The sequence below is a fragment of the Streptomyces sp. NPDC008317 genome (assembly GCF_042955955.1).
Lineage (GTDB): Bacteria > Actinomycetota > Actinomycetes > Streptomycetales > Streptomycetaceae > Actinacidiphila.
Map to the genome: position 1 here is coordinate 1 of NZ_JBIBFQ010000012.1, position 114,040 is coordinate 114,040.

General features: G+C 72.6%; 96 protein-coding genes and 4 tRNA genes (1 of these 100 cut by a window edge). 47 read left to right on the top strand and 53 right to left on the bottom strand.

From position 1 onward, the window contains the following. Positions 1 to 110: 110 nt before the first annotated feature. Positions 111 to 1,157, bottom strand: a complete 1,047-nt coding sequence (locus ACFY9V_RS31395) for a substrate-binding domain-containing protein (RefSeq protein WP_391163998.1) — start codon at positions 1,155 to 1,157, stop codon at positions 111 to 113. A gap of 297 nt (positions 1,158 to 1,454) precedes the next feature. On the opposite strand from ACFY9V_RS31395, the gene ACFY9V_RS31400 reads away from it, so the two are divergent. The 4 genes from ACFY9V_RS31400 to ACFY9V_RS31415 all read left to right on the top strand — a co-directional run bounded on the left by ACFY9V_RS31400 (position 1,455) and on the right by ACFY9V_RS31415 (position 6,499). After that, entirely contained in the window at positions 1,455 to 2,801 is a 1,347-nt protein-coding gene (locus ACFY9V_RS31400; protein ID WP_391163913.1) for an extracellular solute-binding protein, read from the top strand. A 170-nt stretch (positions 2,802 to 2,971) separates the two neighbouring features. Continuing rightward, on the top strand, positions 2,972 to 3,976 hold the full coding sequence (locus ACFY9V_RS31405; RefSeq protein WP_355336942.1) for a sugar ABC transporter permease: 1,005 nt from the start codon (positions 2,972 to 2,974) through the stop codon (positions 3,974 to 3,976). Between the two features lie 4 nt (positions 3,977 to 3,980). After that, positions 3,981 to 4,916 carry a carbohydrate ABC transporter permease gene (locus tag ACFY9V_RS31410; RefSeq protein WP_188280271.1) on the top strand — a complete coding sequence of 312 codons (936 nt, stop codon included), beginning with the start codon at positions 3,981 to 3,983 and terminating at the stop codon, positions 4,914 to 4,916. Positions 4,917 to 5,017: 101 nt separating this feature from the next. Beyond that, positions 5,018 to 6,499 carry a beta-glucosidase gene (locus ACFY9V_RS31415; RefSeq protein ID WP_355336938.1) on the top strand — a complete coding sequence of 494 codons (1,482 nt, stop codon included), beginning with the start codon at positions 5,018 to 5,020 and terminating at the stop codon, positions 6,497 to 6,499. Between the two features lie 117 nt (positions 6,500 to 6,616). On the opposite strand, the gene ACFY9V_RS31420 is transcribed toward ACFY9V_RS31415, so the two are convergent. The 3 genes from ACFY9V_RS31420 to ACFY9V_RS31430 all read right to left on the bottom strand — a co-directional run bounded on the left by ACFY9V_RS31420 (position 6,617) and on the right by ACFY9V_RS31430 (position 10,445). After that, positions 6,617 to 8,086, bottom strand: coding sequence for a cellulose binding domain-containing protein (locus ACFY9V_RS31420; RefSeq protein ID WP_391163914.1), 1,470 nt, complete (start codon positions 8,084 to 8,086; stop codon positions 6,617 to 6,619). Between the two features lie 257 nt (positions 8,087 to 8,343). After that, positions 8,344 to 9,711, bottom strand: coding sequence for a HAMP domain-containing protein (locus ACFY9V_RS31425; protein ID WP_391163915.1), 1,368 nt, complete (start codon positions 9,709 to 9,711; stop codon positions 8,344 to 8,346). After that, positions 9,708 to 10,445, bottom strand: coding sequence for a response regulator (locus tag ACFY9V_RS31430; protein WP_391163916.1), 738 nt, complete (start codon positions 10,443 to 10,445; stop codon positions 9,708 to 9,710). The genes ACFY9V_RS31425 and ACFY9V_RS31430 overlap by 4 nt, the downstream gene beginning before the upstream one ends. Before the next feature lie 237 nt (positions 10,446 to 10,682). Here ACFY9V_RS31430 and ACFY9V_RS31435 point away from each other — a divergent pair, with 237 nt between their 5' ends. Continuing rightward, positions 10,683 to 11,225 (top strand): hypothetical protein, encoded by a 543-nt coding sequence (locus ACFY9V_RS31435; RefSeq protein WP_391163917.1) that lies wholly within the window; start codon positions 10,683 to 10,685, stop codon positions 11,223 to 11,225. Between the two features lie 34 nt (positions 11,226 to 11,259). Here ACFY9V_RS31435 and ACFY9V_RS31440 read toward each other — a convergent pair whose 3' ends face one another. Together ACFY9V_RS31440 and ACFY9V_RS31445 are read right to left on the bottom strand one after the other, a co-directional pair. Then, the gene (locus ACFY9V_RS31440; protein ID WP_355336928.1) at positions 11,260 to 12,129 is read right to left on the bottom strand and encodes a fused MFS/spermidine synthase; all 870 of its coding nucleotides are present in this window, start codon (positions 12,127 to 12,129) and stop codon (positions 11,260 to 11,262) included. 94 nt (positions 12,130 to 12,223) lie between these two features. Continuing rightward, positions 12,224 to 12,691, bottom strand: a complete 468-nt coding sequence (locus ACFY9V_RS31445) for a hypothetical protein (RefSeq protein ID WP_391047000.1) — start codon at positions 12,689 to 12,691, stop codon at positions 12,224 to 12,226. 219 nt (positions 12,692 to 12,910) lie between these two features. On the opposite strand from ACFY9V_RS31445, the gene ACFY9V_RS31450 reads away from it, so the two are divergent. From ACFY9V_RS31450 to ACFY9V_RS31465, 4 genes are all read left to right on the top strand, one after another. Beyond that, complete coding sequence (locus ACFY9V_RS31450; protein WP_391163919.1) at positions 12,911 to 14,293, top strand: tetratricopeptide repeat protein; 1,383 nt, start codon at positions 12,911 to 12,913, stop codon at positions 14,291 to 14,293. A gap of 934 nt (positions 14,294 to 15,227) precedes the next feature. Beyond that, a complete protein-coding gene (locus ACFY9V_RS31455) occupies positions 15,228 to 17,213 on the top strand; it encodes a histidine kinase (RefSeq protein WP_391163920.1) in 1,986 nt (661 codons plus the stop codon). Continuing rightward, positions 17,210 to 17,854, top strand: coding sequence for a response regulator (locus ACFY9V_RS31460; protein ID WP_391163921.1), 645 nt, complete (start codon positions 17,210 to 17,212; stop codon positions 17,852 to 17,854). Before ACFY9V_RS31455 ends, ACFY9V_RS31460 begins: the two co-directional genes overlap by 4 nt. Positions 17,855 to 18,079: 225 nt before the next feature. After that, positions 18,080 to 19,363 carry an alpha/beta fold hydrolase gene (locus ACFY9V_RS31465; protein ID WP_391163922.1) on the top strand — a complete coding sequence of 428 codons (1,284 nt, stop codon included), beginning with the start codon at positions 18,080 to 18,082 and terminating at the stop codon, positions 19,361 to 19,363. A 97-nt stretch (positions 19,364 to 19,460) separates the two neighbouring features. On the opposite strand, the gene ACFY9V_RS31470 is transcribed toward ACFY9V_RS31465, so the two are convergent. Next, entirely contained in the window at positions 19,461 to 20,054 is a 594-nt protein-coding gene (locus ACFY9V_RS31470; protein WP_355343256.1) for a histidine phosphatase family protein, read from the bottom strand. A gap of 86 nt (positions 20,055 to 20,140) precedes the next feature. Then, entirely contained in the window at positions 20,141 to 20,830 is a 690-nt protein-coding gene (locus tag ACFY9V_RS31475) for a TetR/AcrR family transcriptional regulator (protein WP_355343253.1), read from the bottom strand. Between the two features lie 325 nt (positions 20,831 to 21,155). Between ACFY9V_RS31475 and ACFY9V_RS31480 the strand changes: the two genes are divergently transcribed. The 11 genes from ACFY9V_RS31480 (at position 21,156) to ACFY9V_RS31530 (ending at position 35,633) form a co-directional block, all read left to right on the top strand. Beyond that, positions 21,156 to 22,238 carry a phosphatase PAP2 family protein gene (locus ACFY9V_RS31480; protein WP_391163923.1) on the top strand — a complete coding sequence of 361 codons (1,083 nt, stop codon included), beginning with the start codon at positions 21,156 to 21,158 and terminating at the stop codon, positions 22,236 to 22,238. Positions 22,239 to 22,259: 21 nt separating this feature from the next. After that, positions 22,260 to 23,462 carry a hypothetical protein gene (locus ACFY9V_RS31485; RefSeq protein ID WP_391163924.1) on the top strand — a complete coding sequence of 401 codons (1,203 nt, stop codon included), beginning with the start codon at positions 22,260 to 22,262 and terminating at the stop codon, positions 23,460 to 23,462. Further along, positions 23,453 to 25,111 (top strand): hypothetical protein, encoded by a 1,659-nt coding sequence (locus ACFY9V_RS31490; RefSeq protein WP_391163925.1) that lies wholly within the window; start codon positions 23,453 to 23,455, stop codon positions 25,109 to 25,111. The genes ACFY9V_RS31485 and ACFY9V_RS31490 overlap by 10 nt, the downstream gene beginning before the upstream one ends. Positions 25,112 to 25,221: 110 nt before the next feature. Further along, positions 25,222 to 26,502: an AAA domain-containing protein gene (locus ACFY9V_RS31495; RefSeq protein ID WP_391163999.1), complete on the top strand. Its 1,281-nt coding sequence runs from the start codon at positions 25,222 to 25,224 to the stop codon at positions 26,500 to 26,502. Positions 26,503 to 26,583: 81 nt separating this feature from the next. After that, positions 26,584 to 26,961: a hypothetical protein gene (locus tag ACFY9V_RS31500; RefSeq protein ID WP_355343241.1), complete on the top strand. Its 378-nt coding sequence runs from the start codon at positions 26,584 to 26,586 to the stop codon at positions 26,959 to 26,961. A gap of 216 nt (positions 26,962 to 27,177) precedes the next feature. Further along, positions 27,178 to 27,786: a bifunctional DNA primase/polymerase gene (locus ACFY9V_RS31505; RefSeq protein WP_391047021.1), complete on the top strand. Its 609-nt coding sequence runs from the start codon at positions 27,178 to 27,180 to the stop codon at positions 27,784 to 27,786. Between the two features lie 55 nt (positions 27,787 to 27,841). Next, positions 27,842 to 27,915 (top strand) — tRNA-Lys (locus ACFY9V_RS31510). Positions 27,916 to 27,959: 44 nt separating this feature from the next. Beyond that, a complete protein-coding gene (locus ACFY9V_RS31515; RefSeq protein WP_391163926.1) occupies positions 27,960 to 30,572 on the top strand; it encodes a phosphatidylglycerol lysyltransferase domain-containing protein in 2,613 nt (870 codons plus the stop codon). An 86-nt stretch (positions 30,573 to 30,658) separates the two neighbouring features. Further along, positions 30,659 to 33,952 (top strand): bifunctional lysylphosphatidylglycerol synthetase/lysine--tRNA ligase LysX, encoded by a 3,294-nt coding sequence (lysX, locus tag ACFY9V_RS31520; protein ID WP_391163927.1) that lies wholly within the window; start codon positions 30,659 to 30,661, stop codon positions 33,950 to 33,952. A 129-nt stretch (positions 33,953 to 34,081) separates the two neighbouring features. Continuing rightward, complete coding sequence (locus ACFY9V_RS31525; protein ID WP_391163928.1) at positions 34,082 to 35,134, top strand: polysaccharide deacetylase family protein; 1,053 nt, start codon at positions 34,082 to 34,084, stop codon at positions 35,132 to 35,134. A gap of 70 nt (positions 35,135 to 35,204) precedes the next feature. Beyond that, positions 35,205 to 35,633: an OsmC family protein gene (locus ACFY9V_RS31530; protein WP_355343227.1), complete on the top strand. Its 429-nt coding sequence runs from the start codon at positions 35,205 to 35,207 to the stop codon at positions 35,631 to 35,633. A gap of 20 nt (positions 35,634 to 35,653) precedes the next feature. Here ACFY9V_RS31530 and ACFY9V_RS31535 read toward each other — a convergent pair whose 3' ends face one another. Both ACFY9V_RS31535 and ACFY9V_RS31540 read right to left on the bottom strand, forming a co-directional pair. Continuing rightward, positions 35,654 to 36,952, bottom strand: a complete 1,299-nt coding sequence (locus ACFY9V_RS31535) for a M6 family metalloprotease domain-containing protein (RefSeq protein WP_391163929.1) — start codon at positions 36,950 to 36,952, stop codon at positions 35,654 to 35,656. Positions 36,953 to 36,956: 4 nt separating this feature from the next. After that, complete coding sequence (locus ACFY9V_RS31540) at positions 36,957 to 38,300, bottom strand: M6 family metalloprotease domain-containing protein (protein ID WP_391163930.1); 1,344 nt, start codon at positions 38,298 to 38,300, stop codon at positions 36,957 to 36,959. 252 nt (positions 38,301 to 38,552) lie between these two features. Here ACFY9V_RS31540 and ACFY9V_RS31545 point away from each other — a divergent pair, with 252 nt between their 5' ends. Then, positions 38,553 to 40,376: an EAL domain-containing protein gene (locus ACFY9V_RS31545; protein ID WP_391047035.1), complete on the top strand. Its 1,824-nt coding sequence runs from the start codon at positions 38,553 to 38,555 to the stop codon at positions 40,374 to 40,376. A 148-nt stretch (positions 40,377 to 40,524) separates the two neighbouring features. On the opposite strand, the gene ACFY9V_RS31550 is transcribed toward ACFY9V_RS31545, so the two are convergent. Together ACFY9V_RS31550 and ACFY9V_RS31555 are read right to left on the bottom strand one after the other, a co-directional pair. Then, positions 40,525 to 42,273, bottom strand: a complete 1,749-nt coding sequence (locus ACFY9V_RS31550) for a glycosyl hydrolase family 18 protein (protein ID WP_355343298.1) — start codon at positions 42,271 to 42,273, stop codon at positions 40,525 to 40,527. Between the two features lie 270 nt (positions 42,274 to 42,543). Beyond that, on the bottom strand, positions 42,544 to 43,827 hold the full coding sequence (locus tag ACFY9V_RS31555) for an LLM class flavin-dependent oxidoreductase (protein WP_355343215.1): 1,284 nt from the start codon (positions 43,825 to 43,827) through the stop codon (positions 42,544 to 42,546). 299 nt (positions 43,828 to 44,126) lie between these two features. Here ACFY9V_RS31555 and ACFY9V_RS31560 point away from each other — a divergent pair, with 299 nt between their 5' ends. Next, complete coding sequence (locus ACFY9V_RS31560) at positions 44,127 to 44,882, top strand: IclR family transcriptional regulator C-terminal domain-containing protein (RefSeq protein WP_355343212.1); 756 nt, start codon at positions 44,127 to 44,129, stop codon at positions 44,880 to 44,882. Between the two features lie 82 nt (positions 44,883 to 44,964). Here the strand turns inward: ACFY9V_RS31560 and ACFY9V_RS31565 are convergent. Further along, positions 44,965 to 45,038 (bottom strand) — tRNA-Lys (locus tag ACFY9V_RS31565). Between the two features lie 127 nt (positions 45,039 to 45,165). Here ACFY9V_RS31565 and ACFY9V_RS31570 point away from each other — a divergent pair. The 5 genes from ACFY9V_RS31570 to ACFY9V_RS31590 all read left to right on the top strand — a co-directional run bounded on the left by ACFY9V_RS31570 (position 45,166) and on the right by ACFY9V_RS31590 (position 54,468). Next, on the top strand, positions 45,166 to 48,912 hold the full coding sequence (locus ACFY9V_RS31570) for a S8 family serine peptidase (RefSeq protein WP_391163931.1): 3,747 nt from the start codon (positions 45,166 to 45,168) through the stop codon (positions 48,910 to 48,912). Positions 48,913 to 48,995: 83 nt separating this feature from the next. Next, a tRNA-Lys gene (locus ACFY9V_RS31575) sits at positions 48,996 to 49,069 on the top strand. 133 nt (positions 49,070 to 49,202) lie between these two features. Continuing rightward, a complete protein-coding gene (locus ACFY9V_RS31580; protein WP_391163932.1) occupies positions 49,203 to 52,310 on the top strand; it encodes a Na+/H+ antiporter subunit A in 3,108 nt (1,035 codons plus the stop codon). Beyond that, entirely contained in the window at positions 52,307 to 52,792 is a 486-nt protein-coding gene (locus ACFY9V_RS31585; protein ID WP_355343203.1) for a Na(+)/H(+) antiporter subunit C, read from the top strand. The genes ACFY9V_RS31580 and ACFY9V_RS31585 overlap by 4 nt, the downstream gene beginning before the upstream one ends. Beyond that, positions 52,789 to 54,468: a Na+/H+ antiporter subunit D gene (locus ACFY9V_RS31590; RefSeq protein ID WP_391163933.1), complete on the top strand. Its 1,680-nt coding sequence runs from the start codon at positions 52,789 to 52,791 to the stop codon at positions 54,466 to 54,468. Before ACFY9V_RS31585 ends, ACFY9V_RS31590 begins: the two co-directional genes overlap by 4 nt. 129 nt (positions 54,469 to 54,597) lie before the next feature. Here the strand turns inward: ACFY9V_RS31590 and ACFY9V_RS31595 are convergent, their stop codons facing one another. Together ACFY9V_RS31595 and ACFY9V_RS31600 are read right to left on the bottom strand one after the other, a co-directional pair. Continuing rightward, positions 54,598 to 55,413 carry a pentapeptide repeat-containing protein gene (locus tag ACFY9V_RS31595; RefSeq protein WP_391163934.1) on the bottom strand — a complete coding sequence of 272 codons (816 nt, stop codon included), beginning with the start codon at positions 55,411 to 55,413 and terminating at the stop codon, positions 54,598 to 54,600. A 14-nt stretch (positions 55,414 to 55,427) separates the two neighbouring features. Next, a complete protein-coding gene (locus ACFY9V_RS31600) occupies positions 55,428 to 56,837 on the bottom strand; it encodes a M1 family aminopeptidase (protein ID WP_391047049.1) in 1,410 nt (469 codons plus the stop codon). A gap of 235 nt (positions 56,838 to 57,072) precedes the next feature. Between ACFY9V_RS31600 and ACFY9V_RS31605 the strand changes: the two genes are divergently transcribed. The 4 genes from ACFY9V_RS31605 to ACFY9V_RS31620 are packed head-to-tail and all read left to right on the top strand — an operon-like array spanning position 57,073 to position 59,598. Beyond that, positions 57,073 to 57,615, top strand: coding sequence for a Na+/H+ antiporter subunit E (locus tag ACFY9V_RS31605; protein WP_355343191.1), 543 nt, complete (start codon positions 57,073 to 57,075; stop codon positions 57,613 to 57,615). Continuing rightward, entirely contained in the window at positions 57,612 to 58,082 is a 471-nt protein-coding gene (locus ACFY9V_RS31610) for a monovalent cation/H+ antiporter complex subunit F (protein WP_391163935.1), read from the top strand. The genes ACFY9V_RS31605 and ACFY9V_RS31610 overlap by 4 nt, the downstream gene beginning before the upstream one ends. Further along, positions 58,079 to 58,450, top strand: coding sequence for a monovalent cation/H(+) antiporter subunit G (gene mnhG / locus ACFY9V_RS31615; RefSeq protein WP_355343185.1), 372 nt, complete (start codon positions 58,079 to 58,081; stop codon positions 58,448 to 58,450). Before ACFY9V_RS31610 ends, mnhG begins: the two co-directional genes overlap by 4 nt. After that, positions 58,447 to 59,598: a SpoIIE family protein phosphatase gene (locus tag ACFY9V_RS31620; protein WP_391163936.1), complete on the top strand. Its 1,152-nt coding sequence runs from the start codon at positions 58,447 to 58,449 to the stop codon at positions 59,596 to 59,598. Before mnhG ends, ACFY9V_RS31620 begins: the two co-directional genes overlap by 4 nt. Here ACFY9V_RS31620 and ACFY9V_RS31625 read toward each other — a convergent pair. Beyond that, entirely contained in the window at positions 59,585 to 62,581 is a 2,997-nt protein-coding gene (locus ACFY9V_RS31625) for an FAD-linked oxidase C-terminal domain-containing protein (protein ID WP_391163937.1), read from the bottom strand. The genes ACFY9V_RS31620 and ACFY9V_RS31625 overlap by 14 nt on opposite strands. Positions 62,582 to 62,877: 296 nt before the next feature. On the opposite strand from ACFY9V_RS31625, the gene ACFY9V_RS31630 reads away from it, so the two are divergent. Both ACFY9V_RS31630 and ACFY9V_RS31635 read left to right on the top strand, forming a co-directional pair. Then, positions 62,878 to 63,732, top strand: a complete 855-nt coding sequence (locus tag ACFY9V_RS31630) for an ANTAR domain-containing protein (protein WP_391163938.1) — start codon at positions 62,878 to 62,880, stop codon at positions 63,730 to 63,732. A gap of 198 nt (positions 63,733 to 63,930) precedes the next feature. Then, positions 63,931 to 64,479: a hypothetical protein gene (locus tag ACFY9V_RS31635; protein WP_391163939.1), complete on the top strand. Its 549-nt coding sequence runs from the start codon at positions 63,931 to 63,933 to the stop codon at positions 64,477 to 64,479. A gap of 224 nt (positions 64,480 to 64,703) precedes the next feature. Here ACFY9V_RS31635 and ACFY9V_RS31640 read toward each other — a convergent pair whose 3' ends face one another. The 11 genes from ACFY9V_RS31640 to ACFY9V_RS31690 form a co-directional block, all read right to left on the bottom strand. Then, positions 64,704 to 65,384, bottom strand: a complete 681-nt coding sequence (locus ACFY9V_RS31640; protein ID WP_188283612.1) for a class F sortase — start codon at positions 65,382 to 65,384, stop codon at positions 64,704 to 64,706. A gap of 5 nt (positions 65,385 to 65,389) precedes the next feature. Then, on the bottom strand, positions 65,390 to 66,004 hold the full coding sequence (locus tag ACFY9V_RS31645) for a hypothetical protein (protein ID WP_391163940.1): 615 nt from the start codon (positions 66,002 to 66,004) through the stop codon (positions 65,390 to 65,392). Between the two features lie 224 nt (positions 66,005 to 66,228). Then, positions 66,229 to 67,008 carry an HAD-IIA family hydrolase gene (locus ACFY9V_RS31650; protein ID WP_355343169.1) on the bottom strand — a complete coding sequence of 260 codons (780 nt, stop codon included), beginning with the start codon at positions 67,006 to 67,008 and terminating at the stop codon, positions 66,229 to 66,231. A gap of 266 nt (positions 67,009 to 67,274) precedes the next feature. Then, the gene (locus ACFY9V_RS31655; protein WP_391163941.1) at positions 67,275 to 68,363 is read right to left on the bottom strand and encodes a 2-aminoethylphosphonate ABC transporter substrate-binding protein; all 1,089 of its coding nucleotides are present in this window, start codon (positions 68,361 to 68,363) and stop codon (positions 67,275 to 67,277) included. 101 nt (positions 68,364 to 68,464) lie between these two features. Beyond that, on the bottom strand, positions 68,465 to 69,262 hold the full coding sequence (locus ACFY9V_RS31660) for an ABC transporter permease subunit (RefSeq protein WP_391163942.1): 798 nt from the start codon (positions 69,260 to 69,262) through the stop codon (positions 68,465 to 68,467). After that, a complete protein-coding gene (locus ACFY9V_RS31665; RefSeq protein ID WP_391163943.1) occupies positions 69,249 to 70,271 on the bottom strand; it encodes a 2-aminoethylphosphonate ABC transporter permease subunit in 1,023 nt (340 codons plus the stop codon). The genes ACFY9V_RS31660 and ACFY9V_RS31665 overlap by 14 nt, the downstream gene beginning before the upstream one ends. Beyond that, positions 70,264 to 71,421, bottom strand: a complete 1,158-nt coding sequence (locus ACFY9V_RS31670) for an ATP-binding cassette domain-containing protein (RefSeq protein WP_391163944.1) — start codon at positions 71,419 to 71,421, stop codon at positions 70,264 to 70,266. The genes ACFY9V_RS31665 and ACFY9V_RS31670 overlap by 8 nt, the downstream gene beginning before the upstream one ends. Further along, positions 71,418 to 72,188, bottom strand: coding sequence for a phosphonatase-like hydrolase (locus ACFY9V_RS31675; RefSeq protein ID WP_391163945.1), 771 nt, complete (start codon positions 72,186 to 72,188; stop codon positions 71,418 to 71,420). Before ACFY9V_RS31675 ends, ACFY9V_RS31670 begins: the two co-directional genes overlap by 4 nt. Before the next feature lie 5 nt (positions 72,189 to 72,193). Further along, positions 72,194 to 73,312: a TIGR03364 family FAD-dependent oxidoreductase gene (locus tag ACFY9V_RS31680; protein ID WP_391047079.1), complete on the bottom strand. Its 1,119-nt coding sequence runs from the start codon at positions 73,310 to 73,312 to the stop codon at positions 72,194 to 72,196. 132 nt (positions 73,313 to 73,444) lie between these two features. Then, the gene (locus ACFY9V_RS31685) at positions 73,445 to 74,209 is read right to left on the bottom strand and encodes a GntR family transcriptional regulator (RefSeq protein ID WP_355343149.1); all 765 of its coding nucleotides are present in this window, start codon (positions 74,207 to 74,209) and stop codon (positions 73,445 to 73,447) included. A gap of 69 nt (positions 74,210 to 74,278) precedes the next feature. Further along, complete coding sequence (locus ACFY9V_RS31690; protein ID WP_391163946.1) at positions 74,279 to 75,598, bottom strand: ROK family protein; 1,320 nt, start codon at positions 75,596 to 75,598, stop codon at positions 74,279 to 74,281. 56 nt (positions 75,599 to 75,654) lie between these two features. Between ACFY9V_RS31690 and ACFY9V_RS31695 the strand changes: the two genes are divergently transcribed. Next, complete coding sequence (locus ACFY9V_RS31695) at positions 75,655 to 76,719, top strand: Gfo/Idh/MocA family oxidoreductase (protein WP_355343143.1); 1,065 nt, start codon at positions 75,655 to 75,657, stop codon at positions 76,717 to 76,719. Next, positions 76,716 to 77,198: a heme-degrading domain-containing protein gene (locus tag ACFY9V_RS31700; RefSeq protein ID WP_391047083.1), complete on the top strand. Its 483-nt coding sequence runs from the start codon at positions 76,716 to 76,718 to the stop codon at positions 77,196 to 77,198. Before ACFY9V_RS31695 ends, ACFY9V_RS31700 begins: the two co-directional genes overlap by 4 nt. 113 nt (positions 77,199 to 77,311) lie before the next feature. Here the strand turns inward: ACFY9V_RS31700 and rox are convergent, their stop codons facing one another. Beyond that, positions 77,312 to 78,739: a rifampin monooxygenase gene (gene rox, locus ACFY9V_RS31705; protein WP_391163947.1), complete on the bottom strand. Its 1,428-nt coding sequence runs from the start codon at positions 78,737 to 78,739 to the stop codon at positions 77,312 to 77,314. A gap of 282 nt (positions 78,740 to 79,021) precedes the next feature. Here rox and ACFY9V_RS31710 point away from each other — a divergent pair, with 282 nt between their 5' ends. Then, the gene (locus tag ACFY9V_RS31710; RefSeq protein ID WP_391047087.1) at positions 79,022 to 79,612 is read left to right on the top strand and encodes a GNAT family N-acetyltransferase; all 591 of its coding nucleotides are present in this window, start codon (positions 79,022 to 79,024) and stop codon (positions 79,610 to 79,612) included. A gap of 72 nt (positions 79,613 to 79,684) precedes the next feature. On the opposite strand, the gene ACFY9V_RS31715 is transcribed toward ACFY9V_RS31710, so the two are convergent. From ACFY9V_RS31715 to ACFY9V_RS31725, 3 genes are all read right to left on the bottom strand, one after another. Next, a complete protein-coding gene (locus tag ACFY9V_RS31715; RefSeq protein WP_391163948.1) occupies positions 79,685 to 80,539 on the bottom strand; it encodes a fumarylacetoacetate hydrolase family protein in 855 nt (284 codons plus the stop codon). Between the two features lie 205 nt (positions 80,540 to 80,744). Further along, a complete protein-coding gene (locus tag ACFY9V_RS31720) occupies positions 80,745 to 81,641 on the bottom strand; it encodes a class E sortase (protein ID WP_391163949.1) in 897 nt (298 codons plus the stop codon). Positions 81,642 to 81,674: 33 nt separating this feature from the next. Continuing rightward, positions 81,675 to 83,243 (bottom strand): DUF445 family protein, encoded by a 1,569-nt coding sequence (locus ACFY9V_RS31725; RefSeq protein ID WP_391164000.1) that lies wholly within the window; start codon positions 83,241 to 83,243, stop codon positions 81,675 to 81,677. Between the two features lie 352 nt (positions 83,244 to 83,595). Between ACFY9V_RS31725 and ACFY9V_RS31730 the strand changes: the two genes are divergently transcribed. Together ACFY9V_RS31730 and ACFY9V_RS31735 are read left to right on the top strand one after the other, a co-directional pair. Further along, complete coding sequence (locus ACFY9V_RS31730; protein WP_391047094.1) at positions 83,596 to 84,729, top strand: aminotransferase class V-fold PLP-dependent enzyme; 1,134 nt, start codon at positions 83,596 to 83,598, stop codon at positions 84,727 to 84,729. A 222-nt stretch (positions 84,730 to 84,951) separates the two neighbouring features. Further along, positions 84,952 to 86,094, top strand: coding sequence for a N(5)-(carboxyethyl)ornithine synthase (locus tag ACFY9V_RS31735; RefSeq protein WP_355343125.1), 1,143 nt, complete (start codon positions 84,952 to 84,954; stop codon positions 86,092 to 86,094). Positions 86,095 to 86,207: 113 nt separating this feature from the next. Here ACFY9V_RS31735 and ACFY9V_RS31740 read toward each other — a convergent pair whose 3' ends face one another. From ACFY9V_RS31740 to ACFY9V_RS31750, 3 genes are all read right to left on the bottom strand, one after another. After that, positions 86,208 to 87,158: an ATP-binding cassette domain-containing protein gene (locus tag ACFY9V_RS31740; protein WP_391117272.1), complete on the bottom strand. Its 951-nt coding sequence runs from the start codon at positions 87,156 to 87,158 to the stop codon at positions 86,208 to 86,210. Positions 87,159 to 87,276: 118 nt separating this feature from the next. Beyond that, on the bottom strand, positions 87,277 to 88,041 hold the full coding sequence (locus ACFY9V_RS31745) for an ABC transporter permease (RefSeq protein WP_355343292.1): 765 nt from the start codon (positions 88,039 to 88,041) through the stop codon (positions 87,277 to 87,279). A 199-nt stretch (positions 88,042 to 88,240) separates the two neighbouring features. After that, a complete protein-coding gene (locus ACFY9V_RS31750) occupies positions 88,241 to 89,044 on the bottom strand; it encodes an ABC-2 family transporter protein (RefSeq protein ID WP_391163950.1) in 804 nt (267 codons plus the stop codon). Positions 89,045 to 89,372: 328 nt separating this feature from the next. On the opposite strand from ACFY9V_RS31750, the gene ACFY9V_RS31755 reads away from it, so the two are divergent. After that, the gene (locus ACFY9V_RS31755) at positions 89,373 to 91,664 is read left to right on the top strand and encodes a transglycosylase domain-containing protein (protein ID WP_391163951.1); all 2,292 of its coding nucleotides are present in this window, start codon (positions 89,373 to 89,375) and stop codon (positions 91,662 to 91,664) included. A gap of 161 nt (positions 91,665 to 91,825) precedes the next feature. Here ACFY9V_RS31755 and ACFY9V_RS31760 read toward each other — a convergent pair whose 3' ends face one another. Beyond that, complete coding sequence (locus ACFY9V_RS31760) at positions 91,826 to 92,128, bottom strand: co-chaperone GroES (protein ID WP_188282170.1); 303 nt, start codon at positions 92,126 to 92,128, stop codon at positions 91,826 to 91,828. A gap of 61 nt (positions 92,129 to 92,189) precedes the next feature. After that, positions 92,190 to 92,522 carry a DUF3618 domain-containing protein gene (locus tag ACFY9V_RS31765; RefSeq protein WP_355343113.1) on the bottom strand — a complete coding sequence of 111 codons (333 nt, stop codon included), beginning with the start codon at positions 92,520 to 92,522 and terminating at the stop codon, positions 92,190 to 92,192. Between the two features lie 112 nt (positions 92,523 to 92,634). Here ACFY9V_RS31765 and bcp point away from each other — a divergent pair, with 112 nt between their 5' ends. Together bcp and ACFY9V_RS31775 are read left to right on the top strand one after the other, a co-directional pair. Next, positions 92,635 to 93,102, top strand: coding sequence for a thioredoxin-dependent thiol peroxidase (gene bcp / locus ACFY9V_RS31770; RefSeq protein ID WP_355343110.1), 468 nt, complete (start codon positions 92,635 to 92,637; stop codon positions 93,100 to 93,102). Positions 93,103 to 93,186: 84 nt separating this feature from the next. After that, positions 93,187 to 93,273, top strand: a tRNA-Leu gene (locus tag ACFY9V_RS31775). Positions 93,274 to 93,325: 52 nt separating this feature from the next. On the opposite strand, the gene rdgB is transcribed toward ACFY9V_RS31775, so the two are convergent. The 3 genes from rdgB to ACFY9V_RS31790 all read right to left on the bottom strand — a co-directional run bounded on the left by rdgB (position 93,326) and on the right by ACFY9V_RS31790 (position 95,209). Further along, complete coding sequence (gene rdgB, locus ACFY9V_RS31780; protein ID WP_391163952.1) at positions 93,326 to 93,931, bottom strand: RdgB/HAM1 family non-canonical purine NTP pyrophosphatase; 606 nt, start codon at positions 93,929 to 93,931, stop codon at positions 93,326 to 93,328. A gap of 156 nt (positions 93,932 to 94,087) precedes the next feature. Continuing rightward, on the bottom strand, positions 94,088 to 94,819 hold the full coding sequence (gene rph, locus ACFY9V_RS31785) for a ribonuclease PH (RefSeq protein ID WP_355343104.1): 732 nt from the start codon (positions 94,817 to 94,819) through the stop codon (positions 94,088 to 94,090). A gap of 156 nt (positions 94,820 to 94,975) precedes the next feature. Next, positions 94,976 to 95,209, bottom strand: a complete 234-nt coding sequence (locus ACFY9V_RS31790) for a glucose PTS transporter subunit EIIB (RefSeq protein ID WP_188282159.1) — start codon at positions 95,207 to 95,209, stop codon at positions 94,976 to 94,978. A gap of 216 nt (positions 95,210 to 95,425) precedes the next feature. Here ACFY9V_RS31790 and ACFY9V_RS31795 point away from each other — a divergent pair, with 216 nt between their 5' ends. Further along, the gene (locus ACFY9V_RS31795; protein WP_355343101.1) at positions 95,426 to 96,724 is read left to right on the top strand and encodes a PTS transporter subunit EIIC; all 1,299 of its coding nucleotides are present in this window, start codon (positions 95,426 to 95,428) and stop codon (positions 96,722 to 96,724) included. A gap of 211 nt (positions 96,725 to 96,935) precedes the next feature. Then, positions 96,936 to 98,195 carry a PTS transporter subunit EIIC gene (locus ACFY9V_RS31800; protein WP_355343098.1) on the top strand — a complete coding sequence of 420 codons (1,260 nt, stop codon included), beginning with the start codon at positions 96,936 to 96,938 and terminating at the stop codon, positions 98,193 to 98,195. A gap of 79 nt (positions 98,196 to 98,274) precedes the next feature. Here ACFY9V_RS31800 and ACFY9V_RS31805 read toward each other — a convergent pair whose 3' ends face one another. From ACFY9V_RS31805 to clpS, 8 genes are all read right to left on the bottom strand, one after another. Continuing rightward, a complete protein-coding gene (locus tag ACFY9V_RS31805) occupies positions 98,275 to 99,027 on the bottom strand; it encodes an MBL fold metallo-hydrolase (protein WP_391163953.1) in 753 nt (250 codons plus the stop codon). 246 nt (positions 99,028 to 99,273) lie between these two features. Continuing rightward, on the bottom strand, positions 99,274 to 100,224 hold the full coding sequence (locus ACFY9V_RS31810; protein WP_355343092.1) for a cysteine synthase: 951 nt from the start codon (positions 100,222 to 100,224) through the stop codon (positions 99,274 to 99,276). Further along, positions 100,224 to 100,502, bottom strand: coding sequence for a MoaD/ThiS family protein (locus tag ACFY9V_RS31815; RefSeq protein ID WP_188282154.1), 279 nt, complete (start codon positions 100,500 to 100,502; stop codon positions 100,224 to 100,226). The genes ACFY9V_RS31810 and ACFY9V_RS31815 overlap by 1 nt, the downstream gene beginning before the upstream one ends. Before the next feature lie 101 nt (positions 100,503 to 100,603). Further along, on the bottom strand, positions 100,604 to 100,708 hold the full coding sequence (locus tag ACFY9V_RS31820; protein ID WP_317452711.1) for a putative leader peptide: 105 nt from the start codon (positions 100,706 to 100,708) through the stop codon (positions 100,604 to 100,606). A 59-nt stretch (positions 100,709 to 100,767) separates the two neighbouring features. Continuing rightward, on the bottom strand, positions 100,768 to 101,178 hold the full coding sequence (locus ACFY9V_RS31825) for a M67 family metallopeptidase (protein WP_355343087.1): 411 nt from the start codon (positions 101,176 to 101,178) through the stop codon (positions 100,768 to 100,770). Between the two features lie 83 nt (positions 101,179 to 101,261). After that, a complete protein-coding gene (locus ACFY9V_RS31830; RefSeq protein ID WP_391163954.1) occupies positions 101,262 to 102,749 on the bottom strand; it encodes an amino acid permease in 1,488 nt (495 codons plus the stop codon). Between the two features lie 179 nt (positions 102,750 to 102,928). Continuing rightward, entirely contained in the window at positions 102,929 to 103,486 is a 558-nt protein-coding gene (locus tag ACFY9V_RS31835; protein ID WP_391164001.1) for a DUF2017 family protein, read from the bottom strand. Continuing rightward, positions 103,486 to 103,797 carry an ATP-dependent Clp protease adapter ClpS gene (gene clpS, locus ACFY9V_RS31840; RefSeq protein WP_188282151.1) on the bottom strand — a complete coding sequence of 104 codons (312 nt, stop codon included), beginning with the start codon at positions 103,795 to 103,797 and terminating at the stop codon, positions 103,486 to 103,488. Before clpS ends, ACFY9V_RS31835 begins: the two co-directional genes overlap by 1 nt. A gap of 152 nt (positions 103,798 to 103,949) precedes the next feature. On the opposite strand from clpS, the gene ACFY9V_RS31845 reads away from it, so the two are divergent. Continuing rightward, positions 103,950 to 105,278: a nicotinate phosphoribosyltransferase gene (locus ACFY9V_RS31845; RefSeq protein ID WP_391047120.1), complete on the top strand. Its 1,329-nt coding sequence runs from the start codon at positions 103,950 to 103,952 to the stop codon at positions 105,276 to 105,278. 163 nt (positions 105,279 to 105,441) lie between these two features. Beyond that, positions 105,442 to 106,032, top strand: a complete 591-nt coding sequence (locus ACFY9V_RS31850) for an isochorismatase family protein (protein ID WP_355343078.1) — start codon at positions 105,442 to 105,444, stop codon at positions 106,030 to 106,032. Here the strand turns inward: ACFY9V_RS31850 and ACFY9V_RS31855 are convergent. Continuing rightward, positions 106,029 to 106,346, bottom strand: coding sequence for a hypothetical protein (locus ACFY9V_RS31855; protein WP_391163955.1), 318 nt, complete (start codon positions 106,344 to 106,346; stop codon positions 106,029 to 106,031). The two genes, ACFY9V_RS31850 and ACFY9V_RS31855, sit on opposite strands and share 4 nt — an antisense overlap. 159 nt (positions 106,347 to 106,505) lie before the next feature. Continuing rightward, a complete protein-coding gene (locus ACFY9V_RS31860; RefSeq protein ID WP_391163956.1) occupies positions 106,506 to 108,914 on the bottom strand; it encodes an immune inhibitor A domain-containing protein in 2,409 nt (802 codons plus the stop codon). 316 nt (positions 108,915 to 109,230) lie between these two features. Between ACFY9V_RS31860 and ACFY9V_RS31865 the strand changes: the two genes are divergently transcribed. Continuing rightward, complete coding sequence (locus ACFY9V_RS31865) at positions 109,231 to 109,584, top strand: hypothetical protein (RefSeq protein WP_391163958.1); 354 nt, start codon at positions 109,231 to 109,233, stop codon at positions 109,582 to 109,584. Positions 109,585 to 109,736: 152 nt separating this feature from the next. Here the strand turns inward: ACFY9V_RS31865 and ACFY9V_RS31870 are convergent, their stop codons facing one another. From ACFY9V_RS31870 to ACFY9V_RS31880, 3 genes are all read right to left on the bottom strand, one after another. After that, positions 109,737 to 110,210 carry an RDD family protein gene (locus ACFY9V_RS31870; RefSeq protein ID WP_391163959.1) on the bottom strand — a complete coding sequence of 158 codons (474 nt, stop codon included), beginning with the start codon at positions 110,208 to 110,210 and terminating at the stop codon, positions 109,737 to 109,739. A 74-nt stretch (positions 110,211 to 110,284) separates the two neighbouring features. After that, positions 110,285 to 111,046 (bottom strand): RDD family protein, encoded by a 762-nt coding sequence (locus tag ACFY9V_RS31875; protein ID WP_391047128.1) that lies wholly within the window; start codon positions 111,044 to 111,046, stop codon positions 110,285 to 110,287. 114 nt (positions 111,047 to 111,160) lie between these two features. Next, entirely contained in the window at positions 111,161 to 112,348 is a 1,188-nt protein-coding gene (locus tag ACFY9V_RS31880) for an RDD family protein (protein WP_391163961.1), read from the bottom strand. Between the two features lie 319 nt (positions 112,349 to 112,667). Between ACFY9V_RS31880 and ACFY9V_RS31885 the strand changes: the two genes are divergently transcribed. Further along, entirely contained in the window at positions 112,668 to 113,147 is a 480-nt protein-coding gene (locus ACFY9V_RS31885) for an SsgA family sporulation/cell division regulator (protein WP_355343286.1), read from the top strand. 25 nt (positions 113,148 to 113,172) lie between these two features. Here the strand turns inward: ACFY9V_RS31885 and ACFY9V_RS31890 are convergent, their stop codons facing one another. After that, positions 113,173 to 114,040 carry the 3' portion of an FAD-linked oxidase C-terminal domain-containing protein gene (locus ACFY9V_RS31890; RefSeq protein WP_355343057.1) on the bottom strand. The gene runs 503 nt beyond the window's last position, so the window shows 868 of its 1,371 coding nt (coding positions 504-1,371); the start codon falls outside the window, past its right edge — the gene reads right to left on this strand; the stop codon is at positions 113,173 to 113,175.

Here is a 114,040-nt window from a genome sequence, read left to right on the forward strand (position 1 = left end):
CGCATTTCGAGGAGGTGCCCCGGACCGGCACCGACCAGGCACAAGCGGCACCCGCAGACGAAGAAAACACCCGCACGGGTGGGCGGGCGGGAAAGACAAGACAACGAGCCCTAAACAGAGTCGCGTTGAATGAGCTCAGTGGCCAGAACGACATGGCGTCGCACCGAATCCCGCTCGGCGATCTCCTCCAGAAGCACCCGCGCCATCGTGCGCCCCATCTCCTCCGTCGGCTGCCGAACACTGGTGAGCGCCGGATCCATGTGCCGCGCGATGGCCGAGTCCTCGAAACCGACGAGCGCGACATCGGTCGGCACAATCCGCCCCGACTCGCGCAGCACCTGCCGCGCGCCGGCCGCCATGAGGTCGGAGGCGGCGAAAACGGCGTCGATGTCCGGCCGCCGCGCGAGCAGCTCGCGCATGGCCCGCCGCCCGCCCTCCTCGGTGAAGTCGCCCCGGGCGACAAGCTCCGAGTCCGAGGAGCCCCCCGAGGAACCCCCGGCGGAAATCCCCGCCGTCTCCACGGCCTGCCGATACCCGTCGAGGCGACACCGGGCCACGTACATGTCCGGCGGCCCGGTGATCGTCGCGACGGCCCGCCGCCCGCGGGCGAAGAGGTGGGCGACGGCGGCACGCGCGCCGCCGACGTTGTCGGCGTCCACGTACGAGACGGACTCGAGGTCACTGCGCCGCCCGTTCAGAACGGCGGGCATGTCGAGCTGTTCGAGAAGGTCGGGCAGCGGATCGTCCTCGTGGACGGAGACCAGCAGGACGCCGTCCACGCGGTGCGCGGCCAGGTACTGGCCGAAACGGGCCCGCTCCTTGGGCGTACGGATCAGCGTGAGCAGGAGCTGCATGTCGGTGTCGGCCAGCTCCGCCCCGATCCCCCGGATGATGTCGGAGAAGTACGGCTCGGCGAAGAGCCGCGTCTCCGGCTCGGGGATGACCAGAGCGATCGCGTCGGTGCGATTTCCGGCCAGCGCGCGGGCCGCGCGGTTGGGCACGTACCCCAGTTCGGCGATGGCGGCCTCGACCGCGGCCTTCGCGCGGTCGCTGACCCGCGGCGACCCGTTGATGACGCGCGAGACCGTGCCGCGTCCCACCCCGGCGCGTACAGCCACCTCTTCCAGGGTGGGCCGTCCGCTGTGCCGCCCGTTCATGGCCACTTCCGCCTCCTGTGCTCCACTGTCGCGCCACCTTAGCGCCCGGCCCGCTCTGGACAGCAGGATCTCTTGAGAGCGCTCCCACGCTGTGTTCACCGTACCCGCCCCGCGGCGTCCGATCCGTTCAAGAAGTGACCATCGGTCCGGTCCGGACACGTTCCGGCAACGAAATCGACTTCACATCTTGACACTGACCCCTCCGAGGCCGGATTGTTCCGGCAAGCTTAGTGGGAGCGCTCCCACACCCTCACTCGCACCACCGCACGCCAGACCCACCCTGACAAGGAGAGTGGAATGCGCACTTCCGGCAGAACCCGCAAGGCCGCAGTCATCGCGGTCGCGGGTCTCGCGACCTGCGCGACCCTGATCACCGGATGCAGCAGCGACAGCAAGAGCAAGGACTCGGGCAACGGGAGCACCGCCTCCTCGACCGAGAAGATCACGCTGCACGTCGGTGACTTCGGATCGTTCGGCTACGACGACAAGACGGGCGCGGCCCTCTTCTCCGAGTACCACAAGCTGCACCCCAACATCACGATCGTCGAGGACAACGTCGCCGACGGGCAGCAGTACTGGGACGCCCTGAAGCTCCACCTCTCCCAGGGCAGCGGCCTCTCCGACATCCAGGCCATCGAGATCGGCTACATCGCCGAGGCCACCGGCCCGACGCTGGCGTCGAAGTTCGTGGACCTGGGCAAGGCCAAGGGCGTCAACGTCGGCGACTGGCTGGACTACAAGGAGAAGCAGGCCACCACCACCGACGGTTCGGTGATCGGCCTGGGCACCGACATCGGCCCGATGGCGGTCTGCTACCGCAAGGACCTCTTCAAGGCCGCGGGTCTGCCCGACGACCGCGAGGCGGTCGCGGCCAAGTGGGCCGGTGACTGGTCGAAGTTCCTGGCCGTCGGCAAGGAGTTCAAGGCGAATGCGCCCTCGGGTGTGGCCTTCACCGACTCCGGCAGCGGCCTGTTCAACGCGGTGGTCTCCAGCCAGACCACGCAGTACTCCGACGCGTCCGGCAAGCTGATCTACGACACCAGCCCCGGTGTGAAGACGGCGTGGGACCTGGCGACCGAGGCCGTCAAGGACGGACTGACCGACAAGCTGCGGCAGTTCGACGCCAACACCTGGAACGCGGCGTTCAAGAACTCCAAGTTCGCGACCGTGGCCTGCCCGAGCTGGATGATCGGCATCATCAAGGACTCGGCCGGCCCCGCCAACCAGGGCAAGTGGGACATCGCCGCGCCGCCGCAGGCCGGCAACTGGGGCGGTTCGTTCCTGTCGGTGCCCAAGGCCGGCAAGCACATAGCGGAGGCGACCGCGCTGGCCGCCTGGCTGACCGCGCCCGCCCAGCAGGCGAAGGTCTTCGCGAAAAACGGCAACATCCCGTCGACCAAGGCGGGTCTCGCCGACCCGGCCGTGCAGAACGCGACGAACCCGTACTTCGGTGACACCCCCGTCGGCAAGATCTACTCGGCCACCGCGGAGAGCATCCAGCCCGCGCCCATCGGCCAGTACGACGGTCAGGTGAAGACCTTCATCACCGACAACGGAATCCTCGACATGGAGCAGCACGGCACCTCGGCCGAAAAGGCGTGGTCGAACGTGAAGGCACTGGTCAAGGACAAGATCGACCAGTAGCGCGGACGGGGCCGCCCGGCAGTGTCTCCCACCTGCCGGGCGGCCCGCACCTCGTCTCCCCGCACCTCGTACCGCCCCCGCATCCGCGGCCGGACCACCCCGGACGACCGCGGCCCTCCTCCAGTCACCGCACAACCCTCGCCCGAACCCCTACGGGAAGGACGCCACTCGTGGCCACCTCCGTCAGGGCGACGTCCGACGGCAGTCCTCCGTCGTCCCGGCCCGCCGCCCCCCGCTCGCCCGGCAAGGGCGCCCACCGCCCCCCGGGCTGGCGTTCCAGGCTGTACCGGCTGGACACCAAGGCGTCGCCGTACGCGTACATCGCCCCGTTCTTCATCTGCTTCGCGGCCTTCGGCCTCTTTCCGCTGATCTACACCGGCTACCTCTCCTTCAACCAGGTGCAGCTCGGCGGCGACGCCAGTTGGGTCGGCTTCCGGAACTACACCCGCCTGTGGGACAGCGAGTTCTTCTGGAACGCGCTGCGCAACACCTTCTCGCTCGCGGTGATCTCGACCGTGCCGCAGCTCCTGATGGCGCTCGGCCTCGCGCACCTGCTGAACTTCAAGCTCAGGGCGCGCGGCTTCTTCCGGGTCGCGGTGCTCGCGCCGTACGCCACCTCGATCGCGGCGGCGTCGCTGGTCTTCGTCCAGCTCTTCAATCCCGACTACGGGATGGTCAACCAGATCCTCGCCCACTTCGGGGTGCACAACCTCGACTGGCAGTCGTCCAAGTGGCCCGCGCAGATCGCCATTTCGGCGATCGTGACCTGGCGCTGGACCGGCTACAACGCGCTGATCTACCTGGCCGCGATGCAGGCCGTGCCGTCCGACCTGTACGAGGCGGCGGCGCTCGACGGGGCCTCGCGCTGGCGGCAGTTCATCAGCGTCACGATCCCCTCGATCCGGCCGACGATTCTCTTCACCATCGTGGTCTCGACGATCGGCGCCACACAGCTCTTCGGTGAGCCGCTGATCTACGGCGGCGGAGTCGGCGTCAGCGGCGGCTCCGCGCATCAGTACCAGACGCTGAGCCTCTACATGTACGAGAAGGGCTGGGCGACCGGCGCGCTGGGCCAGGCCTCCGCCGTGGCCTGGGTGATGCTGCTGATCCTGCTGCTCATCGGCGCCGTCCAACTGTTGATCGTGCGGGCCAACCGCCGGAAGCTCGGGGGCTGACCTCATGGCACAGACAACCGAAACGCAAGCGTTCGGGGCCGCGCCGTCGCGGCGGTCCACCGCCGTACCGCCGCCCAAGCCCCCGCGTCGCCGGTTCCTGCGCAGGAGCGGGGCGGGCAAGCAGGAGCACGCGGGCCCGGTCGCGTACGTCATCCTCGTCGTCGCGGCGCTGATCTCGCTGTTCCCGCTGTACTGGACGGTGGTGGCGGCGTCGCGCACGGACGCCGAGATCGTCACGCCGCCGATGCCGCTGCTGCCCGGCAGCCATCTGATCGACAACCTGCACATCGTGTGGGACCAGGTCGACATGGGCAAGGCCCTGATCAACTCCACGATCGTGGCGGGCTTCGTGTCGTTCAGCACGGTGATGTTCGCGACGCTCGCCGGATTCGCCTTCGCCAAGCTCCAGTTCCGCGGCCGTAACGCGCTGCTGATGCTGGTGGTCGCGACGATGACGATCCCGCCGCAGCTCAGCGTGATCCCGCTCTACCAGATCATCACCAACCTGGGCTGGGTCGGGCACATCCAGTCCGTCATCCTGCCGTCGCTGGTGGCCGCCTTCGGCGTGTTCTTCATGCGGCAGTTCCTGTCCGAGGCGCTGCCGATCGAACTGGTCGAGGCGGCGCGGGTGGACGGCGCGCACAGCCTGCGGATCATCTGGCACGTGGTGTTCCCGGTGGCGCGGCCCGCGATGGCCGTGCTGGGAATGCTGGTGTTCGTGCAGTCGTGGAACGACTTCTTCTGGCCGTTCATCGCGCTCAACCAGCAGAACCCGACGGTTCAGGTCGCGCTGGCCGGTCTGGGTTCCGGTGACCACACCATCGACCACTCGATCGTGGTGACGGGCGCGCTGGTCGCCACGCTGCCGCTGCTGCTGGTCTTCGCGGTCCTCGGCAAGCACATCGTCGGCGGCATCACGGCAGGTGCCGTCAAGAGCTGAACCCTTCGCGAACTCCCCCATGCCTCCCCTGAACTCCCCCTGAGCAGCGTCCTGTTGGCCCCCTCCCCCGCTTACCCCTGATTCCCCTGGAGTCCCCCGTTATGACCGCTGTCCGCTCCGAGAGCGCCGAGAGCGCCAATGTCTCGGCCTCGCTCCGCTTTCCCCCCGGCTTCGTCTGGGGGGCGGCCACCGCCGCCTACCAGATCGAGGGCGCCGCGGCCGAGGACGGCCGCACCCCTTCGATCTGGGACACCTTCAGCCACACGCCCGGCCGCGTCCACAACGGGGACACGGGTGACATCGCGGCCGACCACTACCACCGCTTCCGCGACGACGTCGCGCTCATGTCCGACCTGGGCCTGGGCGCGTACCGGTTCTCCGTCTCCTGGTCGCGCGTGCAGCCGACCGGGCGCGGCCCGGCCGTCCAGCGCGGCCTCGACTTCTACCGCTCGCTCACCGACGAGCTGCTCGACCGCGGCATCACGCCGGTGGCCACCCTCTACCACTGGGACCTCCCGCAGGATCTGGAGGACGTCGGCGGCTGGACGGTACGCGACACCGCCGAGCGGTTCGCCGACTACGCGGCGCTGGTGGCCGGCGCGATCGGCGACCGGGTGCCGTACTGGACGACCCTCAACGAGCCCTGGTGCTCGGCCTTCCTCGGCTACGGCTCCGGCGTGCACGCGCCGGGCCGCACCGAGCCGGAGTCGGCGCTGCGGGCCGTCCACCACCTCAACCTCGCGCACGGCAAGGCGATCGGGGCCCTGCGCTCCGCGCTGCCCGCCGCCGCGCAGACCTCGATCACCCTCAATCTGCACCAGATCCGCCCGCTGACCACCTCACCGGGCGACCTCGACGCGGCCCGCCGGATCGACGCGGTCGGCAACCGGGTCTTCCTCGGCCCGATCCTCGGCGGCGACTACCCGGCCGATCTCCTCGCGGACACCGCCCACTTGGTGGACTGGGAGTCGCTGGTACGGGAGGGCGACCTCGCGGAGATCTCCCGGCCGATCGACCTGCTGGGCATCAACTACTACACGCCGACGCTGGTTTCGGACGGCAAGCAGCGCGCCGACGGACCCGACGTGCCCCGCAACGACGGGCACGGCGCCAGCGACCACTCGCCGTGGCCCGGCTCCGAGCACGTCGCCTTCCACCTGCCGCCCGGCGAGACCACCGCGATGCGCTGGGCGGTGGACGCCACCGGTCTGTACGACCTGATCCACCGGGTGGCGCGCGAGCACCCGGGGCTGCCGATGATGGTCACCGAGAACGGCGCCGCCTACGACGACTACATCTCGCCCGAGGGCACGGTCAACGACCCGGAGCGGATCGCGTATCTGCGCAGCCACCTGGCGGCGATCCACCGCACGATCGCCGACGGCGTGGACGTACGCGGCTACTTCCTGTGGTCGCTGATGGACAACTTCGAGTGGGCGTACGGCTACAGCAAGCGGTTCGGCGCGGTCTACGTCGACTTCGGCACACAGCGCCGCATCCCCAAGCAGAGCGCCCACTGGTACGCGGCCGTCGCCCGCGAGAACGTCCTTCAGGGAGTCGCGGAGGAGGACGGGGCTTCCTGAGGGAACGGAAAAGGAGCGGTACGGACAGCTCGAGGGTGCTGTCCGTACCGCTCCGCGCTCCTCTCCCGTGGGGGTGGGAGAGGCACGGTTCAGGGGGCGTTCACAGGTGACGTGCCGTCAGCCGGTGTACGCGGCGAACGCCTTGGAGAAGGCGCCCGCGCTCTGCACGATCGAGCTGCACGAGGCGTCGGCCCAGCTCTGCGCGCCGCCCGCGCACTGCTTGTCGCGGGTCGCGGACCACATCGACAGCCACGCCAGGCCCTTGGACTTGGCGAAGGTCACCAACTGCGTGGCGTCCTCGACGGTGAAGATCTCGGTGGCGACGTCGTTGACGCCGATCATCGGCGTCACCGCGATCTTCTTCCACGCGGCGGCGTCGGAGATCCCGAGCACGCTCTTGACCTGCGCCTGCGTGGCGGTCGCGCCGTCGATCGCGTACTGGCCCATGTCGCCGCTGAACGAGGAACCGTAGTCCATCGCCATGATGTTGACGGCGTGGATGTCCACCCCGTTGCTCTTGGCGTTGCTCAGCAGATTGATGCCGTCCTGCGTGAGCCCGGTCGGCATCGCGGGCAGCGTGTACGAGACCTCGAGTCCGCTGTGGCTCTTCTGGAGTTGGGCGATGGCCTGCGCGCGGCGGGTGTTGGCCGCGGTGTCCGGCAGCGCGCCGCCCTCCACGTCGAAGTCGACCTTCGTGAGCTTGAACTGGTCGATGGCCTTGCCGTACGCCGCCGCCAGGTCCGACGCCGAGGAGCACGCCGAGGCCAGTTCCGTACCGTTGGCGCCGCCGAACGATACGCGTACGTCGCCGCCGGCCGCCCGCAGCGCGCCGATCTGCGCGGCCACCGCGTCACCGCCCAGGTCGGTGACGCCGCCCCACTTGGGGACGCAGCCGCCGCCGGACACGAGGAAGGCGAGGTTGAACTCCTTGACGCCGTTGGCCTTCGACGCGGCGACGAGGTCATACGCCGGGTAGAGGGAGGTGTCGACGTAGGGGGCGAAGCCGCTGGACGCCGTGGTGCCGCCGCCGCCCGAGGTCGGGGTGGCGGTGGGCGTCGGGCTCTGGGTGGGGGTCTGCGTGGGCTTCTGGGTCGGGGTCGCCGTCGCGGTCGCGGTCTGCGTCGGGTGGCCCGTCGGGGTCTGCGTGGGGCCGTCGGAGACCGAGCACTTCGCGTTGTTGATCAGGCAGTTGACGGGGTCGCCCGCCGCGCCGGACGCGCTCGTCACGAAGCCGACGTCGACTTTGCCGCCGGGGGCGATCGTGCCGTTCCAGCTCTCCGCGGTGACGGTGACCGTCTGGCCCGACACCTGGTAACTGCCGTTCCACAGCGAGCTGATCTTCGTTCCCGCAGGCAGGTCGAACTTCAGCGTCCAGCCGGTGAGGGCGCTGCTCGCGGAGTTCGTGATCTCGTACTGGCCGGTGTAACCGCCGTCCCACCCGCTGGTCTTGGAGTACACCGCCCCGACCGACGCGGCACTCGCCGATCCCGCCAGTGCGAAGGCGCCTCCGGCTACGGCGGCGACGGCGGTGAGGCCGCCTATCAGTTGGACCTTCCGGCTGGGGCGACGGCGGTGCGTTGTTGCCATGTTCGAGCCTGCCTCTTGGGGGTTGGGGGGAGGGGGACGCGTTGGCACGCTAGCGCGCGGAGAGGGGACAAATTGGCTGGTCCGGGCTGCGGACGGGGTTCTTATGGCGCGCTTAAGGCGGCGCAAGGGAGCCGTTAAAGGTGGGGCCTCATCGCCGGCGGGGCTCGTCGCCCCCAGCCAGCGCGGGGAGGCGCCCCCACAGACGCCGGACGGGCTGAATCCTGGCTTCCGGCACACGCGCCGGGCGCGCTGCGGGCTCAGCGGTGGCGGTTGAGGGGGGTGCGGCGGTGGGTGGGGTGGGGGGTGGTGGTGTGGGGGGAGAGGGCGAGCCAGAGGCGGATCTCGGCGCCGCCGAGGACGCTGCGGCCGACGGCGAGGTCGCCTCCGGTGGATTCGGCAACGCGGCGGACGATGTCGAGGCCGAGGCCGGTGGAGCCCTGGCCGCCCGCGCCGTGGCCGCGGCGCAGGGCGGCGGCCGGGTCGGCGACGCCGGGTCCGGCGTCGGAGACGAGGACGATGACGGCGTCGTCGCCGCGGTGGACGTCGACGGCGAAGGCGGTGCCCTCCGGGGTGTGGCGGAAGACGTTGCCGAGCATGGCGTCGAGGGCGGCGGCCAGTTCGGCGCGGGCGACGGGGACCCGTACCGGCCGGTCGGCCCCCGCGGAGCGGACCTCGCGGCCCTCGTCCTCGGCGAGCGCGGACCAGAAGGCCATCCGTTCGCGGATGACCTCGGCGGCGTCGCACCCGGCGGCGCCGGTCGCGGTGTGGGCGCCGCGCTGTTCGCGGGCGGCGCGGATGATCTGGTCGACCTCGCGTTCGAGCTGGGCGACGGCCGCGCGGGTCTGGTCGGCGGCCGGACCTTCGCCGAGGGACGCGGTGTTGAGCCGCAGCACGGTGAGCGGGGTGCGCAGCCGGTGCGAGAGATCGGCCGCCAACTCCCTTTCGCTGGCGAGGAGTTCGACCACCTGGTCGGCCATGGCGTTGAACGCGGCGGCGGCGGACCGCAGTTCGCTGGGACCGGCCTCGGGAACCCGTACCGCCAGGTCGCCTTCGCCGAGGCGCTGCGCGGCGCCCGCGAGCCGGGCGGCGGGGCGGACCATGCGGGTGCCGAGCCGGTCGGCGATGGCGACCGAGCCGACGATCAGGCCGATTCCGACGGCGGCCAGCACCAGCCAGGCGGTGGGGACACCGCGGTTGATGTCGTCGTCGGGCACGAACACCTCGACGACCGCGACCGTCCCCGAGCTGACGGCGGTCGGCTGGAGCAGCGCGTATCCGCCGGGGACGCGTACGGTCGCGGCCTCGCCGTACGCCGAGGCGGTGTGCAGCGCGGCGTCGGTGGCGTGCGGGGTGCCGATGCCGACGGCCGCGGACTGCGCGGTGGCCGGTATGCGCAGCGCGATCCGGGACTCGGCGCCCGCCTGGGTGCTGGCGATGGCGCGTTCCAGCTCACCCCGGTCGGTGGTGATGGCCAGGGCGGGCCCGATCGCGGCGGCCTGGCGTTCGGCGTTGGTGAGCGCGCGGTCGCGGGCCAGTTCCTTGACGACCAGGCCGAGCGGTACGGCGAAGGCGATGACGACCATCGCCGTCACCGCCAGGCTCACCTTGATCAGCGCCCATCTCATGACGGCGGCGCCGCGGGGGCGGGCGCTATCGCGGTGGGCGGCAGGGCGGCGGGCGGTTCGAGTTTGACGCCGACGCCGCGCAGGGTGTGCAGATAGCGCGGGCTGGCCGCGGTCTCGCCGAGCTTGCGGCGCAGCCACGACAGGTGGACGTCGATGGTCTGGTCGTCGCCGTACGACTGCTGCCAGACCTCGGCGAGCAGTTCGCGGCGGGCGACGACGACGCCGGGCCGGGCGGCGAGGAAGGCCAGCAGGTCGAATTCGCGGCGGGTCAGGTCGAGGACGGCGCCGTCCAGGACCGCTTGGCGGCGGCGTACGTCGATGTGCAGGCCGCCGACGTGGATCAGGGCGTCCGCGGTGGGCGCGGCGGACCGGCTGCGGGCGCGCCGCAGGACGGCGGAGAGCCGCGCCGACAGGTGCTCGACGGAGAACGGCTTGATCAGGTAGTCGTCGGCCCCGGCGTTGAGCAGGCGTACGACCTCGGCCTCGTCGTCCCGCGCGGTCGCGATGATCACCGGTACGTCGCTGAGGCCGCGCAGCATCTTCAGCGCCTCGGACCCGTCGAGGTCGGGCAGGCCGAGGTCGAGGATGACCACGTCGAAGCCGACCTGCGCGACCTCCCGCAACGCCTCAAGAGCCGTCCCCACGCTGCGTACCGTGTGGGACGCCTCGGTGAGGTGCCGAATGAGGGCGGACCGCACGAACTGGTCGTCCTCGACCACGAGCACACTTGCCATGCGCCGCAACCTAGCCCATCCGGGGGACCGGGCACCGGCCCGCCCGACGATCCGAGGTGCGTACGGGGTGCGGACGGGGGTGCGTAAAGGGGCGCATCGGACGCGCGGCGGGGCGGGCGGTCTCGCGGACGGCGGTGCTTCGGCCAGCCGCTGGGCCCGGCGCCGAATCCGGTGTTGAGCCGGACGCTGAGCCGGGCGTTCCGGTACGTGTTCCGGGCGGCGGGCGGGTGCGGCAGTATGGCGCGCGTGCACAGAGGACTGTTCCATGTCGGCGCCTGGGCGCTGGCGACCGCGGCGGCCGTGACCTTGTCGTGGTTCGGCGTGCACTCGGTGCTGCGTACGGCGTACGACCCGCCGCGCGCCCTGCCGATCTCGGACGGGGACCCGCCGGTCGTGTCCTCCACGCACCGCCCGAAGCCGACGCCGCCCGCGACGCCGACCGCCACGCACACCAGGGCGACGGCCCCGCCCCCGGTCACCGGCAACGCCAAGGTGCCGCCGAAGACGCCGCCGGGCACGCCGAAGGCGACCGCCACGGCGAGCGGCGACACCGGCCATGTGCACAGCTACACCGTGGAGGGCGGCCGGGTAGCCCTCGACCTGGGCCCCGACTCGGCGTCGCTGGTCTCCGCGACGCCCAATCCGGGCTGGCAGATGCAGGTCTGGACGCAGGACGGCTGGCTGCGGGTGACCTTCACCGAGACCTCCGGCAGCGGCTCGTCCTCCGTCTTCTGCACCTGGAACGGCCACACGCCGACGGTCCAGGCCTTCGAGGACTGACGCCCGGCCCTCCGCCACGGGGCAGGCCGCGGGCTTACGTGAAGACGCCGGGCGGTGGCGCCGGGGAGTCGGCGGCCGTGGCGTCCGTGACGACGGGCGCGCCGCCCGCGAAGTCCGCCAGCCCGCGGCCGTGTTCGACCCGGCCGGGGTGCGGGTCGGTGGCGACCCTGCGGGTCAGTTCGGCGACCGGCAGCGGGTGGTCGGCGGCGTAGAGGATGAGATTGCCGAATCTCTTGCCGCGCAGCACGGCGGGGTCCGCGGCCAGGCAGACCTCGGCGAAGGCGGCCCGTACGGTGGCGATCTGCGCGCGCAGGAAGTCCAGCCGCCCGCCGTCGGCGAGGTTGGCGGCGTAGTGCCCGTCGGGGCGCAGCACCCGGCGGACCTCGGTGAGGAATTCGGCGCTGGTGAGGTGGGCGGGGGTGCGGGCGCCGCCGAAGACGTCGGCGATGACCAGGTCGGCCCAGCCGTCGGGCAGTTTGGCCAGGCCCGCGCGGGCGTCGCCGCCGCGTACCTTGATCCGCCAGCCGCGGTCCCAGGGCAGTTCGGCGCGGACCAACTCGACCAGCGCGGTGTCCAGTTCCACGACCTGCTGGGTGGAGCGCGGCCGGGTGTGCGCGGTGTAGCGGGCCAGCGTCAGGGCGCCCCCGCCCAGGTGCAGGACCTGCAACGGGCGGCCGGGCGGCGCGGCCAGGTCGATCAGGTGGCCGAGCCTGCGCTGGTAGGAGAAGTCCAGGTGCGCGGGGTCCGCGAGGTCCACGTGCGACTGCGGGGCGCCGTCGATCAGCAGCGTCCAGCCGCCGGGGCGCGCCCGGTCGGGCACGAGCGCGGCGAGTCCGCCGCCCACCTGCGCCTCGACCGTGTCCGGGGTACGCGCCCTGCCGCCGCTCTGCCGCTTGCCTGCCATCCCCCGATTATCGGGGACGGCCGGCGGCCGGGCGGGTCAGGGGCGGGGAGGCCGGAGAGGCCGGAGAGGCCGTGCGTGATCCGCTGGACAGGCCCTAGCGGTACCCCGGGGTCGCGTCCGCGGTCCGCAGGGCCGACTCGGCCGGGCGGTGGTAATCCGCGGAGGGGCAGAAGCCGTCGGCCAGCTCGATGGTGCGGGCCGCCATGCCGAGGGCCGCGCGCAGTACGGCCGGGTCGGTGACGACCGTGTCGGTGTGCGGCGGCACCAGCCAGCCGGTGTCCTCGACGGGCGGCTCGTCACCGATGACCAGACCGCGGCCGTCGGTGCTGGTACACGAGCTGCCGGGGACGTCCCAGCAGTCCGCGGTGCCGGGCGGGACGAGGAAGCCGAGGCTGTGCCCGGAGTTGTCGTGCAGTACGGGACCGACTCCGCTGCTCAGCCGCAGGATGTCGACCGCTTCCAGACCCTGCCTGGTCGGCACGGTGACCAGGTCGCACGGCGGCGGCAGTTGGCTGCTCTCCGTGCTCGGACCCGACGTGTGTGACCCGCTGGTGTCCAACAAGGCAACTCTCCTCACGCTCACGATGGGATCGGCACCACACCCGTATCAACGCGCCCCGGCGTCAACGGCTACGCGTGAATGACGCCGTAAGGGGTGGCGTTTCATGGCGGATAGCGCGTGAGATATCCGTTTTGTAGGCAAATTGAGTATTTCGCGGGCCCGATTCCCCGGTACGGTCGTCCCCGCCGCCGAGCGGCACCGTCCGTCCGGGAGTCCGTCATGACGTCGTTCCCCCTGCCCCCTCTCCCCCGCGCCACCGGGTCGTCCGCCGCCGCGTCCGCTTCCCCGTACACGCCCAACACCGCCTTCCGTCAGTTGCGCGGCGACCGGTCGCCGGGCGAATTCGCGGCGGCGGTACGGCGCGCCGCCCGCGAGATCGGCGAGCACGTGAGCTGCGACGCGCGGTACATCGGGCGGCTGGAGAGCGGGGAGATCCGCTGCCCCAACTACGCCTACCAGCGGGTCTTCCGCCATCTGTTCCCCGACCTGACCTCGGCGGACATGGGCTTCGCACCCCGCCGGGCGGTACGGGGCCGCGCCCGCCGCTCCCCCGAGTCCGGCGCCGCCGCCGGTCCGCCCGCCCTCTCCGTCCTGCCCTCCCCCACCGGCCCTTCCGGCCCTGCCGGCCCTGCCAGCCCCACGGCTTCCGCCGGCCTTCCCGATCCGACGTACGAGGAGAGCGACGTGCTGCGTCGCGCATTCATGACCGGCGGCTCCGCCGCCCTCGCCAGCACCCTGGTGCCCGCGCAGGGCGGCCGGGACCGAGGCCGTACGACGGGCCGCGCCGGTTCCTCCGAGGTACGCGCCGTCCACGAGTCCGTCCGGCAGATCCGGCTGCACGACGACCGGCACGGCGCCGACGGCCTCTACGACGACGCCGGAGACGCCCTGCGCACGGCCTACCGGCTCCTGGACGAGAGCAGCCACGGGCCCGCCGTGGCCGCCGGGCTCGCCTCCGGCGCCGGTGAACTGGCCATCTCCGTCGGCTGGTTGGCCCACGACTCCGGGCGGCTCACCGAGGCCCGCTCGTACTACGCCGAGGCGCTGGCCACCGCCCGGATGGCCGGGGACTCCGCCCTGGAGGCCCACGCCTTCTGCAACACCGCCTTCCTCGCCCGCGACGCCGGGCGCCCCCGCGAGGCCGTCCGCGCCGCCCAGGCCGCCCAGCTCCTCGCCCGCTTCTTCGGCTCCCCTCGGCTGCTCTCCCTGCTCGCCCTGCGCGAGGCCGGGGGACGCGCCGGGCTCGGCGACCGGCGCGGCTGCGAACTCGCCCTCTCCCGCGCCCACTCCCTCTTCGCCTCCGGCCCGCGCGACGCCGACCCCGCCTGGATGACGTTCTTCGGCGAAGCCGAACTCTCCGGCCTCGCCGCCCAGGCATGGTCCGCCCTCGGCGCCCACTCCCGCGCCGCTGCCGCCGCCCGCGAGGCCGTCCGCCTCCAGGACCCGCACTTCACCCGGAACATCGCCCTGTACGAGGCCGAACTCGCCCTCAATCTGGCCGCGTCCGGCCAGCCCGAGGAGGCCCAGGCGGCGCGCTCGCGCGCGCTGCGCCTCCTCGGACAGGTCCGCTCCTCCCGCATCCGCGCGATGCTGGTGGCGTAGCACGCGGCACCTCAGCGGACCCGGTCGTAGACGAGGGACAGCGTCCCGTGCTCGCCCGCCGCCCTCCTGGCCGCTAGCCCTCTTGCCCTTTGTCTTTGCCCGCCCGCCCACCCGTGCGGGTGCTTTCTTCGTCTGCGGGTGCCGCCTGTGCCTGGTCGGTGCCGGTCCGGGGCACCTCCTCGAAATGCGGCTACCTGGCCCCGCGTATCCGGTGCCCTTCTTGTCACCGCATTTCTGCGGGGGCACCCCGGCCCGTCCCCTCCCGGTACGTCGGCGTCCGCCTGTCCGGCGGGGGTTGCCGGGAGGGGGATTCTTTCGGCGGGCCGCCCTGCGCCGGTGCCCCCTCCCAGCAAGCCGCAAGACCTCGGCCCTTCCCCAAGCACCCAACTCCACCCCTGCCCACCCCGCCAGACCGTCGCCTCCCCCAGGCCCCGACCCCCCTCGCCCACCCGGCCGGACAGTCGGGCGCGCAGGAACCGGGCTCCCACCCACCCCCCTTCGCCCACCCCGCCGGAAGGTCGGGGCGCACAGGGCCCGGACCCCCACCCCCTCCACCTACCCCGCCGGAAGGTCGGGGCGCGCAGGGGCCGGGCTCCCACCCACCCCCTCCACCACCACCTCAGCGGACCGTCAGCCGCCGACGCACCCGAACCCACCCACCCCCCTCCGCCACCCCCACCGGACCGTCGGACGCCGACGGACCGGGAGGGGACGGGCCGGGGTGCCCCCGCAGAAATACGTTGACGGCCGGGTGCCGGATTCGCGAAGGCCAGGTGATACGGATTTCGAGGAGGTGCCCCGGACCGGCACCGACCAGGCACAAGCGGCACCCGCAGACGACAAAACACCCGCACGGGTGGGCGGGCGGGAAAAGGAAGCAAGACACGAAGGGCGGAGGCGGGTTCGTTAGGGTGCGGGGAGGGGGTGAGGGGCGGTGGACGGTGGAACCGTCGCAGGAGTCGCCGCGTCCACCGCGGCGCTGCTGACGCTGCACCTGCTCGCCAGCCACCGCACCGCCGGCCTCGCCGCCGCCGCCGCGGCCGGCGCCGTCGCGATGGCCACCGCCACCGCCGCCGCGGCCGGCCTGAGGCCGTGGAACGTCGCGGGCACCGCCCTCGTGGCGGCGGGCGCCGCGGCCGTCGCATGGGCCCTGGGCCGCTCGCGGAAACGCAGGCGCGCCGAGCGCTCGGCCCTGGCCGCGTACCGTACCGGCGCACCCCAGATCCCCCGCTTCGCGGCCCTCGCGGAACGCGACCGGCTCGCGGTCGAGTTGCACGACGTCGCCGCCCAGCGCCTGACGGCGATCGTGGTCTCCGCCGCGGCGGCGCAGCGCCTCGCCGACCCCGAGCGCACGACGGCCGCGCTGCGCCACGCGGGCACCGCCGCCCGCCAGGCGATCGCGGAACTCGACGTCCTCACCGACCACGAGGACGAAAGAGCGGCGGACCTCGACGCCGTCGCGGCCCTCGCCGCCGAGGCCGGCGCCCACTACGAGTGCACCGCCGCGGCGGTCCCCGCGCCGACCGCCGCCCTCGCGTACCGCGTCGTGCGCGAGGCCCTGACCAACGCGGCGCGCTACGCCCGCGGTTCGGCGATCCGTATCGCCGTCGAGGCCGCCCCCGGCGTGGTCACGGTCACGGTCGGCGACAGCGGCGGCACGGCGCTCGAACCCCGCCTCGGCACGGGCCACGGCCTGGCCGGTCTGCGGACGACCGTGGCCGCCGCCGGGGGCACGCTCCGTTACGGCCCGGACGGCCCCGGCTGGACGGTGCGGGCCGAACTCCCGGTCGCACAAGCCGCGTCCGGCCGGACACCCGGCGGGACACCCGACCACCGCCGCCCCCTGTGGCGGGGACCCACCGCGCTCGACTGGGCGCTGGTCGTCCTGGCCGTCGCGCTGTCGCTCGGCGCGAGCCTGCTCTCGGACGACGTGCCCGACTCGTTTCGCGGGCTGCTGCCGAGCGTGCCGGTGGTGGTCCTGTCCGGGCTGCACGCGGTGCCGTTGGGGTGGCGGTCGCGGGCGCCGGGGGCGGGGCTGGTGGCGGTGCTGTCGGCGCTGGTGCTGTGGTGGGGGTGCGACAGGGCCGGGTGGACCCGGCCGCCGGTCAGTGACATTTTCCTCGTCTATTGGTGGGTCGAGCTGACGTTCGTCTTCAGCGCGGGCGCGTATCTGGCGGTGCGGCGCGGGCTGATGGCGCCGGTGGCGGTGGCCGTGACCGGCGGTCTCGCGCTGGCCAGCGCGGACGGCATCACCGGCAGCAGGACGGCGGCCTGGGCGGCGCTGACCGGGCTGCTGGCGGTGCCGTCGTTCGCGCTGTGGTGGCTGGGTCTGGCCACCGCCCGGCGGCGGGAGCGGCGCGGGGCGGTGGCGGCGCGGGGGCGGGAATGGCTCGAACGGGACGCCGACGCCGCCGTACGCGACCAGCGCCGCCTGATCGCGGCGGGCCTGCTGCGTACCGCCCGGCAATACGCGGCGAATGTGGCGGACGCGGCCGACGCGGGACGGCTCGACACCGTTCTCGACGAGGCGCGCGCGGCCCTGGGCGCGCTCCGCGAACTCCTGCGTGACCTGCGCGGCCGGGACGGCGCGAGCACTCCGCCGCCCACGGTGGCGGGGATCGCCGCGCTGGCGGGCCGGTACGGCGCGACCGTCCGCTACCGGGGGCCGCACCGGGCGGTGACCGTCGTCGTGGGGGTGGCCGCGTACCGGGTCGCGGCGCTGCTGCTCGCCGAGGGCGTCACCCTCACCGTGCTGCGCCTGGACGCGGGTGTCGAACTCACCGCGCCGCCGCCCGGCGGCCCCGGCGCCCTGCGCCGGGTACGGGCGGTGGCCGACGCGGTGGGCGGTACGCTCACCAGGACCGACGACGACGCGGTGCGCGTGTGGCTGCCGGAGGTGTTCCCATCACGATCAGGGTGACGGTCGCGGACGACCAGGCGGTCGTACGCGCGGGCATCGCGGCGATCGTCGACGCGGAGCCCGGCCTGTCGGTCGTCGGCCAGGCCGACGACGGGGAGTCGGCGGTGGCGCTCGCTCTCGAACTGCGCCCGGACGTCGCGCTGATGGACATCAGGATGCCCGGCACCGGCGGTCTGGCCGCCACGGCCCGGATCGTCGCGGGCGCCCCCGCCACCCGTGTCATCGTGCTCACCAGCTTCGACCTCGACGAGTACGTGTTCGCCGCGCTGCGCGCCGGGGCCGTCGGCTTCCTGCTCAAGGACGCCGAGCCGGAACGGGTCGTGGACGCCGTACGGGTGGTGGCCGGCGGGGCCGCCCTGCTCGACCCCGCGGTGACCGGACGGCTGATCGAGCGGTACGCCGCCGGGCCCGTCCCCGCCGACCCGGCGCGGCTGGCGCGCCTCACCCCGCGCGAGACCGAGGTCCTGCGGCACGTGGCGCGCGGCCTGGCCAACGCCGAGATCGCCGCCGTCCTGGGCATCAGCCCGGCCACCGTCAAGGACCACGTCGCCGTGGTCCTCGGCAAGCTGGGCGTACGCGACCGGGTCCAGGCGACGATCGCCGCGTACGAGACGGGTCTGGTCCGCCCCGGAGCCAGCTGAATCCGCCGCCCGCAGCCCCCGTACAAGACAGATCTGACCCGCCCCGGAGCCGGCTGAATCCGCCGCCCCCCGCCCCCGTACGAGACAGATCTGAGCCGCTGCGGCCGGCCGGGCCCCCCGCCGCGCGGCGGGGGTCGGGACCCCGCCGACCAGCGGATTTCGCCGAACGCCGGTCGTCCGGGCGCACGACGACCGGGTGACCCGCGCGTACCTAGCCTCGGCGGCATGGCACTGAGACTTCCCCCGCTTCCCGCGCTTCCCCCGCTCGCCCGCCGCATATTCGGCGGCGTCCTCCTCGTCGTCACCGTGGCGCTGACGCCCGTCACCGCGACCGCCGGTTTCTTCGCGGCGGCGTTCGCGACCGCGAACGTCCCGCTGCTCGCCCTGTGCGGCCTGGTGGTCGCCGCGGGGACGGCCGCGGCGCTCGGCCGAGGGGCGTTCGCCCTGCTCGGCAAGGGCGGCCTGCGGGCGACCTGCGTCCTCACCGGCGTCCTGCTCCTCGGCGTCTGCGCGCTCGCCGCCGGTACGGTCTTCCGCCCGATGCCGACCTCCGCCTCGGCCCCGGTCCCGGCGGACGTCAGATTCTGGAATCTGCCGACCGGTTCACGGATCGCCTATGTGCACGCACCCGCCGTCGGCACCCCGAGGCCGACCCCGGTCGTCTTCCTGCACGGCGGCCCCGGCACCCCGTCGGAGGGCATCCCCACCGGCGGCCGGGAGTTGGCCGCGGACGGCTTCGACGTCTACGCGTACGACCAGGTGGGCGCCGGACGCTCCACCCGGCTCTCCGACGTCACCGGGTACACGGTGGCGCGCCAGGTCGCGGACCTCGACGCGATCCGCCGCACGATCGGGGCGGACCGGATCATCGTCGTCGGCCAGTCGTGGGGCGGTTCGCTGGCCGCCCAGTACCTGCTGGCGCACGGCACGCACGTCGCCAAGGCCGTGTTCACCTCGCCCGGCGCGCTGTGGGGCCACGAATTCCCCGGCTCCGCGGCGGGAGACCCCTGGGACCACCTGACACCGGCCCAGCGGGCGGCCCGTGACCGGCTGGACAGCAAGCCGCGGCTGATCGCCGCCAGTCTGCTGCTCCAGATCAACGCGCGCGCCGCGCACGCCCTGGTGGGCGACGGCGAACTCGACCACTGGATGCACGAGGTGGCCCTGCTCGGCAAGGACACCACCTCCTGCGCGGACGCCGCGGCCTCGGAGGCGCACGCCAACCCCCAGGGCTTCTACAGCAACCAGATGACCGTCAAGGACTTCGAGCAGCTCCCCGACCCGCGGCCGAGGCTGCGCGCGATCCACGTTCCGTCCCTGGTCATGCGGGGAAGCTGCGACTTCATCAAGCCCGCCGTGACCGAGGAGTACCGACAGACCCTCCCGGACTCCCGCCTCGTGCGCGTCAAGGACGCGGGCCACGCCATCTCCCACGACCAGCCCGCCCTCTACACCGCCCTCCTGCGGTCCTTCCTCCTGGACCGCCCCCTGCCGACGCCCGCCTCCTGAGCCGAGGACGCGGAGGGGACGGTGCGGGGACGGCGCGGGGACGGCGCGGGTACGGGGCGGGGACGGCGCGGGTACGGGGCGGGGCGCGGTCAGGGCCTCACGCCAAGTGACCGGTGTCGTTCCAGCGTTCGATCGCCGGGGCGCCGTAGGCCCAGCCGAGGATGGACAGGGAGGCGGGGTCGAGGCGGAGGGCGCCGGCGAAGGACGGGTCGAGGTCGAGCCAGCGGGCCCCGAGGACGCGCAGGAAGTGCCCGTGGGCGAAGACGAGGACGTCGCGCTCGGCGGACCGCGCCCAGGAGACGACCTGGTCGGCGCGCGCGGCGACCTCGGCCAGCGCCTCGCCGCCCGGCACGCCGTCGCGCCAGATGGTGAAGCCGGGCCGCAGGTCCTGGAGCTGGGCGGGCGTCAGGCCCTCGTAGTCGCCGTAGTCCCATTCGACCAGCGCGTCCCACTCCTTGGCGGCGCCGCCGAAACCGGTGAGGTCACAGGTCTCGGCGGCCCGCAGCAGCGGACTCGTGCGGACCTCGACGTCGGGAAGTCCGTTCCAGGGCCCGCGCGCGAGCCGCTCCCCGAGGATCCGGGCGGTGCGCCGCCCCTCCTCGGTGAGGGGGATGTCGGTACGGCCGGTGTGCCGCCCGGACAGGGACCATTCCGTCTGGCCGTGTCTGACCAGAAGAATGCGCGGAGCCATGCGGCGGTGCCTTTCCTAGGAAACGGGCCCCCATCATCGCTCACGGCCCCGCCGTCCCCGCCCTCACGGCCCCGCCGTGCCCGCCCTCAGAGCCCCTGGCCGCCGCCGAGCAGACCCTCCAGCAGCCCTTCGAGGCCGAATTCGTACTGCGCGGACCCCTGGTCCTGGGCGCAGAGGAGTTCGGGCGCGAGGCTGACGAGGGCGGGGTAGACGTCGGGCGGCAGGGCGTCGATCTTGGCGCGGACCCGGTCGCGTACCCCGTCCTCGCACAGGGCGCGGGCCCGCCGGGTGTTCCACAGGGCGGAGCCGACGGTGTACTGCATGAGGGCCACGTGCGCGTGGGCCGCGTCGGCGCGGCCGAGCCCGGCGCGCCTGAGCAGGTCGAGCATGCGGTCGATGACGGCTATGGCGTCGTCGCCGCGCAGCGGCCTGATCGTGAGGAGCTGGAGCGCGGAGGGGTGCTCGGTGAAGAGCCCGTAGACGCCGCGGCAGACCTCCCGCAGCTCACCTCGCGGGTCGCCCGTGCCGGTGGGCGGAAGCTCTATCGTGTCCATTAGACGCTGTGCCACGGCGTCGCTGATCTCGTCCTTGCCCCGGAAGTGGGAGTAGACCGCCATGGTGCCGACGCCGAGTTCCTGGGCGAGCGCGCGCATGGTGAACGCCTCGGCGCCCTCGCGGTCGAGGAGGGTGATCGCGGCGTCGAGGATACGGTCGGGGTTGAGCGAGTTGCGGGGAGCGCGGCGCCGTGGGGAGCGGACCGGCTGGGTGACGGACATCCGATTCTCTTGTTTCTCGTACTCAGTCGTACTTCAGTCGTACAACAGTCACGCTGGGGTGCCTCGTGCGACGGGGTACGCCGAGGCCGGAACGTCGCCAACACGTCGAGGAATACGCCGAGGAAGGCAACCCGGAGAGCGGACCGGGCGTCCTCGACTGCACATACCCCTGCTACGGAACGTTGAACACCGTACGATGTCGGAGTTTCTTCCGTAGTTCTGGGCCGGTGTACGTGGCGTTTAGCGTACGTCGTACGGTAGAGGGTACGCGCCAAGACCATGACCGCCCGCCCGCGGCCTTCGGAGAACCTGGAGAGACGCCCGCATGACGATCACCGCCACCGCGCCGCGCGCCGCCGCCTACCGGGGGAAGCTGCGCTGGTGGACCGAGCTGCCGCTCATCGCGGTGATTTACGCGCTCTACTCCGGCGCCCGCCTGCTGGTCAGGGGGGACGTGGACGACGCCGTCGAACACGGCGCGGACATCCTGCACTTCGAGCAGCTCCTGCACATCGATCCGGAGCGCTGGTTCAACAAGCTCTTCACGCAGCACGCCTTCCTGGGCGTGCCCGCGGACTTCGCGTACGCGTCGCTGCACTATGTGGTGACGCCGAGCATCCTGATCTGGCTGTGGCGCCGCCGCCCGACGCACTACCGGGTGGCGCGCACGTGGCTGATGATCTCGACGCTGATCGGTCTGGTCGGCTTCACCGTGGCGCCCACCGCGCCGCCGCGGCTGATCGGCGGCGGGCACGGCTTCATCGACACGATGGCGCAGTACGGCTCCTACGGCTGGTGGGGCACCGACGCGAGCGCGCCGCGCGGTATGGGACATCTCACCAACCAGTACGCGGCGATGCCCAGCCTCCACGTGGGCTGGTCGCTGTGGTGCGGGATCATCCTGTGGCGCTACGGGCGGAACAGGGTGGTGCGCACCCTGGGCGTGCTCTACCCGGTGACGACGGCGTGTGTCGTGATGGGCACCGCCAACCACTATCTGCTGGACGCGGTGGCCGGTGTCGCCGTGATGGGCCTGGGCTATCTGCTGGCGAAGCCCGCGCTGCGGGTCGCCGACCGGCTGCTGGCGCGCGTGAAGGAAGCCCTGGGCAGGCAGACGGCCGAGGAGACGGAGCCGGTGTCCGGTGCGTCGTCCGCGGTGGTCACCGCGCACGTCGCCAATACCGCGCAGGTCTCCAACGGCACGCACGTGTCCAACGGCACGCAGGTGTCCAACGGCGCGCATGCCACGGGTGTCAGCGGTGTCGCCGCGAGCATTCCGGCGCCCGGTGGCGGCGCCTCCGTACCGAAGCCGCGGACCGTGTCCGTACCGCCCGGCGCGGACGGGCCGGACGACGCCGACGACCCGCGTGCGGCGGGCGAACACGCCGGACAGAGCCGGATGTCGTAGCCGAGTGCCACACTTTCGCGGGTGAGCACTACGCACCACCACCACTCGCTGCGGGAACGGCTGGCCGCGCTGCGCGGCCCCGACACCGCGCCACGGCCGCTCGACGCACGGGCGCTGGCCGCGCTGGCCGCCAACCCCGGCTGCCGCCGCCGCGCGCTGCTGGACGCCGCCGGGGTCGACAAGGGCGCGGTCGCCGAAGTGCTGGGCGCGCCCGCCCGGTTCGGCCAGTCCCGCTTCGCCTTCTCGCGCGGCCACGCCTTCGAGGCCCGCGTCAAACGGGACGGCTGCGCCGAGTTGCTGCGGCTGCTGGGCGCGGCGGAGACGGCCGCGGGGATTCCGGAGTCCGCCGAGGTCCCCGATCTGTCGGCGGCGGGGCCCGAGGGCCGGGCGGCCCGTACGCGGCTGGCGCTCGCCGAGGCACCTGCCGGTTCCTGGACGCTGCTCGACCATCCGCTGCTGGCCCTCGAGGTCGCGGGGTCGCTGGCGTATCTGGAGCCGGACGCGGTGGCGGTGCGGCCCGACGGGTCCTGGACGGTGGTGGAGATCAAGTCCTTCCCGATCCTGGACGGCGGCGCGGACGCGCTGAAGGTCGGCGCCGCGGCCCGGCAGTCCGCGGTGTACGTGCTCGCGCTCGACGAGGTGGCGGCCGGCCGGACCCGGCCCGACGTCCTGCTGGTCTGCCCGAAGGACTTCTCGAATCTGCCGACCGCCGAGTGGGTCGACGTCCGCAAGCAGCTCTCGGTCACCCGGCGGCAGTTGGCCCGGCTGACCCGGATCGAGGAGATCGCGGCGGCCCTCCCCGAGGGCACCACCTTCGACCTGCGGTACGGCGCGGACGGCAGTACGCCGACCCGGCCGCGGATCGACCTGACCGCCGCCGTGGACGCGGTGCCCGCCGCGTACGCGCCCGAGTGCCTGTCGACCTGCGAGCTGGCGTACCACTGCCGTGACCGGTCGCGGGCGGACGGCTGCGTGGAGTCGCTCGGCCGCAGTCTGCGCGGCGAGCTGGGCACCCTGACGACGGTGGAGGCGGTGCTGTCGGCCGCGCACGGTGAGGCCGGTGACCCGGCCGACCCGGCGGTGGCGGCGCTGCGCCGGGCGGCGGCCCTGCGGGCCGAGGCGCTGTCCGCCCGGGAAGAGGCACCCCCGCTGCCCGCCCAGGCCGCCGTACGGGACCAGGCACCGGACGACGCCGCCGTACGGGACGGTGCCGCATGTCGTTGATGAACACGCTCGCGCGGGCCGAGGCCGTCGCGACGGGCCGGGCCGTGCCCGCGGCGACCGTACGCCACCGGCACCTGGCCGAACGGCCGCTGGTGCTGGTGCCGTTGACGACGGCCGGTGAGGCGGGCGCGCCGCTGGGCGCGATGGTGGGCACGGACCGGGCGGCGCCCGAGCTGCTGGTGGTGCCGCAGCCGCTGGACCGGGAGCTGCGCTTCGGCTTCTTCGCCGGACTCGCGGGCGCCGTACTGCCGTTGATGGACGCGTACGCGGACGACGTCGAGGTGGAGCCCGCGACCCGCAGCCGCGTGGGGGCACCTCCCAGCCGCCGGGCTGGGGGAGAGTCGGAGGTCTGCGCGGACGCGCCGCAGATCGTGGTGCCGAACAGCGCGGCGCTGGAGTACGTCCGCCTGCTCGGCCGGTCCACGCGCTTCCTGCGGACGGTCGAGGACCCGGACGCGCCGCACCCCGTCCCGGTGCCGGTGCCGCTGCTCGGCCGCTGGCTGACGCATTACGGGGAGCGGGCGCGTACGCCGGGCAGCGCGCTGCTGGTGGCCATGACGGAGCTGCTGACCCGGCACTGGGCGACCGGGCAGAGCTCGATGGAGGACCAGCACCTGGGCGGCCTGCTCGGCTGGATCGACCCGCCGGACGGGCTGGACGGGGCGGTCGCCGCCGAGCGCGCGCAGACCGACCGCGCCGCCGACGGGCTGCTGCTGAGCCCGCCCGCGGGTCCCGCGACCGACCCGGTCTTCGACAACCGTGTGCTGGCACCCGCGATGGCCCGCTACGACGCGGCGCGTACGGCGGCGGAGGCCGACCCGGCCGGGGCCGCCGCGGAGCTGGCCGCGGCCGAGGCGGAGGTACGGCGGCTGGTCGGCTCCCAGCTCCGGCCGACCTGGGACGACGTGTGGCGCGGCCTCGACCTGCTGCGGGCGCTGCCCGAGGGCGCGCATGTGGCCGACCGGTGGAAGCGCGACCGCTGGTCGTTCACCGGGCACCGCGACCGGCTGCGCGCCGGTGAGCCGCCGCAGCCCAAGCGGGACGGCGCCATCGCCGCCGCGCAGAAGCTCGCGGGCCGCGAGACGGCCCAGGCGCGGGTCTCCGCGCAGGAGGCGCTGGACGACCCCCTGACGATGGCGGCCAGGCGGCTGGCGGGCGAGGCGTTCGCGGGCGAGGTCATCGGCGTCGAGATGACGTACTCCGAGGGCAAGCGGCCCATGCCCCGCCCCCTCCTGACCATCCGCACCCACGACCTCCCCCAGGCCGAGCCCGGCACCAAGGCGTACCGCTCCGTGCCGGGCGCCAAGTCCGCGCAGAGCGCCGAAGTGGTCTCGGTGGCCCCGGACGGCAGCGGCGCCACCGCGCCGGACGGCGGTCCTGCGGCCGGGCCGGAAGGCCGGTTCGTGGTGGTGGTGCGGCTCACCGGGGGGATGGGGAGCGGGCGGACGCCGAAGGAGGGGTCGGTGCCGGGGGCCGGTGACCGGGTGGACTTCACCTTCTTCGAGCACGATCCGCGCGGCGGCCCCGGGCTGCCGGAGCCGGAGCAGACACCGTGGACGCACGGCGGCCCGCCCGACGCCGGGACGCCGCCCGGCACACCGCCGACCGCTGACCCGCCCGACCCCGTGACCGCGGAGGACTACCTGTGACGCAGCCCGTGCGAGCCGACGGCCCGGACACGGACGGACACGTACCGGAGAGGTGGGACAGAAAGGACGGGTTCGACGCGGGCAGGGCCGCCGCCGAGGCGACGGCCGCGATCCTGGAGAGCACGCTGCACGGCACCGCCCGCGGGGTCGTGGTCGACTCGCCGCCCGGCGCGGGCAAGTCGACGCTCGTGGTGCGCGCGGCACGCGAACTGGCGGCGGCGGGCGAGTCGTTGATGATCGTCGCGCAGACCAACGCGCAGGTCGACGACCTCGCGGACCGGCTCGCCACCGCCGAGCCCGACCTGCCGGTGGGCCGGCTGCACGGCGCCGAGTCGCCGCCCGACAAGGCGCTCGACCGGCACCCGGCGCTGATGAAGTCCAGTTCGGTGGCGGATCTGCGGGCCTGCGAGGTGGTGATCGCGACCGCGGCGAAGTGGGCGTACGTGAAGGACACCGAGCCGTGGCGGCACGCCATCGTGGACGAGGCGTACCAGATGCGGTCGGACGCGCTGCTGCAAGTGGCGGGGCTCTTCGAGCGGGCGCTGTTCGTGGGCGACCCCGGGCAGTTGGACCCGTTCAGCGTGGTCGGCGCGGAGCAGTGGGCGGGGCTGAGCTACGACCCGTCGGCGAGCGCGGTGGTGACGCTGCTCGCGCACAATCCGGGGCTGCCGCAGCACCGGCTGCCGGTGTCCTGGCGGCTGCCCGCGTCGGCGGCGCCCCTGGTGTCGCGCGCCTTCTACCCGTACACCCCGTTCAGGAGCGGTACGGACCACGGCGACCGGCGGCTGGTGTTCGGGGTGCCGGGCGACGGCGGCGGGCCCGACCGCGTCCTGGACGAGGCGGCGGCCAGCGGCTGGGGGCTGCTGGAGCTGCCCGCCCGGCACACCCCGCGCACCGACCCTGAGGCGGTACGCGCGGTGGCCGCGGTGGTGCGGCGGCTGCTGGACCGCGGGGGTCTGACGTACTCCGCGCCCGATCCCGATCCGGCGCCGCTGACCGCGGACCGGATCGCGGTCGGCACCGCGCACCGGGACCAGGCGGCGGCGGTGCGCGCCGCCCTGGCCGACGTCGGCGTCGCCGGGGTCACGGTGGACACCGCGAACCGTCTCCAGGGCCGCGAGTTCGACGTGACCGTGGTGCTGCACCCGCTGTCCGGCCGCCCCGACGCCACGGCGTTCCATCTGGAGACCGGGCGGCTGTGCGTGCTGGCCTCCCGGCACCGGCACGCGTGCATCGTGGTGTGCCGCGCGGGCGTGGCCGAACTCCTCGACGAGCACCCGTCCTCCGAGCCGGTCCAGCTCGGTGTCACGGTCAAGTTCCCCGACGGCTGGGAGGCCAACCACGCGGTCCTGGCGCACCTCGCGGAACACCGGGTGAGCTGGCGGCCGTGAGCGCGGTCGCTCACCCGAATGGAGGGGGTCTTGCGTGGGCGCGGGACAATGGTGTGCGTGATCGATTCCGGAGGTAGCCGTATGTCAGAGCCGCAGTCGGCTCAGAACGCGCAGGGCGGTGGGTCGCGGGAGGCGGCGCCGCGGCCCAGGCGGCCCGCGTCGCTGAGCTTCGAGCCTGCCGCGACGGTGGAGGATCCGGAGCACTTCTTCGACCTGGAGTCGATGGACGATCCGGGGCGGATGCTGGCGCGGGCCACGGAGCTGGCGACGGCTTTCCGTACGGCCGCCGACCGGGCCACGGACTTCCAGGCGATAGCCGCCGCGCAGCTCACCGATCCGCGCCGCTTCGACCGGCTGACGTACGCGGGCCTGGCCGAGCGCGCGGGGTGGACCGAGGACTACGCGAAGCGGATGGTCGAGTACGGCGAGGGCCTGATCGCGGGCGGCGGCGCCCCCTAGGGCGGGTCCGCGGGCGCTTCCGGCTCCCCTGGCGGCTGCCGTGACTGTCACGCCGCCGGGGGCCGCCGCAACCGTGCCCCGCATATGCGTCGCGGCAAGGTACCCCCTCTCCCACCCTCCTGTCCCGAATTCGTCCGATTGCGCCGACCGCGCCTGAAGCGGCCGGTACCTGTAGATGCCATGGACGAATGGCAAGGGACCGGAAGCATCGCGGCCGTGACGCATGCCGTCACCGAGGTCGTCACCGAAGCCCAGCGGCGTCGGCACACGTCGTACGTCACCCCGGAGGGCGCCGAGTGGCTGGCCTCGGCCAGCGCCTTCCCGCGCAGCGTGCGGGCGCTGTGGTCGGCCCGTCCGACGGCGCCGAGCGTGCTGCCGTGCGGTACGGCGTTCGACGTGGTGAACCTGTCGGCGCTGTTCGGCCGCAGACTCCTGGAGCAGTTATGGGCGTCGGGCCCCGGCAGCGGCCCGGTGGCCGTGCACCGCGGGCGGCTGCTGCTGCTCGTCGCGCCCGGTACGGCGCAGCGGCTGCCGTACCTGCTGGACTGGGAGGAGTGGGGCCAGGCGGTGCCGCCGATGCTCTGTCACGGCAGCGGCGACGCGGTGACCGTACCGCCGCTGTACGCGCCGCAGGACGGCGCCGAGGCCGGCCAGGACTCCGGTTGCGATCCGGGGGCAGGGCTGTCCCGCTGGCTGGTGGCGCCCGATACCCGGCACCCCTGGCTGCCGGGCGCGGACGTGGTCCTCTGGGCGTGCGTGCGGGCGGCCAGGTCGGCGCCCGCGAAGACCGTTCCCGCCCTGGTCAGCACCCCTGGAACGGCCTGAGTCATATCGATTTCCGCTCCCCGTGGCCGGATGCTAAGGTCTACGACGTCAGCAGGCGCCGCTAGCTCAGTTGGTTAGAGCAGCTGACTCTTAATCAGCGGGTCCGGGGTTCGAGTCCCTGGCGGCGCACAGACGGTCGAAGGCCCCTCGCGGAAGCGGGGGGCCTTCTTCGTATGAACGTCCAGGCATGCGGACGCGCCGTCCGGGTGGCCGACGGCCCGCACCACGACGACCCTGGAGCCATGGTGGACTGGCTGGCCGACGCGTACCGGACGCGGATCGCGGACACCGGCCGTGAGCCGCTCTTCCTGCTGCTGGTCGGACTGATCGGCTCCTTCCTGTTCATCCGGTTCAGCGTGCGGATGATCCGGCGCGGGGTGAAGTGGTGGCCGGGCAATGTGCAGCCCGGCGGCCTGCACATCCACCATGTGGTGTTCGGCCAGGCGATGATGCTGATCGGCGGCATCGGGTCGTTCGCCGTGCGCGGCGGCCCGGCGGTGCACGACGTGCTCGCGCTGGTCTTCGGGATCGGCTGCGGCCTGGTGCTGGACGAGTTCGCGCTGGTGCTGCACCTGAAGGACGTCTACTGGAGCGAGCAGGGCCGCCAGTCGGTCGACGCGGTGATCCTCGCGGTGTCGGTGATCGGGCTGCTGCTGATCGGCCAGGCCCCGCTGGGCGGATTCGTCGTCGGGGAGTCGTACCAGCAGTATCTGAGCGCCGGGGTGCTGATCGGCTTCGTGGTGGTGTGCCTGTCCAAGGGCAAGGTGTGGACGGGGCTGCTCGGGGTCATGGTGCCGGTGCTGGCGATCGTCGGCGCGCTGCGGCTGGCCCGCCCGGCCAGTCCGTGGGCGCGCTGGCGGTACACCTCCCGGCCGCGCCGGATGGCCAGGGCCGAGCGGCGCGAGGACCGGATCCACCGGCGGATGGTCGCGATGAAGACGGCCATGATGGACGCGGTGGCGGGCGCGCCGCTGCCGTCGTCGACGCCCGCGCGCAAGCCCGCGCGGCGGCCGACGATCGTGGAGCTGCCGCCGTCCAGGATCGAGACACTGCTGGCCCGCGTGCTGCGGCCGTTGCGGCAGCCGGGTGCGGCCTTCACCGTCTGGTACCTGCGGGTGGTGTGCGCGGTCAACGCGGTGACCGGGGTGATCGCGCCGTTCCGCGACCGGGTGCGGGCCGCCTCGAACGGCGAGTTCTTCACCGCCTTCCTGGTCAGCCCCGGTTTCACCGGCGCGGTGCTCGCGCTGGTGCTGTCGGTGAGCCTGCGCCGCCGCAAGCGGGCCGCCTGGATCGTCACGACCGTGCTGACCGGCGGATACACACTGCTGTGCCTGGCCGGTGTGGCGGCGCTGCCGGTGACGCGCGGGCATCCGTTCAACTGGGTGTCGCTGGGGGTGACCGGGCTGGTGCTGTTCGCGCTGCTGGTGTCCAGGACGGTGTTCAACGTGCGCGGCGAGCGGGGCAATGTGGCGCTGGGGCTGACGACCTTCGTCGTCGGCGGCGCGGTGGCGATCGGCCTCGGCACGCTGCTGGTGCACGCGACGGACGAGCTGCCGCCGCGCCAGTGGGGGGCCAGTACGCGGTACACGCTGGTGCGGGTGCTGACGGTGTCCGGTCTCTTCGACCTGCCGGAGATCCGGGTGCCCGGCTGGACGGACCTGGCGATCAACGTCCTGAGCGTCGCGCTGATGCTGCTCATCCTGCTCGCCTTCTTCCGCTCGCCGCGCGGCCGGGACCGGCTGCTGCCCGCGGACGAGCGGCGGCTGCGGGCGCTGCTGCGGGTGTACGGGCGGCGCGACTCGCTCGGCTACTTCGCGCTGCGCCGCGACAAGGCGGTGTCCTGGACCCCGGAACGGGACGCGGCCGTCCTCTACCGCGTGGTGAACGGGGTCGCGCTCGCCTCCGGTGACCTCGTCGGCGACCGGGCGGCCTGGCCGCGGGCCGTCGACCACTGGCTGGACACGGCGCGGCGGCACGCCTGGGTCCCGGCCGTCACCAGCGCGGGGCCCGCGGCGGCCGTGGTGTACGAGGCGGCCGGTTTCCGCGCGCTGCCGTCCGGTGACGAGGCGGTGGTGGAGGCGGCCTCCTTCGCCGCCGTCTTCGCCGATACGGGCTCCGCCGAGCTGAGCGCGCTGCGGCAGGCGCACGGGGTGCTCGGCGGCGCGGGCTACTCGGTGGTGCTGCGCAGGCACCGGGAGATCGCCCCGGACGAACTGCGGCGGCTGGCGCATCTGGCCGACAGGTGGCGGCGGCACCCCGCCGAGCGCGGCTTCTCCGTGGCGCTCGGGCGGCTCGGTGACGCGGCCGACGGGGACTGTCTCCTGGCGGAGTGCCTCGATCCGCACGGGCGGACCTGCGCGATGGTCACGTTCGTGCCGTGGGGGCCCGACGGGCTCACCCTCGACCTCATCCGGCGCGACCGGGAGTCCGGGCGGGCCCCAGTGGATTTCCTCCTCGCCGAGGTGCTGCTGCGCGCCGCAGCCGGTAGGGCTCCGCTGGGCGCGGTCACCCGCGTGTCCCTCAACTTCACCGCCTTCCGCGGCGCCCTGTCCTCACGGCTGCGCCGCGCCCCGCTGCGGCTTCTCGCCCGCCTCGGGCAGGTCGCCGCCCGCGAGCGGGGCTACGCGGCGTTCGCGCCGCGCTGGCAGGCCCGCTATGTGCTCTTCGAGCGGAGAGCCGACCTTCCGCGGGTGGCTGCCGCCAATGCCATCGCCGAGGGGTTCCTCACCGGACCCCGTCTCCGCCACCGCGGCACCCTCCTCACCCCTGAGGACGGTGCTCCCTAGCCCGGAGCCGTACGCCTGGGGAGGCGCGTCACGCCGGGTTGGGGAAAGCTGAAGGCGCCAGGTGCGTGGGAGGAGAGGCGGAGCCGATGCCCGGGAAGGTGGCGTGGGGGCGGGTGGCGCCCAGAATTCCGGGCTGGTTCGGAGAATTCTTCGGGATTCTGGCCCTGTTCTGCGCCACCCTGGCCGTCGTCTCCCCGTTGCGGCCCCTGCTGGACCCGGTGCGCCGGTGGGTGGAGATCCTGACGGTGCCGGCGTCGCCGAATCTGGCGTACGCGGCGTTCCTGGTGCTGCTGGGCGGCGCGATGGCGGCCCGCAAACGGGTGGCGTACTGGATCGTGGCGGTCTTCCTCGGTCTGACCGTGGTGGCGAATCTGGTGCTGATCGCGGTGCGCGACTGGAGCGCGATCCCGGCGCTGCTGATCACGGGCACGGTGCTGGGCGCGGTGATCGCCGCGCGGGGCGAGTTCTCGGCGCGGGTGCGCAAGGGGGCGTTCTGGCGGGCGCTGCTGGTGCTGGTGTGCGGGCTGGCGATCGGGGTGCTGCTGGGGTGGGGGCTGCTGACGCTGTTCCCGGGGACGCTGGAGGGCGGGAACCGGCTGCGGTGGGCGGTCAACAAGGTGGTCGGCGGAGTGAACGACCTGCCCGACATCGGCAGGCCGCCGTACTGGACGAATTTCTGGCTGGGCCTGTTCGGCGCGGCGGCCCTGCTGTGCGCGGCGGCGGCGCTGTTCAGGTCGCAGCGGATGGAGGCGGCGCTGCGGGGGGACGACGAGGACCGTATCCGGGCGCTGCTGGCGCGGTACGGGGACAAGGACTCGTTGGGCTACTTCGCGACGCGGCGCGACAAGTCGGTGGTGTTCTCGCCGAGCGGCAAGTCCGCGGTGACGTTCCGGGTGGAGGTGGGGGTCTGTCTGGCCAGCGGTGATCCGCTGGGCGACCCGGAGGCGTGGGGTCCGGCGATCGACGCGTGGCTGGCGCACGCGGGGGCGTACGGCTGGGTGCCGGCGGTGATGGGCGCGGGCGAGGAGGGCGCGAAGGCGTACGCGCGGGCGGGGCTCGGCGCGCTGGAGCTGGGCGACGAGGCGATTCTCGACGTGACGGACTTCGACCTGGCGGGCCGCGAGATGCGCGGTATCCGGCAGGCGGTGCACCGGGTGCGGCGGACCGGGGCGACCACCCGCATCCGGCGGCACCACGACCTGTCGCCCGAGGAGCTGCGGGAGGTCGAACGGCTGGCGGACGCCTGGCGGGACACCGACACCGAGCGCGGCTTCTCGATGGCGCTGGGGCGGCTCGGCGACCCGGCGGACGGCGAGTGCCTGCTGGTGGAGGCGCTGGACGACAAGGGGCGGGTGACCGCGCTGCTGTCGTTCGTGCCGTGGGGGCACGACGGGGTGTCGCTCGACGTGATGCGGCGGGACCGTACGGCGCCCAACGGGATCATGGAGTTCATGGTCACCGAGCTGGCCGCGGGCGCGGGCGCGCTGGGTGTCCGGCGGGTCTCGCTGAACTTCGCGGTGTTCAGGTCCGCTTTCGAGGAGGGCGCCCGGATCGGCGCGGGGCCCGTCCTGCGGATGTGGCGGCGGCTGTTGCTGTTCTTCTCCCGCTGGTGGCAGCTGGAGGCGATGTACCGCTCGAACGTGAAGTACCAGCCGCACTGGTACCCGCGGTACCTGTGTTACGCCGACGGCAAGGACATGGCCAGGATCGGCCTGGCCTCGGGCATCGCCGAGGGTTTCGTGGAACTCCCGAGCCTGCGCTTCCGGCGCCGCCGCCGGTCCGCGGCGGGCGGTACGGGAGCGGGCGCGGTGGGCGGTACGGCGGTGGCCGGTGCGACGGCGGGCGTGGTGGGCGGTACGGCGGCGGGGATGACGACGGCGAGCGTGACGGCCGCCGCGGCCGAGCGCGGCCGTCACGCCCCCGCGGACCCGCACGGCCCCGCCGAGCAGGTCCGTGTGCGCCTGGCCAAGGTCGAGGGGATGCGGCGCGACGGCGTCGACCCGTATCCGGTGAGCGCGGGGCCGACGCACACGCTGGCGGTGGCGCGTACGGCGGGGGCGGGCAGCGCGGTGGCGGTCGCGGGCCGGGTGCTGCGGGTGCGCGACCACGGCGGGGTCGTCTTCGTGACGCTGCGGGACTGGTCGGGCGACCTCCAGATCATGCTGACCAGGGATCGTCTCGGACGGGACGGTCTGCGGGAGTTCGAGTCGGGCGTGGACCTCGGCGACCTGCTCCGGGTCGAGGGGGCGATGACGGTCAGCCGCGGCGGTGAGCCGACCGCGGAGGCGCACTCCTGGACGCTGACCGGCAAGTGCCTGCACCCGCTGCCGGACAAGCGGCGCGGCCTGACCGATCCGGAGGCGCGGGTGCGGCAGCGCTATCTGGCGCTGGTGGTCTCCCCCGAGGCGCGGTCCCTGCTCACCGCCCGCAGCGCGGCCGTCGACGCGGTCCGTACGACGCTGGCCGACCGCGGCTTCCTGGAGGTCGAGACGCCGATGCTCCAGCCGGTGCACGGCGGCGCGAACGCCCGCCCGTTCACCACGCACATCAACGCCTACGACCTCGACCTGTATCTGCGGATCGCGCCCGAGCTGTATCTGAAGCGGCTGTGCGTCGGCGGGGTGGAGCGGGTCTTCGAGCTGGGCAGGACCTTCCGCAACGAGGGTGTGTCGTACAAGCACAACCCCGAGTTCACGATGCTGGAGGCGTATCAGGCGTTCGCGGACTACGACGTGATGCTCGATCTGGCGCGGGAGCTGATCCAGGCGGCGGCCGTCGCGGCGAACGGCGGGCAGACCGCCCGGCGGCCGGACGGCGCGGAGGTCGACCTGTCGGGGCGGTGGCCGGTGCGGACGGTGTTCGGGGCGATCTCGCTGGCGCTGGGCGAGGAGGTCGACGCGGGGACGCCGCTGGCGCGGCTGCGCGCGCTGTGCGACCGGGCGGGGGTGCCGTACGGCCCGGAGGACGGCCCGGCCGACGTGGCGCTGGAGATGTACGAGCGGCTGGTGGAGGAGCGCACCACCACGCCGTGCTTCTACAAGGACTTCCCGGCCGAGGTCTCGCCGCTGACCAGGCAGCACCGCACCGATCCGCGGCTGGCCGAGCGCTGGGACCTGGTGGCGTACGGCACGGAGCTGGGCACGGCGTACACCGAGCTGACCGATCCGGTGGAGCAGCGGGCCCGGCTGACCCGGCAGTCGCTGCTGGCGGCGGGCGGCGACCCGGAGGCGATGGAGCTGGACGAGGACTTCCTGACGGCGCTGGAGTACGCGATGCCGCCGACCGGCGGGCTGGGGATCGGGGTGGACCGGCTGGTGATGTTCCTCACGGGGCGGACGATCCGTGAGACGCTGCCTTTCCCGTTGGTACGTCGCCGCTGACCGTGCCGCGCGGCGGGTCGCGGGGGGTGCGCGGCCGGATTCGCGGGGGCGCGGGGCGGGTTCCCCGGGGCCGGGCGCGGGGCGGGGGGCCTTGCATCACCCGTTCGGAGCATGTTTACGGTGGTCCGCATGACGTACAAAACCGGACGATCTGGGATGTTGAGCCGCACGGCCGTACGGCGGACCGCCGCCGCGGTGGCCACCGCGGCGCTCGCCGGGACCGCGCTCGCGGCGTGCGGCACACAGCACGGCGGGGCAGCGGCGAGCGGGGCGGACGACGCGCGGGCCTCGTCGCGCGCGCCGTCCTCGACCGCGTCGGGTGAGGCGTCCGGCCCGGCCGCGGGCATCCCGTCCCAGCGGACCTCTCCGCCGGGCGATCCGTCCGGCTCGCAGCCGTCCGGACCGGGTCCCGGTCAGAACGGTCCCGCACCGACCGATCCGTCGCAGACGGGTCCCGTGCCCACCGATCCGTCCGGGACCGTCCCGTCGCAGACGGTCCCCGGGCAGCCGACCGGGCCCCTGGACCCCTCGGCCGGTCCCGCCGACCCCTCGGGGAGCCCCGCCACCGGCGCCCCGGCCGGCGAGTCGATCCAGCACTCCACCGAGGACGGCGGCAGGTCCGTCGCGCTGACCTTCGACGACGGCCCCGACCCGCGCTGGACCCCGCAGGTCCTGGCACTGCTGGCCGCGCACCACGCGAAGGCGACCTTCTGCGAGATCGGCCCCAACGCCGCCGCCCACCCCGACCTGGTCCGGCAGATCACCACGGCGGGCCACCGGCTGTGCGACCACTCCGTGCACCACAACGAGCGGCAGAGCAGCAGGTCCGCGGCGTACAACACCCACGAGATAGTCGACGCGCAGCGCGAGATAACCAAGGCCGCGGGCGCCGGCGCGAAGCTCTGGTACTACCGGGCGCCCGGCGGCGACTTCACCCCGACGATCCGTCACATCGCCGCCGGCCACGGGCTGCGCCCGCTGGGCTGGACGGTGGACTCCCGCGACTGGGAGCGGCCCGGCACCGCCAAGGTGCTGGCGAACATCGACCGTCAACTGCGCCCCGGCTCCATCGTGCTGATGCACGACGGCGGCGGCGACCGCGCCCAGACGGTGCGGGCGCTGTCGCGGCTGCTGGACAGGCTCGACGCGCAGGGCTGGACATACAGCTTCCCCGCGCGCTGATCGTGGCGCGCGCGAGGTAGCGTTCAGGAGGCGTTCCCGCCATCCGTCGGTACCTCTTGGAGGCTTCACCATGGCAACCACCCGCACCGCGACGACCCAGTGGAAGGGCCCGCTGATGGGCGGCGCCGGGACCGTCTCGCTCGACACCTCGGGCGTCGGCTCGTACGACGTGACGTGGGCCTCCCGCGCGGAGGAGGCGAACGGCAAGACCAGCCCCGAGGAGCTGATCGCCGCGGCCCACTCCTCCTGCTTCTCGATGGCGCTCTCGCACGGCCTGGCGGGCGCGGGCACCCCGCCCGAGTCGGTGCAGACGCAGGCCGACGTGACCTTCCAGCCGGGTGAGGGCATCACCGGCATCGTCTTGACGGTGAAGGCGCGTGTCCCCGGCATCTCCGCCGGTGACTTCGAGGCGGCGGCGCAGGGCGCCAAGGAGAACTGCCCGGTCAGCAAGGCGCTCGCGGGCACGACGATCACGCTCAACGCCGAACTGCTGGACTGAGTACGGTCTCTGACGCCTGATCAGCGGCGGGTGACGTGGATCTTCCACGCGCCCGCCGCTGTCCTTCCCAGCACCTTGAAGGTCAGCCCGGACGCCTTGTCGGTGGAGCCCTCGCCGACGCTGAAGGGCGCGTCGTTCAGGGAGTTGAAGGCGCCGCTGCTGAAGTCGCAGGCGGAGGTGCGGGGATGGGCGTCCACGACGGTCACCGGGCCCTTGCCCGAGTCGATGTCGGTGCGGACCCGGTAGGCGAGCACGCCCGCGCGGCACGCGTCCTTGTCGTTGCCGAGCTGCTGCCTGGCCTCCAGGACGAAGACCCCGGTGCGGCTGTACGGGATCACGACGGCTTTGCGTCCGCCGGGGATCTCGACGGCGCCGAGTTCGTAGGTCGTGTCGGTGCGGCCGGTGACGCAGGCGATCTGGCTGTCGTCGAGCCAGCCGAGCTTCCACTTGTGCCAGGCGAACAGGTCGCCCTGCAGTCCCCAGTCGAGGGACATGCTGTCCCACTGCCCGGCGAGTGTGTCGGTGCGCGGGAAGTCGTCGGCGGCGTAGAGGTCGGGCAGGCCGAGCGCGTGGCCGTTCTCGTGGCTGAGGACGCGCGGGCCCGACTGGTCGTGGCCGTAGATGAGGGAGACCTTGTCGAGGTGGGCGCCGTCGTCGGTGGTCGCGGCGGACGCGCCGGTCCAGGTGACCGAGAGCACCGCCTCGTCGGCGGGCGGGCCCGCGTTGGGGGTGACGAGGATGTTGACGAGGTCGTAGCCGCGGAAGTCGATGGAGTGGTCGGCGACCTTGAGCAGGTCGCGCATCATCTCGGTGTGGGCGTCCCAGCCGTAGCCGCGGCCGATCCCGTACGCGCTGAAGGGCCGCGGCATCCGTATGTAGCGCAGCACCGGCGTGGACTCGTAGTCGAGGCGGCCGTACGAGCTGACGGCGTACCACTTCTTGACGGCGGGGAAGAACTCGCCGTAGCGGTCGGCGGCGCTGTACTGGGCGGGCGCGTCGGGGAAGTCGATCAGCAGGGTCAGGGCGTGCAGGGTGCCGGTGGAGGGGGCGAATTCGGCGTTGGGGCCGCGGCTGGAGCTGTCGGGGAAGCCCTCGGACATGGCGACGCCGGGGACGGCCCGCAGGGCGCAGGGCCGGGCGGCGGGCGGCGGCGAGGCGTTGAGCGCGGGGGTGCGCGGGCCCGCGGAGACGGTGCTGCCGACGGCGAGCAGCCCGAGCGCGAAGAGCGCGGTGCAGCGCAGTCCGGTCCGGGTCAGCCGGCGCGGCCCCGACCCCGTCGTGGCCGGGCGGCGCGGTCCAGACCCCTTGGTGGAGGCCATGGCGTTAGCTCCTGTGGCCGGTGTCGTCGCCGACGGGCGACCCCTCGACGATCTTGACCGTCCAGGTGCCGTCCGAATTGTGGGCGGAGACCGTCACGCGGGTGGAGCCGTCGGGTACGGCGTAGGACTCCCCCACGCCCAGCGGCGCGTCGGCCAGCGGCGGGTAGACGGAGGTGGCCCGGCACGCGGAGGTGTGGGGGTGGCCGTCGATCACCGCGATGGGTCCGTCGCCCGACTCGATGTCGGAGCGCACCTTGTAGAGCAGGACGCCCTGGCGGCAGGCGGCGTGGTCGTTGCCGGTGGCGGTGCGCGCCTCGATGGCGAGGGCGGTGTCGGGCCCGGTGCGTACGACGATCAGCTTGGTGCCGCCGGGGGTCTCGTCGGGGCTGAGGTCCTGGTAGGTGGTGCCCGCGCGGGTGACGCAGCCGACCTGGTCGGAGGTGATCCAGCCGAGCTTCCACTTGTGCCAGGCGAAGGGGTCGGGCGCGAGGCCGAACTGGCTGCCCATCAGGTCCCAGTCGCCGACGTGGGTGTCCCAGTCGGCGTTGCTGCCCGCGGGCGGCCGGTAGTACAGGTCGGGCAGGTCGAAGACGTGGCCGGTCTCGTGGGCGAGCACGTTGCGGTCCGGCGGGTGCCGTTCGAAGACGGTGACGAGCCGGCGCAGCGGGGTGCCGTCGACGGTGATCGGGGTGGAGAGGTTGACGACCTTGGTGGCGTCGGAGTCGACGCCGGGCGCGTCGGGGTCGGCGACGAGGTAGACGACGTCGTAGCCGTGGAAGTCGACCACCGGGTCGGCGGCGGCGATGGCGTCGCGCAGGTAGGCGGTGCGGTCGGCGGCGTTCCAGTCGCGGCTGATCGCGTAGTCGGTGGCCGGGCGCGGCATGCGCAGCCAGCGGGTGACGGGGTGGACGCCGAGGTCGAAGCGGCCGTACGAGGCGCGGTCGAAGAAGCGGGTGGTGGCCGGGAAGTGGTCGGCGGCGACCTGCTGGGTGGTGAGGTCGGGCGCGGTGCCGGGGAAGTCGAGGAAGACCATGAGGGCCTTCATGTGGCCAGTCGGCCGGGTGTAGCCGCTCTCCCAGGTGTCGACGCCCTCGGAGTGGTGGGCGCCGGTGCGCGGCAGGAGGCAGGCGCTGCCGACGGCGGCGGACGCGGCGGGGCCGGTCGTCAGCGTCCAGGCGACCACGGCGCTGAAGACGCTGAGCGCCGCCGCGGCGGAGCGCAGGACACGCCGCCGCGCGCGGGGCGGTACGCCTATCGAGACGCCTGAGGAGCCTGACGAGCTGGCTGACCGCCGCACATGGACCTCCGGGGAGGATTCGTGAACCCGTTCGGGACACCTCCCCCACATTGCTATGGAATGTGACGATATGTCCTGTCCGACTGCTCCAGCCGGGCGGTGTGCGGGAGGCGTACGGGCGTCGCACAGCGGTCACTACGGTGCGTAATGTCCCCAGGGATGCGATCACATGAGCGATCCGTTCGGACACGTTCGGTCGATCCGTCAGCACACGTGCGGAGAATCACCACCAGGGCGCTGGAACACCAACTCCGCCAGCCCATATGATCGCGATCGAGACGAGCGCGAAGCGGGGAGCGGGCCATGGGCGGACCCTCGGGCGGCCCAGGTGTCGAGCCCGAAAGCACAGCACAAGTCATCACGCACAGTCACACCTCTGCCCCACACTCCGGCGGCGGCGGGGAACCGCAGCCGGCCGGACGGACGGCGGGGCAGGGAAGTACGGCCGCGCGGCCGGGCGACGCCGACCTGCGCGACTACCGGGCCGCCTTCGCCATCGCCCAGACCGCGATGGCGCTGCTCGCCCCCGACGGCACGGTCCTGGAGGCCAACGGCGCGCTCGGCGCGCTGCTGGGCGCCTCGCCCGAGCGGATGAGCGCCACGGGCGCCGCCGCGCTCCTCGGCCTGAGCGGCGACCGGCACGCCCGCGCCGCCTTCCACGACGTGCTCACCGGCCGCCGCGAACGGCTGCGCTGCACGCGCGGCATCACCCGGCCGGACGGCAGCACCGTGCACGCCGAGATCACGCTCTCGCGCACCGGCGCGCGCCCGCTGCTGCTGTCCGTCGAGGACGTCGGCGAGCGGGACACCCTGCGCGAGGAGCTGCGGCACCTGCGCATGCACGACCCGGTCAGCAGACTGCCCAACCGCGCGCTGTTCTTCGAGCGGCTGTCGGCCGCCGTCGGCGACCACGGCAGCCGGACCGGCCGGATCGGCCTGTGCTATCTGGACCTGGACGGCTTCAAGGCGGTCAACGACACGCTCGGCCACCGCGTCGGCGACGAACTGCTGGCCGCCGTGGGCCGTCGCCTGCTGGCCTGCGCCGAGCCCGGCGGGCACCTGGTGGCGCGGCTCGGCGGCGACGAATTCGCCCTGCTGGTACGGGACTCCACCGGTACGGGGCAGGCGACGGATCTGGCCGAGGCCGTACTGGCCGCGCTCCAGCCGCCGTTCGACGTGGGCGGCCACCGGCTCGCGGTCTCCGCCAGCATCGGCGTGGTCGAACGGGAGGCGGCGGGCACGTCGGCCACCGGTCTGATGCAGGCCGCCGACACCACGCTGTACTGGGCCAAGGCCGACGGCAAGGCGCGCTGGACGCTCTTCGACCCGGAGCGCAACGAGCACCGGATGACCCGTCAGGCCCTGTCCCGTACGCTGCGGCAGGCCGTCGAGCGCGGCGAATTCGTCCTGGACTACCAGCCGTTGGTCGCCCTCGACTCGGGCGAGCTGCGCGGTGTCGAGGCACTGGTGCGCTGGGAGCACCCGCACTTCGGGCGGCTGGCGCCCAACCGCTTCATCGGTCTCGCCGAGGAGGACGGCTCCATCGTCCAGCTCGGCCGCTGGGTGCTCGCCGAGTCCTGCCGCCAGGCCCGCGCCTGGCAACTGGCCCACCCCGAGGCGCCGTTGGTGGTCAGTGTCAACGTGGCCGTACGCCAGGTCTGGGACTCCGACCTGGTCGCCGACGTCGCCGCGATCCTCGCCGACACCGGTCTGCCGCCGCGGCTGCTCCAGTTGGAACTCACCGAGTCCGCCGTGATGGGCTCCGCCGGCCGTCCCCTCCAGGCGCTGCACGCCCTGGACGAGATGGGCGTACGGATCGCCATCGACGACTTCGGCACCGGTTACTCCAACCTCGCCTACATGAGCCGCCTCCCGGTCTCGGCCCTGAAGCTGGACGGCTCCTTCGTGCAGGGCTTCCGCTCCGCGGAACACCCCAACCCGGCCGACGAGACGATCGTCGAGGCGCTGGTCGAACTGGCCCACCGGCTCGGCCTGACGGTGACGGCGGAGTGCGTGGAGAACGCGGAGCAGGCGGAGCGCCTGCGGCGGATCGGCTGCGACACGGGCCAGGGCTGGCACTACTCGCGCCCCGTGGCGGCGGCGGCGATCTCCGCGCTGCTGGACTGAGGCGGCACGCGCCGCGGGACCGGGGCGGTACGCGCCGCGCGGACCGGGGCGGCACGCGCCGCGCGACGGCGGCACGCGGAAGGGGCCCGCGTCCTTGGGGGGAGAAAGGACGCGGGCCCCGGGTCATGCGGTCAGGAGGTGAGCCGCGTCAGCAGGCCCCGAGGTCCTGCCACACGCCCCATTCCCCGGTCGTACCGGGCTCCTCATTGGTGGTCCACCACTTGGCGTTCCACTTGTGGCCCTTCCAGGAGACCTGGTTGCCACCGACGTAGACCGCGGAGGCGGACCAGGACGGCAGGGTGCAGGTGCCGCCCGGCGGGGTGGTCGGAGGCGTGGTGGGCGGGGTCGTCGGCGGCGTCGTGGGGGGCGTCGTCGGCGGGGTGGTGGGAGGCGTGGTCGGCGGGGTGGTCGGCGGCGTGGTGGTCGTGCCGCAGCCGGACGCGGACCCGTTGGTCGCCGTCACGATCTTGTTGAAGAGGGTGGCGGCGGGATCGAGGTCGAGCAGCGAGTACATCATCGAGCCGGCCAGGTTGTGGCAGTGCGCGTAGTCCGCCTTGGCCTGGATCGCCTGGGCGCCGAGGCCGGTCCAGAACTCGGTCCCGTTGTAGAACCAGTTGGCCTGGGTGCTCGGGTCGTAGAACGTCGTGGAGGCGTTGTCCACGAGCCCGGTGAGCTCCTTGTAGTACGCGGTGCCCGCCACCTGGCTGATGCCGCGCGCCGGGGCGGGGCCCGAAGCGGACTGGTACAGGCCGTGGTTGCTGCCCGCGGGTACACCGGTCCAGCCGCGGTAGTACAGCGGGTAGCCCATGGTGATCTTCGTGGACGGGAAGCCGCCCGCGATGCCGTAGGCCGAATTACCGTTGATCCACGCGTTGATGGCGTGATCGGTGCTGTACTTCTCGGTGCCCGGCGGGATCGCCGTGGACGGGTCGGTCGGCGACTGGTACAGCGGGTCCTGGAGGTTGGTCGGACCGGTCGCGTCCCAGGCTCCGTGCATGTCGTACGTCATGATGTTCGCGTAGTCGAGGTACTGCCCGACCTTGTTGGTCTCGATCTGCGCGATCTTGTCCTGGCCGGCCGGGAGCGCGGCGGTCAGCAGCATCTTCTTGTTGCCGTTGGCCGTGCCGTACGCGTTCAGTTCGGTGCGGAACTCCGCGAGCAGCGCGGTGAAGTTGGCCTTGTCGTTGGGGCTGTAGTGGTTGCCCACGTGGCCGTTGGGCGAGCCGGGGTACTCCCAGTCGATGTCGAAGCCGTCGAAGATCCCGGCACCGCTGCCGGGGCCGCCGTAGCCGCCCTGCACGGGCAGATTGCCCTTGATGAACATGTCGATGCAGGAGCTGACGAACTTCTTCCGGCTGGCGTCCGTGGCCGCCACGTCGGAGAAGTACTTGGAGTAGGTCCAGCCGCCGATCGAGGCGACGATCTTCAGGTTGGGGTGCTTCGCCTTCAGCTTCTTGAGCTGGTTGAAGTTGCCGACGATCGGCTGGTTCCAGGTGTCGGCGACACCGTCCACGCTGATGTCCGCGCCGAACGACTTCTGGTAGTCGGCGAAGGAGTCCCCCGCGCCGTCACCGGCGTTGGGGTTGGACTCGTTCGTGGAGTCCGACGCCTTGGTGGCCTCGAAACAGGTCAGGTTCGAGGGGTCGATGTTCTCGAACGAGTAGTTGAGGATGTCGAGTTTGCCCGCCACCCCCGACGTGTCGAGGTTCTTCGGGTAGTAGGCGTTGCCGTACACGCTCCACTGGTCGTAATAGGCGATCTTCACGCCGCCGCTGCTCGCGGCGGCGGCCGCGGGCTTGGCGGCGGCGGTGGTGTCCGCCTGGGCTGTGCCCACTCCGGCGACGAGCGCGGTGAGCGCTCCGGCGGTGAGGGCGGCGGTCGTGACGGCTGCCACGATCGCTCTCTTCCTGGACTGCACGAGTACCTCCGGGGGGAGAGGGAGGAACAACAGGGGGCTGGTGAATGGATAACCCCTCGTCAAGTGCACGTCAATGGTCTGAACCAGACTTGGACTAGACCAATCCTGCGGAAGGCGACCGGCCGGTAGCGTTCCGCGACAACGGCAAAGCCGCTCGTCAACCGGGTGACAAGCGGCTTTAACGCTGACTTAAGGCTGGTCAGGGGCCGTCGCGCGACGTTGGACCACGCACCGGCCGGAAATGAGTCTTTAACCGGCGGCGACCTCGGAGGAGACACCCGACGGGGCCTCGGCGGAGGCCGTCGCGATGTCCTTCGGGAAGCCGTACGCGTCCGCGATGAGGTCGTAGGAACGCAGCCGGACCGACGGCGTGTGCGCGTTGGCGGTGATCACCAACTCGTCGGCGCCGGTGCGGTCCACGAGCTGGTCGAGTCCGGTACGCACCGTGTCCGGGTCGCCGTGGATGATGTTCACCAGCCACGAGTCCACGAAGTCCCGTTCCGCCGGGCTGAATTCGTATGCCTCGGCCTCCTGGGGCGTCGGCACCAGGCCGGGGCGTCCGGTGCGCAGCCGCAGCATGCTCAGCGCGCCGGAGAGCACCTGGCGGCGCGCCTCGGCCGGGTCGTCGGCGGCCAGCGCGGCGACGCCGATCGAGGCGTAGGGGCGGTCCAGGATCTCCGAGGGCCGGAAGGACTCGCGGTAAAGGGCCAGCGCGGGAACGGTGTTGGCGGCCGAGAAGTGGTGCGCGAAGGAGAACGGCAGGCCGAGCGTGCCCGCCAGTCGCGCGCTGAAGCCGGAGGAGCCCAGCAGCCACACGCTCGGGCGGCCCGCCGACTGGACGCCGCCGGGCGCCGTGCCCTGCACCGGGCCGGGAATGGCGTGAATGCGCGCGTAGCGGTGCCCGTCGGGGAAGTCGTCGTCCAGGAACCGGGTCAACTCCGCGAGCTGCTGCGGGAATTCGTCCGCGCCCTCGTGCAGCCGGTCGGTGCGGCGCAGCGCGGCGGCCGTCGCGCCGTCGGTGCCGGGCGCGCGGCCGAGACCGAGGTCGATCCGGCCGGGGGCCAGCGCCTCCAGGGTGCCGAACTGCTCGGCGATCACCAGCGGCGCGTGGTTGGGCAGCATCACCCCGCCGGAGCCGAGCCGCAGCGTGCGGGTGTGGGCGGCGAGGTGGGCGAGGATCACCGCGGGCGAGGAGCTGGCGACGCCCGGCATCGAGTGGTGCTCGGCCACCCACATCCGGTGGTAGCCGCGGGTCTCCGCGGTCCTGGCGATCTCGACGCTGGTGCGCAGCGCGTCGGTGGCGGTGAAGCCGCTGCCGACGGTGGCCAGATCCAGTACGGACAGCGGTACGGGGGCGGTGCCGCGGACCGGGCCGCGGATGCCCCGGCCGCGGAGCGTACCGGTGTCGCCGTCCCGGCCGTCCGTACGGGACCGGCCGTCCGTAGCGGACCGCCCGTCCGTCCGTTCGCCCTGCTGTTCGCCCTGTCGTTCGTCACCCACGGCGGGCGCCTCCTCGATCGTCTCCGTGCCCATGTCTGCCCCACCCCTGCCCGACCGACAACCGGAGCCCGCGTCCGGTTATTCCCGGGCGCGGATTGTACGGTTCCCCCGCCGTTTCCTTTTCGGGTAATGACGTCGGCATATGCCAGGGTGGCCCCTTCCTGCATATACGCTTGAAGAGCCCCGGATAACCGGCCAACCGCCTCTACCTGAAACGGGATTGGGGCTATCGTGGAGACCGGCCCAGCCGCCGGGTCCGGTCGTCTCGGATACCCGTCCGTGACCGGCGGCGACAGCCAGGACGCAAACGGTCATACCTGCAGGGGGCTACCGTGGCGCTTGAACACCGACAGATCGAGCCGGTGTACGCGGTCCAGTACGCGCTGCGCGTGCTCGAATCCGTCGACACCCATCGGCACGGCGTCACCGCCGAACAGTTGGCTCGCGAAATCGGTGTGCCGCTGGACTATCTCTCCCATCTGCTGGCAATGCTGCGCCGCGAGCGTTATCTCGGATTTCTGCCCGGCGGCGGATATGTCATCGGCGAGTCCATGGTGCTCCTCGGCGCCGCCAACCGCGACCACGCCCTCGCGGAGAAGCTCCAGACGGTCCTGGCCGAACTGCGCGACGAAGTGGGCGCGGCCGTCTACTTCAGCCGGTACGACGACGGCGAGGTGCACGTCATCGACTTCGCCGACGGCCCGAACGCGCCGAAGGTCAACGAGTGGGTGGACTTCCGCTCCTCCGCCCACGCCAGCGCGGTCGGCAAGTGCCTGCTCTCGCAGCTCGACCACGACGGCCGGATGGAACACCTCTCGCGGCACCGCCCGGCCCGGCTGACCTCGCGCACCGTCGTGGACGACCGCGTCCTGCTGACCAAGCTCGAACGCCAGCCGACCTCGGTGCCCACCCTCGACCTCCAGGAATACGCGGTCGGCACCGTCTGCGCCGCGATCCCGGTCACCATCGGCAAGACGGTCGCCTGTCTCGCGCTGTCGATGCCGTACGCCCAGGCCCACCGCCTCAAGCCCGCCGTGGACACCCTCCACACCCGCGCGGCCCCGGTCCTGCTCTCCTTCAGCATCTGATCCGCCACGACGAAGACCCGGCACGGCGAGCGTTCGGTACGACGAAGGCCCCCCGCGTGTACGGAGGGCCTTCGTGGGCATGTGCGCCGCCAGGGACTCGAACCCCGGACCCGCTGATTAAGAGTCAGCTGCTCTAACCAACTGAGCTAGCGGCGCCTGCTGACGTGGGAGATCGTACCCGATGGTCGGGGCCGGGCTCAAAGCGGCGGCGGATTGCCGCCAGGCGGAATCGCGCCACCGCCGATCCGTGCGGTGGCGGGCGTACGGCCGGTAGATCATGTGCATGACTTCGACTCGACGCCGGATCACCGTACCGGCGGGCACCACCGTGCTCGCCCTCGGTACCGCACTCCTGCTGCCCACGGGCCCCGCCGCCGCGGCGACCCCCGCGGCGGCCCCGCGGTCCGCGCCCTCGTCAGCCAACTCCACCCCCTCCGCCACCTCGACCACCGTCACCCTGCTCACCGGCGATGTCGTGCACATCGCCGACGGCCCCGGCAAGCAGGACACCGTCACCGTCGACCGCGCGCCCGGAGCGCGGGGGATCGTACGGATCCAGCAGTACGGCGGTGACACGTACGTCATTCCCGACGAGGCGGAGCCGCTGCTGGCCGCGGGGAAGCTGGACCGGCGGCTGTTCGACGTGTCCGCCCTGGCCGCGATGGGCTACGACGACGCGCACAGCGCCGGACTGCCGCTGATCGCCACCTGGACCGACGCCGCCCGCACGGCACGGTCGCAGCCCGCGGCTCCGGCCGGCGCGAGCACCGTACGGACGCTGCCGAGCATCGGCGGCGCGGCCCTGAAGGCCGACAAGAAGCGGTCCCGCGCCTTCTGGACCGGCCTGGCGGGCCCGGCGGGCAACGCCCGTTCGCTCAACGGCGCCACCGGCATCGACAAGCTGTGGCTCGACGGCCGGGTGACGGCCGACCTCAAGGACTCGGTGCCGCAGATCAACGCGCCGCAGGCGTGGGCCGAGGGCTACGACGGCGCGGGCGAGAAGGTCGCCGTCCTGGACACCGGCGTGGACGACACCCACCCCGACCTGAAGGACCGGATCGCCACCGAGCAGAGCTTCGTGCCCGGCCAGGCCGTCACCGACGGCAACGGCCACGGCACGCACGTCGCCTCCACCATCGCGGGCAGTGGCGCGGCCTCCGACGGCAGTTACAAGGGCGTCGCGCCGGGCGCGAAGCTGCTGGTCGGCAAGGTGCTCTCGAACGAGGGCGAGGGCCAGGACTCCTGGATCATCGCGGGCATGGAGTGGGCCAAGGCCCAGGGCGCCGACGTGGTGAGCATGAGCCTCGGCTCCTCGATACCCGACGACGGCACCGACCCGATGGCCCAGGCCGTCAACTCCCTGTCGGCGAACGGCGGTCCGCTGTACGTGATCGCCGCGGGCAACTCCTACGGCGCGGGCACCATCGGCGCCCCCGGCTCGGCGCGCGACGCGCTGACCGTGGCGGCCGTCGACAAGTCCGACCAGCGCGCCGACTTCTCCAGCATGGGCCCGCTGAGCGGCGGTTACGGTCTCAAGCCGGACCTGTCGGCGCCCGGCGTCGACATCACCGCGGCGATGCCCGGCGGCGGCTACCAGACGATGTCCGGTACGTCGATGGCCACCCCGCACGTGGCGGGCGCCGCCGCGATCCTCAAGCAGCGGCACCCCGACTGGACCGCGGCGCGGCTCAAGGACGCGCTGATGAGCACGTCCAAGGTGCTCGCCGACTACACGCCGTTCGAGCAGGGCACCGGCCGGGTCGACGTACTGGCCGCGGTCGACTCCCCGGTCCAGGCCACCGGTTCGGTCGACACGGCCGTCTACTCCTGGCCGCACGACGGCGCGGCCCCGGCCACCCGCGTGATCACGTACCGCAACAGCGGCAAGGCCCCGGTCACGCTGGATCTGGCGACGGACACCAAGGACCCGGCGTACACGCTGTCGGCGCCGTCCGTCACCGTCGCCGCGGGCGGCAGCGCGGACGTCACGCTGACGCTCGACCCGGCCGGGGTGCCGTCGGCGACCACCTTCTCCGGCCAGGTGCTGGCGACCGACGCGGCGACCGGACACATCGTCGCGCACACCGGCTTCGCGCTGGAGAAGGAACAGGAGCTGTACGGCTACACGGTCAAGCTGCGCGGCCGGGACGGAAAGCCCGCCGCGGGCACCGTCGTGCTGGCGCAGGAGGGCAACCCCAACCCGTCGCCGGTCGCGGTCGACGGCGAGCGCACGCTGCGGCTGGCGCCCGGCACGTACATGGCGTACGCGGAGATCGACGTGGCAGGCGACGCCCCGGACTCGCTGGGCCTGGCCGTGCTGATCAACCCGGAGACGGTGCTCAGCAAGGACACCACCGTCACGCTCGACGCGAGCAAGGCGCGCAAGGTCAGCGCGGCCGTGCCGGGTCAGCGGACCCAGACGCGGCAGCTCCACGTGGACATCGCCCGCACCTTCGCCGACGGCGAGGTCGTCCGTGACGCGGCGGTCCTGCCGCTGACGTACGACACGCTGTACGCGTCGCCGACGGCCAAGGTCGGCAACGGCACCTTCGACTTCCTGACCCGCTGGCGGCTCGGCGAGCGGCAGGTCGCCGTCACCGGGCGCGGGCAGGACCTGGACACCACCCCGCAGCCCGGCGCCACCGTCACCGACGGCAAGGGCACGCTCCGCGCGGTCTACGCCGGGCAGGGCGGCGCGGCCGACTACCGGGGTCTGGACGCCAGGGGCAAGGTCGTGGTGGTCGAGCGCTCCGACGCCGTCACGCCGGTCCAGCGCGCCGCGGCGGCGACCGCCGCGGGCGCGAAGCTGCTGATCGTCGTCAACGACGGCCGCGGCAGGCTGCTGGAGTCCTACGCCGACCCCGACAACGGCTACCAGGACACGCCGCTGACCGTGGTCTCCGTCCAGCAGGGCGCGGGCGCGAAGCTCGTCGCCGACGCCAAGGGCGGCAAGCTCTCGCTGAGCGTCGAACAGCGCGAGTACACCCGGGTCGTCTACGACCTGCTCGACCAGCACGACGGCACCATCCCTGACCGCTCCCTGGCCTACACCCCCGACCCCAGGCGCGACCTGGCCAAGGTCACCGCCACCTACAACGGCGACCGCGCCCGCGCGGGCGCCGGCTTCCGCTACGACATCCCCGCCTGGGGCTACGGCATCGGTTTCGCCGAGCAGGAGTCCTACCCGGGCACCCGTACCGAGTACGTCTCGCCCGAGCACGGCGCCGGATTCTGGTACGAGGACCACTCCGTCTACGACGCGGACTACAGCAACCAGCTCCTGGAGGAGCGCGGCGGCAACGACTCGTTCACACCGGGCCGTTCGTACGCGGTCTCCTGGTTCGGCGGGATCTTCCGGCCGCGCCTCGGCTCCGCCTTCTGGGGGCCGAACCGCTCGTCGTACAACGACATCCAGTTCAACATCACGCCGTGGACGGACGGCGGCGCGGGCCACTCGGGCGACATGCCCGCCGACGAGTACGACGGCCGCACCACCTACGCCGCCTACCAGGGCGACACCCTCGTCGCCCAGGGAGTCGGCCGGGCGGGCGGCATCTGGGACCAGCCCGCGAAGAAGCTGCCCTACCGGCTGGTGCTCGACTCGGCGCGGGACGCCAAGGAGTGGCGGACCTCGATCCGTACGCACACCGAGTGGAACTTCGTCTCGGGGCCGCTGCCCGAGGGCGTCGGCCAGGACGACGTCAAGCTGCTCCAGCTCGACTACGACGTGCCCACCGACACCGCGGGCGATGTGCCCGGCGGCCGGCTGATCCCGGTCGGTCTGGGGTCCACCACGCAGGAGTGGCTGGACGGCGCGACGAAGGCGGCCTCGGCGAAGCTGTCGGTCTCCTACGACGACGGCAGGACCTGGCTGCCGACGCTGCTGATCAAGGACCGCAAGGGCCACTGGACGACGCTGATCCGGACTCCGCGCGACCCCGGCGGCTCCGTGTCGCTGAAGGCGAGCGCGTCCGACGGCGCGGGCGGCTCGGTGAGCCAGGAGATCATCAGGGCCTTCGGCCTGAGGTGACCGGCTGACCCACCGGGCGGAGGGGATGGTCGGAGGGGGTGGTCGAGACCACCCCCTCCGACCACGTATGATGGTCCCCGCAAGCGCCGCTAGCTCAGTTGGTTAGAGCAGCTGACTCTTAATCAGCGGGTCCGGGGTTCGAGTCCCTGGCGGCGCACTTGCCCAGAAGGCCCTCCGCGCGAGCGGGGGGCCTTCTCCGTGTGCCCGCCGGTGTGCTCCGCACGGGTGGTCCTGGGCGGCGGCGGGCGCGGCAGGCGTACGGGGCGGGGCGGGCGGAGGAAGGTCGGCCCGTGCTGGGGCTGATCGTGGGTCATTTCGTGCTGGCGGGTTTCGCGGGGGTGTTCACGCGGTGGTGGGGCCGCCGGGCCTTCCTCGTGCTCGCCGCCGCGCCCGCCGCGACCGCCGTCTGGGCGGCCCTCCAGTGGAACGCGGTCGCCAACGGCCGGGTCCGCGAACAGACCTGGCACTGGGCGCCCGCCCTCGACCTGGAGATCGCGCTGCGCCTCGACGCGCTGAGCCTGCTGCTCGCCGTCCTCGCGGGCGGCGTCGGCGCCCTCGTCCTGGTCTACTGCGCCGGGTACTTCCGCGACGACGAGCCGGGACTCGGCGGCTTCGCGGGCACCCTGACCGCCTTCGCGGGCGCCATGCTCGGCCTCGTCCTGGCCGACGACCTGATGCTCCTGTACGTCTTCTGGGAGCTGACCACCGTCCTGTCCTTCCTGCTGATCGGCCACAGCGCCGAGAAGAAGGCCAACCGGCGCTCCGCCCTCCAGGCCCTGGTGGTCACCACCGCGGGCGGCCTCGCCATGCTCGTCGGGCTGCTGATGCTCGGCCACTGCGCGGGCACCTACCGGCTGTCCGCGCTGATCGCCCACCCGCCCGCCACCGGTCCCGCCGTACGCGTCGCCCTCGTCCTGGTCCTCGCGGGCGCCCTGTCCAAGTCCGCCGTGTGGCCCTTCAGCCTGTGGCTGCCCGGCGCGATGGCCGCGCCCACCCCCGTCAGCGCCTACCTGCACGCGGCGGCCATGGTGAAGGCCGGTGTCTATCTCGTCGCCCGCCTCTCCCCCGCCTTCGCCCCCGTCGGCCCCTGGCGCGCCCTCACCGTCGGCCTCGGCCTGGCCACCATGCTCCTCGGCGGATGGCGCGCCCTGCGCGAATTCGACCTCAAACGGATCCTCGCCTACGGCACCGTCAGCCAACTCGGCTTCCTCACCGCCCTGGTCGGCACCGGCTCCCACAACGCCGCTCTCGCCGGAGTCACCCTCCTGTTCGCCCACGCCCTCTTCAAGGCCGCCCTCTTCCTCGTCGTCGGCGCCGTCGACCAGACCACCGGCACCCGCGACATCCGCCGCCTGTCGGGCCTGGCCCGCACCTCCCCCCTCCTGTGCGCCGCCGCCACCCTCGCCGCCGCCTCCATGACCGGCCTCCCCCCCTTCCTCGGCTTCCCCGCCAAAGAAGCCGCCTTCGACGCCCTGACCCCCCTCCCCCTCTCCCTGTCCGTCCTCGGCTCCGCCCTGACCGTCGCATACACCCTGCGCTTCCTGTGGGGCGCCTTCGGAGGAAGCGCCACGGCGAAGCCCCCTGCCGCCCCTCCCCCCGCGGCCCCCGACGCACCGAAGCCCCCTGCCGCCCCTCCCCCCGCAGCCGCCGACGTACCGGAGGGGACGGGCCGGGGTGCCCCCGCAGATTTGCGTGCCGACAGGGCGGCGACGGATGCGCAGGAGCAGGCAGCACGCAGCTCGAGGAGGTACCCCGGCCCGGGACCGACCCGCGCACACACGGCAGGCGCCCACACGGCCAGCCCACGCACGGCCAGCGCACACACGGCAAGCGCACACCTGAAGGGCTGGGAAAAGGCGGTGCCCGTAGGAACGCTGGCACTCGCCGGGACGGTCCTCGGCCCCTACGTCACCCACCTCGAACCGCTGCTCGGGCAGTACGCCCACTCCGTACCGGAAGCGGACGGCGCCGCGCCGTACCACCTGGCGCTGTGGCACGGCTGGGGCACCCCCCTGGCCCTGTCCCTGGTCGCCTGGGCCCTGGGCGCAGCCCTCTTCGCGGGGAACACCCCCCTGATCCGGCTCGCCCGGAAAACGGCCCTCCCCACCGCCGAAGCGGCCTTCGCCCGCATGATCCGCGGCACCGAATGGTTCGCCCTCCAGCTCACCGGCACGGTGCAACGCGGCTCCCTCGCGGTCTACTTGACCACCGCCCTCCTCGTGTTCACCGGCACCGAGTCGTACGCCCTGGTCCACGACGCCCCCTGGCACACCCCCGGCGGCGGCCCCCGCCTGGCGGACGACGCGGCGCAGGCCGCCGTGGCGGTCGCGGTGATGGCGGCGGCGGTGCTGTGCGTGACGGCCCGGCTGCGGATGAAGGCGGTGGTGCTGGCGGGCACCACGGGCTACGGCACGGCGGTGCTGTTCGTGCTCCAGGGCGCCCCCGACCTGGCCCTGACGCAGTTCACCGTGGAGACGGCCAGCATCGTGGTGTTCGTGCTGGTGCTGCGCCGCCTCCCGGCGCGCTTCCCGCGCACGGCCCCGCGCCGCCGCGCGGCGAACTACGCGGTGGGCGCCGCCGCGGGCGCCCTCGTCGCGGGCCTGACGTATCTGACGGCGGCGGCCCGCCGGGCGAGCGACGCCCGCGCCGCGCTGATCGAGGCGACCGAGCACGACGGCGTGAAGAACGTGGTGGCGACGATCCTGGTGGACCTGCGCGCCTGGGACACGATGGGCGAGTCCGCGGTGCTGGCGGTCGCCGCGGTCGGCGTGACGAGCCTGCTGTTCCTGCGCCGCCGCGCGGGCTCGCTGCCACGGGCAGTGGACGGCGAGGAACCGGGCACCGTATGGCGGGCGGGGCCGCGCGAGGCGCCGGGCCCGGCGTCACTGGCCCCCGAGCGGACCTGGCTGTCCGCGAGCGGCACCCTCGCGCAGGAGCGCCGCTCGGTGGTCTTCGAGGTGGTGGCCCGGCTGACCTTCCACCCGATCCTGGTGCTCTCCCTCTACCTGCTGTTCAGCGCGGAGAATCTGCCCGGCGGCGGCTTCACGGCCGGGCTCGTGGCGGGCCTGGCGCTGGTGGTGCGCTATCTGGCGGGCGGGCGGTACGAGTTGGCCGCCGCGGCCCCGGTGGACGCCGGTTTCCTGCTGGGCGCGGGCCTGGTCGTGTCGGTCGGTACGGGCCTGGGCGGGCTGGTGTTCGGGCGCGCGGTGCTCGACGCGGGCACGTACCACGCGCGGCTGCCGCTGTTCGGCTCGGTCCATCTGGCCAGCCCGGTGCTCTTCGACTTCGGGGTCTACCTGCTGGTGCTCGGCGTCGTCCTGGACGTGCTGCGCGGCCTGGGCGCCGAGATCGACCTCCAGATCGAACGGGACGGCCGCGGGGAGAGGGAGGTCACGTGAAGGCGACGATCGCGCTCATCGCGGTGGGCGGTGTGCTGTTCGGCTGCGGCACCGCGCTGCTGATGTCCAGACCGCTGACCCGGATCCTGCTGGGCGCGGTGCTGCTCGGCAACGGGGCGAATCTGCTGGTGCTCGCCACGTCGGGCAAGGCGGGGAAGCCGCCGCTGCTGTATCCGGGCACCGACCCGAAGGACGTCACCGACCCGCTGCCGCAGGCGATGGCGCTCACCGCGATCGTCATCACGCTGGCGCTGACGGCGTTCCTGCTGGCGATGGCGTACCGGAGCTGGCAGTTGTCGGGGAACGACGACGTGCAGGACGACGTCGAGGACATCCGGATCGCGCTGCGCGCCGAACACGAGGGCACGCGGGCGGAGTTGCGGGCCGTGCTGCGGGCGGACCGGGTGCGGCAGGCCCGCGCGGAGGAGACCGAGGACCTCGACGACGAGGTCTGGGACCACGTACTGGGGGCCGACCGGTGACCGCGTCCGACCTGCTGCCGCTGCCGGTGGCGCTGCCGCTGCTCGCGGCCGGGGTGAAGCTGGCGATCGGCCAACGGCTGCCGCGTACGCAGCGGTTCATCAGCGCGGGCGTGCTGTGCGCGGTGCTCGGCGCGTCGCTCGCCCTGCTGGTGGCCGCCGACCGGGACGGGCCGCAGGTCATGCACACCGGCACCTGGCCCGCGTCGGTCGGCATCACGCTGGTCGCCGACCGGCTGTCCGGGCTGATGCTGGTGGTGTCGGCCGCGGTCACGCTGTGCGTGCTGATCTACTCGATCGGCCAGGGCATGGCCGACCAGGACGCGGCGACACCGCTGTCCGTCTTCCACCCGGCGTATCTGATCCTGGTCGCCGGGGTCTGCGACACCTTCCTCGCGGGCGACCTGTTCAACCTCTACGTCGGCTTCGAGATCATGCTGACCAGCAGCTATGTGCTGTTGACGCTCGGCGGTACGGCGGCCCGCATGCGGGCGGGCGCCACGTACGTGGTGGTGTCGCTGCTGTCGTCGGTGCTGTTCCTCGTCGCGATCGGGATGGTCTACGCGGCGGCCGGGACGGTGAATCTGGCGCTGCTCGCCGGGCGGCTGGCCGAACTGCCCTCCGGCGTACGGCTGCTGCTGCAACTGGCGCTGCTGACCGTCTTCGGCATCAAGGCCGCCGTCTTCCCGCTGGCGGCGTGGCTGCCGGACTCGTACCCGACCGCGCCCGCGCCGGTCACCGCCGTCTTCGCCGGTCTGCTCACCAAGGTCGGCGTCTACTCGATACTGCGGACCCAGACGCTGCTGTTCCCCGGCGGGCGGCTCGCCGACCCGCTGATGCTGGTCGCCCTGCTGTCGATGGTGATCGGCATCCTGGGCGCGGTCGCCCAGACCGACCTCAAGCGGCTGCTGTCCTTCACGCTGGTCAGCCACATCGGGTACATGGTCTTCGGTATCGCGCTCGCCTCACGCGGCGGCATCGCGGGCTCCGTCTTCTACGTGGCCCACCACATCACCGTGCAGACCACGCTCTTCCTCGTCGCGGGGCTGATCGAACGGCGCGGCGGCACGACGGATCTGCTGCGGCTGGGCGGTCTGGCCCGGATCTCGCCGCTGCTCGCCGTCGTCTTCTTCGTCCCCGCCATGAACCTCGCCGGTATTCCGCCGCTGTCCGGTTTCCTCGGCAAACTCGGCCTGCTGCGCGCCGGCATCGCCAACGGGGGCGGCTGGGCGTACGTCCTGGTCGCGGGCGGCATCGTCACCAGCCTGCTGACGCTGTACGCGTTGGCGAAGGTCTGGAACCTGGCCTTTTGGCGTGCCGCCCCGCCCGATCTGTGCGAGGACGGCACCGTCCTGGAATCCGACGAGGACTCCGCCGACGCGGAGGAGGGCGGCTCGGGGCCGGCACCCGCGCCCCCGTCGCCCCCGTCGCCCGGGGAGGACTCCGGGGCGACCGCCGTGCCGCTGCCCGCCGGGGCCGCCCACGCCGCGTCCCTCAGCGGGCGGCCCATCACCACCACGGCGGCCCTCCCCGCGCCGATGCTTCTCGCCACCTGCGCCATGGTCGCGCTCGGTCTGTCGTTCACCGTCCTGGCCGGGCCCCTCACCGGCCTCGCCGATCGCTCCGCGAGCGAGCTGCTGTCCCGAACCCCGTACGTCTCGGCGGTCCTCCGCCACTGACGGTCCCCACCGGCCGGTGGTCCGGAGACAACCGGACTGCCCCGCCGGGGCGGGTGGTGACCCGCGGGAACGCGGTAGTTGAGCGCGCGGTTCCCCATGCCCCCGACGGGGCGCGTCCTGCCCCGGGCGTCAGGTCCAGTGGGAGGGGCGGGGCGGGGCACCTGGCGAAAGGACGGTGGTGGAGTCGCCGCGGGCGGCGGTGAGTTGGGGCGGGGTGAGGAAGAGGGCCCCGCGCAGATCCGCCCCGCGCAGATCGGCGTCGCGGAGATCGGCACCGATGAGATCGGCGAGGCGCAGGTCGGCCCGCCGCAGGTCGGCGGCGATCAGATAGGCCCCGCGGAAGTCGGTGCCGCGCAGGTCCGCCCCGCGGAACCCGCGGCCGATGAGGTCGGCGCCGCGCCGGTCGCGGCCGGGGGTGCCGGCGCGGGCCAGGGCGCTGGCGCGGAGCAGGATCTCGTTGACGGGCGCGCGCTCGGCGGCGACGTCGAGGGCGAGCAGGGCATCGGGGGTGCCGAGGGTGAGCCCGGAGATCCGGGCGACGGCCGCCTCCGCGGCGGCGTGCACGGGCCGGGCGGACGGCAGCGCCAGTGTCTCGCCGAGGTAGCGGAGGAGTTCGTGGAGCTGCCGGACGACCGGCAGCAGCGCGAACATCGACCGCCCCCCGTCGGCGGCGTCGCGCCAGTCCTGCCCGCCGAAGGTGATCCGGGAGAGCTTCTGGCCCGCGCCGAAGCAGTCGTAGACGGTGCAGCCCCGGTAGCCGCGGCCCCGCAGTTCGCGGTGGATGCCGCAGCGGTGGTCGCCGCCGAGGTGCCCGCAGGGCTCCCCGGCGGCCTTGTCCGCGGCGAAGTCCGCGGAGCGGGTGAAGGCGAGGGCCACGCAGCACAGCCCGAAGCAGTCGCCGCAGTCGGCCCGCAGCTCACTCGTCTCACCCGTCGGCGTGTCCACCGGTCAATGGTGCCTCACGGCGCCGAGGGGAAGACCGCGGGCTTGGCGGGGGTGTAGAGCCAGGTCTGGAAGAAGGTGCCGAGGCGCTGCCCGGAGATCCGCTCCGCGAGCCGCTGGAAGTCGGCGATGGTGGCGTTGCCGTAGCGGTGCAGGGCGGGCCACGCCTTGAGCAGGGTGCGGAAGTCGCGGTCGCCGATGGTGTCGCGGAGCGCCTGGATGGCGACGGCGCCGCGGTCGTAGACGGCGTCGTCGAACTGGTTGTCGGGGCCGGGGTCGCCCGGCTTGACCGTCCAGAACGGGTCGTCGGCGGGGTGCGCGTCGTAGATGTCCCGGGCGAGCTGCTGCGGGGTGCCGGTGCCCTCGTGCTCGGCCCACAGGAACTGGGCGTAGCTGGCGAAGCCCTCGTTGAGCCAGATGTCGGACCAGCGTTCCAGCGACACGTCGTCGCCCCACCACTGGTGGGCCAGTTCGTGCGAGACGACGTTGGTGTTGGCCTTGGTGGCGAAGGAACTGGGGCTGTAGAAGACGCGGGTCTGCGCTTCGAGCGCGAAGTGCGACGTCACGTTGGGCACGTAGCCGCCGGCCGCGTCGAAGGGGTAGGGGCCGAACCAGCCGCTGAGGAAGTCGACGATCTCGGCGGTCCGCTCCACGCTGGCGCGGGCGTTGGCGGCGGTGGCCGCGGGGAGGTCGGCGCTGTACGCGTTGATGACCGGGACGCCGGTGCGGGTGCGGCTGTGCGTGATGTCGAAGTGGCCGACGGCCAACGTGGTGAGGTACGTGGCCTGCGGCTTGGTCTCGCGCCAGTGGTAGCTGGTCCGGCCGTCCTCGGACTTCCGCGAGACCAGCAGCCCGTTGCTGATCGCCTGGTCGCCGTCGGGGACCTTGACGCGCACGTCGTAGGTGGCCTTGTCGGCCGGGTGGTCGTTGCTGGGGAACCACCACCACGCGGACTCGGGTTCGTTGGCGGCGACTGCGCCGTCCGGGGTGCGCTGCCACGACGTGAAGCCGTAGCGCTTCACGGTGGAGGGGACGCCCGAGTACGTGACGGCGACGGTGATCCGGTGGCCCTTGGCGATCGGCCTGGCGGGGGTGATGACCAGTTCCTGCTCGCCGCTGGTGGCGAAGGCGGCGGGCTTCCCGTCGACGGTGACCCGGCTGACGGTCAGCGCGAAGTCCAGGTCGAAGCTGGTCAGTCCCTGGGTGGCGGTCGCCGTGATGACGGCGGTGCCCGACAGCAGGTCGGTGCTGGGCTGGTAGTCGAGGTTCAGGTCGTAGTGGGAGACGTCGTAGCCGCCGTTCCCGTAGGTCGGGTAGTACGGGTCGCCGATGCCGGGCGCGCCCGGCCCCGTGTCGGCAGCGGCCGCCGGGATCGCCAGCAGCAGGCCGAGGGCGGCGGCAGTGGACGCGATGACTCTCTTACGCACAGGGGTCCTCCAGCACGGTGAACGACAAGCGGCGGGTGCCAAGTGGCCGCCGCCGCGAGGCGGGTGGCGGCGGCCGAGTGGCAGGTACACGGCGACCCTAAGGAGCCCCAACCGTCCCAGCCACCCCTGTACTCACTGCTGTCGCAGAACGTTCACCCGGCGCAACACAACGGCCGGAACGTGACACCCGTGTCGTAGGCGCGTCACACGTGTCCGGTCTGCGAGCATTCGGCGGGTGCGTACCCTGCGGAGAATCCAGTGGCCGCTGGTGCTCTGGCTGGCCGTGGTCTGGGTGCTGCTGTGGGGAAAGGTCACCGCGGGCAATGTGCTGACCGGCCTGGCCGTCGGCGTCGTGCTCTGCCTGGCCTTCCCCCTCCCGCCGCTCGAACTCGAACTGCGGCTGCACCCGGTGGGCCTGGTCCGCTTCGCCGCCTACTTCCTGGCCGATCTGACGGTGGCCGGGCTGCGTACGGTCTGGCAGATCCTCACCCCGTCGCCGCTGCCCTGCGCGGTGCTCGCCGTACCGCTGCGCTCCCGCAGCGACTTGATGCTGACCGCGACGGCCGTGGCGGTCTGCGCGGTGCCGGGCAGCGCCGTACTGGAGATCCAGCGCTCCACCGGCACCCTCTTCGTCCACGTCATGGGCTCCGACAGCGCGGGCACGGACCAGGCCCGCGCCGAGGTCAGACGCCTGGAGCAGCTGGTGGTACGGGCGTTCGGCACCCGCGCGGAGATCGCGGACCTGACGGCACCCGAGCCGGGTACGGGTGCGCCGTGAACTGGGTGACGGGGGTGGTGCTCGCCCTGCTGGTCGCCTCCGGCGTGATGGTCTTCGTCCGGCTGGCGCGCGGCCCCTCGATGCTGGACCGGGCGGTGGCGGTGGACGCGCTGCTGGCGGTCGTGGTGGCCGGACTCGGCGCGCGGGCCGCCGAGGCGCGCACCCCGTACACCCTGCCGGTGCTGCTGGTCCTGGCCTTCCTCGGCTTCACCGGCTCGGTGGCCAGCGCCCGCTTCATCGCGGTGCGCGGCGCGGAGCCACCGGAGCGGCCGGGCGGGCAGGAGCCGGCGGGGTCAGGGTCAGGGGAGCCAGAAGGGCCGGGGCGGCCGGTGGAGCCGGTGGAGCCCGAGGGGGCCGAGCGGCCTGAGCGGCCTGAGCGGACCGAGCGGACCGAGCGGACCGAGCGGCCGAAAAGGGATGACGGCCGGGAGGGCACGGCCGCTGACGGTGAGGAGACGGGCGGATGAGCTGGACCGCGGTGGGCGACTGGGCCGCGGCGGTGTGCCTGCTGCTCGGCGCGGGGCTGAGCTTCGTGGCCGGTGTCGGGCTGCTGAAGCTGCCCGACACCCTCACCCGTATGCACGCGGCGACCAAGCCGCAGGTGCTCGGGCTGCTGTTGGTGCTGCTCGGGGTCGCCCTGCGGTTGCGTTCCTGGGTGGATCTGGGAACGCTGGTACTGATTGGCACGTTTCAGCTGATGACTGTGCCGGTCGCGGCTCATATCGTGGGCCGCGCGGCGTACCGCACGGGCCAGGTGGACGGCGACCGGCTGGTCCTTGACGAGTTGGACGAGCGGCTGACCCGGCCGGAAAGGCCAGATAGGTTCACCGTGTGAAGAATGTCCGCGTGGTCAGGGCGCTACAGCATGTGGAGGACGAATACCTGTCACGTATGGGTATGTCGCTCCCCCTGCTGGTCATCGCGCTGGTCGTGATCGCCGATCTCGCGGCGGGCCGGGACCACTTCATCACGCCGGGCATCGTGGCCGCGCCGCCGCTGGCCGCGATCACCGTCAACTGGCGGCGGACCCTGTTCATCGGCGTGCTGGGCCTGATCGTCCAGGCGGCGCTCGCGCCCTACGACGGCATCGCCGAGATCCCCGATCACGACGTGTTCTTCGGCCAGGTCTTCGCGTACGGCTCGGTGACCCTCTTCAGCATCTACATCGCCTGGCGCCGCGAGACCGGCGCGAAGGCGTTCAGCGCCATCACCTCCGTCGCCGAGGCCGCCCAGCACGCCCTGATGCGCCCGCCCGCCCCGCGCGTGGGCGGTATCCAACTGGCCGTGCGGTACGTGTCGGCGGCCGACGCGGCGCAGATCGGCGGCGACCTGTACGCGGTGCTCGACACCCCGTACGGCGTGCGGGCGCTGATCGGCGACGTGCGCGGCAAGGGCCTGGGCGCGGTGCAGACCTCGGCGGTGGTGCTCGGCGCCTTCCGCGAGGCCGCGTTCGACGAGGGCGGACTCGACCGGGTGGCGCGCCGGGTGGACATCAGCGTCGGCCGGCATGTGACCGGCGGGGACTTCATCACGGCGCTGTTCGCGCAGTTCGACAAGCCGGACAGCGTGGAACTGCTGCACTACGGCCATGTGCCGCCGCTGCGGGTCTCGCGGGACGGCGAGGTGGAGACGCTGTACCCGAACGAGCCGTGGCTGCCGCTGGGCCTGGCCGACATGGTGGCCGACGGCCCCACCCCGTGGCGGGTGCCGCTCATGCCGGGCGATGTGCTGGTGCTGTGCACCGACGGGGTGATCGAGGCGCGCAGCCCGCGGGACAACTCCTTCTACCCGCTGGCCGAGCGGGTCGGCCGCCTGGTCGCCGGTGCCTCGTACGACCTGGACGACGCCGTGGAGCGGGTCTACAGCGATCTGCTGGAGCACGCGGGCGGCTCGCTCACCGACGACGTGGTCCTGCTGCTGCTCGCGCCCCAGCAACGGCCCCTGCCGGCCCACCCGCAGGACCCGCCGCTCAATCCGGTGTGACCGCTGTCGTCGTGTCCCGGGCGTCCGGCGCGGGCGCCGCGTGGGTGACCGGGAGGCCGCGTGTCGCGCGGTCCAGCGCGATCAGCACCGACTCGTACGCCTCGCCCGTGGCGTGTTCCATGCCCAGCTCGCACATCCGGTTCGCCGACAGATACGCGTCGTAGCCGCGCGCCGCGACCTCCTCGGCCTCGGGGCGCGTCGCGGCCTCGGTCAGCTCCTCGTGCAGCATCCCGCGGTCGCCCGCGAAGGCGCAGCAGCCCGCGTCGTCGGGCACGACGACCTCGCGGGCGCAGGCCCGCGCGACGGTCTCCAGCGCGCCGGTGTCGCCGAGGTGCCGCATCGAGCAGGTCGGGTGCAGGACGGCGGACGCGACGGTGTCGGTGACCGTCAGCCGCGGCAGCAGGTGCTCGGCGGCCCAGACGACGGAGTCGATGACGGTCAGCTCGCCGTGGAGTTCACGGTTGGCGTCGGAGAGGTACGGCACGACGTCGCGGGCCAGGCCGAGCGTGCAGGAGCTGGCGTCGACCACGATCGGCAGCCGTCCGCCGCCGGTCCACAGCCAGGCGGCCTCCACGATCCGGTTGGCCATCACCGCGTTGCCCGCCAGGTAGCCCTTGGAGTGCCAGATGGTGGCGCAGCAGGTGCCCGTGACGTCGTCCGGGATCCACACCGGGCGGCCGGCCCGCGCGGAGACGCTGACGACGGCCTGCGGCAGCGACCCGTACCGGGTGGCCGGGACGCCGAAGACGCGGTTGACGCACGCCGGGTAGTACACGGCGGTCGCGCCGTCCTTCTCGGTGCGGGGCAGCCGGGGGGCGGCGCCGGGGATCTCGGGGAGCCATTCGGGTATCAGGTCCGGGCGTACGGCCCTGCGGGCCAGGCCGGTGCCCGCGGTCAGCGGGCGGTCGCCGACCCGGTCGCGTACCGCGTCGGCGGCGGCCACCGCGGCGCGGGCGGCGCGTTCCGCGGCCTTCCAGTGGGTGGCGACGGAGGCGGCGACCCGCTCCTCGGTACGGGAGTGCCCTGCGTGCCGGAAGTCCCGCATCATCGCGCCGGTGTCGATGCCGACCGGGCAGGCCAGCGCGCAGGTGGAGTCGCCCGCGCAGGTGTCGACGGCGTCGTATCCGTACGCGTCCAGGAGCGCCTGGAGGACCGGGGAGCCGGGCGGCTGGCGGAGCATCTCGCGGCGCAGCACGATCCGCTGTCGGGGAGTGGTGGTCAGGTCGCGGCTGGGGCAGGTGGGCTCGCAGAAGCCGCACTCGATGCAGGCGTCGGCGACGGCCTCGATGGCCGGGATCGTCTTGAGGCCGCGCAGGTGGCCGCGCGGGTCCAGGTCGAGGACGACGCCGGGGGCGAGGACGCCGTCCGGGTCGAGCAGCCGCTTGACCCGCCACATCAGGGCGGTGGCCTTCGCGCCCCACTCCAGTTCGAGGAAGGGCGCGATGTTGCGGCCGGTGCCGTGCTCGGCCTTCAGCGAGCCGTCGAAGCGCTCGACGACGGTGTGGCAGAAGTCGTCCATGAAGGCGGCGTAGCGCTCCACGTCGGCGGGGTCGGCCGCGTCGAAGGTCAGCAGGAAGTGCAGATTGCCGTGCGCGGCGTGGCCCGCGACGGCCGCGTCGAAGCCGTGCCGCTCCTGGAGTTCCAGCAGCTCGGCGCAGGCATCGGCGAGCAGCTCCGGCGGTACCGCGAAGTCCTCGGTGATCAGCGTGGTGCCCGACGGGCGGGCGCTCCCGACGGCCGCGACGAAGGCGTTGCGGATACGCCACAGGCCGGCGATCCGCGCCGGGTCGCGGGTGAAGGCGTTGTCCGCGGACGGTACGGGCGTGACCAGGCCGAGGTCGTCGCAGACCCGGACGGCGGCCCGCTCGTACGCGGCCAGCTCCGTGTCGTCGGCGGCCCGGAACTCCACCAGCAGCGCGGTCGTCTCGCGCGGCAGCACGGCCCACTCCCCCGGCACCTCGGGCACGCCCACGGCGGCCCGCAGGGTGTTGCCGTCCATCAGCTCGACGGCCTCGGCCCCCGCCTGGTTGAACAGCGGCACGGCCGCGGCGGCGGCGGGCAGCGTCGGGAAGAACAGCAGGGCGGCGGTGGCCGCCGCGCGTATCGGCAGCGTCTCGAAGACGGCCTCGGCGACGAAGCCGAGGGTGCCCTGCGAGCCGACCATCAGACCGCGCAGGATCTGCGCGGGCGTCTCGGCGTCGAGGAAGGCGTCGAGCCGGTAGCCGTTGGTGTTCTTGATCGCGTGCTTCGCGCGAATCCTGGCGGTCAGCTCCTCGTCGGCCTCGATCTCGTCCCGCAGGTCGAGCAGGCCCTGGCACAGCTCGGGCTCGGCGGCGGCCAGCGCCGCGTCGGCGTCGGGGTCGCCGGTGTCCACGAGGGTGCCCGACGGCAGGACGACGGTCATCGAGGTGACGGTGCGGTACGAGGTGCGGCTGGTGCCCGCGGCCATCCCGGACGCGTTGTTGGCGACGACTCCGCCGACCGTGCACGCGACGGCGCTGGCCGGGTCGGGGCCGAGCACCCGGCCGTGCCGGGCCAGGGTGGCGTTGGCCCGCGCGAGTACGGTGCCGGGCAGAATACGGGCCCGCGCGCCGTCGGCCTCGACCTCGACGCCGCTGAAGTGGCGGCGCACGTCCACCAGGATGTCCTCGCCCTGCGCCTGGCCGTTCAGGCTGGTGCCCGCGGCTCTGAAGACCAGGTGGCGGCGCTCGCGGCGGGCGTAGGCCAGCAGCCTGACGACGTCCTGCGCGCTCTCGGGCAGGACGACGGCCTGCGGCACGAAGCGGTACGGGCTGGCGTCGGAGGCGTAGCGCACGAGGTCGGAGACGCCGGTGAGGACCTTGTCCGCGCCCAGCAGCTCGGTCAGCGCGGCCTTGAGGCCCTGCGGTGTGCCGGTGGCCCGCGACTCTTCCACCCGGTCGGGCGCGGCGCTCGCGGGCGGCACAGGGCGCAGTGCCTCGCCCTTCGGATCGGGCACGGGCATCCGGACCTCCTCGGGCGGACCGTGGGACGTGGTGGCTTCCGGTTCTCGGTCGTGGGCGCTGGGCTCGCGGCGGTTCTCGGGTCGGCGGCTCCGGGTGCTCGGTACTCGGCTCTCGGTGCTCGGGAGGAGCCCACCGATTGCCAAGGTATGACGGACTCCGCGTTCCCGCTCGCCCCGCGGGCCCCGCGCTGCTCCGCCGTCTCCGACCTACGGCGGAGGCGCCGCGCCGACCCGACGGCGGATACTCGGCTGCGAGTCCGGCAACGGGGGCCGGGCACGAACGGGGAGCAGCGAGAATGAGCCACAGCGCGCCAGGTGATCCTTCCGGCCCTCCCACGAAGGGTCCCGCCACGAGCGGCCCCGCCTCGAACGGTCCGGCCGCGGGCGGCCCTTCCGGTGTCGGGCCTGGCGCTCCCGCCGACTCCCCGGCGCCCGAGCCGTACGCCGCCGCGCTCGGGGCGGCCTTCGTGGCCGTGGCCGACACGCTCGACGGGGGCGGCGCGGTCGGGGACGTGCTGGTCGGGCGGTGTGTCGGGGTGCTCGGGGCGGCGGCGGCCGGGCTGCTGCTGGTGGCGGAGTCGCGCGGGAGCGCGGAGCCTGAGGTGGTCGCGGTCACGGACGAGGCCGTACGGGCGCTGGTCGCCGCCGAGGGCCCGGGCCGGGAGTGCCACCGCGCGGGCGCGCCGGTGCGCGCCGACGTGCTGGGCGCGGCGGCGGGCCGGTGGCCCGATTTCACCGGGGCCGCGCTGGCCGCGGGCTACGGCGCCGTCCTGGCCGTCCCCATGCGCTGGCGCGAGGAGACCATCGGCGCCCTGACGCTGTTCCGTACGGCGCCCGGCCCGCTCCCCGACGGCTACGCCGAGCTGGCCCAGGCGCTCGCCGACGTCACCACCATCGGGGTGCTCCAGCGCCGGGTCAGACGGCAGCGCGAACAGCTCGCCGACCAGCTCCAGTCCGCGCTGGAGAGCCGGGTCCTGGTCGAGCAGGCCAAGGGGCTGCTCGCCGAGCGCTGGCAGGTGAGCGTGGACGCCGCCTTCACCGCGCTGCGCAGCCACGCCAGGACGCGCCGCATCCGGCTGTCCGACCTGGCGCAGGGCCTGCTCGACAGCACGGTGGACGCGGCGGAGCTGCGCGGGGGCCCCGGCCGGTGACGCCGCCCATGCCGCGGCCGGTGACGTCGCATTGCGTAGAGAACGTGTAACCAACCGTCATATTCCCTCTGGTGCGCGGGAGTTCGGTGTTCTAGGGTGTGGGGCACTTCGCGGCCCGCGACCCCGGTCGCGGCGCTCAGACCCGTACTCTTCCGTCCGCTCAGGCACGGCCCGACGACGCCAGGACTTGGTTTGCCCATGGTCAAGCTCGCGGCATCCGCGTACCTCCCCCCACGCGAAGCCGACCGCCCGGTGCTCGACGTGTCCTGGACCTTCTCCGTCGGCCGCCTGCCCGGCAGCGACGAACTGGCGGCCCGTATGACCCGCGCCGCCCTCGACACGCTCGGCGGCCCGTACGGCGGGATCGGCGCCCTGATCACCGACGCCACCTCACTGGCGTGCGCCTACCTGGTCGCCCACAGCCTGGCCCGGCGCTACCGCGTCACCCTGGGCGTGGACGGCGGGCACTGCGCGGTCGCGGTCACCGACTACGGCTACGACCACGGGCTGCCCGGCGACGGCGCGGAGCCGGTGCCGGAACCGGCCCGCGACGAGGCCAGGGACCTGTGCAGGCGGCTCGCCGAGGCCGCGGCCCACCCGGTGACGATCGACGGGGTCCAGGTGCACCACGCGGTGGACGGCGCCGTGCTCATCCGCTTCAGGACCCAACTGCCCCACTCCCCCACGGTTCCCCCCACTCCCCCGGCCGCGCCGGACGCCTCCCGCAGTCCAGGCGCCCGAGGGTGAGGAGCGCCCGGCCGGGCGGCTTCGCGGGGGAGGCGAGCCACCGGCCGGGCGCGGTACGCACCCCGGGAGGGATGCGAGTCTCGACACGCGCGTCAGGCCGTCCGCGTGCCGGGCCGTACGTGCGTCGGGCCGTACGCCGTCGGGCCGTACGTGCGTCGGGCCGTACGTGCGTCGGGCGCACGCGCCTCGGGCCGTACTGCGTGCGTCAGGTCGTACTCCGTGCGTCAGGTCGTGCGGTTGCCGGTCAGCGCCGCGAAGACCACGACGTTCGCCGAGTACGCCTGCTTCTCCTTGTCGAAGGAGCCGCCGCAGGTGATCAGCCGCAGTTCCGGGCGCCCGGAGGACCCGTACACCCGGTTGGCGTCGAAGTGGTCCTTCTCCACCACCTCGACGCCCTCGACGGAGAATTCGGCGACCGTGCCGTCCGCACGGGTCACCTCCACCAGCGCGCCCGGCTCGACGGTGCTCAGCCCGTAGAAGACGGCCGCGCGGGTCTCGGTGTCGACGTGGCCGACGATCAGCGCCGCGCCCGCCGTTCCCGGCGACGGTCCGTCGCGGTACCAGCCCGCGACGTCCGGGGTGGCGTACGGCGGCGGGTCGACCGCGCCGTCCTTCAGGCCGCGGCCGACGAGCTTGGCGTGCAGCCCGATCGAGGCGATGTCGATGCGCAGCGGCGTGGAGGCGGGCATCGGCAGGTGGGGGGCGTAGACCTCGCGCGGGCGGTCGGCAGCGGCGGCGGCCAGCGCCCGGCCGCCGGGGGTGGCCTCCGTACCGCTGCCGCCGCCGTCGTGTCCGAACAGCCAGGCCGCGAGCAGCACCAGGGCGACGGCCGCGGTCGTCCAGGTCCTGTTGTCGGGCCGTGGACCGTCCTCGCCGCCGCCCGCGGCCTCCGCCCCTTCCGCCATCCCGGTCAGCCGCGGTCGGAGCTGCGGCGCCGGTGGATCACGAGGCCCGCCAGACCGATGGCCGCGAAGCCGCCGGTGACCAGCAGCGCGCTGGTGTCGGAACCGGCCGTGCCGGGCCCGGCCGCGAGCTGCGCGGTACCGCCGCCGCCCGCGGGGACGGGCGCGATCGGCAGCGAGGTGCTGGCGCCGGTGACCGTCACGGACGCGGACGCGGAGCTGGAGGAGCCGTTGCACTCGACGGAGATCTCGTACGAGCCGTCGACCGCGTCGGACTTGATGAACGCGGTGCCTTCGAGCGAGTGGGAGCCGTCGCTCGCCGGGGCGAGGGTGACGGTGTCCACGAAGACCTCGGCGCTGGCGCGGGCCTTGCCGCCGGACTTGCAGGAGGTCTCCAGGTGCAGGCTCACGACACCACCCGGCGCCACGCTGGCGGGCGACACGTCCATCGAGTCCGAGGAGCTGGACGACGAGGACGAGGACGACGACGAGGAGGAAGAGGACGACGATCCCCCTCCGCCCGAGTCGGCGATCGCCTGGCTGGGCAGCCCCGAGGCGCCACCGAGCGCGAACACTCCGACGGCACCGGCTGCGGCGATGACGGGCAGTTTCAGACCGAACATGGAGACCTCCGCTCGTCCGGGAGCGGGGACTCGCGCCCGGTGCTTACGAACATCCCTGCGACGGCCGCCGCCCGCACCCCGAGGGGCGCCTCAATCGTCCATCAGGGTGAGGGACGCTCTACGGAGAGTGACGAATCGGTGTGTCGGCTCGGCTTTCCCGGGCCCGGGGCTCCGGGGGCCGCGCGCCGGCTCGGGGGCCGGCGCTGGGGGCTGCGGGCCGGGGCTCAGATCTCCGACACGAGGTCCGCGATCGAGTTCACGACGCGCGAGGGGCGGAAGGGGTGGCGGTCGATGTCGGCGGGCGCGGTGAGGCCGGTCAGCACCAGGAACGTGGTCATGCCGGACTCCAGACCGGCCAGCACGTCGGTGTCCATCCGGTCGCCGATCATCGCGCTGGTCTCGCTGTGCGCGCCGATCGCGTTGAGCCCGGCGCGCATCATCAGCGGGTTGGGCTTGCCCACGAAGTAGGGGTCCTTGCCGGTGGCCTTGGTGATCAGCGCGGCCACCGAGCCGGTCGCGGGCAGCACGCCCTCGGGGGACGGCCCGGTCTCGTCGGGGTTGGTGCCGATGAAGCGGGCGCCGTTGTTGATCAGCCGGATCGCCTTGGTGAGCGCCTCGAAGCTGTAGGTGCGGGTCTCGCCGAGGACGACGTAGTCCGGGTCGGTGTCGGTGAGGATGTAGCCGACGTCGTGCAGGGCGGTGGTCAGCCCCGCCTCGCCGATCACGTACGCGGTGCCGCCGGGGCGCTGGTCGTCCAGGAACTTGGCGGTGGCCAGCGCGGACGTCCAGATGTTCTCGACCGGTACGTCGAGACCCATGCGGGTCAGCCGGGCGTGCAGGTCGCGCGGGGTGTAGATGGAGTTGTTGGTGAGCACCAGGAAGGGCTTGCCGGACTCCTTCAGCCCCTTGATGAAGGCGTCGGCGCCCGGGATGGGCGTGCCCTCATGGATCAGCACCCCGTCCATGTCGGTGAGCCACGACTCGATGGGCCTGCGTGTCGACACGGGTTCCGCTCTCCTGTTCCTCGCACAGCTCGCGCCCGGGGCATCCGCTCGCGGCATCCGCGCGCCGCTTCCGCGCACGGCTTCAGCACGCCGGCTTCAGCCCACGGCCTCAGCACGCCGCTTCTGCCCACGGCTTCACTCACCAGCGTAGCCGGGGCGGATGGCACCCGCCCCGGCCGTCTCGCGTGCTGGTCGGCCGCCGCGTCACGGCGGTCCCCCGGTCAGCCAACGGCCGGCTGACCGGTGACCTGCCGCTCGGCCAGGAGTCAGCTTCCGGTGGCCGTCTTCCACGCGTCCACGTAGTCGGTCAGGTGGGCGTCGATGTCGGACCAGTCGGGGGTGAAGACGTCCACGCCCGACATGATCTGCTCGAGCTTGGCGGCGTTGGCGTCGGTCGCGGTCACGTCGGTGCGGGCCGCGAAGCCGCCGCCGATCGAGGAGACCTCCTGCTGGACCTCGGTGGTCAGGAAGTAGTCGAGCAGCTTCTTGGCCGCGTCCTCGTGCGGCGCGTTCTTCACCAGCCCGGCCGCGTACGGCAGCGCGAAGGTGGTCGGCTTGCCCGAGGCGTCGGCGGCCGGGAAGAAGATGCCCTGGTGCGGCATCGTCGCCTGGTCCGCGTAGTTCATCTGCACATCGCCGTTGGCGACCAGCAGTTCGCCCTTGTCGACCTTGGAGGCGAGCTGGCCGGTGGAGGCGGACGGGCCGACGTTGTTGGCCTGGAGCTTCTTCAGGTACTCCATCGCCGGGGCCTGGCCGCCGAAGTCGTGCATGGCCTTGATAACGACGGCGGTGCCGTCGCCCGCGACACCGGGGGTGGAGTACTGGAGCTTGTTCTTGAACTTGCCGTCCAGCAGGTCGTTCCAGGTCTTGGGCGGGGTCGGCAGTTCCTTGGTGTTGTAGATGAAGCACAGGTAGTTGTTGACGATCGAGGTCCAGTCGCCGTCCGCGCCCTTGTCGGCGGCGTCGACCTTGTCGGAACCGGCGGGCTTGTACGTGGTCAGCAGCCCCTTGGCGTCGGCCTGCTGGATGAAGGGCGGCAGCGTGACGATCAGGTCGGCCTTGGTGTTGGACTTCTCGCGGATCACGCGCTGCACGACCTCGCCCGAGCCGCCCTCGACGTAGTTGACCTTGATGCCGGTCTTCGCCGTGAAGTCCTTGAACACCTTGTCGTAGAAGCCGTCCCCGGCCTCGTTGTGCAGGCCGTCGGCGCTGTAGACGGTGACCTCGGTGGACGCCTTGCCGTCCGAGGAACCGGAGCCGGAGTCGGAGGAGCCGCCGCATGCGGCGAGGGCGAGACCGAGCGTGAGGGTGCCGGCGACGGCGGTGAGCGGGGTGATGGGGCTGCGCTTGCGCATGGCAGGTCGAACTCCTTGCTGGGTGTGGTCAATCGGGAAGGAGAAAGGGGAAAGATGGGGAAAAGGGGAAACGGACTGGGGAGAAGGGGAAACGGCGGGGGTCAGCGGTAGGAGGCCCGGGTGCGGACGCGGGACATCCCGAGCAGGACGAGCAGGGTCGTCACCATGAGGACGACGGCCAGGGCGGCGCCCGAGTAGAGCGAACCGCGGTTCGTCGCGCCGTAGATCTGGACCGGCAGCGGCAGCCAGTCGGGCGGGTAGAGCATCATCGTGGCGCTCAACTCGCCCATGGACAGGGCGAAGCAGAGTCCGGCGGCGGCGGTGAGCGAGGGCAGCAGCAGCGGAAGCCTGATCCGCCACAGCACGTACGCGGGCCGCGCGCCCAGGCTCGCGGCGCTCTGCTCGTACGCCGGGTCGAGGCGGACGAGCGCGGCGCTCACGGACTGGTAGGCGAAGGCGGTGACCAGGACGGTGTGGGCCAGGATCACGATCTCGCGGGTGCCGTTGAGCAGCAGCGGCGGCTTGGAGAAGGCGACCAGCAGGGACAGGCCGACCACGACGGACGGCACGGCGACGGGCAGCATGAACAGGGTGTCGAGCAGGCGCCGTTGCCAGCCGCGCAGGCGTTCGGCGGCGAGCGCCGCCCAGCCGCCGACGAGCAGGGCCAGCACGCTGGCGGCCAGCGCCGTCCACAGGCTTGTGGTCAGGGCGTGCGCCGAGTCGCCCTTGGTGATGTCCTGATAGTGCGTCAGCGTCGGGTGGGACGGGAAGGCGCCGCTCCAGTTGGTGGCGAAGGACGCCATCAGCACGACGAGGAAGGGCAGCGCGAAGACCGGCAGGAACAGGACGAAGAAGACGGCCCAGGCCGTCCAGCGACCGCTGCGGCTATGCACCAGCACGGCGGGCACCTCCGGTGAAGCCTCCTGCGAGGGTGGTGGTACGGGCCACGACGGCCCGGTAGAGGCCGTAGAGCGTCACCGACAGCACGACGGCGACGACCGCGACGACGCACGCCCCCGGGTAGTCGCCGTCGAGGATCGCCTTGCTGTAGACGAGCATCGGCAGGGTGGTGACGCCCTTGGCGCCGGTGAAGAGCACGATGCCGAACTCGTTGAGGCACATGACCAGGACGAGGCTGCCGCCCGCCGCGAGCGACGGCAGCGCCTCGGGGAGGATCACCTGCCGTACGATCCGCGGCGCCCGCGCGCCCAGCGACGAGGCGACCTCCAACTGGGCGGTCTCCACCTGGGAGAAGGCCGCGAGCAGCGGGCGCATCACGAAGGGCGTGAAGTACGTGATCTCCGCCAGGAGTACGCCCCACGGCGTGCGCAGGAAGTCGATCGGGCCGCTGCCGCTCGCGCCGCCCGTCACGTCCGTCCACAGGCCGTTGACCATGCCGACGGTGCCGTAGAGGAACAGCAGCGCGAGGGTGATCAGGAAGGAGGGGAAGGCCAGGAAGATGTCGATGAAGCGGCTGAGCGCCTTGCCGCCGGGGAACGGCACGAAGGCGATCACCAGGGCCAGGACGAAGCCGAGGACCAGACAGCCCGCGGTCGAACCGACCGCGATCCACACGGTGTTCCACAGCGCCTTGCGGAACGACTCCTCCGTGAACACGTCGGTGTACGCGGACACGGAGTGGCCGCCGCTGTCCGGTGAGAGGGACTGCTTGCCGACGAGGAAGAGCGGATAGAGGAAGAAGAAGCCGATCGCGGCCAGGGGCGGCAGGGCCCAGAGCGGGCCGGGCACGGTCAGCCGCCGCGAACCGCCCTTGTCCGCGGCGGACGTGGCGGTGCGCGCGGCCGGTGGGGCGTCCGACTTCGCGGCCGGTGTGGCGTCCGACTTCGCGTCCGGCGTGGCGTCCGGCTTCGCCTCCGGTACGAGCGGCGCCTGCGTCGTCCTAGCCAACGCCGACACCTCCCGCGCCGAGCCCCGCGGGCAGCAGCACCGCGTCCTCGGCCGCGAAGGTCAGCGCGACCTCGTCGCCCGCCCGCGGCGGCTGCCGCAAGTCCCCTACGTCGGCGCGCAGTTCGTGCCCGTACGCCGCGACGAGCAGCCGGTGCGTGTGGCCGCGCCACTGCACGGCGGTCACGGTGCCGCGCAGGACATTGCCGCCGCCTTCCCCGGATGCGCCGGCCAGCCGCAGCGCGTGCGGGCGGACGCACAGCGTCGCCTCGGCGCCAGGCGCCGGGCCGTCCGTACCGCTCGCGGCCACCTGGAGGGTGGTGTCCGCCAGCCGTACGGCGCCGTCCTCCCCCGCGCTGACGTTCAGCAGATTGGCGTTGCCCACGAAGGAGGCCGTGAAGGCCGTGCGCGGGTGCCGGTAGAGGTCGTGCGGGGTGCCGCAGTCCCGGAGCCTGGCCTTGTCCAGGACGGCGATACGGTCGGCGAGCGTCAGCGCCTCGATCTGGTCGTGGGTGACGTACAGGATCGAGACCTCGGGCAACTCGCGGTGCAGCCGGGCCAGTTCGGTGAGCATCCCGGAGCGGAGCTGCGCGTCGAGCGCCGACAGCGGCTCGTCGAGCAGCAGCACCCCCGGCCTGATCGCCAGCGCGCGGGCGATGGCCACGCGCTGCTGCTGCCCGCCGGACAGCTCCCGCGGATAGCGCCGGGCGTACGCGGCCATGCCGGTCATCTCCAGCGCGTCCGCCACCCGCCCGGGCACCTCGCCGCGCGGCACCTTCTGCGCCTTGAGCCCGAACGCCACATTCTGGTCCACCCGCAGATGCGGGAAGAGCGCGTACTGCTGCACCACCATCCCGATGCCCCGCCGGTACGGCGGCAGGTCCGTCACGTCCCGTCCTCCGATCACCACCCGCCCGCTGACCGGCCGCACGAACCCCGCCACCGCCCGCAGCGCCGTCGTCTTCCCCGACCCCGACGGGCCGAGCAGCGCCATGACCTCCCCGCGCTCGACGGTCAGGTCGAGCGAGTCCAGCACCGTCTGGCCGTGGTAGGCGACGGTCACCTGCGCGAACCGGATGCCCGCGGGGCCGGTCGTGCCCGCGCGCGGGGGCACGGGCGTCGGCTCCGCCGCCGGGTGGTCGGCGGCGGTCATCGCGGGGTCTCCCGGCGCGCGACGGCGGCGGGGAGTTCGGCGATCGAGGCCAGGACGTGGGTGGCGCCCGCGGCGATGAGCTGAGCCTCGGTGTGAGCGCCGGTCAGGACGCCCGCGACCAGCGGGGCGCCCGCGCGGACGCCGCTGAGCATGTCGTAGGCGGTGTCGCCGGCCACCGCGACCTGGCGGACGGAGTCGGTGCCGGTGCGCAGCAGCGCGGTGAGCACCATGTCGGGGTAGGGGCGGCCACGGCCCGCGTCGGCCGGGCACAAGGTGAGGTCGGCGACGTCGCGCCAGCCGAGCGCGTCGAGGATCGCGTCCTGCGTGACGCGGGAGAAGCCGGTGGTCAGGACGACCTTGCGGCCCGCCTCGCGCAGCGCGTCGATCGTCTCGCGCGCGCCGGGCAGCGGCGCGCACCGGCCGCCGTCGACGAGTGCGGCGTACGCGGTCTCGAACGCCGCGTTGCCGCGCCGTGCCGCCCGCTCGTCACCGAACAGGGCGCGGAAGACGGTGATCTTGGACTCGCCCATCGTGGCGCGTACGTAGTCGAGTTTGGCGCTGTGGTCCGCGCTGCCGGGCTCGACCCCCAGCTCCTCGGCCGCCCGCGAGAAGGCCAGTTCGACCAGGCCGTCGTCGGCGACGGTGGTCCCGGCCATGTCGAGGACGACGAGCCGCAGGTCGGACGTATCGCCTGGGGCGGAGGTGGAGGCGGCGGGTCCCGGCTCCGTGGGTGCGGGGGCGGCGGCAGCCGCCGTGGTCTCGGTCATGTCGTTCACCAGCCGATCTCGTTCGCGGTGTCCTCGCCGATCGCCGGGGAGCAGGTCATGCCGCGACCGCCGGGGCCGGTGACCAGCCACACGCCGTCGCGTACCTGCTCGCGGTGGACGACCCGGGTGGTGTCGGCGCACTGCGCGTACACCCCGGCCCAGCGGCGGCGGATCTTGGGCAGGGGGCGGCCGAGGAGTTCGGCGGCCCGTTCCAGCAGGTGGTCGTACGGGTCCTCGATCACGTCGAAGGCGAAGGCTTCGTCGTATTCGTGGGTGTCGCCGATGGTGAGGCCGCCGTCGAGGCGCTGGACCATGAGCAGTTGCATGCGGTGCTCGGCGGCGACCGGCGGCTGCGGCTGGCCCGCGCGCAGGGCATCGAGCGCGGCGCCGTCGTAGGCGGGGTAGTAGCGGAAGCTGTCGGCGTCCGCGACGGAGGTCGTCAGCGGTTCGCCGAGCGGGTCGGTCTGCGCCATCTGGAGCCGGACCCTGCGTACCGGCAGGCTCGGCGCGAGTTCCTTGACGAGACCGGTCAGCCAGGCGCCGGTGGCGACGACGACGCTGTCGGAGGCGTACGACGTGCCGTGGTCGTCGCGGACCAGGCCGGTGTCGACGTCGCGGACCTCGCGGCCGGCGACGAAGGTGTAGCGGCCGGTCGCTTCGAGGTGGGCGCGCAGGGCGGGCAGGGCGACGCGCGACTCGACGGCGGCGTCGCGCTCGCAGAGCAGGGCGCCGAGGAGTTCGCCGCGCAGGGCCGGGTTGTGGGCGGCGACCTCGGTGGGCGACAGCCACTTGTAGCCGCGCTCGGCGGCGTCGGGGCGGCCCAGGACGTCCTCGGCGACGGCCCGCTCGGCCGGGGTGCGGACCACGGTGAGCGAGCCGTTGGCGCGGAAGCCGACGCCGGGCACGCGGGCGCCGATCCCCTCCCACAGCTCGCGGGCGCGCAGCGCGGTCTCCAGTTCGGCACCGGCCGCCCGGCCGCCGACCCACACGAGGCCGAAGTTGCGCACGGACGCGCCGCGGGCCTCCCGCTCGCGCTCCAGGTGGACGACCTCGTGGCCGCGGTTGACTGCGTGCCAGGCATGCATCGTGCCCAGCGCTCCGGCTCCTACGACAGTGACTCTCACGCCGTCGAGATTCGCGGCGGAGGGTGGCCGTCTCGCGTCCGGCTACCGACGTCCGGGTGAACAGGTCTCCAAGCTTGGACTAGACCCGTTATCATTCCGTGACTGAAAAGGGGGCGTCGGCCAATGGGGACCTCAGCCCCGCCGGTCGCTCTTCTCCATGTGGACGGTGAAGCTGAAGCGGTCGCCGCGGTAGAGCGACCGCACCCGCTCCAGCGGCTCGCCCGCCTCGTCCCGGCTCGACCGGTGCAGCAGCAGCATCGGCAGCGCGGGCGGCGTACCGATCAGCAGCGCCTCGCGCGGTGTGGCCAGCACCGTCTCGATCCGCTCGTCCACCGAGACCGGCTCGACGCCGATCCGCTCGCGCAGAAAGGCGTAGAAGGAGGTGTCGGGCGCGAAGTCCCTTTCCAGGTGCGGCAGTCGGGCCACCGCGAGATACGTGCTCTCCAGGCCGACCCGCTCCTCGTCGGCGAGCAGCACGCGCTCCATGTGCCACACCGGGTCGCCGGGCGCGAGCCGCAGTTCGGCGGCGAGACCGGGGTCGGCGGGCAGCCGCTCCAGCGCGATCAGATTACGGCCGGGGACGCGGCCCTGCCGCCGTACGCCCTCGGTGTAGCTGTCGGTGGACAGCGGCTGTTCCAGCTTGGGTCCGGCCACGACGGTGCCGCGGCCCCTGCGGCGCACCCGGCCCTGGATCAGCAGTTCGCGCAGCGCCTGCCGTACGGTCTCCCGCGCCACCTCGAAGCGGGCCGCCAACTCCCGCTCCGTGGGCAGCAGTCCGCCCTCGCCCAACTCGTCGAGCACGACTTCGAGGCGGGTCTTGACGGCGAAGTACTTCGGCACCCGCCCGTGCTCCGGGATGCCCGCCCGGATCGGGCTCTGCGGATCTGCGTCGGCCATTGCCCGATCCTCGCAGACCGGACGGGGTGCCCGGTCCCGGAGCCCTGCTCACGGGCGGGCGGGGACGCGTCAGGCGCGGGTGAGGACATTGCCGAAGAGCGGGGCCAGGACGAGCAGGGCGGCGCCCTCGGCCTCCGCGCGGGGGCCCGCCGCGGCGAATCCCACGGGCACGCTCCGGCCGCGTTCGGCCAGCACGGCCGCTACCTGCTCGGCGAAGACGGCGGGCGCGGCCAGTACGGTCCTGCCGCCCAGCACCACCCGGTCGATGTCGAGCAGCGCGACCAGATTCGCCGCCCCGACGCCCAGCAGCCGGGCCGCGCCCACGGTGTCGCCGCGCCCGGCCGCCGCCAGGCACAGCGCCTCCAGGCAGCCCCGGTTGCCGCACTCGCACAGCACCCCGCCCAGCTCCACCGCCTGGTGCCCGAACTCCCCCGCCCCGGTCCGCCCGCCCCGGTACACCTCCCCGCCCAGCACCAGCCCGGCGCCGAGCCCGGCCCCGAGGTGCAGATACGCGAAGGCCGGGGGGCCGCCTGCGGCGGGGCGGGGACGGGCGGCTGCGGACCACCCGCCGGGGGCGGCGGCCGGGGGCGGTGAGCCCTCCCCGGTCCCGGCAGGAACAGTCCCCGCCGGGACGGCCTCGGCCAGGATCGACAGGGCCGCCGCGTTGGTGTTCTTGTCGAGGGCGACCGGGAGGCCGAGGGCGGCGGCCAGGCGGGCGCGGAGCGGGACGCCCTGCCAGTGCGGGAAGCCGGTGACGCGGTGGAGGGTGCCGGTGCGGTGGTCGAGGGGGCCGCGCATGCCGACGCCGACGCCGAGGACGGCGCCGGGGGCGCGGGCGGCGATGAGCCGTACTTCGTGGACGATCGCGGCGAGCGCGGACTCCACGGGCAGGCCGAGGTCCAGCGGCGCCTCGCGTTCGGCGACGGTACGGCCGGTGAGGTCGGTGAGGACGGCGGTGAGCCGTTCCCCGTCGAGGTGGACGCCGACGGCGTGCCGGGCGCCGCTGACGAGCCGCAGTTCGGTGCGCGGCTTGCCGCCGGTCGAGGCGCGCCGCCCGGCCTCCTCGACCAGTCCCTCGGCCCGCAGCCGGGCGGTGATCTTGCTGACCGCCTGGGGGGTGAGGCCGGTCCGCTCGGCCAGCTCCAGGCGGCTGATGCCCCGCGCGCGGCCGTCCGTACCGCCGCTGCCCGTTCCGCCCCTGCCCGTACCGCCGCCGGTCGTACCCCCGCTGTCCGTGCCTCCGCCGCTCGTACCCCCGCTGTCCGTACCGCCGCTGTCCGTGCCTGCGTCGGCGGGCGACAGCGTGGCCGTACGGAGCAGGCCGAGGACGAGCGCGGCGTTGTGGCTGCGGAGGGCGGGGAGGTTGGCGCCGGGCGCGGACGGGTTCACCCCGCCATTGTCCCGCGCGCTTGCACTTTGGCAACACTGTTGCCAAAGTGGAGCGCATGAGCACCCCCGGCACTCCCCTTCGCGTCGGCCTCGTCGGCTACGGCCCGGCCGGCTCCTTCTTCCACGCCCCGCTGATCGCCGCCACCGAGGGCCTGGTCCTCGACACGATCGTCACCGGCAGCCCCGAGCGCCGCGCCCAGGCGCTGGCCGAGCACCCGGACGTACGCTTCGCCGCGGCGGCCGACGAGCTGTGGGCGCGCGCGTCCGAGCTGGACCTGGTCGTCCTGGCCTCCCCCAACCGCACCCATGTGCCGCTGGCCACCGCCGCGTTGGACGCCGGGCTGCCGGTCGTGGTGGACAAGCCGCTCGCGGGCACCGCGGCCGAGGCGCGCGAACTGGCCGCCTTCGCCGAGCGCCGCGGCCTGCTGCTCTCCGTCTTCCAGAACCGGCGCTGGGACAGCGACTTCCTCACCCTCCAAGGGCTGCTGGACAAGGGCGAGTTGGGCGAGGTGCAGCGCTTCGAGTCGCGGTTCGAGCGGTGGCGCCCGCAGCCCAAGGGCGGCTGGCGCGAGTCCGGCGACCCGGCCGAGATCGGCGGCCTGCTGTACGACCTCGGCAGTCACCTCGTCGACCAGGCGCTCGCGCTGTTCGGCCCGGCCGCCCTGGTGTACGCCGAGTCCGACGTCCAGCGGCCCGGCGCCGCCGCGGACGACGACACCTTCATCGCCGTCACCCACGCCAACGGCGTCCACTCCCACCTGTGGATGAGCGCCACCACCGCCCGCCTCGGGCCGCGCTTCCGCGTCCTCGGCAGCCTCGGCGGCTACGTCACCTACGGTCTTGACCCGCAGGAGGCCGCGCTGCGCGAGGGTCTGCGCCCCGGCGAGGGCACGGCGTGGGGCGCGGAGCCGGAGTCCTCGTGGGGCACCGTCGGCACCGACGACAACTCGCGCCGGGTGCCGTCCGTGCCCGGCGACTACCCCGCCTTCTACGCCGGTGTCCTGGCCTCCCTGCGCGACGGCACCCCGCCGCCGGTCACGGCGCTGGAGGCCGCCGCCGCCCTGGACGTCCTGGAGGCCGCGAAGCTCTCGGCCGCGCAGGGCCGGACGGTGGCGCTGTGACCGCGCCCGGCGGCGAGCGCGTCGCCGAACTCGTGGCGCAGGAAGCGGAGTTGGTGTTCTCCCGGTTCACCCACGACGACGCCTGGCGGCTCGGCTCCCTGCTGGTCGAGATGGCCCGCGAGGGCGGCGCCGCCGTCACCGTCGACATCCGGCGCGGCGGTCAGCAGCTCTTCCACCACGCCCTGGACGGCACCACCCCCGACAACGACGCCTGGCTGGCCCGTAAGGCGCGGGTCGTCGAGCGCTACCACGCCTCGTCGCTGCTGGTCGGCGAGCGGTTCCGGGCCAAGGGCGGCAGCTTCGAGGAGTCCTCGCGGCTCGACCCCGACCTGTACGCGGCGCACGGCGGCGCGTTCCCCCTGCGGGTGGCGGGAGTCGGCGTGGTCGGGGTCGTCGCCGTCTCCGGCCTCCCGCAGGTCGAGGACCACGCGCTGGTCGTGGCGGCGCTCACCCGCTATCTGGCGGAGGCGGGCGCCTGACGGCGAGCGCGGTGGGTGGCCGTGATCGCCGTGAGCTTGACGGTCGGTCGCCGTGAGCTTGACGGTCGCCGTGAGCTTCATGGTCGCCGTGATCGCTCAGTCGGCGTGATCGCTCAGTCGGCGGGGGCCCCGAACCACTTCGGCATCAGGGCGCGCAGTTCCGCCTGGTCCTCGCCGACCCACACGGCATGGCCGTCCGGGCGCAACAGGACGGCGGGGACGTCCAGTTCCTCGCTGACGTCGACCACGTGGTCGACCCGGTCCGCCCACCCGTCGACCGAGAGCGCGCCGGTCCGGTCGAGCAGCAGACCGCGCCCCTGGTGCATCAGCCCGTAGAGGTGGCCGCGCTTCAACTCCACGTCGCGCAGCCGCCGGCCGAGCAGTTCGTGCCCCTCGCCGACGTCGTAACGGATGGCGATCGCGGTGATCTTCTCGATCAGGTACGTGTTGACGTTCTCGAACTCGGCCAGTTCCGACAGCAGTCGGCGCACCGCCATGGCTCCCGGCTCGGTGGACATCAGCTCCATCTGGGCGCGGGTGTTGTCCAGTACGGCGGCGGCCACCGGGCGGCGCTCGGTCTCGTAGGTGTCCAACAGCCCTTCCGGGGCCCAGCCGTTGACGGCGGCGGCCAGCTTCCAGCCGAGGTTGAACGCGTCCTGCACGCCGAGGTTGAGGCCCTGGCCGCCGGTCGGCGGGTGGATGTGCGCCGCGTCCCCCGCCAGCAGCGCCCGGCCCACGCGGTAGCTGTCCGCCAGGCGGGTCGTGTCGCCGAACCGCGACAGCGAGCGCGGTGAGTGCACGCCGAAGTCGGTGCCGCCGAAGGCCGTCAGCCGCTCCTTGAAGTCCTCCAGCGTCGGCGGGACCGCCCGGTCCTCGCTGACGCCCTTCGCGGGCACGACCACCCGGTACGTCCCGTCCCCGAGCGGCATCGCCCCGAAGCGCTTCTCGGTCTTGCGCACCTCGGCCGTCACGGCCGCCAACGTCTCCTGGTCGACGTCCAGTTCCATCTCGCCGATCAGCGTCTCCACCCTGCTCGGCTCCCCCGGGAATCCGATGCCGAGCAGCTTGCGCACCGTGCTCCGGCCGCCGTCGCACCCCACGAGGTACCGCGACCGCAGCCGCGACCCGTCCGCCAGCTCCGCCGTCACCCCCTCGTCGTCCTGGCTCAGCCCCACGACCTCGCAGCCGCGCCTGAACTCCACGCCCAGCTCCCGCGCGTGCTCGGTCAGCAGCCGTTCGGTGACCGTCTGGAAGATCCCCAGCACATATCCGTGCGCCGTATCCAGCCGCCGCGGCCACTCCTTGCCGAGCCCCCCGAAGAATCCCCCGACCCGGTGCTGCGTCCCCAGCGCCAGGAACCGCTCCAGCAGCCCGCGCTGGTCCATGATCTCGATGCTCCGCGCGTGCAGCCCCAGCGCCCGCACCAACGACGTCGGCTCCGCCTCCCGGTCCAGCACCACGACGTCCACGCCCTGCAACCGCAGCTCGCTCGCCAGCATCAACCCCGTCGGCCCACTGCCGACGACGGTCACGTCCACCATCAGATGTCCCCGTCCACAAAGCCGTGCATTCCGCCAGATTCACCGCACCTCTGGCCTCCGGCCGCCCATTGTGCGACCCCAGCACCCCCTTGCCGCAAGGCCCCCCTTGCGCTATACCTTAAGAAGGGCAAGGAGTACCCACTCTCCTTGCCCATTCGCATACCCGGCCTCCGCACCCCGGAATTCAGCCCGGCCCACCCCCGTACGCTGGCAGCCCGGACCGGGTCGACGTCATGGCCCGCGCGAGACAGCGACAGACGGCGGGGGCTGAGCATGGGTGGAGTGACGCGGTTCTGGACGGGCGAGCGGGTGCGCCTGCGGGGCCTGGAGCCCGAGGACTGGGAGCAACTGGCCGCGTTCGAGTCCGAGGCGGAGACGCAACGGGACGGTGAGCGGCTGATGCTGCCGATTTCCGCGGCCGCGGCTCGCAAGCGCCTTCAAGAGCAGAGCGAGAAAGGGCCGAGCCGTACGGAGGACGAGTACCTGCTCGTCATCGAGGCCCTGGACAGCGGGAAGCCGGTGGGTGCTGTCGTGCTGAACGACTGCGACCGGCTGAACGGCAACTTCCATTACGGCATTCATCTCGGTGCCGCGTACCAGCGCCGCGGCTACGCGTCGGAGGCCATGCGGCTGGTCCTGTCGTTCATGTTCGGGGAACGGCGGTATCACCGCTGTTGTGCCGAGGTCTACGGAGGCAACGAGGGGTCGTTGGCGCTCCAGCGCAAACTCGGTTTCACCGCGGAGGGCGTGCAGCGTGAGCACGTGTTCCAGGGCGGCGCCTATCGGGACGTGCATCACTTCGGGCTGCTCGCGGTCGAATTCGAGGCCAACGAGCGGGCGGCAGGACGTGAGCCCTACTTCGTCACGGCGTGACGGGCTTCGGGGCGGGCCCGCCCCGGGGGCGGGCCCGCTGTGCGCGTGCCGGTCAACGGCCGCGCGGTGGGGTCAGGCGGACGTGAACTGCTGGCGCTGCGTGCCGAGTCCGTCGATGCTCAGCTCGACGACGTCGCCGGGCCGGAGGTACGGCTTGGGTTCGGGCTGGCCCATCGCCACACCGGCGGGGGTGCCGGTGTTGATGACGTCGCCGGGGTAGAGCGTCATGAAGTGGCTGAGGTAGCGGACGACTTCGGCGACGGGGAAGATCTGGCTCGCGGTGGAGCCGTCCTGCTTCAGCTCGCCGTTGACCCAGAGCCGGAGGCGCAGGGCCTGCGGGTCGGGGACCTCGTCGGCGGTGACGAGCCAGGGGCCGAGGGGGTTGAAGGTCTCGCAGTTCTTGCCCTTGTCCCACTGGCCGCCGCGCTCGATCTGGAACGCGCGCTCGGAGACGTCGTGCGCGATGGTGTACCCCGCGACGGCGGCCAGCGCCTCCTCGTGCGAGGCGGCGTAGCGCAGTTCGCGGCCGATGACGACGGCCAACTCCACTTCCCAGTCGGTCTTTTCGCTGCCGCGCGGCACCAGCACCGTGTCGTCGGGGCCGACGACCGTGTCCGGGGCCTTCATGAACACGACGGGCTCGCCCGGCGCCTGGGCGCCGGTCTCGGCCGCGTGGTCGTGGTAGTTGAGCCCGATGCAGACGATCTTGCCTATCCGGGACAGCGGCGGGCCGACCCGCAGCGACGGGTCGAGCGACGGGAGCGAGCCATCGGCCGCGGCCTCGGCCACCGCGGTGAGCGCCTCCGAATCGGCGAGGAGCTTCCCGTCGATGTCGGTCACCAGACCGCTCAGGTCACGCAGGACACCGTCTCCGTCGAGCAGGGCCGGGCGCTCCGCCCCGGCGGGGCCGACTCGCAGCAGCTTCACGTGGGTACTCCCATTTTTTTCCGGTCGCCTCTGGGCGGCCTGCCCCGGGCCGGGGCTCGGTCATCGGTCGGCACCCGGTGGGAACGGTCATCGGATGTCTTGTCCGATCCTCCAACTCCGCCCCCGGCCCGCGCAACCCCCGGCCCACCCCGTGGGACAGCCGCCCCGGCAGAAGGTCCGCACGGGCCCGGGCCCCGGGCAGGCCCTAGCGGGAGGCGGTGGATTGGAGGGTGCCCCAGAGGACGAGGCGGTAGCGGGAGGTGAATTCGGGAGTGCAGGTGGTGAGCGTGATGTAGTGCGCGACCCCGCGCATACGGGCGGAGGAGTGGACGGAGCTGTACGGAATGGGCGCGATGACGGTGCCGTCGGAGGCATACGTCTGGGGAAGGACTTCACGGATCACGTACGTGTAGCGGTATGCGGCCGTCTCGACCTCGACGGTGTCGCCGACGCGGAGCCGGTTGATGTAGCGGAACGGCTCGCCGTGGGTGTTGCGGTGCCCGGCGAGGGCGAAGTTGCCGGTGGCGCCGGGCCCCGCGGTGCCGGGGTAGTGGCCGACGTAACCGTGGTTGAGGATCGCGGACTTGCTGATGCCCTCGGCGATCGGCGCGGTGATCCCGATCCGGGGAATGTGGATGACGGCGAAGCCCGGATCGCGGGTGCCGCCCTTCGAGGAGGGCGGCGGCGCGGCGGCGGACGGGGCCGGGCCGCTCGGCGTGACGGCCGGATCGTCACTCGGCGCGCCGGTACCCGGCGAGGGCGCCGCGGGAGAGGGCGACGGCGTGCCCCAACTCCGTTCCAGCGCGGCGACTTCGCGCCGGGCCGCCGCGTGCGCCTGCACATTGGTCCACCACAACTGGTGGACGACGAGCAGGAGTACGAGCACCCCCGCGGTCATGGCCAGTTCGGCCGCCGCCCACAGCAGCCGCCCGGTCAGCGAGCGCCGAGGACGGGGCCCGCGGCCGTAACCGGGGCCGTACGCCTGCCCGTAGCGGCGGCCGTAGCCGTGCCCGTAGGCGACGACGCGCCGCCGCCGGGGCGGGCCCGACCCCCGCCTGGACGTCGCACCCCGCCGACCGTGCCGTATCTGACGAACCGTCACATCGGCAACGATACGGCGGTACGGCGCCGCCCGTCAGCCCCCCGCGAGGCGGGAGATGGCGAAGATGGCCAGGCCCGCGAGGGCGCCGACGACGGTGCCGTTGATCCGGATGAACTGGAGGTCGCGGCCGACGTGGTTCTCGATCTTGCGGGACGTCTGGTCGGCGTCCCAGCCCGCGACGGTCTCGGAGATCAGCGAGGTGATCTCGTCGCGGTAGGTGGTCACGAGATACGTGGCGGCGTCCTCCAGCCAGACGTCGACCTTCTCCTGGAGCCGCGGGTCGGTGGCCAGCTTGCGGCCGAGCGACAGCAGGGAGGCGCGGGCGCGCATCCGCAGCTCGCTGCGCTCGTCCTCGGCGGCGGCGACCATCATCGTGCGCACCGCGCCCCACACGGACGCGATGAGGTCCTGCACCTCGCCGCGCGCCAGCAGGTCCCTCTTCAGCCGCTCGACGCGGGCGCGGGTGTCCGGGTCGGACTGGAGCTCGACGGCGAAGTCGCCGAGGAAGCGGTCGACGGCGCCGCGCGCCGGGTGGCCGGGGGAATCGCGCATCTCGGTGACGAAGCGCAGCAGTTCCTTGTAGACCCGCTCGCCGACCTTGCGGTCCACGAAGCGCGGGGTCCAGCCGGGGGCGCCGCCCTGCACCGCGTCCATGACGGAGTCGCCGTGCTCGACCAGCCAGTCGTGGGCGCGGACGCAGACCAGGTCGACCATGCGGCGGTGGCCGCCGTCGGCGACGATCCGCTCCAGCATCTTGCCGAGCCCCGGCGCGACCTCCTGGGCCTCCGCGCGCCGGGTGATCGCCTCGCTGACCACGGCCTGCACGTCGGAGTCGCGCAGCACCGTGAACATGCCGCGCAGCGCGGCGGCGGCCTGCTCGGTGACCTTGTCGGCGTTGGCGGGCTCCGACAGCCAGCCGCCGAGCCGGGTGCCGACGCCGACCGCCCGCAGCCGGGTGCGGACGACCTCGGCCGACAGGAAGTTCTCGCCGACGAAGTCGCCGAGGCTGGCGCCGAGGGCGTCCTTCTTGGTCGGGATGATCGCGGTGTGCGGGATGGGCAGGCCCAGCGGGCGGCGGAAGAGCGCGGTGACCGCGAACCAGTCGGCGAGCGCGCCGACCATGCCCGCCTCCGCGGCGGCGGCCACGTAACCGGCCCAGCCGCCCGCGCCCCGCGAGTCCGCCCACTTCGCGAGCGCGTAGACGACGGTCGCGACCAGCAGGAAGCCGGTCGCGATCAGCTTCATCCGGCGCAGGCCCCTGCGGCGCTCCTCCTCGGCCGCGGCGCCGCCGGGCGCGTCGGCCAGTCCGCCGCGCGGTGAGGGCCGCCCGCGCGGGGCGGAACCGGGCCCGGAGCCGGAGCCCGAGCCGCCGGAGCCCGAGCCGCCGTGGCCCCCGCCGCCTGAGCCGTTCCGGGACGCGCCGCCGGGGCCCGAGCCGTCGGCCGTCGGCGCAGCGTCACCGGCCTCGGGCCCGAGCGCGATCCGTCCGCCTGATTCCGGCCGTGCGCCGTTGGCCGCGGGGCCATGGGCCGCCGGGGCCGCACTGCCCGCACCCGCCGCCCCGCCCGTACCGGTCCCGCCGCTCGTGCTCGCCGTTTCCATCCGCTCCCGCTCCGCCCGCGTGTCCACCCGGGTATTATCGCCGCCCGCGGCCGTCACGGCCCGGTGATCCTTGTCGTACGCGCGCACGTACGCCAGCCCGTACGCGCTCCGGTACGCCTGCCCGTACGCGCCCACGTACGCCTGCCCCTACCCGCTCCCGTGCGCCTCCTCGTCCGCGCGCCCGTACCCGTCGTGCCGGCGCTTTCCCCCCGCGCCGACAATGGGGGAACGAACGGCGGGTTCCCGGTGCCTCCCGGCACCGGGAACGGCCCACGACGCACGCATACCCCCGCACGGCACCGCCACGTACGAGCGACAGACAGCGACAGACAGCGACAGGGAGCACACCGCGATGACAGCGCCGCACGCCACCGGAGGGCTGCCCGGTTACGCCGAGCACTTCGAGGAGCCGGAGGGCTATCTCGACTTCGCCCGTTACGGTCCGCCCTCGCGGGACGTGCTGGCCGCGACGGCCGAGGCGCTGGAGAGGTCGGCCCACGCCGACCAGGACACGGTGAACGACCTGATGCGCGCCGAGCCCAGGGCGCGGGAGGCCGCCGCCCGGCTGGCGGGCACCGACGCGGCGCACACGGTGCTGCTGCCGAACACCTCGACCGGCCTGTTCCACGCGGCCTTCGGCCTCCCGGCGGGCACGGTGCTGGTGCCCGCGGGCGAGTTCCCCGCCAACCACTACCCGTGGCGGCGCAGCGCGGAGCTGGGCCGCGCCGTACCGCGCGTGCTGGAGCCGGACGCGCGGGGGCGGATCACCGCGGACGCCGTACGGGCGGCGCTGACCGACGACGTCGTGGCCGTGTCGGTCAGCGCCGTGGACTTCCGGACCGGCTACCGGGCGGATCTGGCGGCGCTGCGCGAGGTGATCGGCCCGGACCGGCTGCTGGTGGTGGACGCCATCCAGGGCTTCGGGGTGGCGGATCTGCCGTGGGCGGCGGCGGACGTGGTGGTCGCGGGCGGCCAGAAGTGGCTGCGGGCGAGCTGGGCGACCGGCTTCGGAATCCTCTCCGACCTCGCGCTCGACCGTCTGGAGCCGACGCTCGGCGGCTGGACCGGCGTCGAGGACGCGGGCGTCTTCGACGACGTCGAGCACCCGCCCGCGCCCGGCGCCCAGCGCTGGAGCACCACCAATCTGAGCCCGGTCACGGCCGCCGCGCTGGCCACGGCGCTGGAGCTGGTGGAGGGCGTCGGCGTACCGGCCGTCGAGGCGCACATCCGCGCGCGGGTCGGCCAGTTCATCGACGCCGTCCGGTCCTGCGGCGGCGACGTCCTGTCCCCCACCGATCCGGCCGAGCGGGCCGGGATCGTCTCCTTCCGGCTGCCCGGCACCGACCCGCGGCACGTCGCGAAGGCCCTGCACGCGCACGGGGTCACGCCGTCGGTCCGTACGGACTCGGTACGGCTGTCCGCGCACGCCTCCACCCGGCTCGCGGCCGTCGACCGTGTCCGCGCGGCCCTGACGTCGCTGCGCTGATCCGGCGGCGGGCGGCCCCGCGCACGCGCGCCGCCCACAGCGGTTGTCCCCCCGACGTCCCCCGCGTCCCCCGCGTCCCCCGTGCCGCCCCTGCCGCGGGGGGCGTCGCGCCCACTCCCCGTGTGCTACACAGGGAGTAACCAAAGGGGCATTTTGCAGCAGCTCAAGCAGCTCAAGCAGCACAGGCAGAACCCGCAGCAGCCGCACCTCACGCTCGGAATCATGGCGCAGACGCGCAAGGAGAACGAGCACCGTCTGCCCATCCATCCGGCCCACTTCGAACGCATCGACGCCGACCTGCTCGGCAGCATCTATCTCCAGACCGGTTACGGCGAGCACTTCGGTGTGCCGGACGAACAGCTCGCGCCGCTCGTCGCCGGTTTCCGGCGGCGCGAGGAACTGATCGCCGAGTGCGATGTCGTCCTGCTGGCCAAGCCGCTCCACGAGGACCTGGCGGAACTGCGCGAGGGCCAGGTCCTGTGGGGCTGGCCGCACTGCGTGCAGGACGAGAAGGTCACCCAGGCCGCGATCGACCGGCGGCTGACCCTGATCGCCTTCGAGGCGATGAACCACTGGCACCGCAACGGCTCGTTCAACCTGCACGTCTTCCACAAGAACAACGAGCTGGCCGGATACTCCTCGGTGCTGCACGCCATGCAGCTCACCGGGGTCACCGGTGACTACGGGCGGCGGCAGCGCGCGGTCGTGATCGGCTTCGGCGCGACCGCCCGCGGCGCGGTCACCGCGCTCAGCGCGCTGGGCGTGCACGATGTGGACGTGCTCACCGCCCGCGGTGTGACGGCCGTCAGCTCGCCCATCCACTCCGCGCGGATCGTGCACTTCGACCACGACGAGGCCGACGACACCCTCGACCCGCGGCGCAGCGTCGTCCTGACCGAGGACGGCCCGCAGCCGCTGGCCGAATTCCTCGCCGGGCACGACATCATCGTCAACTGCGTGCTCCAGGACACCGACGCGCCGCTGATGTTCCTGATAGAGGACGACCTGCCCAGCCTCGCGCCCGGCACGCTGATCATCGACGTGTCCTGCGACGAGGGCATGGGCTTCGCGTGGGCCAGGCCCACCACCTTCACCGACCCGATGTTCACCGTCGGCGACCACGTCCAGTACTACGGCGTCGACCACAGCCCGTCGTACCTGTGGAACTCGGCCACCTGGGAGATCAGCGAGGCGCTGCTGCCGTATCTGCGGCGCGTCCTGGAGGGCCCGGCGGGCTGGGACGCGGACGACACCCTGCGGCGGGCGATCGAGATCCGCGGCGGGACCGTGCAGAACCCCAAGGTGCTGGCCTTCCAGCACCGCGCCGAGGAGTATCCGCACGACCACGTCCCGGCACGGCCGTAGCCGAATCGCCTGCCGGGGCGCGTACGGCCTCGCGGTCGTCCGCGCCCCGGCCGGTCGGGGGCGGTCCGTTCAGGTGCGCCCGTCAGGTGCGGACCGCTTCAGGTGCGGTCCGTTCAGGTGCGGTCCGCGCCGTACATCCGGGCGATGACGTCCTCGATGGCCGGTTCGCGGACCGACAGGTCCACCAGCGGGTAGTCGGCGGCGACCGCGGCGACCAGCGGGGCGGCGCTGGCCTGCGCGGGGAAGGCCAGCCACTGGCGGGGGCCCTCGACCTTGACGCAGCGGGCGCCCTCGACCTGGACCGGGGGCAGCTCGCGGGCGAAGTCCGCCACCAGGGTCCGCTCGCTCTCCCCGACCGCGTGCAGTCCGCCGAGGTCCCCGTCGTACATCAGGCGGCCGTGGTCGATCACCATCACCCGGCGGCACAACTGCTCGATGTCGGTGAGGTCGTGCGTGGTGAGCAGCACCGTCGTGCCGCGTTCGGCGTTCACCGTGCGCAGGAAGTCGCGCACCTTGGACTTGCTGATCACATCGAGCCCGATCGTCGGCTCGTCCAGGTACAGCACCTCGGGATCGTGCAGCAGCGCCGCCGCGATGTCGCCGCGCATCCGCTGCCCCAGCGAGAGTTGGCGCACGGGCACGTCCAACAGCGGCCCCAGGTCGAGGAGTTCGACGCAGGCCGCGAGATTGCGGGTGTAACGGGCGTCGTCGATCCGGTACATGCGGCGGACCAGTTGGTACGAGTCGCGCAGCGGCAGGTCCCACCAGAGCGTGGTGCGCTGGCCGAAGACGACACCGATCCTGCGGGCCAGCCGGGTACGGTCGCGCGTCGGGTCCAGGCCGCAGATCCTGATCCGGCCGCCGCTGGGGTTGAGGATGCCGGTGAGCATCTTGATCGTCGTGGACTTCCCCGCGCCGTTGGGCCCGATGTAGCCGACGATCTCGCCGCGCGGCACGGTGAAGGAGATCCCGTCCACCGCCCGCACCTGGCTGCGCACCCTGCGCAGCGCGCCCGCTTTGCGGCGTACGTCGAAGACCTTCTCGACGCCGTCCAGCGCGATCACGGTGTCTGTGCCGGGTCCCGGCCCGCCCCCGGCACCTGTGACGCCTGCTCCGGTGGCTCCCGCTCCCGCGGCTCCCGTTCCTCCGGTTGCTCCTGTGCGTTGCTCGATCACGGCCGTCTCAACTCCCTGTGCTGCGGTACGTACGAAGGGCCGCGCGCCAGGCGAGCCCGGCCAGGCCGCAGCAGAGCGCGGCGACCAGCGGGGAGGCGAAGTCGACCCAGCCGGGCAGGCCGAGCGGGTCGGGTTCGCCGAGGATGCGCAGGGCGGGCAGCCAGTTGACGAAGGCGAGCGGCACCACGAAGGTGACGCCGCGCACGAGGTCGCGGGCGAAGATGCCCGGCGGGTACTGGAGCATCGTGTTGCCGCCGTAGGTCACCGAATTCTGCACCTCGGAGGCGTCGCCCGCCCAGAACTGGAAGGCGCCGCCCGCCACGTACACCGCGCAGAAGATGACCGCGCCCGACAGCACCGTCACGGGCAGCAGCAGGACGGTGACCGGCGACCAGTCGATGTCCGCGTGCGCGACCGCCCAGCCGAGCACGATCAGACCCTGGGTGATCCGGCCCAGCCTGCGCAGCGCGAACCGGTCGGCGGCGACCTGCGCGAGCACCGGCACCGGGCGCAGCAGCAGCGTGTCGAGCGTGCCGTCCCTGATCCGGCGGCCGAGCCGGTCCATGGAGCCCAGCACCAGATCGGCGACGCCGAAGGACGTGCTCGTGGTGCCGTACAGGAACGCCACCTCGGCGAGGGTGAAGCCGCCGAGCACGGTGATGTGCGAGAACATCAGCAGGATCGTCACGAAGTCCAGGCCGGTGGCGGCGAAGTTGCCGAACGCGGTGAGGACGAAGGACGTCCGGTACGCCATCGTGGACCGCACCCACATGCCGACGATCAGCCGGTAGGTCCGCCACGTCTCACGGACGGTGAACCACGCGCCGCCGGCGGTGTCGTACGGGTCGACGGCCCCGACCGATTCGACGGAGCCGAAGCCCCCGACGCCCCGGGAGCCGTCGAAGCCCCGGGAGCCCCCGAGGCTCCGGCCGTCCTCGGCGCGCCCGGCGCCGTCGCGGACCGTGGATTCCTCAGCCACCCTGCACCACCACCCTGCGGGCCGCGACGGCCTGCAACGCGCGGCCGGTCAGCAGCAGCGCCGCCGCCCAGCCCGCCTGGAAGGCCAGCGCGAGCAGCGCGTCCGTCCCCCGGTGCCGCTCCAGCAGCACATCGGCGGGCACCTGGAGCATCGCCGCCCACGGCATCGACCGCGCGAGCGTGCCGAGCCAGCCCGGGAAGACGGTCAGCGGCAGCAGCATCCCGGAGAAGAACAGCCCGGCCAGGAAGGCGACCTGGCTGACGCCCGCCCCGTCCAGCAGCCAGAAAGCGCTCAGCGCCACCAGGAACCGCACCGCGAAACTCACCACCACCCCCAGTGCCACCGACACCAGGAACAGCAGCCAGGTCGCCGGCCGCGTCGGCAGCGCCAGATCGAACGCCAGCGCCCCGCACACCATCGGGATCACGCCGCGCCCCATCAGCTGGAAAGAGGCCCGGCCCAGATCCGCCGCCAGCCACCACCCCTGGAGGTCGGCCGGGCGGTACAGGTCCACCGCGATGTCACCCGACCTGATCCGCTCCATTAGCTCGTCCTCGAAGCCGCCGCCCATCAACGCCATCGTCTGGAGCAGCGCCTGCCCGATCCAGACATACGTCAGCGCCTGCGCCTCGGTGTAACCGCCGAGGTGCGGGCGCTGACCCCACAGCGCCACATAGCTGTAGGCGACAATGAAACCGAAGACCGTATTGGTGAAGACACCCGCCGCGGTCGCCGTCCGGTAGGTGGCGTAACGCCGGAAACCGCGCACCACCACGGCCCCGTAGAAGCCGCCCATCACTCACTCACCCCCGAAAAAGACGCAAGTCGGCGAGCCTAGTACGCGGCGAACCCCACCCACCACCGGTTTTCTCCGCGGCGTTCCGCACCCCGGCGACCCACCCCAACGGGTGACACGCGTGCGCCGTCCGGCCTGTCACAGCCCTGTCACGGATGCGCGGCGTTGAACCCCGGCGGGCTAATGGTGCGACAGTGTTTGGCGGCGGCCTACGTAAGCGTACGTAACGATTGGTCCATCATGTTCCGCCGCGGACCAACCCCGGCAGCGGCGGAGGAGTCCCAACAGATATGAGCCACGAGCCGAAACCGACGACGGGCGAGCGGGCATGACCGGCGGGCAGGGCTGGGGACCGCGCCCGACGCTCACCGACCGCAGGGGACGGCCGCGCCGTACCGGCCTGCGCCGGCTGCTGCCGACCTGGCGCATGGTCACCGGCGGCGTACTCGCCGTCCTGATCGTCCTCATCGGCGGCTTCTTCCTCGGCTACGCGCTGGTCTCCATCCCCGACCCGAACGCCGCCGCCACCGCGCAGAGCAACGTGTACGTGTACGCCGACGGCACGACGGAGATCGCCCGCGACGGCGCGATCAACCGTGAGAACGTCACCCTCAGCGGCGTCGCCAAGACCGCGCAGCACGCCGTGCTCTCCGCGGAGGACCGGAATTTCTACCACGAGTCCGCCGTCAGCCCCAAGGCCATGCTCCGCGCCGCCTGGAACACCGCCACCGGCAAGGGCAGGCAATCCGGCTCCACCATCACCCAGCAGTACGTGAAGAACTACTACCTGAACCAGTCGCAGACCGCGGTCCGCAAGGTCAAGGAATTCTTCATCGCCATCAAGCTGGACCGCAACGAGACCAAGGACCAGATCCTCGAGGGCTATCTCAACACCAGCTACTACGGGCGCAACGCGTACGGCATCCAGGCCGCCTCCCAGGCGTACTTCGGCGTCAACGCCAGCGAATTGACGACCGCTCAAGGCGCCTATCTGGCAACGCTGTTGAACGCGCCCAGTGAATACGACCTGGTCGCCCACCCGGAGAACGCCCCGGCGGCGAAAGGCCGTTGGAACTACGTACTGGACGGCATGGTCAAGGAGGGCTGGCTCAGCCAGTCCGAGCGCAACGCGACGGTCTTCCCCGGCATCGACAAGCCCAAGCCCGTCGCCAGCAAGGCGGGCCAGCGCGGCTACATCATCGAAGCCGTCAACCGCTATCTCTCCGACAACCACATCGTCGACGCCGACACCCTGCGCCTGGGCGGCTACCGCATCGTCACCACGATCCAGAAGCCCAAGGAAGACGCCTTCGTCGCCGCCGCCCAGAGGAACATCTACGACCAACTCGGCCACAAGACCGTCGACAAGTACGTCCGCGCGGGCGGCGCGTCCATCGACCCGGCCACCGGCAACGTCGTCGCCCTCTACGGCGGCATCGACTACACCAAGCAGTACGTCAGCAGCGCCACCAACGCCACGTATCCGCCCGGCTCGACCTTCAAGCCGGTGATCTTCGCCTCCGCCGTCCAGCACGAGTCCTCGACGCAGGACAAGGAGCCGATCACTCCCAAGACGGTCTACGACGGCACCAACAAGCGCGAGGTGATCGGCCCGGACGGGCCCACCGGCTACAAGCCGGAGAACGAGGACCAGGGGTCCTACCCCGACATCACCGTCACCCGCGCCATGGACAAGTCCGTCAACGCCGTCTTCGCGCAGATGGCGCAGGACGTCGGCACCCGCAAGGTGATCGACACCGCGCACGACCTGGGCATGCCGGACGACGTCAAGATCCCCGAGACACCCGCGATGGCGCTCGGCGCCTTCGGGGCCAGCCCGCTGGACATGGCGCAGATGTACGCCACGCTCGCCAACCACGGCAAGGAGATCCCGTACTCGCTCGTCCTGAAGATCACCAAGGACGGCAACGACGTGAGCCTGCCCAAGCGCGACGCCGTCCAGTCCGTGCCCCGCCAGGCCGCCGACACCACGACGTCCATCCTGCGCAGCGTCGTCGACAGCCCCGGCGCGACCGCGACCGTCGCCCAGGACTCCGGCTGGCCCTCGGCCGCCAAGACCGGTACGGCGGACGACGACATCGCCGCCTGGTTCGCCGGCTACACGCCCAAACTCGCCACCGTGGTCGCCGTGTTGGGCATGAACCCGGACAACGGCAAACAGGAGAAGCTGTACGGCGCGATGAATCTGCCGCGGATCAACGGCGGCGGGCCGCCCGGCTCGGTGTGGGCCGACTACACGGCGGCGGCGCTCAAGGGCGTGCCCAAGCAGAACTTCTCGCTGGACGTGCAGAGCGGCCTGCCCACGCAGCCGCCGGCGACCACCGCGAGCCCGACCGACACGCCGACGTCGACGCCGCCCACGTCCGAGCCGCCGACCACCCCTCCCCCGACGACCACCGTGCCGCCCACCACGCAGCCGCCGACCACGGAACCGCCCACGACGCAGCCCCCGACCACCGAGCCGACCCCGTCCGACACGTTCAACCCGATCGGCGGGGTGACGGGCGGGACGAGTCCGGGCGGCGGGAGCAGTGGCGGCGGGGGCGGTGACGGGAGCGGTACGGCGGGGCCGGACGGGAACAGTTCACCGGGCGGGTGAGGAGGCCGGGCGCGGGGGCCCGGCATGTGCGGGGCCGGGCCGCGGGCAGGGGCCTCAGCGGCCCGGCTCCGGGGAACCACCGGCCTCAGGGAGTCCGGTCATCCACCGGTCTCAGGGAGTCCGTCATGCACCGGCCTCAGAGCGTCCGTCATCCACCGGCCTCAGAGATACAGCCCGGTGGAATCCTCCGAGCCCTGGAGCCGCTCGGCGGCGACCGCGTGCAGATCGCGCTCCCGCATCAGGACGTACGCGACACCGCGCACCTCGACCTCGGCCCGGTCCTCCGGGTCGTACAGCACCCGGTCGCCGACCTCGACGGTCCGCACATTCTGCCCGACGGCCACGACCTCGGCCCACGCCAGGCGCTTGCCGACGGCCGCGGTCGCCGGAATCAGAATCCCGCCGCCACTGCGGCGTTCGCCCTCACCGCTGTCCTGGCGCACCAGAACGCGGTCGTGCAGCATGCGGATGGGCAGCTTGTCGTGCTGCTCGCTCTTCGAACTCTTCGAACTCACGGCCACGACGTTACCGGCGGCGCCGCCACACCGTGAGACCGGCCACCGCGGCGACCAGCGCCACCCCGGCGACCGCCGCCGGAATGACCCGCTCGGGGCGGGGCGCGCCCTTCTCGTCGACGAAGTGCGCACGCGTCCTGCCGACCGCGCGGTTCGCCGCCACGAACGCCTGCCCGACACTGCGGTCCACCGCGGAAACGGCCTTGGCCTTGGTGTCCCGGACAATCGTCACCGGGTGCACCCGTACCGCGATCTCGTCCAGCGTCGACGCCAGATCCTGCCGCCTGCGGGTGATCTCCGCCTCGATCTGGGCGGCCGTCCTGACTTCCGACCCTTCCGACACCGCGGTTCCTCCATCGCCTGATTCGGTAGCGTTCGGACAGTCTGTCAGTACGACGCGGCCCGCGCCCCGTCGGCACCCCCGAATGCGCCCCATTGCCCAAGGAGTTTCCCTCATGTCCGAGCGCCTGGCCCCCGGCGACACCGCCCCCGACTTCACCCTTCCGGACGCCGACGGCAAGCCCGTCTCCCTCGCCGACCACCGCGGCCGCAAGGTCATCGTCTACTTCTACCCGGCCGCCCTCACCCCCGGCTGCACCAAGCAGGCGTGCGACTTCACCGACAATCTCGACGTCCTCGCCTCCGCCGGGTACGACGTCATCGGCGTCTCCCCCGACAAGCCGGAAAAGCTCGCCAAATTCCGCGAGAAGGAATCCCTCAAGGTCACCCTGGTGGCGGACCCCGACAAGGCCGTGCTCACCTCCTACGGCGCCTTCGGCGAGAAGAAGCTCTACGGCAAGACCGTCACCGGCGTCATCCGCTCCACCGTCGTCGTCGACGAATCCGGCAAAGTCGCCCACGCCTTCTACAACGTCAAGGCCACCGGCCACGTCGCCAAGCTCCTCAAGGACCTCGCCGTCTGACGTGACCACGTATCCACGGACGCGGGGGCGCGTGTGACCACGTACCGCAGACCACACCGGGTCGATATCATGGTGAGGCTGCACGCGGCCGTGTCGTAACAGGCAGCCGAGCTGGGTTTAGATCCCAGTGGGAGAAATCCCGTGTGGGTTCGAATCCCACCGGCCGCACCATGTATGGCCTGCGATTCGAAGGTCGAATCGCAGGCCATTGTCATGCGCGGGGTCAGGCCAGGAGTTCCGCGACCAGGGGGGTCAGGGCGCGGAAGGCTTGGCCGCGGTGGCTGATGGCGTTCTTCTCCGCGGGGGTGAGTTCGGCGCAGGTGAGGGTGGAGCCGTCGGGCTGGAGGATGGGGTCGTAGCCGAAGCCGTTGGTGCCGGCGGGGGCGGTGCGCAGGGTGCCGCGGAGGCGGCCTTCGACGACGCGGGTGGTGCCGTCGGGGAGGGCGAGGGCGGCGGCGCAGGTGAAGTGGGCGGCGCGGTGGGGGGTGTCGATGTCGCCGAGCTGGGCGAGGAGCAGGTCGAGGTTGGCCGCGTCGTCGCCGTGCTTGCCCGCCCAGCGGGCGGAGAAGATGCCGGGGGCGCCGCCGAGTACGTCGACGCAGAGCCCTGAGTCGTCGGCGACGGCTGGCAGCCCGGTACCGGCCGCCAGCGCCCTCGCCTTGAGCAGGGCGTTCTCGGCGAAGGTGATGCCGGTTTCCCTGACGTCGGGGATCTCGGGGTAGGCGTCGGCTCCGACGAGGTCCACGTCCAGGCCGCTGTCGGCGAGGATCGCGTGGAGTTCGGTGACCTTGTGTGCGTTGCGGGTGGCGAGTACGAGGCGGCGGGTCATGGGGGGAATTATCTCCGGCCGGATGCCGTGGCCGTTGAGGCGGTCGTGTGACGACGGTTCACGCGCCCCCTCCCCCGTGGCCGCGCCTCCCGGCGGGTGCGGCGCGCGTAGCTGTCAACACGCGGCAGCCGCCGGGAGGGTGGCGTCGAGCGGGGTTCAGGCGGTGGCCGCCAGGGCGGCTTGCTGGGCGGCGGTGAGGTCGGCGCAGCCGTTGACGGCGAGGGCGAGGAGGGCGTCGAGTTCGGCGCGGTCGAAGGGCTGGCCTTCGGCGGTGCCCTGGACCTCGACGAAGCGGCCGTCGCCGGTGCAGACGACGTTCATGTCGGTTTCGGCCTTGACGTCTTCTTCGTAGGCGAGGTCGAGGAGGGGGACGCCGTCGACGATGCCGACGCTGACGGCGGCGACGGTGCCGGTGAGGGGCTGGGCCTTGGCGCGGATGAGGCGGTTGGTCTGCATCCAGGTGACGGCGTCGGCGAGGGCGACGTAGGCGCCGGTGATGGCGGCGGTGCGGGTGCCGCCGTCGGCCTGGAGGACGTCGCAGTCGAGGACGACGGTGTTCTCGCCGAGGGCTTTGTAGTCGATGACGGCGCGCAGGGAGCGGCCGATCAGGCGGGAGATCTCGTGGGTGCGGCCGCCGATCTTGCCGCGGACGGATTCGCGGTCGCCGCGGGTGTTGGTGGCGCGCGGGAGCATGGAGTATTCGGCGGTGACCCAGCCTTCGCCGCTGCCTTTGCGCCAGCGGGGTACGCCTTGGGTGGCGCTGGCGGTGCAGAGCACGCGGGTGTCGCCGAAGGAGACGAGGACGGAGCCCTCGGCGTGCTTGCTCCACGCGCGCTCGATGGTGACGGGGCGGAGCTGGTCAGGGGTGCGGCCGTCGAATCGTGACATGCGCGTGAGCCTATCCGGGTGAGGCCGCCGCGCAGGACCGGGTGGGTCCGGGACCGCGGGGTCCGTCGGGGGCGCGGCCCGCGGCCGTCGGCGGGAACGGGGAGGACCGCGCCACGGGAGTGACGCGGTCCTCGGACGTTCAGCGCGGGCGCCGCGTCACATCATGTCTTCGATGTCCGCCGCGATCGGGTCCGCGTCGGTGCCGATGACGACCTGGATGGCGGTGCCCATTTTGACGACGCCGTGGGCGCCCGCGGCCTTGAGGGCGGCCTCGTCGACGAGGGAGGGGTCCCGTACCTCGGTGCGCAGCCGGGTGATGCAGCCCTCGACCTCTTCGATGTTGTCGAGTCCGCCGAGACCGGCGACGATCTTCTCAGCCTTGCTGGCCATCTCTTGTCTCCTGTTTCCCTGACCCACCGTGAGTCCGATATGTCACGGTAACGCACGGTTGGCCCAACTTCACGGGCGGTTGACCCCCGGGTGGACCACCATGGCGCTCAGCGGCGCCCCCCTGCCGGACGGGCGCCGCCTGCGTACAAGTGGTCTAAACCAATGTACGGCCACTGTACGCGAACGCCCGCAGGCAGCAGTCAGGGAGGACACCGAATGAGTTCGGCCACCGCGTCCGCGGCGCCCCGCAAACCCTGGTTGAGCGTGCTGTTCCAAGGGCTCCAGAAGATGGGCCGCAGCCTCCAGCTGCCGATCGCCGTCCTGCCCGCCGCGGGCATCTTGAACCGACTGGGCCAGCCGGACGTCTTCGGCGCCGACGGCCTGGGCTGGGACCGGGTGGCCAAGGTCTTCGTCGGCGCGGGCGGCGCGCTGCTGGACGGCTCGATCGGTCTGCCGCTGCTGTTCTGCGTGGGTGTGGCCATCGGCATGGCCAAGAAGTCCGACGGCTCGACCGCGCTCGCCGCGGTGGCCGGTTTCCTGGTCTACAACGGCGTGCTGCACCAGTTCCCCAAGGACTGCGGGCCCGGCACCGTACTGTCGGCGGGCGCGTGCATCGCCAAGGACGGTACGGCGGCGGCGGCCACGTACCAGAACCCCGGTGTCTTCGGCGGCATCGTGCTCGGGCTGCTGACCGCGTACTTCTGGCAGCGCTTCCACCGCACCAAGCTCGTCGACTGGCTCGGCTTCTTCAACGGCCGCCGCCTGGTGCCGATCATGATGGCCGGAGTCGCGATCGTCTTCGCGGTGATCTGCACCTGGGTCTGGCCGCCGATCGGCGACGCGCTGACCAGCTTCAGCAAGTGGCTGGTGGACCTCGGCGCGATCGGCTCGGGCATCTTCGGTGTCGCCAACCGCGCGCTGCTCACGGTGGGTCTGCACCAGTTCCTGAACACCTTCGTGTGGTTCCAGTTCGGCGACTTCACCAAGCCGGACGGCACGGTCGTGCACGGCGACATCCCGCGCTTCCTGGCGGGCGACCCGACGGCCGGGCAGTTCCAGACCGGCTTCTTCCCGATCATGATGTTCGCGCTGCCCGCCGCCGCGCTGGCCATCGCGCACACCGCCAAGCCGCACCGCCGCAAGGAGATCAGCGGCATGATGCTCTCGGTCGGCCTGACGTCGTTCGTCACCGGGATCACCGAGCCGATTGAGTACTCCTTCCTGTTCATCGCACCGCTGCTGTACGCCTTCCACGCGGTGCTGACCGGCGTCTCGATGGCGGTCTGCTGGGGGCTGGGCGCCAAGGACGGCTTCAGCTTCTCGGCCGGTCTGATCGACTACTGCCTGAACTGGAACCTGGCCACCAAACCCTGGCTGCTGCTGATCGTCGGCGCGTGTTTCGCCGTGGTCTACTACGCGCTCTTCCGCTTCGTGATCGTGAAGTTCAACCTGGCCACGCCGGGCCGGGAGCCGGACGAGATCGAGGCCGAGCTGGAGCAGGGCAACGTAAAGTAACGATTCGGCGTCGTAAAAGCCCCCAAGTCCCCGGACTTGGGGGCTTTTGTCATGTCACCCAGCGTGTGACTCATGGCACACGCAACGATCCGGAATCATGGATTCCTTTACGCCTCCCTCACGTGTTAAAACTGGTCTACACCACTGAGTGGTATAGACCACGGCGGCGGGCCGTCCCCTTCCATGCGCCCGCCTCACCAGGAGGAATCTGATGAGTACGGCCACCGGCACGGCGGCTCCCGCGAAGAAGCGGGGCTCCGGCCTGTTCCAGGGTCTGCAGAAGGTGGGACGGAGCCTCCAACTCCCGATCGCCGTCCTGCCGGCCGCGGGCATCCTGCTCCGGCTCGGCCAGCCCGACGTCTTCGGCGCCGACGGTCTGGGCTGGGGCAAGGTCGCGACCGTCTTCGCCGAGGCCGGCGGCGCGGTCTTCGACAACCTGCCGCTGCTGTTCTGCATAGGCGTCGCCATCGGCTTCGCGAAGAAGTCCGACGGCTCCACCGCGCTGGCCGCCCTGGTCGGCTTCCTGGTCTACAGCCGGGTCCTCCAGGCGTTCCCGGTCACCGACGCGGTCGTCAACACCACCGCCAACAAGGGCGTCGACGTCGCGGCCACGTACAACAACCCCGGTGTCCTCGGCGGCATCCTGATGGGTCTGCTGGCCGCCGTGCTGTGGCAGCGCTTCCACCGCACCAAGCTGGTCGACTGGCTCGGCTTCTTCAACGGCCGCCGCCTCGTCCCGATCATCATGGCCTTCGTCGGCACCGGCATGGGTGTCTTCTTCGGCCTGGTCTGGAAGCCGATCGGCGAGGGCATCAGCAACTTCGGCGAGTGGATGACCGGCCTCGGCGCGGTCGGCGCCGGCCTGTTCGGCCTGATCAACCGCGGTCTGATCCCGGTCGGCATGCACCAGTTCGTGAACTCCGTCGCCTGGTTCCAGATCGGCGACTTCAAGGACGCCTCCGGCACGATCGTGCACGGCGACCTGACCCGGTTCTTCGCCCACGACCCGACCGCGGGCCAGTTCATGGCGGGCTTCTTCCCGATCATGATGTTCGGCCTGCCCGCCGCCGCGCTGGCCATGGCGCACACCGCGCGCCCCGAGCGCCGCAAGGCCGTCATGGGCATGATGCTCTCGCTCGCCCTGACCTCGTTCGTGACCGGTGTCACCGAGCCGATCGAGTTCTCGTTCATGTTCATCGCGCCGCTGCTGTACGCGATCCACGCCGTGCTGACCGCCGCGTCGATGGCCATCACCTGGGCGCTGGGCGTGCACGCGGGCTTCACCTTCTCCGCGGGCTTCATCGACTACGCGCTGAACTGGAACCTCGCCACCAAGCCGTATCTGATCATCCCGATCGGCCTGGTCTTCGGAGCGATCTACTACTTCGTCTTCCGGTTCGCGATCGTCAAGTTCAACATCCCCACCCCGGGCCGCGAGCCCGAGGAGGAGATCGAGGACATCACCAAGTGACGTACGGGCGCTGACAGTTCAGCCACCCGCGGCGGGTCCGGGACCGGATACGGTTACGGGCCCGCCGTCCGCGTTCCGGTCAGAGTTGGTAGACCGCGCCGGAGACGGCGAGTTCGACCGGACCTTCGAAGGCGGACTTGGCGTCACGCAGGTTGACCGAGGGGTTGGTCCACGGCGGGATGTGGGTGAGGACCAGGCGTCCGGCGCGGGCGCGCGCGGCGGCCTCCCCGGCCTCGCGGCCGTTGAGGTGCAGCTCGGGGATGTCCTCCTTGCCGTGCGTGAAGGACGCCTCGCACAAGAAGAGGTCGGCGCCGTCCGCCAGCCCGTCCAGGGCGGCGCAGGGGCCGGTGTCGCCGGAGTACGCCAGCGTGCTGCCCTCGTACTCGATACGGAACCCGTACGCCTCGACCGGGTGGCTGACCAGGTCCGTGGTGATGCCGAACGGGCCCAGGCGGAAGGCGCCGGGCTCCAGGGTGCGGAAGTCGAAGACCTCGCTCATGCACTTCTCGTCCGGCACGTCGCCGTAGGCGATGCTCAGACGGCGCTCGGTGCCCTCGGGGCCGTAGACCGGGATCGGGGCGGCGGGGCCGCCGTCGTGCCGATAGTAGCGGGCCACGAAGTAGCCGCACATGTCGATGCAGTGGTCGGCGTGCAGATGGCTGAGCAGTACGGCGTCCAGGTCGTACAGGCCGCAGTGACGCTGCAGTTCGCCGAGGGCGCCGTTGCCCATGTCGATCAGCAGCCGGAAGCCGTCGGCCTCGACGAGGTAGCTCGAACAAGCCGATTCCGCGGACGGGAACGACCCCGAGCAGCCGACGACGGTGAGCTTCATTCCTGGAAACACCTCCGTGGGCGCGCCACAGATCACCCCATTCCGGCTGGAGTGGGGGGATTGGCGGGACGGTCCGCCATGTCTTGAGAGGGTAAGGCGCGGGGGGTCCTCACGCGCCTCTCCCGCACCTCGTTGTGGGCGGAATCACCAGTACGGGGGGCCGCGGGGCCGGTTGCCGAACACCAACGCGGGCCCCCGCGCACCGGGGGGTGTCCTGGAACGCCGGACGGGCCGGCCGACGAGCGGTCAGGCCCAGAGCTGGCCGTGCAGGGCCGCGACGGCGGCCTCGGTGGACTCGGCGGTGTAGATGCCGGTCGAGAGGTACTTCCAGCCGCCGTCGGCGACGATGAAGACGATGTCGGCGCGCTGGGCGGCGCGGTGCGCCTTGGCGGCCACGCCGAGGGCGGCGTGCAGGGCCGCGCCGGTGGAGACCCCGGCGAAGATGCCTTCCTGCGACAGGAGTTCGCGGGTGCGGCGGACCGCGTCCTCGGAGCCGACGGAGAAGCGGGTGGTGAGCACGGACTCGTCGTACAGCTCGGGCACGAAGCCCTCGTCGAGGTTGCGCAGGCCGTAGACGACGTCGTCGTAGCGCGGCTCGGCGGCGACGACGGAGACTCCCGGCACCTTCTCGCGCAGGAAGCGGCCGACGCCCATGAGGGTGCCGGTGGTGCCGAGACCGGCGACGAAGTGGGTGATGGTGGGGAGGTCGGCGAGGATCTCCGGGCCGGTGGTGGCGTAGTGCGCGGCCGGGTTGGCGGGGTTGCCGTACTGGTAGAGCATCACCCAGTCGGGGTGCTCGGCGGCCAGTTCCTTGGCGACCCGGACCGCGGTGTTGGAGCCGCCCGCGGCCGGTGAGGAGATGATCTCCGCGCCCCACATGGCCAGCAGCTCGCGCCGCTCGGAGGAGGTGTTCTCCGGCATGACGCAGACGATCCGGTAGCCCTTGAGGCGGGCGGCCATGGCCAGCGAGATGCCGGTGTTGCCTGAGGTGGGCTCCAAGATGGTGCAGCCGGGCGTGAGGCGGCCGTCCGCCTCGGCCTGCTCGATCATGTGCAGGGCCGGGCGGTCCTTGACCGAGCCGGTCGGATTGCGGTCCTCCAGCTTCGCCCAGACGCTCACCTCGTCGGACGGCGACAGGCGCGGCAGGCGGACCAGCGGGGTGTTGCCGACCGCCGCCAGCGAACTGTCGTAACGCATCAGCGCGCGCCGCCGGCCACTGCCGGGAGGATCGTCACGCTGTCGCCGTCGGCGACCTTGGTGGAGATGCCGTCGAGGAAGCGGACGTCCTCGTCGTTGAGGTAGACGTTCACGAAGCGGCGCAGCTCGCCGCCGTCCACGACGCGGTCGCGCAGGCCCGCGTGCCGGGTGTCGAGGTCCGCGAACAGCTCGTCCAGGGTGGTCCCGGCGCCTTCGACGGCCTTCTGGCCGTCGGTGTAGGTGCGGAGGATGGTCGGGATGCGGACCTCGATGGCCATGACTGCGCTCCAGTGAGTGCGTGCGTACGACGACAGGGGCGGGGCGGGGCTGCGGTGCTTCAGCGGTCGTGCGGGGTGCGTGCGGAAGCGGGCGCGGGTGGTCAGGCGCCCTGACACGCCGCACTGGTGCGGCGGCACAGGTCGACGTGCAGCCGCGCCACGAGCAGCGTGCCCGGCGCCTTGTCACTCACGTCGAAGAGAACCATGGGGTCATCGTATCGATTCCCCCTGGCGGGCCGAGACGGCCGTCCCACGATCCGGACCGTCAGACGTAGGAGTCCACGACCTGTACGGGTTCTTCGGTGACGACACCGTCCACGATGCGGAACGAGCGGAACTGGAACTCCTCCGCGAGCGAGACCAGCACGTAGTGCGCGCCGGGTTCCTGGGCGAGCGAGATGTCGGTACGGGAGGGGTACGCCTCCGTCGCGGTGTGCGAGTGGTAGATCACCACCTGCTCCTCGCCGCGCTGCCGCATCTCCTTGTCGAGCCGGAGCTGCTCCATCGAGTCGAACTCGTAGAAGGTGGGTGAGCGGGCCGCGTTCAGCATGGGCACGAACCGCTCGGGGCGGTCGCTGTCCTCGGGGCCCGCGACGACCCCGCACGCCTCGTCGGGGGCGTCGGCCTCGGCGTGCGCGACGATCCGGTCGTACAGGTCCTGGGTGATGGTGAGCATGCGGGAAAAATAACAGGGGCCGCGCGGTCACGGCCCGGTGGTCGGGGCCCGGCGCTCACGGGCCGGTGGCCGGGGCCCGGCGCCTACGGCCCGGTGGTCGCGGTCGCGGCGGCGGGGGTGGGGGCGGGCGCCAGGTGGGCCCTGCGGGCGAAGGCGGCCGGATTGCGCCGCTTGAGCAGCGCGTAGCCGCCGGCCAGGAGCGCGAGCCACAGCGGGACGCCGTACAGCGAGATCCGGGCGTCGGCGTCGGCGCCGATCAGCACCAGCACCAGGACGAGGAAGGCGAGCGCGAGCCAGCTGGCGACGGCGCCGCCGGGCGCGGTGAACCAGGCCGCCGCCGCGCGCCCGTCCTTGACCGCGGCGCGGTAGCGGATGTGCGAGGCGAGGATCACCCCCCAGGTCCAGACGGCGGCGACGGTCGCGAAGGCGGTGATGTACGTGAACGCGCCTGCGGGGTCGACGTAGTTGAGCCACACGCCGGTGCCCATCAGGGCGACGGAGACCAGGGTGCCGGTGGCCGGGGTGCGGCGGGCGGTGAGGCGGGTGAAGACCCGCGGGCCCTGGCCGTTGACGGCGAGGTCGCGGAGCATGCGCCCGGTGGAGTACATCCCGGAGTTGCAGGACGACAGGGCGGCGGTGAGCACCACGAAGTTGACGATGCCCGCGCCGAAGGGGATGCCGATCCGGGCGAAGGCGGCCACGAACGGGCTGACGCCGGGCCGGAATTCGGTCCAGGGGACGACGCAGAGGATGACGGCGAGCGCGCCGACGTAGAACAGGCCGATGCGCCAGGGAAGGGTGTTGATGGCCTTGGGCAGCGTCTCGCGGGGGTTCTCGGCCTCGCCCGCGGTGACGCCGACGAGTTCGACGGCCAGGTAGGCGAACATGACGATCTGGAGGGTGAGCAGCGAGGAGCCGACGCCGTTGGGGAAGACGCCGCCGTCGCGCCACAGGTGGCCGACCGAGGCGGTGTCACCGGCCGCGGACACCCCGAGGGTGAGGACGCCGACGCCGATGAGGATCATGCCCGCGATGGCGGTGACCTTCACCATCGACAGCCAGAACTCGACCTCGCCGAAGAGCCGTACGGAGATCAGGTTGGCCGCGAAGAGCAGGACGAGGAAGCCGAGGGCGGCGGTCCACTGCGGAATCCAGGGCCACCAGTACGCGAGGTAGGTGGCGGCGGCGGTGACCTCGGCCATGCCGGTGACCACCCACATCAGCCAGTACGTCCAGCCGGTGACGAAGCCCGCGAAGGGGCCGAGGAATTCGCGGGCGTAGTCGGCGAAGGAGCCGGACACCGGGCGGTAGGTGAGGAGTTCGCCGAGCGCGCGCATGATGACGAAGATGGCGACGCCCGCGACGGCGTACATCAGGACCAGGCCGGGGCCCGCCTGGTGGATGGCGCGGCCCGCGCCGAGGAACAGGCCGGTGCCGATCGCGCCGCCGATGGCGATCATCTGGATCTGGCGGCTGCCGAGGCCGCGCGCGTACCCCTCGTCCCCCGCCGGGGCCTCGCCCGCCCCGTCCCGCCCGTCCGTTCCACCCGTCACGCCCGACACGTCCGTCATGCCGGATTCGTACCACGCGCGGTACGGCGCCGCCCGTCGGCGGCCGACGGTCCGTCAGGTCGGGTGCGGGCCGGATGAGGGGCGGATACGGGCCGGGGGCGGGTGGGCGCGGCTCGGGCCCGGCTCGGGCGGGGCTCAGGTGAGGGCCGGGCCCGGCTCAGGCGAGGGCCGCGCGGGGCTCAGGCGAGGGCTTCGAGCAGGGTCTCCTGGAGCAGGCCGAACCACTGGAAGGCGAGCATCAGCGGCTTGCGCGGGTCCTCGTCCGGCAGGTGGTACAGCTCGCTGCGCTCGTCCTCGCTGACCTCCAGCCGGGCGCCGATGGACAGCCGCAGGTCGTTGAGCGTGCCGAGCCACTGGCGGGCCTCGTCGGCGCTGAGCCGGATCAGCGGGCCGCCCGCGTCCAGCGCGCGCAGCACGGCGAGGGCGTCCTCGCGCTTGCGGGCGCGCAGGTCGTTCTCGGTGAAGCGGCGGAATTCGGCGGCGTCGGCGGTCTCCTCGTACGCGCTCGGGAAGAGCCGGGCCAGCGCCGGGTCCTCCGGGGGCTTGGTGGGGCCGTCGGCGAAGAGCGCGGCCAGCGGGTCGTCGTCGGCCTCCGCGGGCTGGCTGCCCGGACCGACGAGTTCGAGCAACTGCGCGGTGAGGCTGCGGAGGATGGAGATCTCCACGGTGTCCAGCTCGATCGCGGCGCCGCCGCCGCGGACCCGCTCGAAGTAGCCCGCACGGGCGCGGCGGCCCATCAGCGGTCCTGCGTCAAGGTGGCCCACAGGCCGTATCCGTGCATCGCCTGCACGTCGCGTTCCATCTCCTCGCGGGTGCCGCTCGACACCACGGCGCGGCCCTTGTAATGGACGTCTTCCATCAGCTTCTTGGCCTTGCCCTTCGAGTACCCGAAGTAGGTCTGGAAGACATACGTCACGTAGCTCATGAGGTTGACGGGGTCGTTGTGGACGAGGGTCACCCACGGCACGTCCGGCGCGGGAACCTCGAAAGGCGCTTCGCTCGCTTCGGGACGCTCGACTTCTACTGGCGCGACACTCACAGGTTCCATGCTGCCGCTCCTGTGGTGCCTCGCACAAATGGGCGTGCGCGGCACCGCCGAATGGGGGTTTTGCGCCCGCGCGGAATCCGCGAGTGTGCGGCGCCGCACACTTGCCCCGAGAAATCGTCACTCTGACGAGTATTGGGGGTAGCATCCTCGCCATGAGCACAGCAGACCTGGGACTGCCGGTGGACGTGCCGTCCACCGCCCTGTTCACCGACCGGTACGAGCTGACGATGCTGCGGGCCGCCCTGCGCAGCGGCGCCGCGCAGCGCCGCTCGGTCTTCGAGGCGTTCACCCGCAGGCTGCCCGAGGGGCGCCGCTACGGAGTGGTCGCCGGCACCGGCCGGGTCCTCGACGCGGTGGAGAACTTCCGCTTCGACGAACCCGTGCTGGAATTCCTGGAGCGCGAGGGCGTGGTGGACTCCGCGACCCTCGACTGGCTGGCGGGCTACCGCTTCACCGGCGACATCTGGGGATACCCGGAGGGCGAGGTGTACTTCCCCGGCTCGCCGATCCTGCGCGTCGAGGGCACCTTCGCCGAGGCCGTGCTGCTGGAGACGGTCATCCTGTCGATCCTCAACCACGACTCGGCGATCGCCGCGGCGGCCTCCCGGATGGCGGTGGCCGCGGGCGGCCGTCCGCTGATGGAGATGGGCGCCAGGCGCGCCCACGAGCTGGCCGCGGTGGCCGCCTCGCGGGCCGCGTACATCGGCGGCTTCGGCTCCTCCTCCAACCTCGCCGCCGGTTTCCGGTACGGCATCCCGACCATCGGCACCAGCGCGCACGCCTTCACGCTGCTGCACGACACCGAGCGCGACGCGTTCACCGCCCAGGTGGACGCGCTCGGCCGCGGCACGACGCTGCTGGTGGACACGTACGACCTCACCAGCGCCGTGCGCACCGCCGTGGAGATCGCCGGGCCCGAGCTGGGAGCGGTCCGGATCGACTCCGGCGACCTGCTGCTGCTCGCCTACCGGGTGCGCCAGCAGCTCGACGACCTCGGCGCCAAGGACACGAAGATCATCGTGACCTCCGATCTGGACGAGTACGCCATCGCCTCGATGGCCGCCGCGCCCGTGGACGCCTACGGGGTCGGCACCTCCCTGGTCACCGGCAGCGGGCACCCCACCTGCTCGATGGTCTACAAGCTCGTGGCCCGCGCCACCTCCGACGACCCCGACGAGCCGCTGGTCTCCGTCGCCAAGAAGTCCCTCGGAGGCAAGACGAGCGTCGGCGGCCGCAAGTGGGCCGCCCGGCGGCTCGACGAGGACGGCGTCGCCGCCGCCGAGGTGGTCGGCACCGGGGCCGTGCCGCCCGAGCTCGCCGACCGCCAGCTCCTCGTCCCCCTCGTCCGCCACGGCGAGGTCATCGGCCGCGAGCCCCTCGACTCCGCCCGCGCCCGCCACATCACCGCTCGCGCGGGCCTTCCCCTCTCCGCGACCCAGCTCTCCCGCGGCGAGCCCGTCCTCCCCACCGAACTGATGTGACCCCCGCGGGGGCGCCCCCTCAGGGGCGCGAGGAACCGCGCGAGCGGCCCGTCGACGGCTGAGCGCGCGGTTCCCCGCGCAGCGGGGAGGGCAACGTCTTACGTTGGGGGGAGCGCACCCCTAGGCTCGGGACCGTTTCCACACTTTCCGCCGGAAGGGCAAAATGCACCGCGCATTGATCGTCGTCGACGTGCAGAACGACTTCTGCGAGGGCGGCAGCCTCGCGGTGACCGGCGGGGCCGACGTGGCCGCGGCGATCACGGACCTGATCGGGGAGTCGGCGGGCAGCTACCGGCACGTCGTCGCCACCAGGGACCACCACATCGACCCGGGCTCGCACTTCTCGGACCGGCCGGACTTCGTGACGTCGTGGCCGGTGCACTGCGTGGCGGGCACGGAGGGCGCGGGGTTCCACCCGAACTTCGCGCCCGCGGTCGCCTCCGGCGCGGTGGACGCGGTCTTCGACAAGGGGGCCTACGCGGCGGCGTACAGCGGCTTCGAGGGCCTGGACGAGAACGGCGCGGCGCTGACCGGCTGGCTGCGCGAGCGCGGCGTCACGGAGGTGGACGTGGTGGGCATCGCCACCGACCACTGCGTGCGGGCGACCGCGCTGGACTCCGTACGCGACGGCTTCACGACCCGCGTGCTGCTCTCGCTGACCGCGGGCGTGGCGCCCACGACGACCGACCGGGCGCTGGTGGAGCTGCGCGAGGCGGGCGTGGAGCTGACCGGCGCCCCGGTGGTGGCCGGCTAGGTACGGTTCAGCGCCGAGATCGGGTGCCACAGCTCGGTGCTGGCGCCGACGTCCCCCTTGCCGCGGTATTCGCGCCAGACCAGGCCGTCCGGGTGGTGCAGGACCGCGGTGACCTCGTCGGGCGTGGGCGGCTCGGCGTTGCCGGTGAGCCGGGCGCCGCGGAAGCCGAGGTTGCTGAGCCGGGTGAGGGCGCGCTGCCGGTTCTGGGCGTGCACCACGACCCGTACCGTGCGTTCGGGGCACGCCGGATGCGGCAGGCCGAGTGCGACGACGACCGTGCCGCCCGGGAGCTTGGTGAATCCACCGACCGCCATGGTCACATCATCAGCCGTTCGGCCGCCGCCCACCAGAGGACGACGGCCGAACGCGGGATGAACCCGGATGAAACAGCAGGTCACAGCGGGTGCGACCCGATCAGGACGATCTTCGTGCGGTGACCGTCCCGGTGATCGGCCCGGTGATCGTCCCGGTGATCAGCGGTGCGCCGGCCCGACCTGGAGGGTCATCGTGCTGCCGTCGAGCGCCTCACCGACGATGGTGATCCGGGTGTTGGTGTCCTGCACCTTCACCCCGCCGGTCGGGTTCGCGGCGTCCCAGTAGGAGCCGTAGTGGTCGTCGAAGACCGGGTTGCCGAGCTTCGCCTTGACCTTGGTGGCGACACCGTTGGTGTGCACGGTGAAGCCGTCGGTCGGGAACCAACTGAACGGCGAGTCGTACGCCTGGATGCGGTTGCGCATCACGCTGCCGTCCGACCACTTCTCCGCCTTGGCGTGGGCGTCGATCGGCAGGATCTGGCCCGTGCCGGGGTGGATGCCGACGTTGTTGTCGGCCTGCGAGGTGTCCCACAGCCAGACCAGCAGACCGTTCTGGTACGGGTAGTGCTCGACCCAGTCCGGCCGGGTGCTCGTCCAGCCGAAGTTGTACGGGCCGGTCTTCAGCGTCTTGTCGTACGAGACGTACTGCCGGTTCTCCGCGATGTAGTACTGCGGGTAGTCGTTGGTGAACGACGCCCCGATCCGGGAGAAGCCCTTGGCGGTCCAGCCGTTGTCGTCCGTCTCGGCGCCGTCGGTGAAGACGGTCGCGCCGTCCGCGGTGACCGAGATCGCGTCGGCCGCGAAGCCCTGCTGGGCCACGCCGCCGTCGGTCAGGTAGCGGAAGCGGAGCTGGATCTGCTTGCCCGCGTAGGCGTTCAGCGGGAAGGACAGGTCCTGGTACGCGCCGTTGGTGCCGGTCAGCGCCGGGGTGCCGCCGCCGTCGCGCGGGATGGACTTGCCGTTGGCGGTGCCGTCGAGCGCGGTCCAGGTGGCCCCGCCGTCGGCGGACGCCTCGGTGTAGAGGTAGTCGTACCCCTCCTCGATGTCCCACCAGCCCTTGAGGGCCAGCGACGCCGAGGACTTGCCGGTCAGGTCGACCGAGCGGGTCAGGGTGTTGGACAGGTTGTCGCCGCTGCCGCTCCACCACTGCTTGCTGCCCTCGGCGGGCGCGGTGATGGCGGTGGTGACCGCCTTGTCGGGCAGCGAGACGATCAGCGCCTGCTTGTCCTTGGTGTTGTACTCGGCGACGCCCAGCTTGGTCGTCGAGCGCGAAGCGGCCTTGGCCGTACCGTAGTTGAGCCAGCCGAGCTGGAGCTTGTCCCAGGCGCTCATGTCGTCCGGGAGGTCGCCGATCGAGTCCTTGCCGGTGCCCATCCAGGAGCCGGAGGACATCAGCGACCAGAAGCCGACGCTGGACTCGCCGACGTACGTGGTGTCGTACTCGTCGGGCAGGCCGAGGTCGTGGCCGTACTCGTGCGCGAAGACGCCGAGTCCGCCGTTCTCCGGCTGGAGGGTGTAGTCACCGATCCAGACGCCGGTGTTGCCGATCTGGGTGCCGCCGGACTTGTTGTCGGCCGGGCCCGTGCGGCCCGCGTCGGTGCCGTAGGCGTACCAGCGGTGCGCCCACAGCGCGTCCGTGCCCTGGGCGCCGCCGCCCGCGGACTCGTCCTCGCCCGCGTGCACGATCTGGAAGTGGTCGATGTAGCCGTCGGGCTCGTTGAAGTTGCCGTCGCCGTCGTAGTCGTAGCGGTCCCACTGGTCGTACTGGGCCAGGTCCGCCTTGATCTGCGCGTCGGTGCGGCCCTGGGCCTTCTGGTCGGCGACGTACGCGGTGGTGGCGTCGCGGATCAGGTCCCAGGCGCTGGAGCAGGTGCTGGCGCCGCAGTAGTTGGAGCCGTAACGGGCCTCGTTCCAGGGCACCTTGACCCAGGAGGAGACCTCGCCCTCCACCGAGTAGCGGCCCGAGGACTGCTTCTCGTAGTACTTCGCCAGCGACTCCTTCTTCGCGTCGTGCGAGAAGTAGAGGTCGTTGAAGTGCTGCTGGTTGTAATCCGCCTGCCAGGCCGTGCTGTTGTCGTTCTTCGGGTCCGGCTTGGCGATGGTGTTGTGCGCGGGGCCCGGGTCGCCGCCGTACTTCACGACCGGCGGCTGCGGGCCGTCGGGGCCGTCCGGGTCGTACGTCGTGGTGTTGTCGACCTGGTCGCCGAACTCGACAAGAATCGTGAAGATCTTGTCGGTCTGCTCGCGGCCCAGCTCGACGTACTTGCTCTTCTTGCCCTTGCCGGAGCCGAGTTGGACGACCTTCGAGCCGCCGCGCTGCTGCACGGTCGCGTCGCCGTTCACGACCTGCTGAAGCGCGGCCGTACGCTCGGCCGACTGCTTCTCGCTGAACGGGCCCGGCAGATCGTGGGCCTGGTTCTCCGCCGGATCGTGGCTGGCCACGGGTGCGGGCTGCCCCTTCTCGGCGGGAGCCGCGTACGCCCCCGCGGTGGTGACCGCGGTGACGCCCAACACGGCTATCGCGAGGGCCAGGGCGGCGGGTGTGGTGATCCTCCGCTGCGTTTTCAAGATTTTTGACCTCCCCTTGGGAAAGGCCATTGCATCGGAGTGACGGGAGAAAAAACAGATCTTGACTTGAGCATGGCAGGCCAGTACGTTTACCGGTTTCCCGGCACCGCTCAGCGGACCCACAGGTCACACCAACCGGCCTCCGCCGTCCGGGCGTTGACGGACACCGGCGTCCGCAGGATGAGACGCCTGACACGCTTGCGACCCCGTGCGCCCCCTCGTGCTCCGCACCGTGGGTTAGGTCACGCTTACCCCATGTTCGGGCCGGGCATGCCGAAGCGTAGAGCCAGCCCGCTACCGAGGACGGATTCCCCCAATGCCACGTCCTACGACCGCGCAACTCGCCTACGGTTCCCTGACCGTTGTCCTGTCCACCTTCGCGATGCTCCTGCTGTCGGACGCACGGTCCGGCGTGGGAGTCGCCGTCATTTGCGCGGCGGGACTGATCCTGGGCCTGCTCGTCGCGGTGACCGTCACCCTGCCCTTCGTCGCCCGGGTGCGGTCCGCCCAGGCCCGGCCCAGCGCCTCCAACGGTTCCACCGGTTCCACCGTTCCCGCCGCCGAGTCCGGCGCCCAACCGTCCCCCGCACAGCGCCCGCTCCCACGGGCGGCCGGCGGTCGCGGCGTACGCGAGTCGTCGCGGGTCGGCGAGGCGTCACTACGACGCTGAGGCCCGGCGCGGACCCGCGCGGAAGACCCGCACCGCATGTCACCGCTGAAGGCACTTCGGCACTTCGGCCCTTCGGCCCTTCGGCGCTTCACGGCGCCACCGCTTCATCGCTCCAGCGCTCGTCCGCTGCACCGCTTCACCGCTGCACCGCGTCAGACGGCGGCCACGACCACGGTCCTGGCCGCCTTGTCGTGCAGGCACTGCCGGAACGGCTTGTCCCAGGTGCACCACAGGGAGTTGAGCAGCCAGAAGAGCGGGCCGATCAGGATCGTGACGAGCACGCCGGGCAGCGCGTAGACCGCGGCCCGCGTCCAGCCGACGCCGCCGGGGACCGCGCCGTCCTCCAGGCGCGCCGCGCGTATCCGCAGCAGCATCTTGCCGAGGGTCTGCCCGCGGGCGGCCGTCATGGCGCCCTCGTAGAGGAAGTACGCGATGAAGGTCGCCGCCCCCGCGAGGATCTCCTTGCCGCGGCCCGCGTCACCTGGATTGGACAGATCACCGCCGAACACCGCCGCGCTGAGCAGCACGTCGAGGACGATCAGGATCGCGGTGTCGACGACCCGGGCCAGCAACCGCTGGCCGAGGGAGGCGAGCGGGGCCATCCCGGACGGCTGGTCTGCACTCATGACGCTCAGTCAATCAGCCATCCGGGTGGCGGTACAGGGCGTGTGCGGCGCCCTTCCGCCCGGCCGCCGGTCCGTCAGGCGGTCTGGACGACCACCGTCTTGGCGGCCTTGTCATGGAGCCCCTGCTTGTACGGCTTGTCGAACAGCACCGTGATGCCGAGGATCACGAACCAGACGCAGCTGCAGCAGAAGGCGGGCAGCCACAGCACGAGGGCGCGCAGCCCCGCCGCCGCGGAGGTGGGCACGCTGCCGTTCTCCAGCATCGCCACGCGCAGCTTCATCAGCTTCTTGCCCACCGTCTGGCCGGTGGACCGGGTCATGAACCACTCGTAGAGGAAGCCGAGCACCGCGAAGAAGGCGCCGCCGACCGCCGACTTGCCGCTGCTGAAGTTGTCGGTGCCGCCCGCCGCCCAGTCCAGCAGACCGGCCGGGATCAGCACGATGATCACGTCGATGACGCGGGCCAGCACGCGCTTGCCGCCGTCCGCCAGCGGCGGCATCCCGGCCAGCGGGTCCTGCGGGGCGCCGCCGTAGGGGTTGTTGGGGTCCCCGGGCCCGCCGGGACCGCCAGGACCGCCGCCGTACGGGTTTCCCGGACCGCCGGGACCGCCCCCGCCGTACGGATTCGCCGGGCCGCCGGGACCGCCGCCGTAGGGGTTGTCGGAGCCGCCGGGGCCGCCCGGAGTGGCGGGACCGCCGCCGTACGGGTCGCCGCCGTACGGATTGCCCGGCGGCGGGGTGCCCTGGGCGCCGTTGTACGGGCCGCCGGCCTGGTCGCCTGGCGGCTTGGCGAAGGGGTCCTGGGGGGAACCGGGCGCTGGCTGATCGGTACTCATGTCCCGAGTCAAACCCGGACACCGGCCGCCCGCCCGCTGCGGACTCCGTTCGGAGTACGGCGCCGCCCCGGACGTACGGCATCGGCGCGGACGTACGCCCCCACGGACGTGACCTCAGTCGGCCGCCACGAACGTCCGCGCGGCCTTGTCGTGCCAGCACTGGCGCCACGGGCGGTCGAAGAGGCACCAGGCGAGGCCGACGACGCCGACGACCAGGACGTCCAGCATGGTGTGGGTCAGCCAGCGGCGAAGGCTCGGGCCGAAGGCCGGCGGGATCTGCGCCTCGACGTCCAGCACCCGCAGGCCCACCAGCTTCTTGCCCAGCGTGCGCCCCCACTTGACGGTCGGCAGCACTTCGAGCAGCAGGCCCGCCAGGACCGCCACCAGCAGCACCACGGCCAGCTCCAGGCCCGTCGTACCGTCGATCAGCCACACCTTCACGGTCTCGCCGCTCTGCTTCGCGTCGTCCACCTTCGTGTGGATGTGGTGGTACGCGGCCGTGCCCAGCGGTACGGCCGCGGCGGCGGTCACCGCGCAGAACAGCACCGTGTCGAGCACGCGCGCCGCGAACCGCCGCACCAGCGCGCCCGGCCGCCCCTGCGCCGAGATCATGCTCAGGAACGGGTCACCGGCCGGGGGCCGCCACGGCGCCGGGCGCTCCTCGCCCGCGGGCCGCTCCTGCTCCCCCGCCGACTGCCGGGCCAGATGGTGCACCTGCTGCGCCCAGGGCGCGGCCTGCGGTTGAGGTTGCGGCTGGGGCTGGGGCTGCGGTTGAGACTGGGGGGCGGCCTGCGGCTGCGGCTGGGCGTGCGGTTGAGGCTGGGCCTGGGCCTGCGGCTGGTGGGGCGGTGTCCGCGGCTGGGGCCGCTCGGCGGCGGGCGGAGGCTGCTGCGCGGGCACGCCCGGCGCGGCGGCCGTGCCCGCGGCGCCCCAGGAGATCCGCGGCGGCTCGGCGCCGGGCTCCTGCCCGGCGGGCCGGGGCCAGGAAGGAGCGGGCTCCGGGGCGGACGCCGGGGCCGCAGCGGGCGCCGGCGTACCGAAGTCGGAGTGCGGCGCCCCCGGGTCCTCGTCGAGGAACATTGGCCCGGACTCGTCCATCGCCGGGGCGGGCGGAGGGGAAGAAGAAGGGGACGGGGACGGAACCGGCGCCTCACCCGCGGCGGGCGCGGGCCGGCTCGTACCCGGCACCCAGGTGGAGCCGTTCCAGTAGCGGATGTAGTTCGGGACCGAGGGGTCAGGGTAGTAGCCCGGGGCCGGGGACGCGGAGGAGGAACCGGAGGAGCCAGAAGTGGGTGCGCTCATGGTTCACGGAATCCGTATCTGCTCGGTCTGGGGGGTTTGTGACGTCCACATCTACCAGACGCGCGGGCCCGGCGTGACCGCCGTTCCCCGCACCGCCCGGCTTCGGAGGGCGTACTTGTCTTTACCCGTACGCGCCCCCTCGTGCCCGTGCTTCAGGAAATTTGAACCGAATCCCGCGAACCCGCGTAATGGTTGGAGTGGTACGCGCTCTCTCCTGGTGCAGGCCCCGGCGCAGCACCCGCTGCGCGTCACCGAAGACACCGCGGAACACGCGGAACGCGAAATGGGGCTGCCGCGCCGAGGAAAGGATGTCGAGTCGATGCACACCGTGGTGGAACGCGAACTGGAAATGCAGCTAGTGCTGTCGCCGGAGCGGAGCATCCCCGTACCCGCCAGGCTGGCCTATCGCACGGATGATCCCTTTGCCGTGCACATCACTTTCCACGTGGGCTCCGACGCCCCCGTGAACTGGACCTTCGCCCGCGAGCTGATCGTGGAGGGGGTGTTCAGGCCGTGCGGTCACGGTGACGTGCGGATCTGGCCGACGAAGGTCAACGGCCGCAGCGTGATCTGTCTGGCCCTCAGCTCCCCCGACGGCAACGCGCTGCTGGAGGCGCCCTCGTCGCCGGTCGCGGCCTGGCTGGAGCGGACGCTGCGGGTGGTGCCGCCGGGCACCGAGCACGAGCAGCTCGGCATGGACGACGGTCTCAGCCGGTTGCTCGCCCCGACCACGCGGGACGAGCTGTGGCTGAGCGATCCGTGGTCGGGGAAGGACGAGACGCCGGACGCGGGGGCGTGAGGGCCGGGCACGCCCGGCGCGGCCCTCAGAACAGCTTGCCCGGATTCAGCAGCCCGAGCGGGTCGAAGACGGCCTTCACGCCGCGCTGCAACTCGACGCCGGTGGGGCCGAGTTCGCGGGCCAGCCAGTCCTTTTTGAGCAGGCCGACGCCGTGCTCGCCGGTGATGGTGCCGCCGAGCGCGAGACCGAGCGCCATGATCTCGTCGAAGGACTCGCGGGCCCGCAGGGCCTCGTCGGGGTCGTGCGCGTCGAAGCAGACCACGGGGTGGGTGTTGCCGTCGCCCGCGTGCGCGCACACCCCGATCGTCAGGCCGAACTTGGCCGAGATGTCCGCGACGCCGTCCAGCATCTCGCCGAGCTTCGCGCGCGGTACGCACACGTCGTCGATCATCATGGCCGTCGAGATGGTCTCCAGCGCCGTCAGCGACAGGCGGCGCGCCTGGAGCAGCATCTCGGACTCGGCGCTGTCCTCCGCGGGCACCACGTCGGTGGCGCCCGCCGCCGTGCACAGCTCGCCGACCGCGGCGAGGTCGGCGGCCGGGTCGGCGGTGTCGAAGGCGGCGAGCAGCATGGCCTCGGTGGTCTCGGGCAGGCCCATGTTCGCCATCGCGTTGACCGCGCGGATGGTCGTGCCGTCCATCAGCTCCAGCAGCGACGGCACATGGCCGCTCTCCATGATCGAGCAGACGGCGGCGCAGGCCGCGGCGGCCGACGGGAATTCGGCGACCATGGCGAGCTGGCGCGGCGGCGCGGGCCGCAGCGCGAGGACCGCCTTCACGACGATGCCGAGGGTGCCCTCGGAGCCGACGAAGAGCCGCGTGAGGTCGTATCCCGCCACGCCCTTGGCGGTGCGCCGCCCGGTGGTCAGCAGCCGCCCGTCGGCCAGCACCACC

Coding starts and splice junctions, on each gene's coding strand:
- rph (WP_355343104.1), bottom strand. CDS start 94,819: ATGTCACGATTCGACGGCCGCACCCCTGACCAGCTCCGCCCCGTCACC.
- ACFY9V_RS31490 (WP_391163925.1), top strand. CDS start 23,453: ATGTCGTTGATGAACACGCTCGCGCGGGCCGAGGCCGTCGCGACGGGC.
- lysX (WP_391163927.1), top strand. CDS start 30,659: ATGCCCGGGAAGGTGGCGTGGGGGCGGGTGGCGCCCAGAATTCCGGGC.
- ACFY9V_RS31415 (WP_355336938.1), top strand. CDS start 5,018: ATGACCGCTGTCCGCTCCGAGAGCGCCGAGAGCGCCAATGTCTCGGCC.
- ACFY9V_RS31465 (WP_391163922.1), top strand. CDS start 18,080: ATGGCACTGAGACTTCCCCCGCTTCCCGCGCTTCCCCCGCTCGCCCGC.
- bcp (WP_355343110.1), top strand. CDS start 92,635: ATGTCCGAGCGCCTGGCCCCCGGCGACACCGCCCCCGACTTCACCCTT.
- ACFY9V_RS31500 (WP_355343241.1), top strand. CDS start 26,584: ATGTCAGAGCCGCAGTCGGCTCAGAACGCGCAGGGCGGTGGGTCGCGG.
- ACFY9V_RS31815 (WP_188282154.1), bottom strand. CDS start 100,502: ATGGCCATCGAGGTCCGCATCCCGACCATCCTCCGCACCTACACCGAC.
- ACFY9V_RS31535 (WP_391163929.1), bottom strand. CDS start 36,952: ATGGCCTCCACCAAGGGGTCTGGACCGCGCCGCCCGGCCACGACGGGG.
- ACFY9V_RS31880 (WP_391163961.1), bottom strand. CDS start 112,348: ATGAGCGCACCCACTTCTGGCTCCTCCGGTTCCTCCTCCGCGTCCCCG.
- ACFY9V_RS31760 (WP_188282170.1), bottom strand. CDS start 92,128: ATGCTGCACGACCGCGTTCTGGTGCGCCAGGACAGCGGTGAGGGCGAA.
- ACFY9V_RS31875 (WP_391047128.1), bottom strand. CDS start 111,046: ATGAGTACCGATCAGCCAGCGCCCGGTTCCCCCCAGGACCCCTTCGCC.
- ACFY9V_RS31735 (WP_355343125.1), top strand. CDS start 84,952: ATGGCGCAGACGCGCAAGGAGAACGAGCACCGTCTGCCCATCCATCCG.
- ACFY9V_RS31435 (WP_391163917.1), top strand. CDS start 10,683: ATGGCGCGCGTGCACAGAGGACTGTTCCATGTCGGCGCCTGGGCGCTG.
- ACFY9V_RS31850 (WP_355343078.1), top strand. CDS start 105,442: ATGCACCGCGCATTGATCGTCGTCGACGTGCAGAACGACTTCTGCGAG.
- ACFY9V_RS31885 (WP_355343286.1), top strand. CDS start 112,668: ATGCACACCGTGGTGGAACGCGAACTGGAAATGCAGCTAGTGCTGTCG.
- ACFY9V_RS31855 (WP_391163955.1), bottom strand. CDS start 106,346: ATGGCGGTCGGTGGATTCACCAAGCTCCCGGGCGGCACGGTCGTCGTC.
- ACFY9V_RS31790 (WP_188282159.1), bottom strand. CDS start 95,209: ATGGCCAGCAAGGCTGAGAAGATCGTCGCCGGTCTCGGCGGACTCGAC.
- ACFY9V_RS31425 (WP_391163915.1), bottom strand. CDS start 9,711: ATGAGATGGGCGCTGATCAAGGTGAGCCTGGCGGTGACGGCGATGGTC.
- ACFY9V_RS31515 (WP_391163926.1), top strand. CDS start 27,960: ATGAACGTCCAGGCATGCGGACGCGCCGTCCGGGTGGCCGACGGCCCG.
- ACFY9V_RS31545 (WP_391047035.1), top strand. CDS start 38,553: ATGGGCGGACCCTCGGGCGGCCCAGGTGTCGAGCCCGAAAGCACAGCA.
- ACFY9V_RS31525 (WP_391163928.1), top strand. CDS start 34,082: ATGACGTACAAAACCGGACGATCTGGGATGTTGAGCCGCACGGCCGTA.
- ACFY9V_RS31800 (WP_355343098.1), top strand. CDS start 96,936: ATGAGTACGGCCACCGGCACGGCGGCTCCCGCGAAGAAGCGGGGCTCC.
- ACFY9V_RS31400 (WP_391163913.1), top strand. CDS start 1,455: ATGCGCACTTCCGGCAGAACCCGCAAGGCCGCAGTCATCGCGGTCGCG.
- rox (WP_391163947.1), bottom strand. CDS start 78,739: ATGGTGGACGTGACCGTCGTCGGCAGTGGGCCGACGGGGTTGATGCTG.
- ACFY9V_RS31755 (WP_391163951.1), top strand. CDS start 89,373: ATGACCGGCGGGCAGGGCTGGGGACCGCGCCCGACGCTCACCGACCGC.
- ACFY9V_RS31745 (WP_355343292.1), bottom strand. CDS start 88,041: ATGTGGGTGCGGTCCACGATGGCGTACCGGACGTCCTTCGTCCTCACC.
- ACFY9V_RS31655 (WP_391163941.1), bottom strand. CDS start 68,363: ATGCGCAAGCGCAGCCCCATCACCCCGCTCACCGCCGTCGCCGGCACC.
- ACFY9V_RS31820 (WP_317452711.1), bottom strand. CDS start 100,708: ATGGTTCTCTTCGACGTGAGTGACAAGGCGCCGGGCACGCTGCTCGTG.
- ACFY9V_RS31865 (WP_391163958.1), top strand. CDS start 109,231: ATGCCACGTCCTACGACCGCGCAACTCGCCTACGGTTCCCTGACCGTT.
- ACFY9V_RS31870 (WP_391163959.1), bottom strand. CDS start 110,210: ATGAGTGCAGACCAGCCGTCCGGGATGGCCCCGCTCGCCTCCCTCGGC.
- ACFY9V_RS31440 (WP_355336928.1), bottom strand. CDS start 12,129: ATGGCAGGCAAGCGGCAGAGCGGCGGCAGGGCGCGTACCCCGGACACG.
- ACFY9V_RS31750 (WP_391163950.1), bottom strand. CDS start 89,044: ATGGGCGGCTTCTACGGGGCCGTGGTGGTGCGCGGTTTCCGGCGTTAC.
- ACFY9V_RS31570 (WP_391163931.1), top strand. CDS start 45,166: ATGACTTCGACTCGACGCCGGATCACCGTACCGGCGGGCACCACCGTG.
- ACFY9V_RS31640 (WP_188283612.1), bottom strand. CDS start 65,384: ATGGCGGAAGGGGCGGAGGCCGCGGGCGGCGGCGAGGACGGTCCACGG.
- ACFY9V_RS31795 (WP_355343101.1), top strand. CDS start 95,426: ATGAGTTCGGCCACCGCGTCCGCGGCGCCCCGCAAACCCTGGTTGAGC.
- ACFY9V_RS31830 (WP_391163954.1), bottom strand. CDS start 102,749: ATGACGGACGTGTCGGGCGTGACGGGTGGAACGGACGGGCGGGACGGG.
- ACFY9V_RS31470 (WP_355343256.1), bottom strand. CDS start 20,054: ATGGCTCCGCGCATTCTTCTGGTCAGACACGGCCAGACGGAATGGTCC.
- ACFY9V_RS31475 (WP_355343253.1), bottom strand. CDS start 20,830: ATGTCCGTCACCCAGCCGGTCCGCTCCCCACGGCGCCGCGCTCCCCGC.
- rdgB (WP_391163952.1), bottom strand. CDS start 93,931: ATGACCCGCCGCCTCGTACTCGCCACCCGCAACGCACACAAGGTCACC.
- ACFY9V_RS31730 (WP_391047094.1), top strand. CDS start 83,596: ATGACAGCGCCGCACGCCACCGGAGGGCTGCCCGGTTACGCCGAGCAC.
- ACFY9V_RS31540 (WP_391163930.1), bottom strand. CDS start 38,300: ATGTGGGGGAGGTGTCCCGAACGGGTTCACGAATCCTCCCCGGAGGTC.
- ACFY9V_RS31480 (WP_391163923.1), top strand. CDS start 21,156: ATGACGATCACCGCCACCGCGCCGCGCGCCGCCGCCTACCGGGGGAAG.
- ACFY9V_RS31530 (WP_355343227.1), top strand. CDS start 35,205: ATGGCAACCACCCGCACCGCGACGACCCAGTGGAAGGGCCCGCTGATG.
- ACFY9V_RS31630 (WP_391163938.1), top strand. CDS start 62,878: ATGAGCCACAGCGCGCCAGGTGATCCTTCCGGCCCTCCCACGAAGGGT.
- ACFY9V_RS31420 (WP_391163914.1), bottom strand. CDS start 8,086: ATGGCAACAACGCACCGCCGTCGCCCCAGCCGGAAGGTCCAACTGATA.
- ACFY9V_RS31835 (WP_391164001.1), bottom strand. CDS start 103,486: ATGGGCCGCCGCGCCCGTGCGGGCTACTTCGAGCGGGTCCGCGGCGGC.
- ACFY9V_RS31395 (WP_391163998.1), bottom strand. CDS start 1,157: ATGAACGGGCGGCACAGCGGACGGCCCACCCTGGAAGAGGTGGCTGTA.
- clpS (WP_188282151.1), bottom strand. CDS start 103,797: ATGGAACCTGTGAGTGTCGCGCCAGTAGAAGTCGAGCGTCCCGAAGCG.
- ACFY9V_RS31670 (WP_391163944.1), bottom strand. CDS start 71,421: ATGACCGCCGCCGACCACCCGGCGGCGGAGCCGACGCCCGTGCCCCCG.
- ACFY9V_RS31845 (WP_391047120.1), top strand. CDS start 103,950: ATGAGCACAGCAGACCTGGGACTGCCGGTGGACGTGCCGTCCACCGCC.
- ACFY9V_RS31675 (WP_391163945.1), bottom strand. CDS start 72,188: ATGACCGAGACCACGGCGGCTGCCGCCGCCCCCGCACCCACGGAGCCG.
- ACFY9V_RS31430 (WP_391163916.1), bottom strand. CDS start 10,445: ATGGCAAGTGTGCTCGTGGTCGAGGACGACCAGTTCGTGCGGTCCGCC.
- ACFY9V_RS31695 (WP_355343143.1), top strand. CDS start 75,655: ATGAGCACCCCCGGCACTCCCCTTCGCGTCGGCCTCGTCGGCTACGGC.
- ACFY9V_RS31635 (WP_391163939.1), top strand. CDS start 63,931: ATGGTCAAGCTCGCGGCATCCGCGTACCTCCCCCCACGCGAAGCCGAC.
- ACFY9V_RS31645 (WP_391163940.1), bottom strand. CDS start 66,004: ATGTTCGGTCTGAAACTGCCCGTCATCGCCGCAGCCGGTGCCGTCGGA.
- ACFY9V_RS31625 (WP_391163937.1), bottom strand. CDS start 62,581: ATGCCCGTGCCCGATCCGAAGGGCGAGGCACTGCGCCCTGTGCCGCCC.
- ACFY9V_RS31810 (WP_355343092.1), bottom strand. CDS start 100,224: ATGCGTTACGACAGTTCGCTGGCGGCGGTCGGCAACACCCCGCTGGTC.
- ACFY9V_RS31725 (WP_391164000.1), bottom strand. CDS start 83,243: ATGGAAACGGCGAGCACGAGCGGCGGGACCGGTACGGGCGGGGCGGCG.
- mnhG (WP_355343185.1), top strand. CDS start 58,079: ATGAGCTGGACCGCGGTGGGCGACTGGGCCGCGGCGGTGTGCCTGCTG.
- ACFY9V_RS31410 (WP_188280271.1), top strand. CDS start 3,981: ATGGCACAGACAACCGAAACGCAAGCGTTCGGGGCCGCGCCGTCGCGG.
- ACFY9V_RS31825 (WP_355343087.1), bottom strand. CDS start 101,178: ATGCTCACCATCACCCAGGACCTGTACGACCGGATCGTCGCGCACGCC.
- ACFY9V_RS31685 (WP_355343149.1), bottom strand. CDS start 74,209: ATGGCCGACGCAGATCCGCAGAGCCCGATCCGGGCGGGCATCCCGGAG.
- ACFY9V_RS31450 (WP_391163919.1), top strand. CDS start 12,911: ATGACGTCGTTCCCCCTGCCCCCTCTCCCCCGCGCCACCGGGTCGTCC.
- ACFY9V_RS31555 (WP_355343215.1), bottom strand. CDS start 43,827: ATGGGCACGGAGACGATCGAGGAGGCGCCCGCCGTGGGTGACGAACGA.
- ACFY9V_RS31805 (WP_391163953.1), bottom strand. CDS start 99,027: ATGAAGCTCACCGTCGTCGGCTGCTCGGGGTCGTTCCCGTCCGCGGAA.